Source organism: Bradyrhizobium sp. 191 (assembly GCF_023100985.1).
Taxonomy (GTDB): domain Bacteria; phylum Pseudomonadota; class Alphaproteobacteria; order Rhizobiales; family Xanthobacteraceae; genus Bradyrhizobium; species Bradyrhizobium diversitatis.
Genome location: NZ_CP064692.1, coordinates 7552976 through 7665932, shown reverse-complemented (window position 1 = coordinate 7665932; position 112957 = coordinate 7552976). Strand labels below are relative to the sequence as shown.

The window sequence follows — 112957 nt, the reverse complement described above, 5'->3', positions numbered from 1 at the left end:
AGACGGCCACGGCGCAAATGATCGCAGAGCCGCCCGGGCGTGCCGACGACGATATGAGCGCCTGCGGCCAGTTCGCGCTGCTCGCGCCGCGGATCCATGCCGCCGACACAGGAGACGACGCGCCCGCCGGCATGCCCGTAGAGCCAGGCCAGCTCGCGCTGAACCTGAAGGGCGAGCTCGCGGGTCGGCGCCACGATCAGGGCGAGCGGCGCTGCCGCGGGCCCGAACTGCTCGGCATCATCAAGAAGATTCTTCGCGATGGCCAATCCGTAGGCGACAGTCTTGCCGGAGCCGGTCTGGGCGGACACCAGAAGGTCACGGCCTGCGGCTTCGTGAGCAAGCACGGCGAGCTGGACGGGGGTCAGTGAATCATAGTTCCGCTCGGCCAAAGCGCGGGCGAGCGGCGGGGTCAGGGCCGGAAGGGACACGAGATGGAGAACCTTGGTTGATTCAGGCGCGGAACGGTGATCCGGCGAACCTGAGCTGCATGCGCGGCGAACGGCCTGGCCGCACGCTGGCGATTTGATCTGGGCGCTCTTTACGCCAAGCGCCGGCAAATCGCCATGCCTATGTTGCATGGCTTGGTGGAGAGCACCGCGCCTCAAGGTTGCGGCAGACTCTTCCGGCCACCTCCATTAACCTGAGACCGACCGGATTTTCATGGGAATGACCGCGTGACGCCCTCCGTCAAACGCAGCTGCGGCGACTGCACGCTCTGCTGCAAGGTGATGGCCATCGAGGCGCTGGCCAAGCCCGCAAATGCCTGGTGCCGGCACTGCAAGCCCGGCCGGGGCTGCTCGACCTACGCCGCGCGTCCGGGTGAATGCAAGGCCTTCGCCTGCCTGTGGCTGGTCAACGATCTTCTCGACGAGCGCTGGAAGCCGAGCCGATCAAAACTCGTCCTGACGACGTCGAAGGACGGCATCGAAGTCCGGTGCGACCCGGGCTCTCCCAATGCCTGGCGCAAGGAGCCCTACGCTGCCGATATCCGCGCATGGGCGGCGGAAGGCGAGCGCAACGACATGACGGTGGTGGTGATCGTCGGCAAGCGCTTGATCCTCGTCACGCGGGAGCGTGAGTTCGATCTCGGGATCGTGGGACCGGACGAGCGGATCGTGCGGGAGCTCGAGGGCACGAAGGTGGTGGATGCGAGAGTGGTGAAGGAGAGCGAGATCGCCGCGGCCGCAAGCCCGGAACAGAGGCAGAAGACCAACCGAGGACTGCCTGATATGAAAGCGTCGAGGTGAGCCCCATGGGTTTCTGGATTGCGTGCGCGATGGGATTGGCGATCGCTTATCTCTTCGGTTCGACGCCGACGGGCTATCTGGCAGGAAGACTGCTGCAGGGCATCGACATTCGAGAGCATGGCTCCAGATCCACCGGGGCAACAAACGTGTTGCGCACCTTGGGAAAATGGCCGGCATTGGTCGTCCTGTTGGTCGATGTGCTGAAGGGCGCCGGGGCGATCGTCTTCGCCCGCTGGTTCTGTCGTTGGCTCACCACCTTGCCGTCCGTGACGCTGCCGGCAGCGCTCTATTCCCAAACCTGGATACCCTGGGCCGTCTGCCTGGCCGGACTTGCCGCGTTGTTAGGGCACAGCCTTTCGATCTGGCTGAATTTCACGGGCGGCAAATCGGCTGCGGCGGGTCTGGGCGTCCTGCTCGCGATGTCTTGGCCGGTCGGTTTGGGGGCCGCCATCGCCTTTGCCGTTGCGCTGGCGATTTTCCGCATCGTGTCACTTGGCTCGATGCTCGCCGCGCTGACTGCGATCGCCCTCGTCTGCAGCCTGGAGCAACCGTTGCCTTACCGATTACTCGTGATTGCCGGGGGCATCTACGTGATCGTGCGTCACCGTGCCAACATTCACCGGCTACTGGCCGGGGCAGAGCCACGGCTCGGACAGGTCAGCCCAGAACCCAGAACAGAAATATAAGGGCTTGTCGTGGTGTCCGTCGTTCCGGCGCAGCGCCGACCGCCCAGGTTCATCAGCAGGTGCCCTCGTTGGAGCCACGCTCTCGAATCTGGATCTCCGCGTAGACTTCCAGCAAATTGCCGTCGGGATCGCGGAAGAACAGCGTGCGATGCCCGAAGGGCTGGTCCGTCGGCGGCGACAGCAGCGCCACGCCTTGCCGCAGCAGTTCATCGGCGCATTGATCGACCTCGGCGGCGGAGACCTTGAAGGCCAGTTGCAGCGAGGCGCTGCCCGCCGGGATCGGCGCATCGGAAGCAGTCCGACTCGGCCTCGCCAAGGCCAGCGTGTTGCTGCCCAGGCCGTATTCGATCCAGTTCGGCGACAGCTCGCGCAGCAGCGGGAAGGCGAGGACGTCCTCATAGAAGCGGCGCATCGCCGCCATGTCGCGTACGAAGATGACGGTGTAGTCGATCGCGCGGATGGCGCTGAAGGGGGAGCGTCGGTTTGGGTCGTCAGTCTCTTCGTTTGTCATTTCATCGTGCAATCCAAACTCCGACGCGTAGCCCGCATGAGCGAAGCGAGATGCGGGAATCATCAGCAAGGCCCCGGATATCGCTTCGCTCATCCGGGCTACGCATCCTCATCCCACCAGCTCCGGCCACGGCACGATGGTCGATTTCACCGTCTTCATCGCCATCGCATCCCTCACCGCCTGCGCGACGCCCTCTTCCGTAAACGGATAGATCGTCTGCATCTTCAGCCACGGGTATTTGTCGCGCGTCCGGTAGAGCATGTCCACGCCGAGCGGCAGATCGTTGCCGGTAAAACCCCAGGATCCGAGCACGTTGAGATCCTTGGTGCAGATGCGGTGCCAGGAGGTGTCGATCGAGCCGGCGTCGGTGAACTGGCCCATCTCGACATAGGTGCCGCCGTCGCGCAGCATCTCGATGCCTTCGGGTCCGGCGGTCGGGTGGCCCGAGCAGTCCATCACGAGATCGGCGCCGAAGCCACCGACGATCTCCCGTACGCGTGCGATGCGCTCCTGCGGCGACTTGATCTCCTCGATGTTCACCGTCGCCTCCGCACCGAACTCGCGGGCGAGCTTGAGCCGCGGCTCCTCCGGCGCGCCGACGCAGACGACGCGCCCTGCGCCCATCTCCCTGGCGGCGGCGACCGCCAGAATGCCGATCGGGCCGGAGCCCTGGATCACTACGGTGTCGCCCCAACTGAAGCCGCCGGCGCGGGTTGCACGATTGAAGGCGCGGATGCAGGAGGTCAGCGGCTCGGACAGCGCCCCGAGCCGCAGCGACATGTCGTCGGGCAGCTTGTAGATCTTGGTGCCCGGCAGCATGTCGAGGTCGACATAGACATATTCGGCCCAGCCGCCCCACAGGTGCGGCGCCTTGTCGAAGCCGAGATAGCGGCCGTAATAGACCGGGGTCAGGCACTTGTTCGCGGTTTGCGGATAATGGACGCAGTAATAGCAGCGGCCGCACGGCATCAAGGGCGGGATCATCACCTTCGAGCCGACCGTCAGCGGCTTGCTCATGAAGTCCTCGGAGAATTCATCGCCGCATTCGACGATGTTGCCGCCGAGCTCGTGTCCCAGCGTGAACGGCCAGGGCAGCGGCTTCGGCCAGTGCCCCTTGAGGATATGGAGATCGGTGCCGCAAACCCCGCAGGCGCCGACCTTGATCAGCGCGCCCTTGCGGCCGACCTTCGGCCACGGCACGGTGCGGATGACGGGCTCCGAGCCGGGCCCGGCGTGGGTGCAGACGCGGATTTGCTCCATGAGTGTGTCCTCGCTGCCCGCTTGTTATGATTGGTCATGCGGGCTGATCGAAAGCGTATGTGAGATGCGCGCTCGTGCCAAGGTGCGGCCTTGTAGCCCGTATGGAGCGTAGCGGAATACGGGGAAGCGGCCCCCGGATTTGCGCTACGCTCCATCCGGGCTACAGGACTAAAGACCGCAGACGCATATCTGCCGCATGCTTTCCGCCGTCAGTGGCCCGCGATCGAAACCACCGAAGCGCTCGATGAGTCGGAGGCCGCCCGAGGTCACGAGCAACGGCATCTCCTGCGGGAAGATGCTGCGCATCGGCAACGCGACTCGCCAAAAGTCCTTCTCCGTCTTGCTCGACCAGTACCAATCCACGTGCCTGATCTGGGTGAGTGGGTCGTATCTCGCTGTCTCCTCGACGGTGATCGCCCCAAAGCCATCGTGGACCACCGTGCCGATCAACTCGCGCTTGTTGGGATCAGCGTTGAGCATGGCGATACTGGGCAGGAAGGCGTCGAACACCAGCCGGCCCTGCGGCGATAGGTGTCTGCCGACCGACCCGAAGAAGCCTCTGAAGTCGTGGAGGCTATGCAGGTGCAGGATCGAGTTCACGGCGACGACGATGGTGTCGAATGTCCGCCCTCCGAGATCGAAATCGCGCATGTCCAGCTGGACCAAATCCAGCTCAACCGCTCGAGCCCTGGCATGGCTCCGCGCGCGCTCGAGCATCTCCGGCGACAAATCGCCTCCGACGACCTGAAATCCCGCCTGCGCCAGGGGAATCGTCAGGCGACCGCTGCCGCACGCGAGATCGAGCACGCGACCGCCGCGTTCGCGTGCGATCTCGACGTAGAAGCCTTCGAGGATCGGATCTGGTGGCGCCATCAAATCGTAGAGATCTGGGCGATTGTAAAGACTGTTCTGTTCCATGAGGGCGATTGTAGCGGATAGTCTCGCGCCCCGCGTGGGGCGGCTCGTCCGCTATAGCTCGACGAGCCCAGTACGAAGCGACATGTTGGACCGGCGCTTCCGCAAGTCGCATTGCTCGTGCGAATTACACGCTTTCACGCTCAACGGTGCATCCTCCGTATTCCGGCAGGAATCTTGCAGCGAAGCGCGCAGTATCGCACCGATTTCATGTCGAGGAGCCCATGACCGAGAACATACGCGCCCTCTTTGATCGCTGGGAGCAGGTTTGGCACGAGGGACGATTTGACCTGATCCCGGACTGCGTGGGATCGCACTACATCCGTCACGATGAGAGAGGCGACCGGACCGTCAGCCGGGAAGAGTATGCTGCGGAATTGCAGACCGTGCATCGAGATCGGCCCGGAATCCGCGTCGTGGTGTATGATCATTCCTTCACGAGCGAGCGCGCGTGGTTCCGATTTGCATTCGTTTGGCCCGATCCGACGACCGGCGAGAAGCGTAGTCGCGCCGGCATGCAAAGCTATCGTATTGAGGGCGGCAAGCTGGCCGAGACCTGGATCACGATGCTTGGTCTTGGGACCGCATGGGCCGACGAGCCCCAGGAAAGCTGGACCCGCCGCAAGACGTGAGGAGGAGCTCAGGTTCGGGACGTCGCTCGTCCGCCCGTCGCGATTTGCGGCGCCGGAGCACGGTCGATAGCGCGACGAAGTCACGGCTACCATGCAAGGCATGGCTGGTCTTCGTCCACGTGCAAAGTCTTGAGCCGTCGCCAGCGAACGTGTAAGGCGCCAAGAGTCCCACTCAGGTCATCCCGTGAACCCCCTCCCCCAAAATCCCATGGCCGCATCCGGATCGTTTGCGGCGATGAAGTCCGTGCCCTACCGTCTCCAGTTCGCCTCTTACGTGCTGGCGATGATGGCGGACAATATCGAGCATGTGATCAGCTATTGGGTGGTATTCCAGAAATTCCATTCGCCGACGCTGGGCGGGTTTGCCGTGCTGTCGCACTGGCTGCCGTTCCTGCTGTTCTCCGTCGCGGTCGGTGGCCTCGCCGACCGGTTCGATCCGCGCCGCATCATCCAGTGCGGCATGCTGCTGTTCATCGTCGCCTCCGCCGGATGGGGCTTCTTCTTCCTGACCGATACGATCCAGATGTGGCACGCGATGCTGCTCCTGGTGATCCACGGCTGCGCCGGCGTGCTCTGGCAGACGCCGAACCAGCTTCTGCTCTACGACCTCGTCGGCCCGGCCGATCTGCCGAGCGCGGTGCGGCTGAACGCGATGGCGCGCTATCTCGGCATCCTGGTCGGACCTGCGGTCGGCGGCATCATCATGCTGACGCTCGGTCCCTCGCACGGCATCATCTTCAACACGCTGTTCTATCTGCCGATGCTGCTCTGGCTGTTCTGGGCCCCGGTCAGGGACAAGAGCGTGGCGGCGCGTCGCTTCGCGGTGCGCGGCCTTGCCGACATCGTGCTCACCATCCGCGCGATCGGCACCCAGCCCGTGCTGTCGGCGATGACGTGGCTTGCCGGCCTCACCTCCTTCATGATCGGCAACGCCTATCACGCCCAGATGCCGGGCTATGCCGGCGATCTCGGCCATGGCGATCCCGGCGTCTCCTACAGCGTGCTGCTCGCGGCGGATGCGGCCGGCGCGCTGCTGGCCGGCATCGCACTGGAATCCTGGGGACGGCTGAAGGGCACCCCGCGCACCGCAATCACGCTGGCGATGCTGTGGAGCGTGGCGCTGCTCGGCTTCGCACTAGTGCCGGTCTATCCGGTCGCGATTGCGCTGCTGTTCTTTGCAGGCTTCTTCGAGCTCTCCTTCAACACCATGGCGCAGGCGCTGGTGCAACTGAACGCGCCGCACGACATCCGCGGCCGCGTCGTCGGCCTTTACAACATGGCCGGGCTCGGCATGCGGGCCTTCAGCGGCATCACGGTCGGGGTAGCAGGCGCGGCGATCGGCATCCACTGGTCGCTCGGGCTCTCGGCCGCCGTGCTGCTGGCGCTGCTGTGCCTGCTGTATCAGCACGCGGCGAAGGCGGCGTGAGGGCGCAGCGCTACGACACAGCCGATTGACTCCGGCGTCCCCTCACCGCACGCTCAAGACTTTTGGGAGATGGGGCATTGCGCAATCGCTGGGGCATTCTTGCGATCCTGTTCATCGTGCGCCTCACCATCGCGTTCCAATTCCAGAGTGTCGCGGCGGTCGCCCCGCTGCTGCAACAGACCTTCGGCGCCGGCATCGCCGATATCGGCATCCTGATCGGGCTCTATTTCACGCCAGGCGTGGTGCTTGCGCTGCCGGGCGGCGCCATCGGCCGGACCCTCGGCGACAAGCCGACGACGATTGCCGCGCTGCTGCTGATGACTGCGGGCAGCCTCGTCATGGCCGTCACCGACGTCTGGAGCTGGCAGATGGCGGGCCGCCTCGCCTCCGGCGCCGGCGGCGTGCTGCTGACGGTGCAGCTTACCAAGATGGCCGCCGACTGGTTCGCCGGAAAGGAGATTGCGACCGCGATGGCGATCTTCGTCAATTCCTGGCCGGCCGGGGTCGCGATCTCGCTGCTGGTGCTGCCGGCGATCGGCACCGCCCATGGTGCGGGCGCCGTATTCCTGTCCGTGGGCGCACTGACCGCGATCGGCATTCTGCTGATCACGTTCTACCAGCCGCCGCCGGGAGCCGGCGCCGGCGCTGCCGGCTCGGGCCGGCTCGATCCGCTGGCGCTGCTGGCGGTGATCGTCGCAGGGCTCATCTGGGGCCTCTACAATGTCGGCTTCGCCATGATCTTCTCGTTCGGCCCGACGCTATTGGCCGAGCGCGGCTGGAGCATCGCCGCGGCGGGCTCGGCGATCAGCGTCGTGATGTGGCTGTCGGTGATCTCTGTTCCAGCAGGCGGCTATCTCGCCGACCGCTTCAAGCGACCCTTTATATTGGCGATCGGGGCCAGCCTCATCGTGGCGGGACTGCTGGCCTGGCTGCCGCGATCGGACGCGGTGATCACCATCCTGATCGGCCTGATCGGAGGCCATCCGGCCGGCCCGATCATGAGCCTCGCCGCCCGCGTGCTCGCCCCGGACACCAGGGCGATCGGGATGGGCGTGTTCTACACCCTCTTCTATGCGGCGATGATGCTGGGGCCGGCGGTGGCCGGGCGGCTCGCCAAATCGGCCGGGACCGCCGCGGTCGCGCTCGACCTCGGCGCGCTGACGGTGCTGGCCTGCCCGCCCCTGATGTGGCTTTTCGAAAGCATTGTGTCTGTCCGTTGCCGCCGCGCCCAATCCTAACGCGGCATTAACCCTATGCACCTTAGGGTCGTCCCGGACTCCGCCCGGGCGGGGGGGTCGGGTGTTGAAAATGGCGTTGGCGAACAAAAAATTTCTTCCGGCCGCCGAGGAGCGCAGGCGCTTCCAGCGGGTGAAGGTGCACCTGCTCGGCCGCTACATGCTGCCGGACCGCCGGGAATTCCCCTGCCAGGTGATCAACATGTCGCCGGGCGGCCTCGCTTTGCTCGCGCCCGGCATCGGCAATGTCGGCGACCGCGTCGTCGCCTATCTCGACCATATCGGCCGCGTCGAGGGCAAGATCACCCGCATCATCGACAACGGCTTCGCCATGACGATCGGCGCGACGCCGAGGAAGCGCGACAAGCTCGCGGCCCAGCTGACCTGGCTCGCCAATCGCGACATCCTCAACCTGCCGGAGGACCGCCGCCACGACCGTATCGTGCCGCGCAACCCCATCGCGGTGCTGACGCTCGAGGACGGCACCAAGATGACGTGCCGCATCATCGACCTCTCTCTGTCGGGCGCCGCGATCGCCGCGGAGAACCGCCCGCCGCTGAAATCGACGGTTCTGCTCGGCCGGGTCCAGGGCCGCGTGGTCCGAAACATCGAGGACGGCTTCGCGCTGGAGTTCCTGCACGAGCAGCCGATCGAGACACTCGAAGAGAGCGTTACCGCGCGGTAAAGCACGCGGACGCGAAAACCTCATTATTTCCAAGCTGGAAGGCGGCCTCCGGGATGCGGATGCCGCCTTTTTCGCATCGCCTGGCCGCCGCCTTGCGGTTAACGCGTCGGTCGCGGAGCGGCGCGCACGCCGGTTCTGCCAGCCTTTCCAAGTTAATCGGTAAAATTTGAATCGATTGCAGTCATATCGAATTTTATTCGAATTCGATTCAAGTATACGTCGAATTCGCTGCGCATTTTACTTGCATTCGTCTCGACTTGACTTGGTTGACTTAGCGGCAACTCAAAAGCTCCATGCGAAATGTGGTCCCAACAAGAAACGGGGACCGCAATGTTTGACTTCAGGGGACAGGGGAAGAGGCTGGCGCTGGTCGCCATGCTCTTCGGGATCAGCGCGGCGGCGCAGGCTGGCGAAAGCCGTCTGCTCTACGCGAGCCTCGGCGACACCACGCGTGCGCCGATCGGCTGGGTCGAGTTCTGCGCGGACAACGCCGCCCAGTGCCAGGGCGCACCGATGCAGCCGCGCGACATCGTGATGTCGCAGGCCGCATGGCGCGACCTCGTCAAGGTCAATCGCTGGGTCAACGAGACCATCAAGCCTTTGACCGACCAGGAGCACTGGGGCGTGATCGAGAAGTGGTCGCTGCCATTAGACGGCTACGGCGACTGTGAAGACTACGTGCTGTTGAAGCGCAAGATGCTGATCGACGCCGGATGGCCGCGCCAGGCCCTGCTGATCACCGTCGTGCGCGACAAGAAGGGCGAAGGCCACGCGGTGCTGACGGTGAAGACCGACAAGGGCGAGTTCGTTCTCGACAATCAGAACGAGAACGTCGTCGCCTGGACGGAGACCGGCTACCGCTTCGTCAAGCGCCAGTCGCAGAGCGATCCCAATGTCTGGGTCTCGCTGGGCGATACCAAGCCGGCGGTCTCCACCGCCAGCGCCAAGGACCAGTAGGAACGAGACAACGAGTTACGCGGCCCGGTCACATCCCCACCCCTCCCCGTCCCAGACCGGTTCGCGCGCGCCCAGCCATCCCCCAATGGCTGGGCGCAACTTTTTGGGGGATGCACGATCAGCTCTGCTGGCCCTGGCGAGTCCAGGGAACGCGTGCGGCGGTGAAATTCCGCCAGCTATCCTGCAGCGCCTGCTGCACGCCGATCGATGCCCGCGCCTGCCAGCCGGCGATCGCGGCCGCCGCAATGGTGCTGTCGCGATCGTCAGCGCCGAGCCCGTCGAGCAATGAGGCCGTCACGGCCATGTCGTTGAAGACGCCGAGCTCCTCCTGCAAGCCGGCGAGCCGGCGCGCGAATTTTCGCGCGGACTTGCGATCCTCGTACAGCGGCAGCAGGAACTCGCCGAGATAGCGCAACCGCTTGGTGGCGAGCCGCACCCGGTGGAGCTCGTCGACCGTGAGCGACTTGAAGCGGCGGCCGCGCTTGAGCACCTTCGCATACTGCTCGGACAGGACGCGTTCCGCGAAATTGACAGCGGGCTCGGCGAGCCGGCCGAGATCTTCGGGCGCGACGCCGTTGCGCCAGCCGCGCGTCTCGATCCAGCCGCCGAGACCGATCAGGAAAAGCGCGCAGCGGCGATCATCGAGCGCATTGCGGACCCCGCGATAGGCTTCCGCCTGACGCTGAGCCGCGACCCGCGCGAGCGCATCGAAGCCGGTGACCGACGGACATGCCTTTGCGATCGCCGGCAAGGTGTCGAGCTGGAACACGTCCCAGTCGCGCGCGGCGGACAGGCCTTGCGCCAGCCATTTGGCTTCCGAGCGCAGCGCATCGAGGTTGCCGAGCGCGCCGACCGATCGCATCAGGTCGAGCGCAGATCGCAGCCGGCGCAGCGAGACGCGCAGCTGATGCACGCCTTCCGGATTGCGACCGTCCTCGGCGGCCGGCAACGATTGCAGCAGGTGAAGGAAGCAGGAGCGCAGGATGGCCGCGAAGGCTTCGTCGAGCGCAACGGAGGGATCGAGGCCAAGCTTGCGCGGCCGGCGTGCCGACGGCGGCTGGTCCGCGGCAAGGTCGAAGCCGCGTGCGGATTTGCTGCGGATGGACGGCCTCACCGTTCCGTGCTCCGCAAGGCGCAGCGCGATCTCGTAGATCGCGCTCGCGCCGCCGCTCTTCAGCTCCAGCTCGATCTCGCTCACCGGCATCGACCTGCCGCCTGCGGTCAGGTCGCCCCGATCGAAGGCCACCTCGACCGTGCCGGACGGCAGGTCGACGATGCGCGTGTGCCGATGGATATCGGCCTTGAACACCGCTTCGAGCGGCTGCGCGTCGAGTTGGCCGCGCAGCTTCTCCGGAATGAACGGCATCGCCAAGGCGACATCGGGCGCAAGCGACGGCACACTCGCTTCCCATTCGCCGCGACGCAGCGGATCGTCCGCAACGTCGCTCTTCACGGTCTGCACGAAGCGCGTGCCGCTCTGGCGGACGCGCAAGCTCAGGCCGGCGCGGCGAAGCGCCCGCTCGGGCGTGTCGTAGTAGACGGACTTGAGACGTTTGCGCGAGCCCTTGTTTCGTGCATTCGCCGCGATGACCGGCGCAGCGCCGAAATGCGCCATGCGATCGGCATCGACGAGAAGCTTGAGCTCGATTTCGCCGGCGGGATGAGCGGTGCTGCCCGGCTCGGTTGGCTGCAGATCAGGCGTCGCCTCTTGCGCCGGCGTCCGTTCGCTCACAGCGTCCTTGATCCCCGGCTCCGCGTCTGGTCCTGCGGGTTCAATCTGCCTCAGGAAGCCGGCAACGATGGGCGCTCCTTTGTTCTCCTTCGGAGACTGATTCCCATCCGGCGCGCCCAGAGTCTTGCGAGCCGTCGTTGAATCTGACTTGAGCATGGAGAGTTGCGTGACAGTTTGATGACAGAGCGCAAGCATATAGCGGATGAGCCGCGCGAGGAATAGTCAGGTGTCGTCGCAACGCATCATCGTCCACATGCGACATCTCGAACGCTGGGATCGACGAGGACTGTCACAATCGGGCGCGGCTTCTCGATTTCACTTGGCGTCGCATACAGTTAGTGATCCTATCAAGAAAGGAAATCTCACAGTTCTCGAAATCGAGATCAACGCAGCAACGAGCCTGGTTCATGCTGGCCGAGAAATTCTTTCTGGTTCTGGAGACACTTAGGAGTCACCTGCCCGATGACAGGCCCGAGATTGTGACAAGCCCTCCGCCGGAGGCGTCGACTCCCACAGATTCGCACCCCAAGAAACCGGTTCCCGACGGTCAGGAGCAGAAATATCGTTCGAGCGGCGGCACCACGGCGCCGGATGTTTCTGATCTCTGAGCCACGGGCATGCCAAATGAAGGCCACCGCTTCATTAGGAACCTTCATCGCCCTCGCGCTTGAAACGGCATGAAGACTCCATCACCGGGAATGCGCAGGGCGCTGCGCCAGGCTCAATTGTACGGGCACCTGCTCGTCCGAAATGACAGGTTGTATTACCCAGGCGGCAATCAACCGATCTGCTCGATACAGCTTGCGCGGGAGATGGTCAGATCAGGATGGATGACCAGGCAGGACGGCGAATACGAGATCACGCCTGACGGGCAGCTTGCCGCCGAAAGCGAGCTCAATCGCTGACATAGACCGCCTCCCTGTCCCAGACCGGTTCGAGCGCGGCCAAGCCTCTCCCAAAAGCCGGCCGCAACTTTTCCGGAGATTACGCCGGCGCTGTCTCGCCCGAAGCCGGCGCCGCTGCGGGCCGCGCGATCAGGGCATAGGCGACCGGCACCACGAACAGCGTGAACAGCGTGCCGATCGACAGCCCGGTCGCGATCACGAGGCCCATGTTGTAGCGCGACACCCCGCCCGCTCCGCTCGCGGTGATCAGCGGAACGACGCCGAGCACCATCGCCGCGGTCGTCATCAGGATCGGCCGCAGCCGGATCGCCGCGGCCTCGATGATCGCCTCGGTCACCCCCTTCCCTGCCGCGCGCAATTCGTTGGCGACCTCGACCATCAGAATGCCATGCTTGCTGACGAGGCCCATCAGCGTGAGCAGCCCGACCTGGGTATAGATGTTGAGGCTCGCGCCGCCGATGCCGAGGCTGATGAAGATCAGCGCGCCGGCGAGCGACATCGGCACCGATACCAGGATGATGACGGGATCGAGGAAGCTGTTGAACAGCGCCGCCAGCGCCAGGAAGATGATGATGACGGCGAAAGCGAACGTCGTGACGAAGCCGCCCGACTCCTGCTCGAGCTGCCGCGAGGCGCCGCCGAAATCGACCGTGTAGCCGGCCGGCAAGGATTTCGCGAGATCCTTGAGCGTGGCAAGCGCGCTGCCCATCGACACCGTCGGCATCGCAACGCCCGAGATCGTCGCCGCATTGATCTGCTGGAAATGATTGCGCGACTGCGGAACGGTCCTGTTCTCCAGCTGGGCGACGGTCGAGAGCGGCACCATCGAATTGTCGCTCGCCTTGATGTAATAGCCGAGCAACTGGTCTGCCGTCAGCCGATCGTTCTGCTTGGCCTGGGGAATTACCTTGTAGGAGCGGCCGTCCAGGCTGAAATAATCGAGATAGTTGCCGCCGAGCATGGTCGCGAGCGCACCGCCGAGATCACTCATCTTCAGGCCGAGATCACCGGCCTTGTCGCGGTCGAAGGAGACCAGCGTCTGGGGCCTGTCGATTTTCAGGTCGGTATCGAGGAAGATGAATTGGCCGCTCTTCAGCGCCTGCACCATGAAGTTGCGCGAGACCTGGTCGAGTTCGTTGTAGGAACCGGTCGTACCGATCACGAACTGGATCGGAAGGCCGTTGCTGCCGGGCAGCGGCGACGGCTGGAAGGCGACCGAGCGCGTGCCGGCGATGGTGTTGAGCAGGTTCTGGAAATCCGGCTGGAGAGTCTTCGTGGTCAGGCTGCGCTGGTCCCAGGGCTTGAGCACCCAGCCTCCGATCGCCTGGGTGGGCGTGTCGATCTGGAAGAGGGTCTTCGTTTCCGGGCGCCTGGCCACGAGGTCGTAGACCTGCTGGCTGTAGAATTGCCGCTGCTGAAGCGTCGCTGAGGGCGCCGACGTCGTCAGCGAGAGCACGACACCCTGGTCCTCGTCGGGCGCGAGCTCGCTGGTCGAGGTCGCGTAGAGCCAGGGAATGCCGGCCAGCAGCAGCAGCGCGAACACGGCCACGACCGGCTTCATCGCAAAGGCGGCCTCCAGCCTGCGGCGATAGGCGCCTGAGAGCCACTCCAGCACGTGGTCGATCGTCCGGACCAAGCGCGCCTCCCAGTTCGTCGCATCGCGCTCGGTCTTGCGCAATAGCCAGGCGCAGTTCATCGGCGACAGCGTCAGCGCGATCACCGCAGATACCGTGACCGCGCCTGCGAGCGTGAAGGCGAACTCGGTGAACAGCGCGCCGGTGAGGCCGCCCTGGAATCCCACGGGCACGTAGACCGCGATCAGAACCACGGTCATGGCGATGATCGGGCTTGCCAGCGCGCGTGCGGACTCGATCGCGGCCTCGGCCGGCGCGACACCTTCGTCGATCAGCCGGTGCACGCTCTCCACGACGATGATGGCATCATCCACCACGAGCCCGATGGCGAGCACGAGTGCAAGCAGGGTCAGCAGGTTGATCGAGAATCCCATCAGCAGCATCAGGCCGAAGGTGCCGATCAGCGACAGCGGAATCGCGATGACGGGGATCAGGACCGATCGCCACGAGCCCAGGAACAGGAACACCACCACGATCACGATCAGCACCGCTTCCACCAGCGAGTGGACGACCTCGTCGATCGAGGAATTGACGAAGTCGGTGGAGTCGTAGAGCACCTCGCCGATCAGACCGTTCGGAAGCTGCGCCTTGATGTCGGGCAGGACCGCCTTCACACCGTTGACGACGTCGAGCAGATTGGCCGTGGGCGCCGTCTGGATGCCGATATAGACAGCCGTCTTGCCGTTGAATTTCGTTTCGCTGTCGTAATCGTCGTTGCCGAGCGTGACGTTGGCGACGTCGCGCAGGCGGATGATGGCGCCGTTGACGGTCTTGACCACGAGGTTGCGGTACTGCTCCAGCGAATGGAGGTTGGTCGAGGCAGCAAGATCGACCTGCACCAGCCGGCCCTTGGTCGTGCCGAGGCCGGAGATGTAGTCGTTGCCCGACAGCGCGGTCGATACCTCGCTTGCGGTGAGCCCGTAAGCCGCCAGCTTGTCGGGATCGAGCCAGGCCCGCAGCGCAAACTTCTTGGCGCCCAGCAATTCGGCCGTCTGCACGCCGGCGACGGCCTGAAGGCGCGGCTGCACCACGCGCGTCAGATAGTCGGTAATCTGGTTCGGCGCCAGCACGTCGCTGGCAAAGCCGATGTACATGGCGTCGATGGTCTGCCCCACCTTGAGCGTCAGCGTAGGCTGTTGCGTGCCGCTCGGAAACTGGTTGAGGACCGAATTGACCTTGGCGTTGATCTCCGTCATCGCCTTGCCGGAATCGTAGTTCAGCCGCAGATTGACCGTGATGGTGCTGGAGCCGGTGACGCTGCTCGAGGTCATGTAGTCGATGCCGTTCGCCTGGGCGATGGCATTTTCGAGCGGCGTCGTGATGAACCCGGCGATGATGTCGGAATCCGCGCCGGCATAGGCGGTGCTCACCGTGACGATGGCGTTCTGCGTGCGCGGGTATTGCAGGATCGACAGCGTCGCCATCGAGCGCAGGCCAAGCACGAGGATCAGGGCGCTGACCACGAGCGCCAGCACCGGCCGGCGGATGAAGATATCGGTGAAACGCATCTTGTCCTGAACTCGTTGGTCGCCACTCGTTGCTGCGGTATCCTCGCGCCGTCGCGAAGCCTACTGGTCGACGATGTTCGGCGCGGCCTCGGCCTGCGGCACGTGTGAATTGTCGATCTTGACCGGGCTGCCGTTGCGCAGCTTCAGCTGGCCGGCGATGACCACCGTCTCGCCCGGCTTGATCCCATCGTTGACCGCGACGCGGTCGCCCTTCGGGGGCCTCGTCTTGACGAACATCTGCCGGGCGGTGCCCTGCCCGTCATGGAGATCGTCGACGAGATAGACCAGGTCCCCGTAGGAATTGCTCACGATCGCGGTGAGCGGGAGGGTGACGACCTGCTCGGGCTTGCCGACGGCGATCTCGACCTTTGCGAACATGCCCGGCAGCAGCCGAGCCTCGCCGTTGCGCAAGGTGGCGCGAACCTGGACGTTGCGGCTGCTCGAATCCACCTTGGCGTTGATTGCCGTGATCTGCCCGGTGAAGCGCTCGGCCGGAAAGGCATCGACTGCGACCGACACGTCCTGCCCGATGCGGATCGAGGCCAGCGCCTGCTGCGGCAGGTAGAAGTCGACATAGATCGGATCGAGACTCTGCAGCGTGACGATGCTGGTGCCGGCGGAGAGATACTGGCCGAGATCGACGGCGCGGATACCGAGGCGCCCGGAGAACGGCGCCTTCAACGTCTTCTGCTCGAGCAGGGCCTTCTGCTGCTCCACCAGGGCTTGGGCGTTCTTCAGGTTGGCCCTGTCGCTGTCGACCGTCGCCTGGCTCACCGCGTTGAACTTGATCTGCTCCTCGTCGCGCTTGAGCACGATCGCGTAGTTCTCCGCCGTCGCCTGCAGTGAACGCAGCTTGGCGAGGTCGTCGGTCGCCACCAGCGCCAGCAGGGTCTGTCCGGCCGTGACGCTGTCACCCGAGGAGAACTCGATGCTCTGCACGATGCCGGCGACCTGGAGCGCGAGATCGGCGCCGTTGACGGCGCGCAGCGAGCCGACCGCGCTCAGGCTGGACTGCCAGGGCGCGTTCGCGGCAACCGCTGTGGAGACGGTCTGCGGCGGATTGGCCAACGCGCCAATGGCCCGCCTGATCATGATCTCCTTGAAGGTCTGGAATCCATAGAGACCGCCGAACAGGATCGCCATCCCGCACAGCATGATTGTCATCCGCTTGATCATCGCAACGCGTCCTCGGTCTTCTTGTCGACGCCGGCGAAGTACCCGGCATTGGCGCGCGGCAGCGCGTCCGGCGTTTCATCCACGCGATTCCACCAGCCGCCGCCGAGCGCCTGAAACAGCGCGGCGGTGTCGGTAAAGCGGGTCGCCTGCGCCTTGACGCGCGACACCCGTGCGTTGAGGTAGGATTGCTGGGCGTTGATGACGTTGGCGTACGGCACGGCGCCGGTCTTGAACTGCTCGACCGCCATCGCGAGGCTGTCGGCGGTCGCCTTCTCGGCGGCGGTCTGCGCCTTCAGCGTCGCGGCGTCGTACTGGATGGCGCGCAGGGAATCCGCGACGTTCTGGAACGCGGTCACCACCGTGCTCTTGTAGAGCGCGAGATCCTGCTCGAACGCCGCCACGTCGGCTTCCTTGGTGTGGTACAGCGTTCCGCCGTCGAAGATCTTCTGGCTGACGCTGGAAGCCGCGCTCCAGACGATCGTCTCGGGCGAGAACAGCCGCTCGGGGCTGGTGGCGCCGTAGCTGCCCGAGAGCGTGAGCTGCGGCAGCAGGTTGGCGATGCCGACACCGACGGTCGCGGTCGCCTGATGCAAGGTCGCCTCGGCCTGACGAATGTCCGGCCGCTGCCGTACCAGCGTCGAGGGCAGCGACAATGGCAGCCGCCCGGGCAGGCGCAGATCGGCCAGCCGCACATGCTCGCCGCGGTCCTGGCTCGGCAGCCGGCCGAGATAGGCCATCAACTGGTTGCGCTGTTGCGCCAGCTGCTTCTGCAGAGGAGCCAGCGTCGCCTTGGCTTGCGCCAGCGTCGCCTCTTGCGACAGCAGGTCGGATTTCGAGATCGCACCGATGTCGAACTGGCGCTGGATGCGCGCCAGCTGATCCGACTCCGCCTTGATGATTTCCTCGGTCGCAAGGATTTGATCGCGGAGCGAGGCATCCGTGATCGCGGCCGTCACCACGTTGGCGGTCAGCGCGAGATAGGTCGCTTCGAGCTTGAAGCCCTGATAGTCGGCCTGGGCTTGCAACGCCTCGACCTGACGCCGCGTGCCGCCCCAGATGTCGAGCGCGTAGGACACGCTGACGGAAGCGTTGTAGAGCGTGTAGGTCGAACCTTGCGCCGGCCACACCCCCGACTGCGACGTGCTCGTCCGGTCGCGCTCCACCGAGGCGCTGCCGGACACTTGCGGAAACAGGCTGCCCTGCTGCGCCAGCGTATTCTCCCGCGCATAGCGCAAGGCGAACTGCGCCGCCTGCACGTCGGGATGATTTCGGATGGCTTCCTCGACAAAGGCGTTGAGCTGCCGCGAGCGGAATAGCGCCCACCAGGCGCCGGGAATGTCCCTCCCTGTTTCGAAGCCCTGCGAATTGCCGCCGGTCACCGGCGCGCTCGTGGTGGCGGCCGGGCGCTGCTCGCGTGTGTAGCCGTCCACGGCCGGTCCGGTCGGCGACACGAAGTCCGGTCCGACGGCACAGGACGCCAGCACGACGCCGCAGAGCGAGACGCCGGCCCAGGCCGAGGCCCGCGCCGGCCGCCACCCTGCTGCGACGACGGGGACGTGCCTGGGCCTGCCTGGAAGAGGAGCTGTCAAAGAACTAAACCGTTTAGTTTTTGTCCGGGAGGCTGTATGTTGCAGGTTGGAACCAAAAGTCAAGCCGTGGGGTTACAGGTCAATGACGACAGTGCATAAGGCGCAGATGCGAGAGACCAAAGGACTGGCCGATACGAGCCAGAAGCCGCGCGCCAGGGCCAAGCACAGCCAGATTCTCGACAGCGCCCGCGTTCTCTTTCTCGATCAGGGTTTCGATGCCACCAGCATGGACGCGATCGCGCGCGAGGCCGGGGTCTCGAAGGCTACGCTCTACGTTCATTTCGACGACAAGGACGATCTGCTGCTCGCGCTCGTGAACGAGGAGTGCAAGCGCTTCGGGCCGAAGACGCTATGGCGCGACCACGGCGGCAAGATCGATCTCAGGGCAGAACTCCACGCCATTGGCACGACGTTCCTCGAAGCCTTTCTCGACCAGCGCGGGCTTGCCGTGCACAGACTTGTGATGTCCTGCGCCTCGCGTTATCCGCGCGTGGCGGAGGTTTTCATGAAGTCCGGACCGGACCGCTGCGACGCCGAAGTGGCCGCCTTCCTGCGTGCAGCGCAGGCGCAGGGCCTCGTCGACGTTCCCGACGTCGCCATGGCGGCGACGCAGTTTCTCAGCCTGATCCAAGGCAAGGAGATCCTGAAATGGACCCTCTCGATGAAGACGCCGAGCCCGGCCCGCCATCGCGCGCTGATCGAGAATGGCATCAACGTGTTTCTCGCGGCCTATGAGCGACGTCCCGTGGCTGCGAAGCAGACGGGGCGAAACCCGACGAAGGCATCCGCGCGCCGCTAAAGCGCGATGCGATTAGGACGAATCGTGATCGCGCTTCAGGTTGTCGTTTAAGCATGATTTTTTCGGAAAACCGCTGCGCACTTTTCCGGGTCACGCTTTAGTATCAGGACCGCTCAGACGCCCAGCACGTCGGCGAGCCGCCGATCCGCGGCGTCGAGCTCTTTCAGGAACAGTTCGGCCTCGATTTCTTGCAGATGCGACAACATCAGCGCGCGCGCGGCCTCGCCATCGCGCCGGCCGATCGCCTCGACGATCCCGGCGTGGTGGTCGGTGCCGCAAGCCGGCGTGTCGTGGCGGCGGTAGAGCAGGATGATGAGCGAGGAGCGCGCGATCAGCTCCTTGAGGAAGCCGAGATAGATGCTGTGGCCGCTCATCTCGGCGACGATACGATGAAACTCGCCGGAGAGCCGCACCGAGGCGCGCGCATCGCCGCGCAGTTCCGCCTCGCGTTCCTCGGTGAGATGGCGCTGCAGGCGATTGATCCAAGTCGGAGACGCCGCATCGATCGCGTGATCGACGATGGCAGGCTCGATCAGGCGCCGCGCCTCGAACACTTCGCGGGCATCGGCAGGCGTCGGGCGCGCGACGAACGCGCCGCGGTTCTTCTCGATGTTGACGATGCCCTCATGCGCGAGCTGCTGCAGCGCGGTGCGCACCAGCGTGCGGCTCGCGCCATAGATATCGCCGATCTCGTCCTCGCCGAGCTTCGTGCCCGGCAGCAGGCGATGTTCTAGGATCGCGGCGGTCACGCCCTCCCGGATACGGCTGACCCGATCGCTCGCATCTGGCGCATCGGATTTCGGGCGGGTCTTGGCCATGGGCGTGAGGGCTCGATCGGCGACGTTCGACCGAATGGTAGTCGACGAGCTGTATCCAATCACAGGCGAAACTTTATACAATCTGAGCCCGTTTTGTGTGCAGAGGAATGCGCCGGCGGCGGCCGGCCAGCCGGAGTCGGAATTGACCTAACGATCTGACTCCACTGCACAGTTTTCTGAAATCGGTTGACTGAGGGTTGTTGGCACGGAGCTTGCGGAGAGAGGCGGAAAGCATCGCCCCTGCCCGGACACGCCATGGCCACTCCCGCCGCTCTCGAACTGGTTGCCGTCACCAAGCGCTACGACGCCACGCTGGCGGTCGACAACGTCAACCTGAAGATCCCGGCCGGCACCTATTGCTGCCTGCTCGGCCCCTCCGGCTGCGGCAAGACCTCGACCCTGCGCATGGTCGCGGGCCACGAGGCGGTCAGCGAGGGCGACATTATCCTCGGCGCACAGAACGTCACCGATCTCGAGCCTGCCAAGCGCGGCACGGCGATGATGTTTCAGTCCTACGCGCTGTTTCCGCACCTCAGCGTGCTCGACAACGTCGCCTTCGCCTTGAAGATGCGCGGGATCGACAAGCCGACGCGGCACAAGCGCGCCGGCGAATTGCTCGAGTTGGTCGCAATGAGCCAATATGCGGGCCGTCTCCCGGCGCAGCTTTCCGGCGGCCAGCAGCAGCGCGTGGCGCTCGCCCGCGCGCTGATCACCGAGCCGCAGATCCTCCTGCTCGACGAGCCGCTCTCCGCGCTGGATCCGTTCCTGCGGGTGAAGATGCGCGGCGAGTTGAAGCGGCTGCAGCGCGAACTCGGCATCAGCTTCATACAGGTCACCCACGGTCAGGAAGAGGCTATGGCCCTCGCCGACCACATCGTCGTGATGAACCAGGGCCGGATCGAGCAGCAGGGCACGGCGCGCGACATCTTCCACCATCCCCGCACCGAATTCGTGGCCCGCTTCATCGGCGGCCACAACGTCCTCAGCGACGCCGGCAAACTCATCGCCGTGCGCGCCGATCAGCTCGGCATCGTGCCGTTCGCTGACGGCGCGTTCGGCGCGCCGGCGCTGCTGACCCAGACCGAGTACCAGGGCTCCTACATCGCCGTCTCGCTCACGCTCGACGACGGCACCGCCCTGTTCTCCCACCTTCCCGAGGCCGCCTTCGACGTCCACCCGTTCCGTCCGGGCGATCGCGTGCTGGCCACCTGGGATCCCGCCAAGGCGCAACCCCTGCAATAGCGCCGATCAATCACCGGAATGCGCAACAGAGGAGTGATGACATGACCGAGACCACCAGGACGAAGGGCGTCAGCCGCCGCACGCTGCTCAAGGGCACCGCAGGTCTCGCCGGCCTTGCCGCCGGCTCGGGGGCGATCACCGGCTTTCCCTACGTGAAGTCGGCCGACGCGAAGGTGCTGCGCTATCTCGGCACCGCCGTGAACGAGGGCGACGACATCGCCAAGCAGTGCCTGAAGGACACCGGCATCAAGATCGAATACATCACCGCGACCACCGACGACGTCACCAAGCGCGTGATGACCCAGCCGAATTCCTTCGACGTGCTGGACACCGAATATTTCTCGCTGAAGAAGCTGGTGCCGTCGGGCAACATCCTTGCGCTCGACGCCAAGAAGATCAAACAGTTCGACAACATCACGCCCGTCTTCACCAAGGGCGAGACGCCCGGCGGCAAGAAGATCGGCGGCCAGGGCACCGCACCCTGGAAGGTGCTTTATCTCGAAGGCAAGGACTCCAAGAAGTTCGCGACGTCGCCGACCGAATTCGTCACGCTGATCCCGACCGTCTACAACGCCGACACGCTCGGCATCCGCCCCGACCTGATCAAGCGTCCGATCAGCACCTGGGCCGAACTGCTCAACCCCGAATTCAAGGGCAAGGCCTCGATCCTCAACATCCCCTCGATCGGCATCATGGATGCCGCGATGGTCGTGGAAGCCTCCGGCAAGTACAAATATGCCGACAAGGGCAATATGACCAAGGAAGAGATCGATCTCACCATGAAGGTGATGACCGAGGCCAAGAAGGCCGGCCAGTTCCGCGCCTTCTGGAAGGACTTCAACGAGAGCGTCAACCTGATGGCCTCCGGCGAGACCGTGATTCAGTCGATGTGGTCGCCGGCGGTGACGAAGGTGCGCTCGATGGGGATCGCCTGCACCTTCCAGCCGCTGAAGGAAGGCTACCGCTCCTGGGCCTCCGGCTTCTGCGTCTCCAAGGGCGTCTCGGGCGCGAAGCTCGAATGGGCCTATGAGTTCGTCAACTGGTTCCTGTCCGGCTACGCCGGCGCCTATCTCAACCGCCAGGGCTACTACTCCGCCGTCCTCTCCACCGCGAAGGCGCATATGGAGCCCTACGAGTGGGCCTACTGGATGGAAGGCAAGCCGGCCGAGAAGGACATCAAGGCGCCCGACGGTTCGCTGCTGGAGAAGGCCGGCGCGGTGCGCGACGGCGGCTCCTACGAGGACCGCATGGGCGCGGTCGCGTGCTGGAACGCGGTGATGGACGAGAACGACTACATGGTCCGCAAGTGGAATGAGTTCATCGCGGCGTAACGGACATGTCGGAAGAAGTTCTGCAACAGGCAACCCCGGGCTTGATCCCGGGGTCGGGCACAGCGCGCGCCGCAAAGCCGACGCGCTTATCGCCGTCCTTCATCTCCTGGCTCCAGGCCGGGCCGATGATGCTGGTGTTTCTCGCCTTCTTCCTCATTCCGCTCGTCTTCGTCGTCATCGTTTCGTTCTGGGACTACAACGAATACCAGCTGCTGCCGGCTTTCTCCGGCCGCGGCTACACCGACACGTTCGAGGGCTGCCTCGCGCAGCTCCCCGATCTCTGCACGATCGGCAAGACCTATCTGAAGACGCTGAAGCTGTGCTTCATGGTCTGGGCCATCACGCTGTTCATCGGCTTCTGGGTCGCCTATTTCCTCGCGTTCCACGTCAAGTCCAAGACCTGGCAGATGGGACTGTCGCTGCTCTGCACGATCCCGTTCTGGACCTCCAACGTGATCCGCATGATCGCCTGGATTCCGCTGCTCGGGCGCAATGGCCTGGTGAACTCGGGCCTGATGAAGACGGGCCTGATCAACCATCCCGTGGAATGGCTGCTGTTCTCCGAGTTCTCCGTCGTGCTGGCGCTAGTGCACCTCTTCACCTTCTTCATGGTGGTGCCGATCTTCAATTCCATGGTGCGCATCGACAAGTCGCTGATCGAGGCGGCCTATGACGCCGGCGCCACCGGCTTCCAGACCCTCGTCAACGTCATCATTCCATTGGCAAAGCCCGGCATCGTGATCGGCTCGATCTTCGTCATCACCATCGTGATGGGCGACTTCATCACCATCGGCGTGATGGGCGGCCAGCAGATCGCCGCTGCCGGCAAGATCATCGAGACGCGGGTCAACGCGTTGCAATTCCCGGCCGCCGCCGCGAATGCGGTGATCCTGCTCGCGATAACCTTCCTGATCATCACGATGATGTCCCGGATCGTCGACATCAAGAAGGAGCTCTGAGCATGAGGGAAGGACGTCCGCGCTCTTTCTACGTGCTCGCGATCTTCTTCGCGGCCTATGTGCTGTTCCTCTACGGGCCGATGATCGCGATCTACGTGCTGTCGTTCCAGGGGCCGCAGGGCGGCCTCACCTTCCCGATGAACGGCGTCTCGACCTTCTGGATCGCGAAACTGTTCCAGGGCACCGGCATCGTCGATCTCGGCGCGGCCTTCCGCCGCTCGCTGCTGCTTGGCCTCGTCGTGATGGTCCTCACCGTCGTGCTGTCGGTCGCCGCAGGCATGGCGTTCCGCCGTAAATTCAAGGCGCAAAGCATCCTGTTCTATTCGGCGATCGCGAGCCTGATCGTACCCTCGATCATCACCTCGCTCGGCATCTCGCTTGAATTCCGCATCATCGACGATCTGATCAAGGCGCATTGGAACGAGAATTTCGAAACCTCGATGGGCCTGCTCACCTCCGGGCTTGGCGCGCATCTGACCTGGACGCTTCCGTTCGGGCTTCTCATCATGTTCGCGATCTTCAACCGCTTCGACCCGCGCCTCGAGGAAGCCGCGCGCGATCTCGGCGCGACACCGTGGCAGACCTTCCGTCATGTCGTGCTGCCGATCATCCTGCCGTCGGTGATCGGCATCGGCCTGTTCGGCTTCACGCTGTCCTGGGACGAACTCGCCCGCTCCAGCCAGGCCATCGGCGCGGTGAATACATTGCCGCTCGATCTGCAGGGACTCACCACCACCGTGACGAACCCCGACATCTATGCGCTCGGCACTGTGATCTCGGCGGTCTCGTTCACCGTGATCTCGCTTGCGCTCGGCACCATCCACGTGCTCAACAAGCGGCAGGCGGCCAAGGGCTCGGACGCCGGCAAGGGGCTCGTCTGACAGGGGACTTGTCTGATCCGATGCGGCTTCACGTCGTCAACCCCAACACCACCGCGTCGATGACGGCGAAGATCGCCGCTGCGGCGCGCAGCGTCGCCCTGCCCGGGACGGTGATCGACGCGCGTCAGCCGGCGATGGGCCCGGTCTCGATCGAGGGCTTTTACGACGAGGCCTTCGCAGTCCCCGGCATGCTCGGCTGCATCCGCGAGGCCGACCGCGACGGCGCGGACGCGCACATCATCGCCTGCTTCGACGACACTGGCTTGGATGCCGCGCGCGCCGCCGCGAAGGCGCCGGTGATCGGCATCGGCGAAGCAGGCTTCCACGTGGCGAGCCTGATCGCCGCACGCTTCGCCGTGGTGACGACGCTCGGTGTGTCCATCGTGCCGATCGAGCACAATTTGCGGAAATACGGCCTCGCCGAGCGCTGCGCCCGCGTCCGGGCGGCCGACGTGCCGGTGCTGGCACTGGAAGAGCGCGACACTGATGCACTCGGTAAGATTTCGGCGGAGATCACTGCCGCGATCCGCGACGACCGCGCCGAAGCCATCGTGCTCGGCTGTGCCGGCATGGCCGACCTCGCCACTGAGCTCGCCGCCACGCACGGCCTGCCCGTGGTCGACGGCGTCACTGCTGCGGTGACGCTGGCGGAATCACTGGGGCGGCTGGGGTTGAAGACCTCCCGGCTCGGGCCCTATGCCGCGCCGCGATCGAAGCCCTATGATGGATTGTTGTCGCAGTTTCGGCCGTAGGCGCAGCACCACATATCTATGGACGGCGTGAGCAAAGGGTCCGTGTGCCCGGCCCGCACCCACACCGCGACGGTCGGCCTCGCCTGCCGATTCTGATGCGGAATCACTGACGAGCGCAGCCCCGACGACCGGGATCAGCAACGTGTCCTCAGGCGGACGCCGGCGCCCTGGATTGAGCGAATCTCGTGAAAACGCCGCGGAAAAGGTGTTATTGAACCTTTTTCTGCACCCGCCCGTCCCATAAATCCCAACCAGCCTCTTTTTGGTCCTATTCCTTGCCGAAACCTAAGGCTTTCGGGACGCCCCGGTGGCCCTCTGGGTTGCCGGTCTTCGCCATTCGCCAAGTTTCCATTTGGGTTTTGTCAGCGATGATCGATCTCGCCCGGGACACACCGTCCACCTCCCTGCTTCGCCTTGGGGGTCAGCCCATCGCGCTGACCGCTGCAGCCCTCTTGCTCCTGATCGCGGGCGTGACTTCAATCGCGATCTGGCGTGCTTATACCGGCGCCGCCCCTGAGAGCGATCGCATGGTGGCATCGCGGCAGCTCCAGGCCCGCGCGGCCCAGGCGTCCGAGCAGTTGGTCGAGAAGACCAAGGGTCTGGAGGCGACCCAGCAGGAATCGATCGACCAGCTCCAGGTGGTGCAGGATCAGCTCCTGACCATGAAGCGGCTGCTCGCCGCGCAACAGGCCGATACCAAGCGTCTGTCAGATCAGGTTGCCACCCTGAACGAATCCATCGACGGCTTGCGGCAGTCATTTGCCAGTGCGCGGGCGACCGAGGTCGAGACACCGTCGGTTACCCGCAGGAAACCGGCGCGACACCGCGTCCAGACCAGCGCGCGCAAGCGGTCGCGCGGCTGAGCCGACAGCCGCGGGAACTTTATTTTCGCCACTTGTGAACTGGATCACATTCGCCCGTAGAATTCCGCGCGATGCTGGCGCCTACCGGATGGCGTGAGCCGATTTCAATATCCGGGGCTGGCAAGGTCGTTGACGGTATACTGCGTCAACGGCCTTGTTCTTTAACAGGTTATTCCGGTCTCACTCGCAGACGTCGACCCGGCGGTACCGCCATCCCGACGGCGTCATGACGCGCTTCCGCGCGACATAGCAGCCGCCGTAGCCGTCGTTGTAGCCGGGGCCGTCATAGTAGGGATCGCCGTAGTAGGGATAACCGTAGCCGTAATAGCCGCCGTAGTAGCCGGCACCGACGAAACCCGCGCCGATTGCGACACCTGGCCAGAAGCCGCCGCCATGCCAGTGGCGATGCCCCCAGCCTCCCCCATGGAAGCCACCGCCGCGAAAGCCTCCACCATGGAAGCCGCCGCCATGGAAGCCTCCACCATGTCCGAAGCCGCCGCGCGCCTCGGCCGCCTGCGGCGCCAACAGTCCGAACGCCGCCACAGTCAGCGCCGTCACGATCATCTTGCGAAACATCACTCGATCCTCCGCGTGGACACACTCCACGCTTCAAAGCCGGACCAAGCTAACGTCAGTTGGGAACTCGTGACAGCCACGCTGTCTCACTTCCGCGCGAGCGTCAGCAGCCGCGGCAGATGCTCTTGATTTTCCTGTCGAGCTGCCGGTTCTCGGCATTGACGGCGGCATCAGCCGCCTCACCTCCGCCGGTGCCGGTCGTGACTCCGGAGCCAGGGCCGGATGATTGAGCCGTACCCAGGCTGTTGAGACCCGGCGGTGGAACTGGCGAATTGGCAAAGCCTCCGGTCGACCCGACCGAGCCTCCAGTCGATCCCACTGAGCCTCCGGTTGGTCCCACTGAGCTTCCACTCGATCCGGCAGAGCCGCCGGTCGTTTGCGCGAACGATAAGGCGGGCAAGGCCGCGAGTGCGAGGATCATGATCGTAGTCTTGATTGAACCACCTGCAGACGATCTGGCCATCGGAAATCCTCCTTTGCCGGTCAACGGCCGCTATCAAGAGCTGTTCCGAAACAAATGCCGTCACATCAGCTTGAAAGCGAGGGAAGCAAATCACGATGATCGATCGCGATCCCTTTGCAGAGGGCGAGCGCGCCGCGCGCGAAAATATTCCGGCCGAAGCCAATCCTACCTCAACGGCAGCGACGAACATGCACTCTGGGCCGCCGGTCACGAGAAGGTGGCAGGCGCGATCGAAGCGCGCAAATCCGAGGGACGCTGAGGGCCCGCTCCGTGGCGAACGCCGGCCGCTATGCCGCCGCCGCTGGCCGCTCGGTCCGATCCTCGACCATGGTCACGAACATGTGGGACTCCTCACCGGCGCCCCCCACCTGGATGCGGCGGGCGCAGATGACGCGGCGCCCGCGGACGGGATTATCGATCGTATCGATGATCGGCTCGAGCTGCTGCCTCTGTGCGAGCAACTGCTGGTCGCGCCGCTCGATCAGTTCGGCAGCCTCGGCGGAGAACAATTCCCGCGCCGTCTTGCCGATGATCTCGCCGCGCGACATGCCGATCATCTTCTCGGCGGCCTTGTTGACGAAGACGTAGCGCAGATTGCGCGCATCTTGGGCGATGATGCCCTCAGCCACGTTCTCGATGATGGTGGCGAGGAAGCGCTCCATCCGCTCGAGAATGCGTTCGCGCTGGCGCTGTTCCGTGACGTCCTCCTGCACCGACACCCAGCCGCCGCCGTCCATCGGGCGCTCGTAGATCTTGATGATGCGGCCGTCGTTCAAGGCGATCTCGGAGGCCGCCGGCTGGCGCTTGGCGATCCGGTCGAGAACCGCCGCGACGTATTTCGTGACGTCGCCGCTGAACAATCCGCTCTCGACCCTGTGCTGGAGGATCTCCTCGAGGCTCGACCCGGTCTGGATCGTCTCCGGCAGATTGTAGATCTTCCTGTAGTTGGCGTTCATCGCGACCACGTTGGCCTTGCCGTCGAGCATGATCAATCCCTGCGGCATGCTGTTGATCGCGGCCGAAAGCTGCCACTTCTTGGCCTGGTATTTGTCGTTGAACTTGTCGCGCTCGGTCATGGCCGCGTCCCGCGCCTGCGCGGTCCCGAGCTCGAGCTCCTCGAGCTCGAAGATGCGCGCCACCGCGTCGCGGAAATTCTGCACAGCGCGCGCAAGATGACCGATCTCGTCGTGACGGGAGAGATGCGGCACCTGGCTCTTGACGTCCCCCCGTGCGATCCGGTCGGTCGCGTGCGTGATTTCGGACAGGGCACCGACGACCGAGCTGCGCATGACCACGACGTTGAGCGCCGCCAGCATCAAGGCGGCGAGTCCGAGCACGAACAGATAGGCGGCCGCGTAGCGGTTGCTGTCGGCGAGTTCGTCCGCCTCGCGGGCACGCTGCTGGTAGATGCGCTCGAGTTCCTCGATGTCGCTGTTCAGCTTGCTGCGCACGGTGCGGTTGGCGTCGTTGTCGCCCCATTCGCGCGCCGCGGCCGAGCCGATCTCCACTCCGCGCCGCACGAGCTCCTGACGGAAATCGATGAACTGCTGGATCCGCTGCCGGAAGCTCGAGAACAGTTCGGCGTCATCATTGCCGACGTTCTTCTCCATGTTCTTCACGGCCTCGGCAAGCTCACGGTTGCGCCGCAGCAGGCCGTCCGCGAAGTGCTTCATCCTGGCACGATCCGCCGTCATGTAGATGCCGCGCGACTCCATGACGATCGCATAGATCAGCGCATTGATGCGTCCGACGTTGATCGCTGCCGCAGCCGAGGACGCATGCATGTGACGATAGGTCGTCTGCAACCGCACCGACTGGACCGACATCACCAGCAGGAAGACGGTGACGATCGCCAGGAAGGCGGCGATGCTGTAGACCTTCTCCGCGACCGTCAGCGTGTCGGCGCCGCGCGCGAATTTTACAAACTTCTTCAATAATTTGGTTCCGGCACCGAAGCCTGATCCCAGCGCCGCCGCGGCCATGGCGACGCTCCTCCTGGTTGAAAACGCCCAACAATAAGCGTGATCGCACTAGCGGAGGATTAAGCTGGCCGCCGGTATTCTTACGGGACGGAGCGAGCCGCGCCCCCGCGCCGGATCTCAGCCGATCCGCTTCAAGCCTTTCCTGAAGCGCGGTCCGTTGGCCACGTAGAACCTGGCCGCACTGCCCATCTTCTCCACCTGCGTGTCGTCGAGCGTACGGATCACGCGCGCGGGCGAGCCGATGATCAGCGAGCGCTCGGGGAACTCCTTGCCCTCGGTGATGACGGAGCCGGCGCCGACGATGCTGTTGCGGCCGATCCTGGCGCCGTTCATCACGATCGAGCCCATGCCGATCAGCGCGCCGTCCTCGATGGTGCAGCCATGCAGGATGACATTGTGGCCGACCGTGCAGTTCCTGCCGACGTGAAGCGGAAAGCCGAGATCGGTGTGGCAGGTCGAGCCGTCCTGCACGTTGGCGCCCTCCCCGATCTCGATCCACTCGTTGTCACCGCGCAGCACGGCGCCGAACCAGACGCTCGCACCCGGCTTCAGGCGCACGCGGCCGATCACGGTCGCGGTCTCCGCGATGAAATAATTGCCGTCGGCGGGAAGATCGGGCGCCTGCCCGTCGAGCTCGTAGATCGCCATCAAGGTCTCCTGTCGGGTTGACCCAGCCATAGCGAAACGACAGCCCCAACGCAAAGGGCCGCCCGCGCCCAGAGTGTGGGCCTCAGACCAGAATGCCGGCCGCGCGCAGCGTCATCAGAAAGAAGGTGCCGCTCATCATGCTCCAGAAGCCGGCGATGACGGTCGCCATCATCACGAATTCCACGCGGCGGCTTTCCACTCGCACGCCGCGCAGCGTGTTGCGCATGATGATGAAGGGCGCGGCGAACACCAGGAACGGAACCGCCGCGAAAGTTTTCGGCGCCACGCCCTCCTGCAGCAGGCCGAAGCCGGCGGGCCGCTGCGCGAGCGCTTGGTAGCCGTTCACGAGTGCGCCAGCGAGCGCGAAACCGATGCAGATCGAGAAGAAAGTATTGAGAGCTTCGGGTGTCATCGGAACAGTCCGCATTTACGCAACGCCGGAGCCTACCTGTGACAAAGAGTGCCGGTTAACGCTACATTATCCTTAAGGGAAGGTTAACGCGGCCGGCCGGTCCACGCAGGGCCGTCCCCGCCTCCCCGCAGCCGGGAATGCTCCGCGAAACCGCCCTCGCGTGGCATATTCGCCGCTGATTCGTCGGCCATCGGCCGACCTCCGGCTCGACTTGCGCAATTCATGACGGTGTTTTCGGCAGCTCCCCTCAGGTCCCCCCGCACGCGCACCCGCGCGCATGTCGTCCCGATCGTGCTCGCCGGCACTGCCGCGGCATGCGCGGTTGCGCTCGTCGCCTATTTGTTGTGGCCAACCTGGGGCCCCAGGGGCGCCAACGCCCCGGACAAGCTGCCGGTGAGCATCGGCGGCACGCTGTTCAACCTGCCGGTGACCGCGATCCGCATGAAGATCCAGCGGCACTCGGGACCGCAGGAGCGCATCGATCTCGACTTCCTGTATCCCTCGCTGGAGCCGCCCGGCGCGCCGAAGCACGTCACCGCCGACACGGTGGAAGCGGCGGTGCCATCGATCGACCGCATCTTCCTGTCGATCGCGGCCCATCACGATGCGCTCTCGCCCGAGCAGCGGACGGCCACGATCTATCCGCGCTATCTCGATCAGGCCGGGACCATGCCCGTGGACGGGCTGACGATGCGGATGTTCCGCACCGACACGCCTTATGGAAGCGAGGATCTCTATTCCGCGGCAAACCCCGCACTCACTGCGCGCTGCACCCGGGATGCGGCCACTCCGGGCATGTGCCTCTCAGAGCGCCGCATCGGCGGCGCCGACCTCACCTTCCGCTTCCCGCGCAGCTGGCTGTCGCAGTGGCGTGACGTGGCGGATGCGATGGACAGGCTGACGGAGCAATTGCGCGGGCCGCGGGGCTGAGCGCGGCTGCCGCCGGCCCGAGATCAGCTGGCAGGAACAAAACTTCGAAAACAACCCCATGCACAGTAGCCAAGCGCTTGGCGTGATTTCGCTATTTTTAGATGCTTGGTCATGCCCTGATCGGGATGATGCGGCAACACATTTCATCACCCCCGACAGTTCAGAAACTTCGTATTTGTCGAAATGGAATTTGACTCGTCGGGCAAAACAGGGGCAGAATGGCACGATGGGGATATTGATTGGTGGTGCAGGGCAGTAACACCGCAATGGCTGGTCACGGCACGACGTCCGGCCTGGCACTCCGTATCGCTTATTCCTCATCTAGCCCGAAATCAAAGGTCTGCGCCGGCGCAGCCTTGCGCGCTGCACCAAACTGACTGATCGGCAAACTTATCGAAGCCGAGGATGAGTTCAGACTGGTTAGCTCCAGCTTGAGGTTCTGTCCGTTTTCCAATTCAGCAATTAGCGGTCGATCGACTGCGTCTGCCGCGATGCAGATGTTTGTGAGGCACCAATTAAAGGGGATTTGCGTTGACCGGCCCTGATCTACCTTCACATTGACCCCCTGCTGCAAATTCGCTCCCTGAGGAACGAAAATCTGTAGGCGAGCCCGACCATCGGCACGCTCGATAAGGTCTACGCGTACAATCACCTGATCCAGATCGTCCACGCCGGTCGATGTGGTCCGGCATATTTCAGTCTTGTCGGACGAAACGAAGCAAAGCTTTTGCCAGCTCGAGTAATGAATATTCTGAGGTAGACTCAGTTTAGGGGGCGCTAATGTGGGCTGCTGCCCCGAGGCATCGCGTTTGTTGACTTGCTGTGGCGGGCTGCCGGTGGCCGAATGGGCCTCCAGAAACTGCGCGACAAGCGGTGACCATATCGGCACTGCGTCCGGAGAATCGATCATGAAATGGCCGTCACTTCCGAACGAGGGCAGCATTTTATATTCTGCGTTCCCTCCCGCCTCTACGAACGCATCATGCATGCGTTTCGTAAGTTTCGGGCCGAAATAGCTATCGTTCTCGGCGTATATCCATAACATCGGTACTCGCGCCGTTCGGCCAAATTCGCCTGCAGCTGCGACGAGCTTGTCGGGGGCGCAATTGTTGTTTGGCTTGCCATCTACCCTGCCTCCGCGCCCAGCTGCAAAGGTGATCACCGCCTTGACTGACGCAGGATTGAGACTGGCAAGGGCAATGGATCCCCATCCGCCCCCCGATTGGCCGACGACGACGACTTTACCGGGCAGGACCATCCGCTTCTTGCTCATGTAGTCAATGACCCATTCATTCAGGGTCGCGATCGCCAATCCGGGCCCACGGAAATTTGGATTGTCGCAGCTGCCGACGTGCGCAAACACCGCCCCGTAAAGTCCCTTGTCCTTATCATCGAGGCTGCTCGCTCCGTACCTTATCGGCGAGATGACTACATAACCACGGCGCGCGAACCAGCGTGCGGCTTCCCGGTACTCGACCATCGGAAACATCGTCCGCTCTTGAGCACCGAGAGAAATGCCGTGGTTCATAATCACCAAAGGGAAAGGCCCGTCACCGATCGGCCTGACCAGATAGGCGAGGACCGGCAATGAAAACGGCAGGGCCCAGATCTCTTCTTCGATTTTTGGAGATGTGGCAGCCTGATCCGCCAATGCCGGTGGGCTGGCGACCGGCAGAAATGCGAGGAAGAGAAATGCAAGGAGGAGGCGCTTGACCATCTTCATACCTCCATAGCTCAAGCATGCCCTTGTTGGGCTGAGCGCCGATTTCTCGACCTGGAGCTTCCATTGGGCTGGGCGCCGATTTCTTGATCTGGATCAAGCTCCCATCGCGAGAGCACCTTCCCAACATGCGAAACGCGGGCTGGCTTCCAACATCGCTTGGCGTCAGAGCACGGTTAAGGAGTTGGTCGAACCGATCCACGGCTTGGCTTTATTATCCAACCCGGATCAACTGAGACGTGGCCCCAGCTCGCCAAAGTCGGCGCGCTCAGTCCCGCCCCTTCTGCGCCCGATACAGGCTCGGCGTCGTCCCGACCGCCTTGCGGAAGGCGCGGTTGAAATTAGCCTGCGACGAAAATCCCGCGGCAAAGGCGATGTCGACCAGCGGGCGATCGCTGGTGGACAGGAGCCGCTTGGCGAGATCAAGACGCTGACGGCTAACATATTCATGCGGCGCGCTACCCGTCGCGGCCTTGAAGCTGCGGGAGAAATGCGCCGGGCTCATGCACGCCACCGAGGCCAGATCCTTCACCGTGACATCGCGCTCGACGGATGCGTCGATGAACTCCGTGACGCGCGACAGGCGCCTGGCATCGAGCGGCTTCTGGACGGCATACGACTGCTTCAGCCGGACTGACGTTGCCGCATAGCTGTGCACCAGATGAGCCGACAGGGCCCGTCCCAGGCTTTCGACCAAAAGGCGGCCGGTGGACGTTTCCTGCTCGAGCTCGGCGAGGATCCGGGTGGCGACATGCTCGATGAACATGTCTTGATCGATGGCCTCGTAGCGGATCGACATTCCCGACGGATCGATGTCGAGATCCCGGAGCATGGTGTCGTCGAACGGCTGTCCGGGAAGAAAGATATGCAGGCATTCCTGCATCTGGTTCTCGACGCGGATGAAATCCTCGCGGATGCCGGCCGGACAGAGCCACACGGTGCCCCTTCTGCCGAAAGTGCGCTGCCGCATGCCCGCGCCTTCCCGGTCGACGACCGAGCTGCCGCGCAGCAGGATGGCGATTTCGGTGTCGCGCGGCAATTGCGGGGGAAGATCGCCCGGCTCATGGCTCCAGCGCTCGGCCAGGAGATGCCCCCACCGCCGGTCGTTGGACGTCTGAAGCATTCTGCCGGTAACATATTTATCGACAGAGTTGCCAAGCATACCCATCGGAAATCTCCGCCAGATCACGCGATGTGTGGGCAGAAAGGTATTGCCGGGTCCAGCAATTACCATGCCAGAGATCCGGCGGTGCGTCCACCGGCCGAGAGCAGTCCGGGACAACAACACCGCACATTTTGAAAAGCCAGACTGCGCCCGGCCGCCGCATCCTTGGTCGTCTTGAAATCAGGAAGCGGAGAGATCCATGGCAAGGACCACGGTCATCGGCGCGTGCCCCCACGATTGCCCGGACACCTGTTCCATCCTGACCACGGTCGAGGATGGCAAAGCCATCGCCGTCCGCGGCAATCCCGATCATCCGTTCACGCGCGGACGGCTTTGCGTCAAGGTCAACAACTACGAGGAGCGCGTCTACAGCGACAAGCGCGTCCTGTATCCACTCAAACGCGTCGGACCGAAGGGCACCAGGCAGTTCCAGCGGGTCTCCTGGGAGGAAGCGGTCGCGACCATCGCGGCGCGCTGGACATCCGTCATTGCCGAGCACGGCGCGCAGGCGATCCTGCCCTACAGCTATCTGGGCACGCAGGGCGTCATCAACGGGCTGAACGTCGGCGATCCCCTCTTCAACAAGCTCGGCGCGACCGTTCTGGAGCGCACCTTCTGCGATTCCGGCTCTTGCACCGCGTACATGATGACGATCGGGCACACGCCGGGCGTCGATCCCGAGAGCTTCGTGCACTCGAAGTACATCATCCTGTGGGCCTGCAACACGCTGAGCACGAACTCGCATCACTGGCCGTTCATCGAGCAGGCGAAAAAGGCCGGTGCCAAGCTCGTGGTGATCGATCCGGTCCGCACTCGCACCGCACGCCTTGCCGACTGGCATATTCCGATCCGTCCCGGCACCGACGCTGCGCTGGCGCTCGCGATGATCCACGTCATCATCAAGGAGAATCTGGTCGATCGCGACTATATCGACAAATACACCGTGGGCTACGACGAGCTGGCCGAACGGGCGTCCAGCTACACACCCGAATTCGCCTCGCAGGAAACCGGCATTCCCGCCAGCGACATCGTCAAGCTGGCGCGGGAATATGCGACGACACCTCCGGCCGTCGTGCGCATCGGCGTCGCGGTCGAGCGGCATGCCGGCGGCGGTCAGACCGTGCGCGCGATCGCCTGTCTTCCGGGACTGATCGGCGCCTGGAAGCACGTCGGCGGCGGGCTGCTCCAGCTCCCGATCTGGGCGTTCCCGGTCCGATGGGACGTGCTGATGCGTCCCGATCTCCAGCCGGAGAAGATGCGCGTGCTCAATTCCTGGCGCCTTGGAGCTGCGCTGACGGGCGAGCTCGGCTTCGATCCGCCGATCAAGGCGCTGTTCGTCTACAATGCCAATCCAATGGCGATGGTGACCGAGCAAGGCAAGCTCGAAAAGGGATTGGAAGGCGAGGATCTCTTCACCGTCGTCAGCGAGCACTTCCTGACCGACACCGCGAAATACGCCGACATCGTTCTGCCCGCGACCACCCAGCTCGAGCAGAAGGACATCATGTTCTCCTGGGGGCATCTCTATCTGTCGTACAACAACCAGGCGATCGCGCCGCTCGGCGAGGCCGTGTCCAACACCGAGCTGTTCCGCCGGCTCGCGCGCGCGATGGGCATCACCGATCCCTCCTTCTTCCGGAGCGACGACGAGATCATCGAAGACTCCCTCGACTGGAGCAGCCCGGTGCTCGCAGGCATCACGCTCGACGATGTCAAGGCCAAGGGCTATGCGCGCCTCAACATGCCCGCGCCGGCCGACTGGGCGCCGCACCGCGAGGGCAATTTTCCGACCGCATCGGGGAAGTGCGAATTCAAGTCGACGATCGCCGGCGGCGGCAACTTCGTGGTGCCGCTGTTCCGCCAGGGCTACAATGGCGACCAGGATGCCGCGCCGGTCGATCCCCTGCCCCACTACATCCCGCCGAACGAGAACCCGCGCACCGCGCCCGTGCTCGCAACGCGCTATCCGCTCAGCCTGATCTCGCCGAAGAGCCACGCCTTCCTGAATTCGAACTACGGCAACCTGCCGGCGCAGACCGCGCAGGCGGGCGAAGAACAGGCGGTGCTGCTCAATCCGGACGATGCGGCACAGCGTGGCATCGTCGCGGGCGCGCCGATTCGCGTTTTCAACGACCGTGGCGCGTTCGAGGCGTTCGCGACCGTTTCGGCCGACGTCATGCCGGGCGTGGTGGTGGCTCCGTCCGGTTACTGGCAGCGGTCCAATCGCCGGGGCGCGACGGTTCACGTGCTGACGCCTCCCGCCTTCGCCGACCTCGGACGTGCCCCGACATTCTCGGACATCCTCGTTCAGGTCAGCGGGGCCTGACGATGACATATGTGGTCACCGACAATTGCCGCGGCTGCCGATACACCGAATGCGTGACCGTCTGTCCCGTGAAGTGTTTCCACGTCGACGACGCCATGACCTACATCGATCCGGAAAACTGCATCGATTGCGGTGGCTGCGCGCCGGCTTGCCCGGTCGGCGCGATCGAGCCCGACTATCGCCTCGCCGCGGACAAGAAGTACTGGATCGACGTCAACCGCAAGCGCGCAACCGAGACTCCCGTCATCAGTGCGCGCCTGCCGGCTCTGCCGGGGGCCGATGAACGCAGGCGGGCGCTGGGCCGATGACGGGATCCGTCGCAAACGAAAACCGCATCGCCATCGTCGGCAGCGGACCGAGCGGCTTCTACACCACCGAGGCCCTGTTGCGCTCGGGCGTGCCCTTGACGGTCGACATGTTCGAGCGGCTCCCGGTACCGTACGGGCTGGTGCGGTTCGGCGTGGCCCCCGACCATCCGAAGCTCAAGCAGGTCACAACGGCCTTCGACCGGATCGCCACCATGCCCGGGTTTCGCTTCATCGGCGGCGTGACCATCGGAGACGACGTCTCGATCGACGAACTGCGCGAGGCCTATGACGCCGTCGTGCTGGCAACGGGCGCGGAACTGAGCCGCGCGCTCGACATCCCCGGCGAAGCACTCCCGGGCAGCCACACGGCGGGCGATTTCGTCGCGTGGTACAACGGGCATCCGCAGTTTGCGGATCTGCGGTTCGATCTTCATCATGACACCGCGATCGTCATCGGCCATGGCAACGTCGCTCTCGACGTGGCGCGCATCCTCGCCAAGAGCGCGGACGAGCTGCGCCGGACCGACATCGCACGCCACGCGCTCGAGGTGCTGGCTGAGAGCCGGATCCGCGAAATCCACGTCGTCGGCCGCAGCGGACCGGCGCAGACCAGATTCACCGCAAAGGAACTGCGTGACTTTCTCGAACTCAACACATGCGATACATGCGTCGACATGCGCAACGTCAGCTCCGATGAATTCGAGCCGCCATCTCCCGACGATCCGGAGCTGACCGAAAAATTGTCGTTGCTGCGCGCGTTCTCGCAGGCCGCCGTGACGAAGCCGCGGCGCTGCGTTCTTCGATTTCGTCTGTCACCCGTCGCGCTCCGCGGACGAGACCGCCTGGAGGCCATCGCGTTCAAGCAGGAATCGGGCGCTGTCGAGGACATCGCATGCGGCCTCTCGCTCAGCAGCGTCGGCCGGAAGACCACGCCGGTGGCTGGGGTTCCCTATGACGCGCATCGCGGCGTGCATGCGAACGTCGACGGACGCGTCGCAGCCGATGGTTCGGTGATCGAGGGCCTCTATGTCTGCGGATGGAGCAAGCGCGGGCCGAACGGCACGATCGGCACCAATCGCGGCTGCGGGATCGCGACCGCAGAGGCGGTCCTGGCGGATATCACCCATCGACGGCCGCGCTCGGATACGCCTGACGCACTGCTTGCGCGCCTAACCGGCCGCGGCGCACGCATCGTGAGCTATCCGGATTGGGCCACGATCGACGCGGCCGAAAAGCGCAGGGGAGCCGCGCTCGGCAAGCCCCGGGAGAAGTTTGTCACGATTCCCGACATGCTCGCGGCCGTGGGCGCGTGACGGAGAACCGTGCACGGACCGCGAAGCTAACGGCATCATTGCGAGCGCAGCGGAGCAATCCAGAATCTCTGCGCGGAAAAATTCCTGGATTGCTTCGCTGCGCTCGCAATGACGATGGGGAGCGAGCTCAGCTCGATCGTCGATGCGTGCCCCGGACGCAGCGCAGCGTCTCCCTGGCGATGCGAAGCATCGTCCAGTGACGGTGCGCTGCTGAGCCGGGGCCTATGTTGCGGAGATGCGTCGTGCGGCTTCCTGAGTCCCGGCTCTGCACCGCAACGCTGTAAGCGCGTCTACGCGCGTCCTCGACGCGCTATGGGGCGTTGCAGTACGTCCGGGACACGAGAGAACGCCGCGCATGGCGAAGACTCAGCTCCGCTCGCGACGACGGCGTACCAACAGCTATTCCTGATCGACGAGATCGTCCTCGAGGATGGCCATCTGGAACTGGAACGAGCGATCATCGTCCTCGTCGTCGACGAAGAGCACACCGATGAACTCCTCGCCGATATAGACTTCGGCGGAATCGTCCTTCTTCGGCCGCGGCACGACGCGGATCTTGGGATTGCCGAATACGCGCTTCAGATACGCGTCGAGCTTCCTTACTTCCTTGACGTCCACGGCAAGTCTCCAATCGAAATCTAACGTGGCGGGGTTTTAGGACGAGACGCGACGAACCGCCAGCATGAATTGCCAAAGAATTTGGGGACGACAAGGGCCGGAGAATCCGGCCCTTCGCGAGCATCAAAGTCCGTCTTACAGCCCCATGGCGTTGATCATCTGATCCATGGTGCGCGAAGGCTCGGCGCAGCCGGCTTCGCCGACGATCTTGGCGGGCACGCCCGCGACCGTGACGTTGTGCGGCACCGGCTTGACCACGACCGAGCCGGCGGCGATGCGGGCGCAGTGGCCGATCTCGATGTTGCCGAGGATCTTCGCGCCGGCGCCGATCAAGACGCCGTGACGGATCTTCGGATGACGATCTTCATTCTCCTTGCCGGTGCCGCCGAGCGTGACGCCGTGCAGGATCGAGACGTCGTCCTCGATCACCGCGGTCTCGCCGCAGACGAAGCCGGTGGCGTGGTCGAGGAAGATGCCGCGGCCGATGCGCGCGGCGGGATTGATGTCGGTCTGGAACACCGCGGACGCGCGGCTCTGCAGATAATACGCAAAGTCCTTGCGGCCCTTCAGATAGAGCCAGTGCGCGAGGCGATGGGTCTGGATGGCGTGGAAGCCCTTGAAGTAGAGCAAGGGATCGATGAAGCGCGAGGTCGCGGGATCGCGATCGTAGACGGCGACGAGATCGGCACGGAAGGCGTTGCCGAGATCGGGATCGTCACGCAGCGCTTCGTCAAAGGTCTGGCGCACCAGATCGCCCGACAGCGCGGAGTGATCGAGGCGGTCGGCGACGCGATGGACCACGGAGTCTTCGAGGCGGCTGTGGTGCAGCACCGTCGAATAGATGAAGGTCGCAAGCTCGGGCTCGCGGTGGACGATGTCCTCCGCCTCGCCCCGGATCCGATCCCAGATCGGATCGAGCGATGCGAGCTTTCCTCCCGGATTGACCTGATGCACTGCCATGCGATTTGCTCTCTCGAATTGGCCTCTTTTACCGGCTGTATAGCACAGTCCAGGCGACAAAGTCCTGACGGGCTTGCCTCAGGAGTGAACAGCACCTTGCCCCACGGGGCACGCTAAGGCTTTGAAACACAAGCATTTCTTCTGACGCCCCCAGGCGGCTAGGTCGGCTCAAGGTGGTCAGAGTTCTGCCAAATTCAAGCGGGGCGGCATCAAACTATTGGTGAATTCTCTCCAAGCCGCTATTGCAGGCGAGGTCCGAACGAGGGGCACGGAACCGATTTGACCATCACCACCGATCAATTGCGCGCACGCGCCGCTGATACGTTTTGGCTTCGGCTCGCGGCGGCGGCCCTGCCCCTCCTGATGATCGCGCCGGCGTTCTGGAACGGCTATCCGCTGTTGCAATGGGATACCGGCGGCTATCTGGCGCGCTGGTACGAGGGCTATCTCGTCCCCAGCCGCTCCACGGTGTTCGGCCTCTATCTGCATTATGGCGAGAGTTTCGGCTTCTGGATCAATCTCGCGGTCCAGTCGCTGGCGACGCTGTGGCTGCTGCAGCTCACCCTTCGCGTGCTCTCGATGATGCAGACCTTCCGCTTCGTCGCGATCAGCCTCGGCCTGATCCTGTCGACCGCGCTGCCCTGGCTTGCGAGCCTGCTGCTCACCGACATCTTTGCAGGACTCTCGGTGCTGTCGCTGTTCCTGCTGGTCATCGGAGGACAGCGCACGGCGCGGCTCGAAAAGATCGCGCTGTTCGCCTTCACCGCCTTTGCGGCGGCGACCCACAGCGCGACGCTCGGCGTGCTGCTCGGCCTCTGCGCCGCCGGCTGGATGGCGCGGCCGTTGGTGGGCAAGCGGCTTCCGCTCGCCGGATTGACACAAGCGAGCCTCAGCATCGTTGCGGGCGGCCTGATGCTGGTGTCGGCGAATTATGCATTGTCCGGCAAGTTGGCCTGGACGCCCGGCGGCTACGGCGTCGCCTTCGGCCGCATGCTGCAGGATGGCATCGTTGCGCGCTATCTCAACGACCATTGCCCGCGCGAACGCTACAAGCTCTGCCCCTATCGCAACGAGCTGCCGGCGAGCGCCGACGAATTCCTGTGGGGCAAGAGCATGTTCAACACGCTCGGCCGCTTCGAAGGAATGAACGAGGAGATGGGCTACATCGTCGTGCACTCGCTCGCGGACTATCCGGCCTGGCAAGCCGGCGCGGCGTTGCGCGCGATGGGACAGCAATTGCTGCATGTGGCGACCGGCGAAGGCACCAATGGCTGGATTCCGCACACCTACGGCATCATCGAGCGCTACATCCCCGCACAGGTCGCGCCGATGCGGGCGGCGCGGCAGCAGCACTGGGACATCGATTTCGTTTACGTCAACTGGCTGCATGTCCCCGTCGCGCTGGCCTCGATGCTGGGGCTGATCCTTCTGCTCGCGCATGCGCTGGCGAAGCGCCGGCTGGACGACCTGACGCTGCTGGCCGCGACGGTGACGCTGGCCTTGCTCGGCAACGCCTTCATCTGCGGCGTGATCTCAGGTCCCCACGACCGCTACGGCGCGCGGATGGTGTGGGTGGCGACTTTCGTGGTGCTGATGGCGCTGGCGCGGCGGTTTGGCGAGGATGCAAAAGCGGGATGAATTTTGGTTTGATCGCGACAACGAGATACGCCCCTCTTCCGCTTGCGCAGGGCTATCGCGTATGACTTTTCGGACGGCCTGAGCAAGCGCCTCGTCTTTCGAGACGACCGCTTTGCGGTCTCCTCAAGACGAGGCTTCGCCAGAGCGGTGTGCTCTGAAACTGCTGCTGCACATTCCGTCCTCATCCTGAGGGCCCGCCGGAGGCGGGCGTCTCGAAGGATGGCCGCAGGCGCGCTTCCCGCTGCTTTTTCTCGTCCTGCCACAGGTCATCCTCGAAATGCCTGTCACTGTAATTATCGTGTCTCACTTCAGGGGGGCAGTCCAGAACGGTCACCGTAATTTCACACCGCCTTGGCGAGCGCGAACAGGCGGAAATCCTCGAGCGCCGCGTGCCGGTGCGGAGCGACTTCGCGACGGTACTCCTCAGTTTCGACGATCGCGCGGAAGGTGGCGAAATCGCCGTATTCATTGATCGCCGCTTCGTCCCAGCGTTCGCCTGGCGAACCGACGATGTTCGCCAGGACCGGAACGGAAAACACCCGCACGAGCGGCTTGCCGGCGGCCAGACGCCGGAATGCCGGCCTGTAGCGTTCATTGAAGGCTTCGCGGCCTGAGCAGGGCGCGGCGTCGAATCCGTCCTCGTAACGGGCCTGCGCGCGGTAGCGCAGCAGATTGAGCATGTAGACCGGCTGGCCGGATGGAATCGCCCGCTCGGCGGCGTCGAGGGCTTGCAGAGTGATTTCGATGGGGTTCATGGGACTTCCCGCGTTTCCAGCGCCGCAGAATGCGCGCCGACGCTCCCTAATTAGTCGTTCGGGAACGGCCCTTGTAGTGACCGCAGAGCCATGACTATGTGGACTCCATGTCCACAACGACTTTGCCTCCCGACCTCTCGCGCCTCCTCGCCTTCGTCCGCGTCGTCGAGGCGGGCTCCTTTGCCGAAGCCGCGCGGCGGGCGGGGACGACCACCTCGGCGATGTCCAAGGCGGTCGCCCGCTTCGAAAAGGCTCACGGCTTGCGGCTTTTGCATCGCTCCACCCATTCGTTGGCGCTGACGGCAGAGGGCGACAGGCTGATGGCGGCGGGACGCGCGTTGGTCGAAAGTCTCGCCCGTGTCCAATCCGCGCTCGGCGACGTCGCGCGCGACGATGGCGGACGGGTGCGCGTGACCGCCCCCGCCTCGTTCGCGCGCGCCTGCATCCTGCCGCGACTGCCCGCGTTCCTGCGGGAACGGCCGGAAATCGAGATCGAGGTCAAATTCCGCAACGAGATTCTCGATCTTGCGGCGGAAGGCGTCGACGTCGCGATCCGCTCGGGGCCCTCGACCGCGCGCCGGGCCATCAGGCGCGGCGGCTTTGCACGTTCTCCTGGATCGCCTGCGCCTCGCCTGCCTATCTGAAGGCGCGCGGCACGCCGGCCACTCCCTTTGAGCTTTCCGCACACGACCACGTCGGCTTCCGCAATCCCGCGAGCGGTCAGATCCTGACCTGGCGCTTCGCCGACCCGCGCGGCAAAGGACCCATTCGCGTCACGCCCAAGCCCAAGCACATCTGCGACGACGCGCATGCGTCGCTCGCTTTGATCGCGAATGGGTTTGGGATCGGCTGGGGGCCAGCGTGGCTCGTTGGCGAAGACCTTCGCGCCGGCCGGCTGGTCGAAGTGCTGGCGCCCTGGCGCGCGCCTGCGGAACCCCTATGGATGCTGCGCACCTCCGGCCGCCGCCCGCCCCTGCGCACACAGCGCGTCATGTCGTTCCTCACCACACTTCCCGCCGCGTTCAGCGACAAGGCGGTGTGAAGCATCGGCCGTCACCGAAATTCAGACGCCGAGAAACTATCTTGGCCCTTTGCCGGCTCAGCCGCGGCGGGAGAGGAAGTCGAGCACGCCGGTCTTGTAGACCTTGTCGCCGACCGCACGCATGTGGTCGCGATTGGGAATGTCGAGCACTTCCGAGCCCGGGATGATGGCGCCGAGCGCGCTGGCACTTCCCGCGACGTCATCTGCGCTGCCGACCGCGATCAGCACCGGCACCTCGATGCGCGCGGCTTGCTGCCTCGTCATGAGATCGCGCGTGCCGCGCAGGCAGGCGGCGAGCGCACGGCGGTCGGAGCGGGTCTGATCGGCAAACGCGCGGAACGTGCGGCCGACGGGATCGGTGACGTCCTCGAGCTCCGGCGCTTCCAGTGCTTTCGCCACGTTCTCGCCGGGCCCTGTGCCCTCGATCAGGCCGCCGATGCCGATGCCGCCGAGGATCGCCGAGCGCAGGCGCTGCGGCTCGTTGAGCGAGAGCCACGCCGTCATCCGTCCCCCCATCGAATAGCCCATGATGTCGGCCTGCGGGATGGCGAGGTGATCCATCAGCGCGAGCACGTCGCCGGCCATGGTCGGGATCGAGTACTGTTCGGGCTCGTAGAGCTTCGCGCTTTCGCCGTGGCCGCGATTGTCGAGCGCAATCACGCGGCGGCCATTCTTGCGCAGCTCCGAAACCCAGGTCGGATAGACCCAATTCACGTTCTTGCTGGAGGCAAAGCCGTGCACCAGGACGATCGGATCGCCCTCGCCTTCGTCGAGATAGGCAATTTCAACGGCGCCGTTATGAAAGCTCGGCATCATCAGTTCCGTGGGGTCTTGTGGGGATGGGTCGATCTTAGAGCATGATCCGGAAAAGTGTGCAGCGGTTTTCCGGCAACATCATGCTCAAACAATAGCCTGGAGCGCGTCGCACTTCAGGCCGTGGTGCCCGCGCTGGCCAGAGCGGCGTCAGCCGCGATCTGCAGCCGGCGAAACCGCCGCGCCCGCCTGCGATCGCACCAGGCCTGGGTCAGGCGCTCGGTCGTCGCCTTGATGGAGGACAGAAGGCCGAACAGCGTCAGCGCCGCACTGAGCAGCCAGAGCGCCAGATCGAACGCGCCGCCAATGAGCAGCAGCGCGCCACGGCCCAGAAGCTTCATGATCGCGCGCGTCTTGCCGCCCTGCGCTTCCGCCAGCCGCGCCGCGCGCGCGACGTCCTTGGGACCCTCGGCCATGCGCAAGGTGTCCATCGCACCGCGCGTGCCGGTCTTTTCGGCGACGCGCGTGACGTCCTTGCCGAGCCGGACCAGCGCACCGGCCTTCTCGGCCCGGAACGCGGCCTTGATCGCGCTCACGGTCTGGCCAGGGCGCAGCACCGAGCCTGATACCACCGCATTCCGGAGCGCCGGCGTGTCGACGACCTCGCGCGCCGACCGGCCGGCCCATGCGGCAAGTCCCTCGCCGAGCCGACCGACTTTGCGCGCATCCTTCACCAGCGTCAGTCCGGCGCGCACCGGCGCTGCACCGCCGACGGACACGTAGGTTGCCGCCGTCACCGCAAGGCCGGCAGCTGCAAGCCCGAGTACGAGACGATCGGTGTCCTCGCCCATGGCAAGATGCTTGCCCTCGCGCACCACGTCCCTGATGTCGCCGAACACGAACAGATCGCCCGCCACCGTTCCCGACAGGCTCGCGACGTCGTCGGCGTTGCCGGTGACGAGACCGGTGGCAAATCGTTTGGCGAAATGCGCGGTGGAGTTCTCCGCCTTGACGGCGTCACTGACGCGGTTCAGCAGGTCGTCAGGGAGCGCGATGTTGCGATCGCGCGCCAGCGCAACGAAGCTATCGGCGAGGTCGGTATCATCCGCGGCGAGCGCGGCCTCGATATTGTCCTGAACCAGCCGGTCGTTCCGCCGCAGCAGCGCATCGAGCTTTAGCTCCGAGAGCGCGGAGGGATCATCCTGGGCAGCGAGGATCGCGCCGGCCTCGCGGGCATGCGGCGCGACCTGCACGAGCATGAAGCTGCACGCCGCGATACCGGTCAACGCTGTGCTGATTCGCAGCCACTTCATGCGGAAAGCCTGGATGGTCCCTTCGGGTCGCTTGCGCCTGACGATTTCGTCCTTCGTCGCAACTTGCAGTCGTCCATGGAGATAGTTTGCCAAAATTGCGACACAACGTCCCCGACGAAAGAAGGGCTTCTCTCAGGCCCCAAGATTGTGTCGAATTTGCATGAGCAAATGAGCATGGGGCAATTGCGAACCTTTCGGTTCCACTGGACTAGCAATCATCTGTACCCGCAAGTATGGTCCGCGGCGCCTCAAAGAGGCCGCGTCAGTTCTTGATTGTGTCTGCCGCCATTGCCACTCCAGGATGAGTTACGATGTCCGACCATGTCGTCCCGCACTTCCATAACGATGCCGGTGTTCCCGTCATCGAGATCGGCTCGCAAGAGTTCATGTGTGTGGGCGCCAACCCTCCGTTCGATCATCCGCACGTCTTCCTCGACCTCGGCAACGACAACGAGATCATCTGCCCCTATTGCTCGACGCTGTACCGCTTCGCGGCCGACCTGAAGCCGGGCGAAGCCCGCCCACCGGAATGCGTCCTGAAGGACAAGGTGGCCTGACCGCTTCCGTCGGTCAGGGGTGGCGCTCTCCCGAACGATTGTCATCGCCGGTGCCGGTATCGGCGGCCTGACGGCCGCGCTTGCGCTCGCGGCCCGCGGCTTCCGCATCGTCGTGCTGGAAAAGGCCGAGCGGCTCGAGGAAGTCGGCGCCGGCCTGCAGCTCTCCCCCAATGCCAGCCGCGTCCTGGTCGAGCTCGGCCTGACCGAACGCCTCAAGGCGCGCGCGGTAACCCCGGAAGCGGTCTCGATCATGAGCGCGCGCGCCGGCGGCGAGCTCTTGCGCATGCCGCTCGGCGAGGCAGCGTCGGCGCGGGCCGGCGCTCCGTATTGGGTGGTGCACCGCGCCGACCTCCAATCCGCGCTGGCAGGCGCTGTCGCCGATCATCCCGACATCGACCTGAAGCTGGGTGCAACCTTCGAGGATGTCGCGCCCCACGCCAAGGGCCTCACCGTCGTCCATCGCAGCGGCACGATCCGCCGCAGCGATCTCGCGAGCGCCCTGATCGGCGCCGACGGCATCTGGTCGACGGTCCGCCAGCATCTGTTCCCCGAGGTGCAACCGCGCTTCTCCGGGCTGATCGCCTGGCGCGGCACGCTCGATGCCGCGCAACTGCCGAAGGACTATGCCGCGCGCCGGGTGCAGCTCTGGATGGGCCCAAACGCGCATCTGGTCGCCTATCCGATTGCCGGCGGACGCCAGATCAACGTGGTCGCGGTGCTGCCCGGCACCTGGAACCGGCCGGGCTGGAGCACGCCCGGCGATCCTGTCGAGGTGATGGACGCCTTTGCCGCCCCGCGCTGGCCGCCGCCGGCGCGGATGATGCTCGCCCCGGTCGACAGCTGGCGGAAATGGGCGCTGTTCGGCGTGCCCGACGGCTGCCCCTGGAGCAAGGGCCCGGTGGCGCTGCTCGGCGACGCCGTGCATGCGATGCTGCCCTTTGCAGCCCAGGGCGCCGGAATGGCGATCGAGGATGCCGCCGTGCTCGCCCGGCATTTGAGCCCTGAGGCCGCCGAGAGCACCACGGACATCGCCGCCGCGCTGACTCAATACGGCCGTGCCCGCCAGGCGCGGGTCCTTCGGGTGCAACGGACCGCGCGGCAGCAGGGCAGGATCTATCATCTCGGCGGGCCGCTCGCGCTCGCACGCGACCTTGCGATCCGCGCGCTCGGCCCGGAGCGCATGCTGGCGCGGCAGGACTGGATCTACAGCTGGCGTCCCTGATGCGAAGCGCGGTCCGCGGGCGCCTCGGCAGATCACCCTTTTCCGGACGTCGAGGCGGGCTTGCCAGCGGGTGATGCCGGCTCCGCCGCAGGCGGCGTCGCCTCCGGCATCTCCCGGCACCTGTTACGGCGCCAAGCCTCCTCCGCCAACTGCGACTGCCCGCGGACGGCAATATAGTCGTTGCGATAGGCAAGCTCGGACACGACCGCGCCACCTGCCCCCGTCTCGGCCTTCTCCATCAGCCTCTGCAGATCGGCAGTGCGCTTGGCGAGCGCCTTGCGCTCGGTCTGCAGCTGCTTGCAGTCGTACAATTCGTATCTTGCGGGATCGGCAAAGGCCGGTGCGATCGTCTCGCTCATGCCGGCGCAGCCGGAGAGCGCGGCGCCGGCGACAAGCAGCACGAGGAGCGCGCCACAGCCGCGCAGCGAAGAGGAAAACGAAGCAGCCATGCCGGATGAATAGTCCCCGTGGATTGAGAATGCCTAAAGCAACAACAGATGTCCGGATTGAGGCTTTGCCTTGTGCGTCCGGCTCGCTTAAGGAAGAACCGTCCCTCCGCGTCCCCAACGCGCCAATTCCAGATGGCCGGAGATGGACTTAAGTGATTGATCCCGTTGGATCAAGCGGGCATGGCGGAATTGGTAGACGCAAGGGACTTAAAATCCCTCGGTGCGCAAGCGCTGTGCCGGTTCGACCCCGGCTGCCCGCACCATCTTTTTAGGCGCTGAACGACTGGCGCATGGAGGTGCTGGTCAGGCGTGCAGCAAAAGATCGGGCCCAAGCAATCCGGCGATCCCGGGCCGCGCGCCTTTCAGCGATAGATGCTCCAATCAATTGAGTGCACTGTCGCCGTAATACCGGCAGCTGCGCTCGGATCCTCATCGTATCGCGTCGTCCGATCCACTGGCGGGCTTTTGATGAATTCAGCTGAATTCGCACGAAGGCTGAAGCGTCGCCATCGTATATGTAGAAACCGCCTCCGAACCTGCCCGCTGTGCCGATGATAACCCATCCGCACCCCCCGGTCCTTAGCGGCGACTGGCGCGACTTATCAGTGATCGGGAGAAACCGGACCCCATTTGCGGGTTTTATCGGATGTCACGGCGGTGAGTTGCCGGCTAGTCTGCGCGGATCGCTCGGAATGGGAAACAATCCGTCCGAAGCTAAGCACAGGATGCGGGTTCAACGTTTCCCGATCTGCAGGATCGCGTGAAGTGCGTGTACGGTCTGGTCCATAGTGAGTGTATCAAGATGCGTTTTATCCTCGGCCTGATGACCCTCATCACCGTCATAGGGATCTCATCCATGGCGCATGCTCAAGCTGCTTCGAACGACCGGTACTGTCTACAAGGTCGCGGATGGGGTTTTCCTGGAAATTGTCAGTTCGCCACCCGTCAACAATGCCTGGTGGCGGCGTCGGGAACTAACGCGCATTGTGGCCTTAATCCACGCTACGCCGCTCATCGGCGAACGTAGCCCCGTGGCAGAAGGACAAACGGCCTGTTCGCGTGATGGCAAGGATGGCGGAACCAGTCGCGACCGCGCGTTTTGGCGACGCGCCGGGAGCGACTGTCAGGAATCCTTGTAGAGGTCTGATCACCTGGTTCGCGTGATCTGCCGGCCGTCAGAAGGAGTGCCATGGAGCGCATCTGGCTCAAGCACTATCCGCCGCGCGTTTCGGCGGAGGTCGACCCGTCGCGATACGCATCGCTCGTTGGGATGCTCGAAGAGAGCTTTGCCAGATATCGCGAGCGCACGGCCTTCATCTGCATGGGCAAAGGGTTGACCTACGGCGAAACCGATGAGATGTCGCGCGCCCTCGGCGCCTGGCTGCAGAGCAGAGGCCTGGCGATCGGGGCGCGCGTCGCCATCATGATGCCGAACGTGCTGCAGTATCCGGTGGCGACCTGCGCCGTCCTGCGTGCCGGCTTCACTGTGGTGAACACTAACCCCTTGTACACGGCGCACGAGCTCGAGGCTCAGCTCGCTGATGCCGGCGCCGAAGCCATTATTGTGCTTGAGAACTTTGCGCATGTCCTGCAGCGAGCGATCGGCAAGACCAGCATTAAGCATGTCGTCGTTGCCTCCATGGGCGACCTCCTCGGCACGATCAAAGGCACGATCGTCAATCTGGCGGTACGGTGGGTGAGGAAGATGGTGCCGGCTTATTCGCTTCCCGGCGCAACGCCGTTCAATGCTGCCCTCGCGGCCGGCAAGAGCATGACCTTGACAAAGCCGCAGCTTGGATCCGACGATCTCGCATTCCTGCAATATACCGGCGGGACCACGGGCATTCCCAAGGGCGCGATGCTGTTGCATCGCAACGTGGTCGCCAACATGCTGCAGATCGACAACTGGCTGCAGCCGGTGCTGGAGAACGAGCCGAAGGTCGATCGTTTGACCGTCATGGCGGCGCTGCCGCTCTATCACATCTTCGCGTTGACGGCCTGTTTCCTGCTCGGCGTCCGTACCGGCGGCCAAAGCATTCTCATCCCCAACCCGCGCGATATTCCCAGCCTCATCAACGAGCTTGCCAAGTACAAGGTGAACCATTTCCCCGCGGTGAACACGCTTTACAACGCTCTGCTCAATCATCCGGACTTCGGCAAGATCGACTGGAGCATGCTCAAATGCGCTGTCGGCGGTGGCATGCCGGTGCAGAAAGCGGTAGCGGACCGTTGGTTCACGGCGACGGGCGCGCCGCTGTGGGAAGGTTATGGCCTATCGGAGACGTCACCGGTCCTGACGTGCAGTTCGCCGCTCGATCCGGCGTGGGACGGGACCATAGGACTGCCCTTGCCATCAACGGACATCTCGATTCGTGACGACGACAACAACGCGGTGCCGCTTGGGCAGCCGGGCGAGATCTGTGCGCGCGGCCCGCAGGTGATGGCGGGCTACTGGAAACGACCGGATGAGACGGCCAACGTCATGACACCCGACGGCTTCTTCCTTACCGGTGATATCGGCATCATGGACGAAACCGGACGGGCCCGGATCGTCGATCGCAAGAAGGACATGATCACGGTCTCCGGGTTCAAGGTCTATCCGAACGAGGTCGAGGCTGTGGTCTCGAGCCACCCGGGAGTGGGCGAATGCGGGGTGATCGGCATCCCCGATCCGCGCTCCGGCGAGGCGGTAAAGCTGTTCGTCGTCAAGAATGATCCAAACCTCACCGAAGCGGACCTGATCGCCTACTGCCAGACGCGGCTCACGCCATACAAGGTCCCGCGGCTGGTGGAGTTCAGGAGCGAGCTGCCGCAGACCAATGTCGGCAAGATCTTGCGCCGGCAGTTGCGTGAGGAGTCGCGGTCGATTGACAGCCGGGCTGCATAAAGCGATCGCGGTCCGCTTGGCCATAACACGCTGAACGCCACGTTGGAGAACGATCATGGCAGCTTGGTCCCGTGCTGCCGAGCTTGCTGACCGGACGCCCCCGTCCCGAAACCGCTACGTCGATTTCCTACGAGCTATGTCGATGCTGATGGTGACCGTCGGGCACTGGCTGGCCGCCGCGCCCTATTTCGACGCAGCCGACACGTTGACCACATCCCACATCCTGACGGTCGTTCCCTGGACCGCCTGGCTCACATGGATCGTGCAGGTTATGCCGATTTTCTTTATGGTCGGCGGATACGCGAACGGCACCAGCTGGCGTGCCGCGCGGCGGGACCACAAGTCATATGCAGCCTGGCTTGAAGGCCGGTTGCGCCGTCTCGTGTGGCCAATCCTGCCACTGCTCGTGGTTTGGGTAGCGATCGTTGCCATTGAGTACGCCCGCGGCGTGCGGCCGGAGCTGATCAGCTATGGTTCGCAGGCGGCGTTCATACCAATCTGGTTCCTTGCGGTGTATATCGGAATTACTCTGCTGGTGCCAGCCATGGAAAGCGCGTGGACCCGATTTGGTATGAGATCGTTCTGGGCTTTGACAGCGGCTGCGGTCGCTATTGATGTCATGTACTTTTCAGTCGGTTTGCGTTGGCTTGGTTTCGCCAACTATCTCTTCGTCTGGGCGGCGATCTTCATGCTCGGGTATGCGTGGCTCGACGAGCGGTTTTCCGCGCGCGGGACGCTGCTTGTCGGTGCCGTTCTGGGCTTTGCAACGCTATTCTTACTGGTACAGAACGGGGCCTATCCTGTCTCAATGATTGGCGTCCCCGGCGATCCGATCAGCACCACGACGCCGCCGAAGGTCACGCTGATAGCGCTCGCAATCATGCAAGGCGGGTTGCTGCTTGCTGCGCAAGCACCTGCGCGCCGCTGGCTGGCTGGCCGCGTCGCGTGGACCGCCACCGTGGTGATGAATAGCAACATCATGACGATGTTCATCTGGCACCTGACGGCCACCACCCTTGTGATCCTCGTCGCCTATCTCGCCGGTGGCTTCGGTCTGCGGCTTGAGCCAGGAAGCTCTGAGTGGTGGTGGTCCCGGTTCCCCTGGCTCGCAGCGAATGCGATGGCGCTCATTCCTCTTGTTGCGGCCTTCGGACGCTTTGAGCGGCCGCGCGCAACCGACGGCGCACCGGCGCCCGCGTGGCGCTACGTGCTCGGCGCATTCATGACAGGCGCCGGCCTTTCGCTGCTTGCGGCACAGGGAGTTGGCGGACATAGCAGTTTTGGGTTGAACGTGTGGGGTCTCACGCTCGCTTTCGTGGGCATCGGCCTCATCGCAAGCAGGATCGGTGCGTCGCGCGGCGTAGTCTAGCTAGCGCCCGGCGCCGGCAGCGAACAAGGAATCCCTCGGTGCGCAAAGCGCTGTGCCGGTTCGACCCCGGCTGCCCGCACCAACGGAGCTGATCGCGCAGGCCGTGCGCGGCCCGAAAACGACCGCGCGGTAAATCCATGACGTCCTGCAAGGCGCTTTCGCGCTGTACGAATTCGTCCGACTCGCGCGCCAGCTCGTGATCCAGCTCGACGGCGCCACGACCGTGATGCTGATCCACGATGCCGCCGCCGGACAGTTGGCGCTCGATCTGTTCGAGCGGGCCCGCAGCACCCGCTGACCTCCTTTGCCGTCGGCGCCGACGGCTCTCGCCAAATCTTGTCCGCCCCCGATCCGCCTGCCAGCCATCCCGAAACGAGGGTTGTGCGATGCAGCATCGAGGGTAGATAACGCCCCTGTATTTCAGGGGTAACCTTCTTGTCTGACGTCAATGCCGACGATTGGGTGTCCGCGGGACACCGCCCGATGGGTTTTCCAGAATTCGTCATCGTGATCGCGGCCATCATGGCGCTCAATCCGCTTGCGATGGACATGATGCTGCCGGCGCTGCCCAACATCGGTGCCGCCTTCGAGATTCCCGTCGCGAACCATCTTCAGCTGGTGCTGTCGATCTTCCTGATCGGTTTCGGCGTCGGCCAGTTCGTCATGGGCCCCCTGTCGGACCGCTTCGGCCGCCGGCCGGTGCTGCTCGGCGGCATGGCGGTCTATGCCGTGGCGAGCGTGCTGGCGGTCGCAGCGCCCTCGTTCGAGACGCTGCTGCTGGCGCGCGCGCTTCAGGGCCTCGGCACCGCGGCGACGCGCGTGATCGCGACCTCGATCGTGCGCGACTGCTATGTCGGCCGCCGCATGGCGAGCGTGATGTCGCTCGCCATGATGATCTTCATCGCAGTGCCCGTGGTCGCCCCTTCGTTCGGACAGACGGTGCTGCTGGTCACGGCGTGGCGCGGCATCTTCGTGGTGCTGATGCTCTACGGCCTGCTCGCGCTCGCATGGTGCGTGCTGCGGCTGCCTGAAACCCTTCCCGAGTCCGAGCGCCGGTCGCTGGCGCCCGCCGACGTGCTCTCCGCGTTCCGGCAGACCGTGACCCATCGCCAGACCATCGGCTATGCCACGGCCGCCGGCAGCGTGATGGGCGCACTATTCGCCTACGTCTTCTGCGCCCAGCAGATCTTCACCGGCATCTATCGCCTCGGCCATTACTTTCCGCTCGCTTTCGCGGCGGTCGCGGTCGGCGTCGCCATTGCCGGCTTCCTCAATGCAAGGCTGGTCGGACGGCTCGGCATGCGCGTGATCTCGCACGGCGCGCTGACGCTCTATACCGCCGTGGCCGGCGTGATGCTGCTGACGGAAAGCCTCGGCATGCTGCCACTGTCCCTTTTCATGCTGCTCTCCGCCCTGATGATGTTCTCGTTCGGCATGATGGTCGCCAACTTCACTGCGCTCGCGATGGAGCCGCAGGGACACATCGCCGGCACCGCCTCCTCGCTTTACGGCTCGATCACGACGCTGATCGGGATCGTGGTCGGCATGGCGATCGGGCAGAGCTTCGACGGCACGCTGCTGCCCTTCTCGGTCGGCTTCTTCCTGTCGACCCTCGCCGCGCTCGCGATCGTGCTGGTGGTGGAGAAAGGGCGGCTGTTCAAGCCGCATCATCGCCCCATCGCCTGAGGAACTTCCCGGACCTCTCGATGTTGTACCGCAGCAATCGAGAGGATCGGCGAGATGGAACAAGAGAGCAGAGCGGATCAGCCCGCGTCGAAGACCGAGCGGCCCGCTCCTCGGGAACTGTTCGAAGAGCGGCGGGACCGAAGCCTGCCATTCGCAAGTGAAGGTCTGGAGCAGGTGCGCGACAGCCACTGCTGATTCAGACCGAAATCATGTCATAGAAAACGGCGCCGCGGTTCCCCCCGGCGCCGTTCGCTTTTCGGACGGAGGCGCTGTTGCCTACTCCGACTTGCTGACGTTCCAGAACAGCGGCGTCGCCGGACCGTCGAGCAGGCCGGTCAGCGATTTGCGCCAGCCGCTCGGCAGGAGATACTGCCCCAGCGGGATGTAGATCACCTGATCGTACGCCTCCTGCTGGATCTCGGCCGCGATCTTCTTCTGCGCGTCGAGCGAGGGGGCGCGGACGAACGCGTCCTTGAGCTGCTCGATCTTGGGGTCTTCGGCCCAGCCGAACCAGCCCTTCTTGCCCTGGCCGCCGATCGAGAGATTGGCGATCGGGTTGGCGACGTCGGCCGCGACCCAGTTGGTGAAGAACATGTTCCAGCCGCCCTCCTTCGGCGGCTTCTGGCTGGCGCGCCGGCTCACCACCGTCTGCCAGTCAGTCGCCTGCAGGTCGACCTTGAATCCGGCCTCGCGCAGCAGCTGGGCCGCAACGATCGGCTGCGCCTTGAGCGTCGTGACGTCGCCGGGCGCCATGATCACGATCGGCGTGCCGTCGTAGCCGGACTCGGCAAGCGCCTTCTTGGCTGCAGCCATGCCGTTGCCCTTGATGAGGGTCTCGGCGCCGACGTCGGTCGCGAGCGGCGTATCGCACACGAAGAAGGCGCCGCAGATCTTCTGATATTTCGGGTTGCCGACGAGCGCATCGAGAACGTCCTTCTGGTTCATCGCCAGCAGGGCAGCTCGCCGCACCTTCACGTTGTCGAACGGCGGATGCAGGAAGTTCATGCGGCCGAGCGTCTGGAAACCGAACTTGTTGGAGACCTCGATCGTGAGCTCCTTGTTCGATTCCAGCACCGGTAGCATGTCATACGGCAGGTTCTCCATGAAATCGATGTCGCCCGACTGCAGCGCGTTCACTGCGGTCTGCGAGTCCGGCATGGTGATCCACTCGACGCGATCCACCTTCACCACCTTGCCGCCGGAGGTCCAGCTCGCCGGCTCCTTGCGCGGCACGTAGTCGGCGTTCTTGACGTAGACCGCCTTCACGCCGGGCTGGAATTCCGACGCCACGAACTTGAAGGGACCCGAGCCGATCTGCTCCGGGATCTGCTTGTCCGGCGGCGTCTCGGCGAGACGCTTCGGCATCATGAAGGCGACGCGCGAGGACGGCTTGCCGATGGAATCGAGCACGAGGCCGTAGGGCTCCTTCAGCTTCAGCGTGATGGTCTTGGCGTCGGTCGCCTCGATGCTCGCGGTGAAGTCCATGAGCTTCTGGCCCATGCCGTCGACCGCTGCCCAGCGCTTCAGCGAAGCGACGCAGTCTTCCGCCGTCACCGGCGCGCCGTCATGCCACTTCAGGCCGTCGCGCAGCGTGAAGGTGTAGGTGAGCTTGTCGTCGGAGATCTTCCAGTCCGCCATCTGGGGCTGGATCTTGAAGCTCGAATCCGGGGCCACCAGCGTGTCGTAAATCATGTAGCCATGGTCACGCGTGATATAGGCCGTGGTGAAGATCGGGTCGATGATGCGCAGATCCGAATGCATCACCGCCGTAATGGTCTTGCCGGCCGCAAGCACTGGCGAGGCCAGCGCGGTCGAAAGCGCGACGACCGACAGCGCAAGTTTGGAGGCGAACGCGCGACGCCCCCGGCGCATGAAGTGGAACATAGAAAGTTCTCCTGACGTGAAACTGTTCAAAGGCAGGTCATTGGTTGAGCATGCGGTTCATTCGTTGGGCGAACTAACCTCATGCAATGCCTTTATCTTTTTGAGACTTGCAGACAGTGCCGAGCGCGTCAATCCGGTTTCGTCGCAGCCCCTCACGGCGCGCGCACGGGCTCCACAAAGATCGGTTTGGCTCTACAACACCCTCCGCTTGTCCTGCCCCGCGCCGATGCAATGCGCGTTCCATCTTTCGAAGCTTGAGAGACATTGAGATGAATCCTGCCAATCTTCCCTTTGATTCCGAGGCGATGCTCGAGGGCCTGCGCGGCTGGGTCGAATGCGAGAGTCCGACCTGGGATGCAGGCGCCGTGGACCGCATGCTCGATATCGCGGCGCGGGATATGGCGATCATGGGTGCGACGATCGAGCGCATTGCCGGCCGCCAGGGCTTTGGCGGCGTCATCCGCGCGCGGTTTCCTCATCCCAAGCAGGGCGAGCCGGGCATCCTGATCGCCGGACATATGGATACCGTTCATCCGGTCGGCACCATCGAGAAGCTGAAATGGCGGCGCGAGGGCAACAAGTGCTATGGCCCCGGCATCTACGATATGAAGGGCGGCAATTACCTCTCGCTGGAAGCGATCCGGCAACTGGCGCGCGCCTCCTTCACCACACCGCTGCCGATCACCGTGCTGTTCACGCCGGATGAGGAAGTCGGCACGCCTTCGACGCGGGACATCATCGAGGCGGAAGCGGCGCGCAACAAATACGTGCTGGTGCCGGAGCCCGGCCGCGCCGACAACGGCGTCACCACCGGACGCTACGCCATCGCGCGCTTCAATCTCGAGGCGACGGGACGGCCGAGCCACGCCGGCGCCACGTTGTCGGCCGGACGCTCGGCGATCCGAGAGATGGCGCGGCAGATCCTTGCGATCGACGCGATGACGACGGAGGACTGTACCTTCTCGGTCGGCGTCGTCCACGGCGGACAATGGGTCAATTGCGTTGCAACGACCGCGACCGGCGAAGCGCTCTCCATGGCCAAGCGTCAGGCCGATCTCGACCGCGGTGTCGAGAGGATGCTGGCGCTGTCGGGCACCAGCAACGACGTCACGTTCAAGGTCACGCGCGGCGTGACGCGTCCGGTTTGGGAGCCGGATGCCGGCACCATGGCGCTCTATGAGAAGGCGCGCGGCATCGCCAAATCGCTCGGCGCGGAATTACCGCATGCCAGCTCCGGCGGCGGCTCCGACGGCAACTTCACCGGCGCGATGGGAATTCCCACGCTCGACGGCCTGGGCGTTCGCGGCGGCAACGGGCACACGCTGGAGGAGTTCATCGAAGTCGATAGCCTGGTCGAGCGCGGGCGGCTGATGGCGGGATTGCTGGCGACGCTGGAATAGTCCGCCCGTCATTCCGGGGCGATGCGTTAGCATCGAACCCGGAATCTCGAGATTCCGGGTTCGCGCTACGCGCGCCCCGGAATGACTGCGACGACTTCGCACTGCACAATACGTCGGCAGTCACGGTCGAAATTTAGCCTTGTCTAAAAATGAGGCGTATCGTACTGCTCGGCCGTCCACGCGATGATGCGGGAGAGATCGCGGCGAAGGCTTTCGGCTTTCGTTGCGGCGCCGACGGAGCAACCGCCCCGGAAACTCTCAGGCAAAAGGACCGTTTCGTCAGGACGATCTGGAGAGAGGCGGCGCGATTTCAGGCAATCGTAACGCCCACCGAAGGGGATAGTCCGTTGCGAGATCCGCAGCGGATCAAGCTCTCAGGTAACCGTGACAGATGGGGCGCCGCCAACGGCCTTTGGCCGGCGGTTAGCCGACTCTAAACACGGGAGCCCCGAACCTAGTCATGACCCATATCGCCATCATCGGCGCCGGCATCACCGGCGTCACGACCGCCTATGCCCTGCTCGAACGCGGCTACAGGGTGACGGTGCTCGACAAGCACCGCTACGCCGCGATGGAGACGTCCTTCGCCAACGGCGGGCAGCTCTCCGCATCGAACGCCGAAGTGTGGAACAGCACGGCGACGATCCTGAAGGGCTTGCGCTGGATGTTTCGGCGCGACGCGCCGCTGCTGATGAACCCGCGGCCGAACTGGCACAAATATTCCTGGATGAGCGAGTTCGTCGCCAACATCGGCAACTACCGCGCCAACACCATCGAGACCACGCGGCTCGCGATCGAAGCGCGCAGGTACCTGTTCGACATCGCGGCGCGCGAGGGGATCGACTTCGATCTCGAACGCCGCGGCATCCTCCACATCTATCGTGACAAGGCCGGCTTCGAATCCGGTCTGCGCGTCAACGCGCTGCTGCAGGAAGGCGGCCTCGACCGCCGCCCGGTGACGCCGGAGGAAATCCGCAGCATCGAGCCGACACTGCGCAAGGACTATTATGGCGGCTTCTACACGCCGTCGGATGCGACCGGAGATATCCACAAGTTCACCCGCGGCCTGGCGGAAGCCTGCAAGCGGCGTGGCGCGACCTTCATTCACGAAGCCAACATCGATTCAATTGCGCGGGCCGGCAGCGGCTTCGTCATCGGCTGGGCCGATCTGGCCGCGAGCGATGCCGTCGCGGCCGGGCGCGGCGCACTGAACGCCGACGGCGTCGTGGTCTGCGCTGGCGTTGCGAGCCGTCACTTCGCCGCCCTGCTCGACGAGCGCGTCAACGTCTATCCGGTGAAGGGCTACTCGATCACGGTGCAGCTCGACACCGTCGAAAGTCGCAACGCCACCCCAACGGTGAGCCTGCTCGACGAAGCCGCCAAGATCGTCACCAGCCGGCTCGGCGCCGATCGTTTTCGCGTCGCCGGCACCGCCGAATTCAACGACTTCAATCGCGATATCCGCGCCGACCGCGTGCAGCCGCTGATCGACTGGGTGCGCAACAACTTCCCCGCCGTCGAAACGTCGCGCGTCGTGCCGTGGGCCGGGCTGCGCCCGATGATGCCGAACATGATGCCGGTCGTGCGCGCAGGACGGATACCGGGCGTGTTCTTCAACACCGGCCACGGCCATCTCGGCTGGACCCTGTCGGCCGCGACGGCGCAGATGATCGCCCAGACCATCGACGGCTGGCGCGGCCTCAACGCGCCACCGACGGCACCTTCACTTGGGGTTGAGCGTGAACTGCGACGTGCATCCTGAGTGGTCGATATCGGAGACATGCCGGCCTCTTGCGACGGCGCAGCCCTTGGCACACAATTTGCCCTAAGAGGACTGCGTCTCCGGGCGGCCTTTCCAGCCCAAGTGATAGGCATGATAGACACGACAGAGTTCACGGGAGCCTCAGGGCTCCACACGTTCCGTAGCCGGAGATAAGTGCATGCTGGGTTATCTTATTCGCCGCGTTCTGGCCGCGGTGCCCGTGATGGGCGTCGTCGCGCTGTTCGTGTTCCTGCTTCTGCGGCTGACGCCGGGCGATCCCGCCGCGATTCTCGCGGGCGACAACGCGACACCGGAACGGCTCGAGCGCATCCGCGCCTCGCTCGGGCTGAACGAGCCCCTGATCGTGCAGTTCATCACCTGGGTGAACAAGCTGCTGCACGGCGACCTCGGGACCTCGCTGATCTCCAACCTGCCTGTCATGAAGATGATCGGCCAGCGCGTCGAGCCGTCGATCTCGATCGCGCTGTCGACCATCATCCTCGCCGTCATCGTCGCCGTGCCCCTGGGGGTGATTGCGGCCTGGAAGCACGGCACCTGGATCGACCGCTTCGTGATGGGCCTGTCCGTGCTCGGCTTCTCGGTGCCGGTGTTCGTGGTCGGGTATCTCCTGATCCAGGTCTTCGCGATCGAGCTGCGCTGGGTCCCGGTCCAGGGCTTCCGCAGCATCTTCAACGGCTTCGGGCCGTTCTTCGAGCGCATCATCCTGCCGACCTGCGCACTCTCCTTCATCTACATCGCCCTGATCGCGCGCATGACGCGCGCGGCGATGCTCGACGTGCTCGGCGAGGACTATGTCCGTACCGCGCGCGCCAAAGGCATCAACGAGGTCGCGGTGATGATGCGCCATGCACTGCGCAACGCCGCGGTCCCCGTGATCACCGTGATCGGCACCGGCTTCGCGCTCCTGATCTCCGGCGTCGTCGTCACCGAGAGCGTGTTCAACATTCCCGGCATCGGCCGCCTCACTGTTGATGCGGTGTTGGCGCGCGACTATCCGGTGATCCAGGCGATGATCCTGCTGACGTCGCTGATCTATGTCGTCGTCAATCTTCTCATCGACGTCGCCTACACCCTGCTCGATCCCCGGATCCGGTACTGAGGCAAGGATAAGAACAAATGTCAGTCGATACCCTTCCCCAGTCGTCCATCCCGATCACGTCGCCGCTGCGGCCGCGATTCGGATTCCTCACCTCGACGCCCATCATTGCGACCGCGACGGTCCTGCTCACGCTGGTCGTGGTGGTCTCGATCCTCGCGCCGCTGATCGCGCCGCATGATCCGATCCAGCTCGCGCCGTCGCAGCGGCTCAAGCCCTCCTCCGCACAGTTCCTGCTCGGCACCGACGCCTACGGCCGCGACCTGTTGTCGCGCGTGATCTATGGCGGCCGCATCTCGCTTCTGATCGGCATCGGCTCGGCGATTCTGTCGATCGCCATCGGGCTCGCGATCGGCCTCGTCTCCGGCTTCTTCAAGCTGGTCGATTCCGTGCTGATGCGCGTCATGGACGGCCTGATGGCGATGCCGAGCATCCTGCTCGCGATCGCCGTGGTGTCGCTGTCCGGCGCCAGCATCTGGACCGTGCTGATCGCGATCACGATCCCTGAGATTCCGCGCGTCGCGCGCCTGGTGCGCTCGGTCGTGCTGTCGGCGCGCGAGGAGCCTTACGTCGAGGCCGCGATCTCGGTCGGCTCCAGCCTGCCGAAGATCATGTGGCGCCACCTGATGCCGAACACGATCGCGCCGCTGATCGTCCAGGGCACCTATGTCTGCGCGAGCGCCATTCTGACCGAGGCCATCCTCTCCTTCCTCGGCGCCGGCATCTCGCCGGAGACACCGACCTGGGGCAACATCATGGCCGAGGGCCGCCAGTATTTCCAGATCAAGCCGTCGCTGATCTTCTGGCCGGGCCTCTTGCTCTCGATCGCCATCCTCAGCATCAACCTGATCGGCGACGCCGCCCGCGACGCACTCGATCCGCGCATGAAGCAGCGGGAGGGGAAGTGAAACAAGTAGCGTTGTCATTCCGGGGCGCGCCTCTTGGCGCGAGCCCGGAATCCATTTCACCACGTGTGCTGCGGCCCGATGGATTCCGGGCTCGCGACTTTGTCGCGCCCCGGAATGACGGAGAGAATTGACGTGACCAACACCATCCTCGACATCAACAACCTCGTCGTTTCCATCGGCAAGAAGCCGAAGGGCGTGAACATCATCGACGGCATCTCGATCCAGGTGCGCGAGCGCGAGACGCTGTGCCTCGTCGGCGAAAGCGGCTCGGGCAAGTCGGTGACGTCGCTCACCACGATGGGCCTCCTGCCGAAGGGCACGCTGGTTCCCACCGGCGGCAGCATCAAGCTGGTCGGCGAGGAGCTGCTCACCGCGACCGACCGCCGCCTGCGCCAGCTTCGCGCGACCAAGATGGCCATGATCTTCCAGGAGCCGATGACCGCGCTCAATCCGGTGGTGCCGGTCGGCCGCCAGATCGACGAAGTGCTGCGCGCGCATACCGATCTCGACGGAAAAGCGCGGAAGAAACGCATCCTCGACATGATGGAGCAGGTCCACCTGCCCCAGGTCGAGCGCATCTTCGCCTCCTATCCGCACCGCCTGTCCGGCGGCCAGCGCCAGCGCATCATGATCGCGATGGCGCTGGTGCTGGAGCCGAAGCTCCTCATCGCCGACGAGCCGACCACCGCGCTCGACGTCACCACGCAGAAGCAGATCCTGACGCTGATCCGCGAGCTGCAGCGCGATCACGGCACCGCCGTGCTGTTCATCACGCACGACATGGGGGTGGTCGCCGAGATCGCCGACCGCGTCGCGGTGATGCGGCAGGGCCGCCTGGTCGAGACCGGCCCGCTCGACACCGTGCTGCGCAATCCGACCATGGAATACACCCGCAACCTGCTCGCCTCGGTGCCGAGCCTGGTGCCGCGGCAGCCGCGCGAAGAAAGCCGCGAGCCGGTCGTGCTGGAGGCCAACGAGCTCAGCAAGGTCTACAAGGAGCGCGCCTTCTTCGGCAAAGGCCGCGAGGTCGTCGCCGCCGACAAGGTCACGCTGACGCTGCGCAAGGGTCGCACCCTCGGCATCGTCGGCGAAAGCGGTTCGGGCAAGTCGACGGTGGCACGCTGCATCGTCCGCCTGATCGATCCGACCTCCGGTGGCGTGCGCCTCGCCGGCCGCGAGATCGCCGACATCTCGCGCCGCCTGCTCCAGCCGCACCGGCAGAAGATCCAGATCGTGTTCCAGGATCCCTACCGCTCGCTGAACCCGCGCGTGACCGTTGGCGACAGCATTGCGGAAGGCCCGATCAACTACGGCGTCTCCCAGGCCGATGCGATGAAGCGGGCACGCGAGCTGCTCGAGCTCGTCGGCCTGCCGGCAGATGCCGTGTCGCGCTATCCGCACCAGTTCTCCGGCGGCCAGCGCCAGCGCATCGCAATCGCTCGCGCGCTCGCGCTCGATCCGGACGTGCTGGTTGCGGACGAGGCGGTTTCCGCGCTCGACGTCTCCGTGCAGGCACAGGTGCTGGAACTGCTCGACGAGATCCAGAATCGGCTCGGCATCGCCATCCTGTTCATCACCCACGATTTGCGCGTCGCTGCGCAAATCTGTGACGAGGTCGTGGTGATGCAGCATGGCCGCGTCGTCGAACAGGGTCCCGCCGCCGAAGTGCTGACGCATCCGAAGCAGGCCTACACCAAGGCGCTGCTGGATGCCGCACCCGGGCGAGGCTGGGATTTTGCGAACTTCCGGCCGGTGGCCGAGGGCGTGGGGGCCACCGTGTAGCAACACTCACGGTGTCGTCCCTGCGAACGCAGGGACCCATACTGCGGAATCTATCGTTCGCGTGCGGCGTTAATCCCGAACGACCAGCATTCGCCAAACTCTTTCCTGGGGTTATGGGTCCCTGCGTTCGCAGGGACGACATGGAGAGCTTGGATGCACCGCTACTCACGACACTCACCGCGGCCGCAGCATTCCCAAAACAGCTTGAGGCCATGCACGGCGCGAGTGCTTCCCGCCTTGCCCTCTCCTTCGCGCCAAGGCTAACGTCGCGCACTTTCCAACGCTGGACTTGAATTGATGACACGTATCGCCATCGGCGGCTTCCTGCACGAGACCAACACCTTCGCTCCGACCAAGGCGACATTCGCGGACTTTCAGCATGGCGGCGGCTGGCCGGCGATGACGCAAGGCGCCGACGTGCTGAAGGTGATGCGGCGCATCAATGTCGGCCTCGCCGGCTTCGTCGACAGCGCTGAAGCCAGCGGCTGGGAACTCGTTCCGACGATTGCCTGCGGGGCGAGCCCCTCCGCCCATGTCACCAAGGACGCCTTCGAGCGCATCGTGAAGGTGATGGTCGACGGCATCGCAGCCGCCGGGCCGATCGATGCGGTCTATCTCGACCTGCACGGCGCCATGGTGACGGAGCATCTCGACGACGGCGAAGGCGAGATCCTGGCGCGCGTGCGCCGCGTCATCGGCAAGGATGTTCCGCTCGTCACCAGCCTCGATCTCCATGCCAACGTCACGCCCGAGATGATCGAGCATGCCGACGCGCTGATCGCCTACCGCACCTATCCGCATGTCGACATGGCCGAGACCAGCCGCGCCTGCGCAAGGCATCTGGCGCTGCTGCTGCAGACGAAGCAGCGCTTCGCAAAGGCGTTCCGGCAATTGCCGTTCCTCATCCCGATCAGCTGGCAATGCACCAACGACCAGCCGACCAGAGGCATCTACGAAAAGCTCGCCGCGATGGAGAGCGATGAGGTTCCGACACTCTCTTTCGCGCCCGGCTTCCCGGCCGCGGATTTCCGCGATTGCGGGCCGAGCGTATTCGCCTACGGCAAGACGCAGGCGGACGCCGACCGCGCGGCCGATGCGATCGTCAGGCTGATCGAAAGCCACGAGGACGATTTCGACGGCAAGATCTGGTCGCCTGACGATGGCGTGCGCCATGCCATGGAGCTGTCTCGGAATGCGAGCAAGCCGATCATCATCGCGGACACCCAGGACAATCCCGGCGCCGGCGGCGATTCCGACACGACAGGCATGCTGCGCGCGCTGGTGCGCAACAAGGCAAGCGCCGCCACCGGCGCGATCTACGATCCGGAATCGGCCAGGGCCGCGCATGCGGCCGGCGTCGGCGCCACCGTGACGCTCTCGCTCGGCGGCAAGTCCGGCATTCCCGGCGACGAACCCTATCGCGAGACCTTCCTGGTCGAAAAGCTCTCCGACGGCCGCTTCATCGCGCCCGGCCCCTATTACGGCGGCCGCGAGATGGAGATGGGTCCCTCCGCCTGCCTGCGCATCGGCGACGTCCGCGTGGTCGTCTCCTCGCACAAGGCCCAGCTCGCCGACCAGGCGATGTACCGCTATGTCGGCATCGAGCCCACACGTGAGAAGATCCTGGTCAACAAGAGTTCGGTCCACTTCCGCGCCGATTTCGAGCCGATCGCTGAGAAGCTGATGATCTGCGCCGCCCCCGGCGCGATGCCGGCCGACACCGCCACCCTGCCCTGGACGCGGCTGCGGCCGGGCATCCGCATCAAGCCGAACGGCCCTGTTTTCGATCCTCCCTCACGCTAACTGGACAGGACACATGCCCACGATCGACCGCATCGACGGCTACGCCGACGAACTCACCGCTATCAGGCGCGACCTCCACGCCCATCCCGAGATCGGCTTCGAGGAAGTGCGCACCTCCGGCATCGTCGCCGACAAGCTGAAGAGCTGGGGCATCGAGGTGCATCGCGGCCTCGGCGGCACCGGCGTGATCGGCGTCATCAAGGGCAAGGGTTCGAGCGGCAAGCGCATCGGCCTGCGCGCCGACATGGATGCGCTGCCGATGGAGGAGAACACCAATCTGAAGTGGAGCTCGAAAATCCCGGGCCGCTTCCACGGCTGCGGCCATGACGGCCACACCACCATGCTGCTCGGCACCGCGCGCTATCTCGCCGAGACCCGGAATTTCGACGGCACCGTGCACCTGATCTTCCAGCCGGCCGAGGAAGGCCTCGGCGGCGCCCGCGCCATGATCAAGGACGGCTTGTTCGAGAAATTTCCCTGCGACGAGCTCTACGGCCTGCACAACGCGCCCGACCTCAACCACGGTGAGATCGCGATCCTGCCCGGTCCCGCGATGGCCAGTGCCGACTTCTTCGACCTCCGCATCACCGGCTACGGCGCGCATGGCGCGATGCCCGAACGCTCCAAGGACGCGGTGATCATCGCGACCACGCTGGCGCAGGCGATCCAGACCATCGTCAGCCGCAACGTCGAGCCGCTGCAGGCCGCCGTGATCTCGATAACCCAGATTCACGCCGGTTCTGCCTACAACGTCATTCCCGGCGACGCGCATCTTTGCGGCACCATCCGCACCTTCTCGAAAGAAGTCCGCACCCTGATCGCCGAGCGCATCCGCACGATCTGCGCCGGCATCGCGAGCGCCTATAGTTGCGTGATCGACGTCGACATCCGCGACACCTTCGACGTGCTGGTCAACCAGGTCGAGCAGTCCAAGGTGGTCGAGGAGGTCGCGCGCACCATCGTCGATCCCGCCAACGTGATCACCCGCACCCAGCCGAAGATGGGCAGCGAGGATTTTGCCGACATGCTGCAGACCGTCCCCGGCGCGTATTTCTGGGTCGGCCATGACGGCTCGGTGCCCGTGCACAATCCCGGCTTCGTGCTCGACGACAAGATCCTGCCGATCGGCGCCAGCATGTTCGCCCGCATCATCGAGACGCGCATGCCGGTGGGGGCCCATGCATAAGAAGAGCGTCGAAGAGGCGGTTACCTCGCTGCACGATCTGTCCGCGGTCGATTTGATCGCAGGCTATCGCGCCAAGCAGTTCTCGCCGAGCGAGGTGCTGGAAGACGTGCTCGCGCATGTCGCCGCGTGGGAACCGCATCTGAAGGCACTCTATGCGTTCGATCCCGACGCCGCGCGCGAGGCCGCCAAGGCCTCGACCGCGCGCTGGACTGGCGGCGAGCCGTCCGGCGCGCTCGACGGCGTGCCCGTCACGGTGAAGGACAACATCGCGACCAAGGGCGTGCCGGTGCCGCTGGGCGCGGCCAGTGTCAAGCTCGTGCCGGCCGAGAAGGACGCCCCGCCGGCTGCGCGGCTGCGCGAGGCCGGCGCGATCATCTTCGCCAAGACCACCATGCCCGATTACGGTATGCTGTCCTCCGGGCTTTCCAGCTTCCATGCGCTGGCGCGTAATCCCTGGGACCTCACCAAGAATCCCGGCGGCTCCAGCGCTGGCGCAGGCGCGGCCGCAGCGGCCGGCTATGGTCCCTTGCATCTCGGCACCGATATCGGCGGCTCGGTGCGGCTGCCAGCCGGCTGGTGCGGGCTCGTCGGCCTGAAACCGAGCTTCGGCCGCGTGCCGATCGATCCCACCTATGTCGGCCGCGTCGCCGGCCCGATGACACGCACGGTCGACGACTGCGCGCTGATGATGAGCGCGATCGCAAAACCCGACCGGCGCGACGGCATGAGCCTGCCGGCAGAACCCCTCAACTGGAAAGGGCTGGAGAAGTCGCCGCGAAAACTGCGCATCGGCCTGATGCTCGATCCCGGCTGCGGCCTGCCGCTGGAGAAACCGGTCCGCGAGGTCGCGGTGAAGGCGGCGAAGGCGTTCGAATCTGCAGGGGCCATCGTGACCGAGGTCGACGGCATCCTCACGCGCGAGATGCTCGACGGCCTCGACAATTTCTGGCGCGCGCGGATGTGGGACGATCTGTCCAAGCTGACGCCGGCCGAGCAGGCAAAGGTGCTGCCCTATATCTTCAAATGGGGTGAGTCCGGCGCGAAGCTGTCGGGCGTCGAGGTCATCCGCGGCTTCAACCAGACGATGGCGATCCGTGCGGCGGCAGCAAAGCTGTTCTGCGAGCTCGACTATGTGATCTCGCCGACCGCACCGAACGTGAATTACCCCGCGGAATGGGCTTCCCCCACCAACGATCCCATGAAGCCGTTCGAGCACATCGCCTATACCGTGCCGTGGAATATGTCGGAGAACCCCGCGATCTCCGTCAATGGCGGCTTCGACGCCAAGGGGTTTCCGATCGGCGTGCAGATCGTCGGCCGGCGCTTCGACGATATCGGCGTGCTCGGCATGGCCAAGGCGTTCGAGGGCCTGCGTGGCCCGCAGCGGCCCTGGCCCGAGCCGCCGGCGACGTAAATATCTCCCGTCATTCCGGGGCGTCGCGAAGCGACGAGCTATGGTGCGCAATTGCGCACCTGAGAATCCATAACCACCACAATGAGTATGGATTCCGGGCTCGCGCCAAGAGGGCGCGCCCCGGAATGACGTGCTACAGAGAGAACAAGAAACAAAGGAAGGAAACCACCATGGCGTATGAGACGATCAAATACGAGGTCGCCGAGCAGATCCTCACGATCACGCTGAACCGGCCCGACAAGCTCAATGCCTTCAATGCGCAGATGCAGGCGGAGCTGATCGACGCGTTCGACGCCGCCGACAAGGACGACAACGTCCGCGCCATCATCGTCACCGGCGCCGGCCGCGGTTTTTGCGCGGGCGCGGATCTTTCGTCCGGCGCCGACACGTTCGACCGCGATGCGCGGCGCGGGCCGGTGAAGCGCCTCGCCGACGGCAAGGTCGATTACAGCGATCCGCAGGTGCGCGACGGCGGCGGCCAGGTGACGTTGCGAATCTTCAAGTGCCTCAAGCCCGTGATCGCCGCGGTGAACGGACCTGCGGTCGGCATCGGCGTCACCATGCAGCTCGCGATGGATATCCGCATTGCCTCGGAGGCCGCGCGCTTCGGCTTCGTGTTCTCCCAGCGCGGCATCGTGCCGGAGGCGGCCTCGAGCTGGTTCCTGCCCCGCATCGTCGGCATCTCGCAGGCGCTGGAATGGTGCTATTCGGGCCGCGTCTTCCCGGCGCAGGAAGCGCTTGCGGGGCGCCTCGTCAGCAAGGTAGTGCCGCCGGATGATCTCCTGCCGACCGCCCGCGCGCTCGCCAAGGAATTCGCCGCGAAGACCGCCCCGGTCTCGGTCGCGCTGATCCGCCAGATGATGTGGCGCATGATGGGCGCCGACGATCCGATGGAGGCCCACAAGGTCGACAGCCGCGGCATCTACGCCCGCGGCCGTTCCGGCGACGTCAAGGAAGGCGTGGTGTCGTTCCTGGAAAAGCGTCCCGCGCAGTTCAAGGACAAGGTATCGACCGACATGCCGGACTATTTCCCGTGGTGGACGGAGCGGGAGTACAAGTGAGGCTCCTGTAGGGTGGGTTAGCGCAGCGTAACCCACCATTGATATCACCGCGGAGACAGAAGAGGTGGGTTACGCCTTCGGCTAACCCACCCTACTTTTCACTGCATCACCAGCGCGACCCGCCCGATCGCCTTGCGGTCGATCAACAGCCGCATCGCCTTCGCATAGTCCTCCAGCGGCAGGCGGTGCGAGACGTTGGGGCGCAGCTTGCCCTCCTCCGCCCATTGCAGCAGCATCTTCAGGCGCGCTTCACCAAGCGCAGGATTTCTCCGCACCGCCTCCCCGGCGCGCACACCAAGCACGCTGGCGCCCTTGATCAGCAGGAGATTGGCCCTGGCCGAACCGATGCCGCCGGTGAAGCCGATCACGAGGAGTCGCGCGCCCCAGGCGATACAGCGCATCGAGTCTTCAAAGACCTGGCCGCCGACGGGGTCGAACACGACGTCCGCGCCGCGGCCGTCGGTGATACGCTTGACGGCGTCGCGAAACGGCTCGCGGTCATAGCGCACGAGATGATCGGCGCCGCGCGATTGCGCGATCGCAAGCTTCTCGTCGCTTGAAGCCGTCGCGATCACAATCGCGCCCAGCATCTTGCCGATCTCGACGGCGGCAAGACCGACACCGCCGCCGGCGCCATGGACCAGCAGCACCTCGCCCGGCCCGACCCGACCGCGATCGATCAGCGCATGATAGGCGGTGCCATGGCCGGCGAGATAGGTCGCTGCCTCGGCGTAGTCGAACGTCGATGGCATGGGGGTGAGCTGCGACGGCGTCACCACCGCTTCATCCGTGAAGGCACCAAAGCGCATCTTCACGATGACCTTGTCGCCGACGGCAACGCCGCTTGCCTCCGATCCCACCTCGGTGACGTCGCCGGCAGCTTCCATGCCCGGCGTGAACGGCAGCTCCGGCTTGAGCTGATATTCGCCGGCAGCCATCAGCACGTCGGGAAAGTTCAGCCCGGCGGCGCGGATGGCGACGCGCACCTCACCCGGCTTCAGCGCGCGGGACGGAAACTCTTCCAGCAGCAAACGCTCGGGCGCGCCGAGCTCGCGGCAGACGACGGCGCGCACCATCAGGCCGCGCTCGCCTTGCTGCGCTGAAGCACTTCGCGGATCAGCGGCAGGCGATCATTGCCGAAATACATGTCGGTCTTGTTCACGAAGATCGTCGGCGAGCCGAAGCCGCCGCGGGCGACGACCTCCTCCGTGTTGGCCTTGAGCTGGTCCTTGATGCCCTGCTCGGCAATGCCGGCGAAGAACTTCTGCTCGTCGATGCCGACCTTCCTGCAGATCTCCGCGAGCACCGCGTCCTGCGAGATGTCCTTGTCCTCGCCCCAATAGGTCTCGAACACGGCGGTTGCGAACGGCACCATGTCCTTGCCCAGCCAGATGCAGCCGCGCATTGCCTTGACACTGTTCACGGGAAACACCGTCGGCGGCATCTTGATCGAAAGGCCAGCCGAACGCGCCCAGTCCTGAAGGTCCTTCTTCATGTAGCGCGCCTTCAGCGGCACCGGCTTCTCGCGCTGAGCGTAGACGCTCGGATTGACCGTATTGAAGATGCCGCCGACCAGGATCGGCCGCCAGGTGATCTCGGCGCCCAGCTCCTTGGCGAGCGGCTGGATGTTGTGGAAGGCGAGATAGGTCCAGGGGCTGGAGCAGTCGAAGAAGAATTCGATCATGATGGTTCCTTATGTTTGTCATTCCGGGATGCGCCGCAGGCGCAGGCCCGGAATCCATTTCACCAGTCTTGTTGCGGCCTGATGGATTCCGGGCTCGCGCTTCGCGCGCCCCGGAATGACGGCGTTGCCGTCACCTCTTTCCCAGCACTTCCTTAGCCCTTTGTCCGAACATGATCTTGCGTGATTCCTCGTCGAACGGCTCTTTGACGAATTTGCCGATCGCAAGCCCGGCCTGCACCTGCGGCCGCGCACGAACCTCGGCATACCAGCGTTTCACGTTCGGATAGTCCTCGAGCGTAAAGCCTTGCGCCTTGTGGGTCATCGTCCAGGGGAAGCAGGCGATGTCGGCGATGGAATAGTCGCCGGCGACAAAAGCCCCGGTCTTGCCGAGCTGGCGATCGAGCACGCCGTAGAGCCGCGCTGCCTCGTCGCGATAGCGTTCGATCGCATAGGGGATCTTCTCCGCCGCGTAGAGCGCAAAATGTCCATGCTGGCCGAGCATCGGTCCAAGCCCGGCCATCTGCCACATCACCCATTGGATCGTGGTCGAGCGCCCGCGCAAGTCCGTCGGCAAGAACCGGCCGGTCTTTTCCGCGAGATAGATCAGGATGGCGCCGGTCTCGAAGGCCGAGAATGGAGGCCCGCCGTCGGCAGGATCGTGATCGACGATGGCCGGGATACGATTATTCGGAGAGATCGCGAGAAAGTCGGGGCTGAACTGCTCGCCGGCGCGGATGTTCACGGGCTTCACGCTGTAGGGAAGCCCGAGTTCCTCCAGCATGATCGAGATTTTCCAGCCGTTCGGCGTCGGCGCGTAATAGAGATCGATCACGACCCTTCCCCTGGCCTTTTCTTTGGGCCTTCCCTGTCATCGCCGTCGGACTAGAGAGCGACTTTCGTTGTTCTGTACCTCGACGTTAAGACATGGCAGGAAGAGGCGCAACACAACCTGCCGGGAGGGCCGCCATGCTGTTTCCAACCACGATCGCCGGCTCCTTGCCGAAGCCGGAATGGCTGGCCGAGCCCAATATGCTGTGGGCGCCCTGGAAGTCAGAGGGTGACGAGCTGCTTCGGGCCAAGCGCGATGCGACCTTGATCTGGCTGAAGATCCAGGAGGACGCCGGCATCGACATCGTCACCGAGGGCGAGCAGGCACGGCAGCATTTCGTCCACGGCTTCCTGGAGAAGATCGAGGGCATCGATTTCGCCCACAAGGTCGAGATGGGCATCCGCAAGGACCGCTACAAGGCGATGGTGCCGCAGGTGGTCGCGCCGCTCCGCCTGAAGGATCGCGTCCATGCCTTCGAGGCGCGCGTGGCGCGCACACATACCAAGAAGAAGCTGAAGTTTACCCTGCCCGGCCCGATGACCATCATCGACACCATTGCGGATCGCTACTATGGCGACCGCGTGAAGATGGCCTTTGCCTTCGCCGAGCTGCTCAACGAGGAGGCCAAGGCCTTGCAGGCCGACGGCGTCGATCTCGTGCAGTTCGACGAGCCGGCCTTCAACGTCTACATGGACGAGGTCAACGATTGGGGCATCAAGGCGCTGGAGCGCGCCGCGCAAGGCCTCACTTGCGCCACCGCCGTTCACATCTGCTACGGTTACGGCATCAAGGCCAACACCGACTGGAAGGAAACGCTCGGCAGCCAATGGCGGCAGTACGAGCAGATATTCCCGGCAATCGACGCGAGCCCGATCCAGCAGGTTGCGATCGAGTGCCGCAATTCCAAGGTGCCGCTCGACCTGCTCGCGCTGCTCAAGACCAAGATCGTGCAGGCCGGCGTGATCGACGTCGCCAGCGACACGGTGGAGACCGCCGAGGACGTCGTGAAGGTGATCGACGCGGTGTCGCAATTCGTGCCCAAGAGCAACATCATCGCCACCACCAATTGCGGCATGGCGCCGATGCGGCGGGAGATCGCCGAGGCCAAGCTGATGGCGCTCGGCGCCGGCGCCGCGCTGGCGCGCGAGAAGCTGGGGTGATTACGACGTCGTCGGCCTCGCTTCAGCCCAGCGCCGTTGGATGTAGCACCGGCTGATAGCCGGCGATGATCGCGCGCAGTGTCGAGGGGGGCGTCAGCAACTTCACGTCGTCAAGCTGACGCGCGCTGGCGGCATAGCCCGCCGGCGACCACAGCAGCGCCCTTCCCTGCATCACCAGGAAACTGTCTTCGCCCTGCTGCACCATCGCGCCGGCCGGCAAGTCTGCCCACGGCATCGGGAGCGGGTGCAATCGCTTGCGGCCGCGATGGAGACGCTCACGATGCAGCACGGCATCCATCGTCTTCGCGCTGATGCCGCTTGCACCATTGCCCGCTTCCCACGCGGCGCGGAATTGCCTGGCATCGTCCCGTCGGCAGAAGAAGCAGGGACGATGGCCCGCGGCAAAGGCGGTGGCCTCGTCGAGGAAGAACAGCTCGGTCCAGCTCCGGCGCGCCATCACCGGCCGCCGCCAACCGCGGAATTCGCACAGGCAGGTGATCCACGCCGGCGACGACCAGCGCTTCTTCAGCAGCGTTTTGGTCGCGGGATCGTGGATGATGCCGCGATTGCCGGTGAACGTGCCGCGGTGCGGCGTGGCGATGATGTCGCCGGTGGGCGTGACGCGGTTTTGCAGCGGCATGGGTGCCTCCACTCGTCATTGCGAGTTGGGACCGGCATTGAGGAGCCGACGCGCGCTGGATGAAACTGTCGGAGCGTGGGCAAATGCGGTATTTTGAGAGGCCGTCGGCAAAGAGGTCGATTACTCTCTGGTGCGCGAGAGCCCGGTTGCGAGTTGGACCCGGGTTGCCTGGATAACCCACACTGGCGCGGAGGGGCTGCATGGCCCTCGAGCACGCTTCCTAGCATTCTTTTCTGACAGGCGCCTATGCCGCCGGCGCTAACTGTTGAGGAGAGGAGCATGGATATTTTGTATGAGCGGGTGGCGGGGCTGGATGTACACAGGGACACGGTCGTGGCCTGCGTGCGGATCATGGTCGATGGCAAGGCGCAGCGGGAGTGCCGGACTTTTGCGGCCACGACGGACCCGCTCGTGGAGCTGAGAAGGTGGCTGGAAGAAAGCCGGTGCACGCATGTGGCGGTGGAGGCGACGGGCGTCTACTGGATGCCGGTGTTCCGGATCCTGGGCGAAGGCGCCTTTGAATTGATCGTCGCCAATGCGGCGCATATCAAGAATGTGCCGGGACGCAAGACCGACATGAACGATGCGATGTGGATCGCCGATCTGTTGGCCTGCGGGCTGATCAAAGGCAGCTTCATTCCCGAGGAGAAGGTACAGGAGCTGCGCGCGCTGACGCGAACGCGCAAGCAACTGGTGCGCGAGCAGGCGCGGCACGTGCAGCGGATCGACAAGACGCTGGCGGAAGCCAACATCAAGCTCGGCTCGGTGATCTCCGACATCATGGGCGCGAGCGGCCGGCGGATCATCCAGGCGATGATCGACGGCGTCCGGCAGCCGAACAAGCTGGCCGAGCTTGCCGGCAAGCAGCTCAAGGCGTCGCCGAAGGAGCTTTACGATGCGTTGCACGGGCGCCTGACGGATCACCATCGCTTTCTGCTCGCGCTTCACCTGAAGCAACGCGATGGTCTGGATGAGACGATCCGCAAGCTTGATGTCGAAATCGCTCAGCGGATCGAGGGCATGGAAGCGGAGGCAGGCGGTGGCAAGATCCCCTTTCGCCACTTGATCGGATTGTTGACCACGGTCCCCGGGATCAGCGCGGTGGCAGCGCCGGCAATTTTATCCGAGATCGGCGCCGATATGAGCCGCTTCGAGACTGCCGGCCATCTCGTTGCCTGGGCCGGCCTGTGCCCCGGGCAGAACGAGAGCGCCGGCAAGCGCAAGTCCTCGCGCCTGCGCAAGGGGGCGCCGTGGCTCAAGACGATGCTCGTTCAATGTGCTTGGGCCGCCAAGCGCTCAAAGAACAGTTACTACCGAGCGCAGTTCTTCCGCTTGCAGGCCAGACGCGGACCTCAAAAAGCCATCTGCGCTGTCGCCGCCTCGCTCCTCACCGCCATCTACCACATCCTCAAAAACGGCACCGAGCACCACGACCTCGGCGCCGCCTACTTCGACCGTCGGCCCACCGAGGTCAAGGCAAGCCGCTTGGTCGCGCGCCTCAAAAAGCTCGGCTTCACCGTCCAACTCCAGCACATCGCGGAGGCGGCCTGACCCTAAACAACCAGCAGTTTCTTCCTAGCGAAGCGAAACAATCCAGACTACTTCCGCGGATGCATTTCTGGATTGCTTCGCTTCGCTCGCAATGACGGGGATGGTTACCCCGCCCCGTCGCGCAGCGGCGGGTGGTAGGACAGCGCGGTGTCCCAGGGGAAGAAGATCCAGGTGTCCTGCGAGACTTCCGTGATGAAAGTGTCGACCAGCGGGCGTCCCATCGGTTTGGCATAGACGGTGGCGAAATGCGCATCCGGCAGCATTTCGCGCACCATCCTGCCGGTCTTGCCGGTGTCGACGAGGTCGTCGACGATCAACAGGCCCTTGCCGGTGCCGCCGCCGAGCTTCATGGCCGCGTCCGAAATGCCCTTGAGGACCTGGAGCTCGCCCTGCTTGTCGTGATCGTAGCTGGCGATACAGACCGTGTCGATCACGCGCACCCCTAACTCGCGCGCCACGATCGCGGCGGGCACCAGGCCGCCACGGGTGATCGCGATCACCGCGTGGAACGGACCGACCTCGTTGAGCCGCCAGGTCAACGCCCGGCAGTCCCGGTGGAACTGGTCCCACGAGACCGGAAAGGCCTTGCCCGCCCGCTCCTGTGCACTCAGTTCCGGTGCTTCACCAGCCATTGTCGTCTCCTGCTACGTCAGGGCCGTGCTAGCGTGTGACGTTCAATCCCGCCAGCATTTCCTTCACCGCCGCCATCGCCGCGGCGAGCTTCTCCGGATCGCGCGAGCGCACCACCAGATTGGTGTTCGGCTTCTGCTCCTCGTCCATGAAGGGATAGCTGCCGATGATGGTGTCGGGATGGGCGGCGGCGATCGCCCGCAGCGGGCTGCCGATGTCGCCCTCGCGCGCATTGGCGCGGACCGATTCGGAGAGCATGCGCACGCCCGATTTCAGCTTGGGCGAAACAATATCCATCATCGCCTGCATGATCGACGGCACGCCGGCCATGACGATGACGTTGCCGATCTTGAAGCCGGGAGCGAGGATGGTCGCGCTCTGGATCAGCTCGGCACCGTCGGGGATGCGGGCCATGCGGAGGCGGGCCTCGTTGAGATCCTGCTCGCTCCAGCGCTCGCGGAAGCGGGCGACGACCTCCGGATGGTGATCGATACCGACGCCGAACGCCTTGGCGACGGCATCGGCGGTGATGTCGTCATGCGTCGGGCCGATGCCACCCGTGGTGAAGACGTAGCTGTAGCGATGCCGCAGCGCGTCCAGGGCGGCGATGATGTCGGCCTCGTCGTCGGAAACAATCCGGACCTCCTTCAGGTCGATGCCGATATTGGTCAGGTACTCGGCGATGAAGCCGATATTCTTGTCCTTGGTCCGGCCGGACAGGATTTCGTCCCCAATGACCAGAATGCCCGCCGTGACGATGTCGCTCATGCCTTAAGTCCCTCAACTGTGACGCCGACTTTGCCGAGGTAACGCGTTGAAGTCACGTGGTTTTGCTTCTGAAATAAGCAGTCCTCAGCCATTTTTTCAGGCAAGCCGCCGGCCGTCCCCGGCAAATGCCCCTCCTCCATGCTTATCGCGCTGGCCCGGCCCTTGCTACCTCCTAGGGAAGTCATGCACTCTCACGGCATGGCCACAGGACGTTGCGGTCTTCAGCAAGGCCCAAGCGCCCTGACCAATGGTGCAACGCCTGGGGGAGAACAGTCGGAATCCATGGCAGTCGCGTTTGACGAAATGAATGTTGCCGGCGGAGACCTTCGCCCCGCCTATCGGGAGCTGGCGCGCTGGCTCAAGGAAACGCCCCCCGAAGCCCTCGAATATCGGCGCCAGGAGGCTGAGCTCCTGTTCCGCCGGATCGGCATCACCTTCGCGGTCTACGGCGATTCCGAGTCCACCGAGCGCCTGATCCCCTTCGACGTGATCCCGCGGATCATGTCCGGCAAGGAATGGGCGCTGCTGGAGAAGGGGCTGAAGCAGCGCGTGCGCGCGCTCAACATGTTCCTGCGCGACATCTATCACGGCCGCGACATCCTCCGCGCCGAGATCGTGCCCGGCGATCTGATCTTCCAGAACCCGGTGTTCCGCCCCGAGATGAACGGCCAGCAGGTGCCGCACGACGTCTACGTGCACATCGCCGGCATCGACATCGTCCGGGTCGACGCCGAGGACTTCATCGTGCTGGAGGACAACGCCCGCACGCCGTCGGGCGTATCCTACATGCTGGAAAACCGCGAGATCATGATGCGGCTGTTTCCGGACCTGTTCGCCCGCCACAGGGTCGCGCCGGTCGAGCGCTACCCGGACGAGCTGCTCGCAGCCCTGCGCTCGGTCGCGCCGCTGAGCGCCTCCAGCGAGCCGACCGTCGCCCTGCTCACGCCCGGCGTCTACAACTCGGCCTATTACGAGCACTCGTTCCTCGCAGACAAGCTCGGCATCGAGCTGGTCGAAGGCCGTGACCTCATCGTCAAGAACAACGAAGTGTTCATGCGGACGACGGAAGGGCTGAAGCGGGTCGACGTGATCTATCGCCGTGTCGACGACGATTTCCTCGATCCCCTCACCTTCCGTCCCGACTCCGTGCTCGGAGTGCCCGGCCTGATGTCGGCCTACGCGGCCGGCAACATCACGCTCGCCAACGCCGTCGGCACCGGCATCGCCGACGACAAGGCGATCTACTCTTACATGCCCGACATCGTGAAGTTCTATCTCGGCGAGGAGCCGATCCTGAAGAACGTGCCGACCTGGCGCTGCCGCGAGCCGAAGGACCTCGCCTATGTGCTGGACAACTTAAGCGAGCTCGTCGTCAAGGAAGTGCACGGCTCCGGCGGCTACGGCATGCTGATCGGCCCCGCTGCGACCAAGGCGACGATCGAAGCGTTCCGTGACAAGCTCAAGCGCGAGCCGGAAGGTTTCATTGCCCAGCCGACGCTGGCGCTCTCGACCTGTCCGACCTGCACCGCATCCGGCCTCGCCCCGCGCCATGTCGACTTGCGCCCCTTCGTGCTCACGGGCAGCAAGAGCACCACGATCGTGCCGGGCGGACTCACACGGGTCGCGCTCAAGGAAGGCTCCCTGGTGGTGAATTCGAGCCAGGGCGGCGGCACCAAAGACACCTGGATCCTGGACGAGTAGAGAGATGCTGTCGCGTACCGCCGAAAACCTCTACTGGCTCGCCCGCTACGTCGAACGGGCCGAATATCTCGCGCGCACCATCGATGCGACGCTGCGCGTCACCGCGCTTCCCGCCGCCTATATCGGCAAGACCAATGAATGGGATTCGGCGCTGCTCACCGCCGGCGTCGCCGCGAGCTTCTATCAGGCCTATGAGGAAGCCAACGAGCACAACGTCGTCGAGTATCTCTCGTTCTCCCAGAACAACCCGTCCTCGATCAGGAACTGCATCGAGGCGGCGCGGCTGAACTCGCGCTCGGTGCGCACCGCGCTCACCAGCGAGATGTGGGATACCATCAACTCGGCCTGGATCGAGCTTCAGGCGGTGTGGAGCAAGGGCACCTCGACGCGCGAGGACCTCGCCAAGTTCCTGCGCTTCGTGCAGGAGACCTCGCTGCGCTTCGACGGCTCGGCCTACCGGACCATGCTGCGCAACGACGCTTACTGGTTCTCGCGCATGGGCGTTCATCTGGAGCGCGCCGACAACACCGCGCGCATTCTCGACGTGAAGTACCACGTGCTGTTGCCCGAGGAGGAGCATGTCGGCGGCCCGCTCGACTTCTATCAATGGAGCTCGATCCTGCGCTCGGTCTCGGCGCTGACGGCCTATCACTGGGTCTATCGCGAGACGCTGAAGCCGTGGCTGATCGCGGATCTGCTCATCCTCAACGACACGCTGCCGCGCTCGCTCGCCAGCTGCTACGGCAACCTCGTGCGCAACCTCGACCAGATCGGCGTCGCCTATGGCCGCCAGGGCCCGGCCCAGCGACACGCCCGCGGCATCCGCAACCGGCTGGAACACAGCAATATGAACGACATTTTCCAGCATGGCGTGCATGAATTCATTCAGGAATTCATCACGGACAATTCCAGGCTGGGCGAAATCATCACGAAGCAGTATTTGATCTGATACACGCCGTCATTCCGGGATGGTCCGAAGGACCAGACCCGGAATCTCGAGATTCCGGGTCTGATGCTGGCGCATCGCCCCGGAATGACGACGCAAGAACAACGGTCCATCATGCGCCTGCGAATCCAGCACACCACGACCTATCGCTACGAGCCGCCGGCCACCAGCGTGATCCAGATCCTGCGCATGACGCCCGGCAGTCATGACGGGCAATACGTCGCGGAATGGCAGATCGACGTCTCCACCGACACCAAGCTCGACATGCATGAGGACGCGTTCGGCAACGTCACCCACGTGCTGTCCTGCGGACCTGTCGGCGACATCCAGATCACGGCAGAAGGGCTGATCGAGACCCACGATACCGGCGGCGTGCTGCGCGGCACGGACGAGCGTTTCCCGGCCGGGATGTTCCTGCGCTCCACCGACCTCACCTCCGTCAATCCGGCGATGACGGCGGTTGCGCGCCAGTTGCGCAGCGAGGCCGAGAGCGACACGCTGGGCTTCCTGCACACGCTGATGACGCAGATTGCCGATCACATGACGTTCGACGAAGACCCCACCAACAGTGGCACGTCCGCGGTGGAGGCGTTCGCGCTCAAGCGCGGGGTCTGCCAGGATTACGCGCACATCTTCATCGCCTGCGCCCGGGCCGGTGGCGTGCCGGCGCGGTTCGTCTCCGGGCACTTTCTGCGATCGGACGACACGGCGCACCAGGAGGCCGGCCATGCCTGGGCGGAGGCCTACGTGCCCGATCTCGGCTGGGTCGGCTTCGATCCCGCCAACAGCATCTGCGCCACCGACGCCCATGTGCGCGTTGCGATCGGGCTCGACTATCTCGGCGCGGCACCGGTGCGTGGCACGCGCTATGGCGGCGGCACGGAAACGCTGGCGGTGGCCGTGAAGGTCGAGCAGACCAGCCGCGGCGGGCAGTCGCAATCGCAGTCCCAGCGGCAGAGCTAGGTGCTGCCGGACGAGCGCATGCGCCGTGCTACAATCGCGGGATCGGATCAGCCCAGCGAGGTAGCCCATGGCGACTGTAAAACTGCTTTCGGATCACGAACTCTCCGCCGACGCGCGCGCCGTTTTCGACGACATCCGGATGGTGCGGAAGTCGGATTTCGTCAACAATTTCTGGCGGGCGCTGGCGCATGATCCGAAGACGCTGCGGCGGACCTGGGAGAGCATCAAGGACGTGATGGCTCCGGGTGCGCTCGATCCCAAGGTCAAGGAAATGCTTTATGTGGCGGTTTCGATCGCGCATGGCTGCAGCTACTGCATCCACTCGCACACCGTCGCCGCACGGGCCAAGGGCATGACCGAGGCCGAATATGGCGAGCTGCTCGCCATCGTCGGCATGGCTGCGGAGACGAACCGGCTGGTCACGGCGCTCGGCGTGCCCGTCGACGAGGCGTTTCTGGTGGACGCGGCGGATTGAGCGACCGTCATTCCGGGGCGCGACGAAGTTGCGAGCCCGGAATCCCTCAAGCGGCACGGTTAGCGGATGAATGGATTCCGGGTTCGCGCTGGCGCGCGCCCCGGAATGACGGCCGGAATCGGGGGTTGGACCGGACCTCGAAATTGGCTAGTAATTCCGCGCAAACGCGTTCGGGGACTGGAAATGACCTATTGTTGCGGAATCCTGGTTCGGGACGGTCTGGTGATGATCGCCGACACCCGCACCAATGCCGGCCTCGACAACGTCTCGACCTTCCGCAAGCTGCACATCTTCTCCAAGCCCGGCGAGCGCATCATGGCGATCGCCAGCGCCGGCAACCTCGCCATCAGCCAGTCGGTGCTCTCCACCCTGACCGAAGGCCTGGAGGATCCCAACACGGGCGAGATCGAGACGCTGATGAACGCGCCGACCATGTTCCAGGCCGCCCAGCGCATCGGCCGGGCGATCCGGGCGGTGCATGCCACCGAAGGACCGGCGCTGAAGTCCGAGGACGTGTCCTTCGACGTCTCCTTCCTGTTCGGCGGCCAGATCAAGGGCGCGCGCATGCGTCTGTTCATGGTCTACACCGCCGGCAATTTCATCGAGTGCACCACCGACACGCCCTACCTGCAGATCGGCGAGCACAAATACGGCAAGCCGGTGCTCGACCGCGCCATGCATTACGACGTCGAGCTTTACGAGGCGCTGAAGACCGGCCTGATCTCGATGGATTCGACGATGCGCTCGAACCTCGGCGTCGGCCTGCCGATCGACGTGCTGGTGGTGCGCACGGACGCCTGTGAAGCCGATCTCAACCACCGCATCGAGGCGGGCGAACCCTATTTCCACGATTTGCGCTCGCGCTGGTCGGCGGCGTTGCGCGCCGCGCACCAGAACATTCCGCGCCCGCCCTACAAGAACGAAAAAGAACCCAAAACCTGACAGCAAAAGAGAAAAGGCAGGAAACGATGAGTGAAGCGAAAAAGATCGCGTTGGTGACCGGCGCCGGCACCGGTGTCGGGCGCGCAGCGTCGCTGGCGCTGATGAACACCGGCTTCACCGTGGTGCTCGCAGGGCGCCGGCTCGACATGCTCGAGGACACGGCGAAGCTCGGCCCCGCCGGAAAGAGTCTCTGCGTCACCGCCGACATGACCAAGCCGGAGCAGATCGCCGCGCTGTTCGACAAGGTGAAGGCAACCTATGGTCGCCTCGACGTGCTGTTCAACAATGCCGGCATGGGCGCGCCGGCCGTGAACTTCGAGGACCTCAGCCTCGAGCAGTGGCAGGCGGTGGTGAACACCAACCTCACCGGCCCGTTCCTGTGCACCCAGCACGCCTTCCGCATCATGAAGGACCAGACCCCGCGCGGCGGCCGCATCATCAACAACGGCTCAATCTCGGCGCATGCGCCGCGGCCGTTCTCGGCCGCCTATACCTCGACCAAGCACGCCATCACGGGCCTGACCAAGGCCAGCAATCTCGACGGCCGCATGTACGACATCGCGGTCGGCCAGGTCGATATCGGCAATGCGGCGACGCCGATGACCGACCGCATGGTCAACGGCCCCGGCGTGCTGCAGCCCGACGGCACCACCAAGCACGAGCCGCGCATGGACGCCAAGGCGGTCGGCGACGCCGTCGCCTACATGGCCGGCCTGCCGCTCGACGCCAACGTGCTGACGATGACGGTGATGGCGACCAAGATGCCGTTCGTGGGGCGGGGCTGAACTAAAACTGCGAAAACAACCCCATGCACAGTAGGCGTCAAGAGGCGCCTGCTGTTGCCGGGCTGCGGGGGTAATGTGAGCTAACATCCTGCACTGCCACCACATTCGTCATTGCGAGCGCAGCGAAGCAATCCAGAATCTTTCCGCGGGGAGATTCTGGATTGCTTCATCGCAAGGGCTCCTCGCAATGACGGAGGAGAGAGCGGAGGCCTACTCCAAACTCTCCACCTTTCGCAGGGCCGGAAACAGCTTCATCCAGAGCAGCGCCACTGCGACGGTGGCGACGCCGCCGAGCACGGCGGCGGGCATGGCGCCGAGCAGCGCGGCTGCCACTCCGCTCTCGAACTGGCCGAGCTGGTTCGAGGCGTTGATGAACAGGAAATTCACCGCGCCGACCCGCCCGCGCATCTCGTCGGGCGTAGAGAGCTGCACCAGCGAGAAGCGGATCACGACGCTGATCGTATCGGCCGCGCCCAAAGCAGCGAGCGACAGCACCGACAGCCACATCCAGGACGACAGCGCGAACACGATGGTGGCAAGGCCGAACACGATCACGGCCTGGAACATCCGCAGGCCCACATGCCTGGAGATGGCGTGACGCGCCAGCACCATGGTCATCAACAGCGCGCCGACCGCGGGCGCCGCGCGCAGCACGCCGAGCCCAACCGGGCCGGTCTGCAGGATGTCGCGGGCATAGATCGGCAGCAATGCCGTGACGCCGCCGAACAGCACGGCGAACAGGTCCAGCGAGATGGTGCCCAGGATCGCGGGATTGCTGCGGATGAAGCGGACGCCGGCAAAGATATTGTCCGAGTTCGTCCCCTCCTTGAGCACCGCTTGCGGGCGCGGCCGGATGAAGCCGGTCAGAATCATCCCCAAAACCCAGAACAGCACCATCCCGGCATAGGCCAGATGCGGGGCGACCGCGTAGGCGAAGCCGCCGAGCGCCGGCCCGGTGATAGTCGCGACCTGCGCCGCGCCGCTGGAAATGGCCGTGGCACGCTGGAGCGACCCTTGCGGTGCGATCAGCGGCAACAACGCCGCCGTGGTCGGGCTCTCGAATGCGCCGGCAATGCCGAGCACGAAGGTTGCAATGAATATCTGCACCTCGCCGACCGCGCCGAAATAGGTGGCGAATGCGAGATAAAGCGCGGTCGCGGCTTCCACGAGCTGACAGAGCTGGACCACGCGCTTGCGCTCGTAGCGGTCGGCGGCGTGGCCTGCGACGAACACCAGGAGCGCGGTGGGCAGGAACTGCACGAGGCCGACCATGCCGAGGTCGAACGCCGAGCCGGTGAGATCGTAGATCTGCCAGCCGATCGCGACCGCCGCGATCTGGCTGGAAAAGCGAGACAGGCTGCGCGAGAGCAGGAAGAACAGGAAGGCGCGGTGGGACAGGAGCACGCGGGCCGTAACCGGCGAATCCGCGGCTGTTGGTTGCTCTGGCATCGTCTCTTGGGACACCCTTGGAACGTTTGGGCCCTGATCTCGCCGCCCCGCGTGGCTGAGGCGGACCTGCTTGTCAACAGCAGGATGCTCTCTGCCGCTTGCCGGCATTGCCTTTGCAGCGCCTGCCCGGCCATAATCATTGAGGGTTTGGGAACATCATGCTGCGCTTGCAATCGGCATTCGGCATTTTCGCATTGCTGCTGATCGCCTTCGCGCTGGCGGAGAATCGTCGCTTGGTATCGCTGCGCCAGGCGGCGATCGGCCTCGCCGCGACCTTCGTCACCGCGGTCGTGCTGCTGAAGCTGCCGGTCGTCGCGCATGCGTTCGGCACCATCAACGACGCGGTCGGCGCGATCTCGGCGGCCTCCCGCGCAGGCTCCGCCTTCGTGTTCGGCTATATCGGCGGCGGCGCCCTGCCATTCGATCTGAAGGTGCCCGGCGCCGATTTCATCCTGGCGTTCCAGGCGCTGCCGATCGTGCTGGTGATGAGCGTGCTGACGACGCTGCTGTTCTATTGGCACGTGCTGCCACCGATCGTGCGCGGCCTGGCCTGGCTGCTCGAGCGCACGCTCGGCGTCGGCGGCGCCGTCGGGCTGTCGACCGCCGCCAATGTCTTTCTCGGCATGGTCGAGGCACCGCTGTTCGTGCGGCCCTATCTGGCACAGATGACCCGCAGCGAATTGTTCCTGGTGATGACCGGCGGCATGGCGGGCATCGCCGGCACGGTGCTGGTGCTCTATGCGACGCTGCTTGCTCCCCTCATCCCCGACGCCGCCGCGCATTTCGTCATCGCCTCGGTGCTGGGCGCGCCGGCCGCGATCCTGGTCAGCCTGATCATGGTGCCCGAGACCTCCGACAAGCGCACCGGCGGCGCGCTGGAGGATCCCGAGATGGACGTGTCCGGCACGATGGACGCGATCGTGAAGGGCACCACGGCCGGCCTCGAATTGTTGCTCAACATCGTCGCCATGCTGCTGGTGCTGGTGGCGCTGGTCTATCTCGTCAACGCCATGCTCGGCCTCCTGCCGAACATTGGCGGCGCCGCGATCTCGCTGCAGCGCCTGCTCGGCCTCGTCATGGCGCCGGTGTGCTGGCTGATGGGATTGCCGTGGGATCAGGCGATCACCGCCGGCAGCCTGATGGGCACCAAGACCGTGCTCAACGAATTGATCGCCTATGTCGACTTCTCGAAGCTGCCACCCGACGCGCTCGATCCGCGCTCGCGCCTGATCATGCTCTATGCGATGTGCGGCTTCGCCAATTTCGCCAGCCTCGGCATCATGATCGGCGGCCTGGGCGTGATGGCGCCGGAGCGGCGCGAGGAGATCAACGCGCTGGGGCTGAAGTCGATCGTGTCGGGCACGCTGACCACGTGCTTGATGGGCGCCGTGGTGGGCGTGGTGGCGTAGGTCTCTCCCGCCGTCATTCCGGGGCGCGACGAAGTCGCGAGCCCGGAATCCATCGCGCCACGACACAAGCGGAGAAATGGATTCCGGGTTCGCGCTACGCGCGCCCCGGAATGACATCACGCCTTCAACTCGACCGTCTTGAACTCCGCCGGCAGGATCACCTCCAGCAGTTCCACATCATCGGAATAATCCAGGATCATGTGCCTGATCTTCGGCGGCTGGGTCCAGGCGCTGCCTTGCTTCATCAGGGTCTCGCCCTGGCCGTCCATATAGGTCTTCACCCAGCCCTTGAGCACGTAGACCATCTGGAATTCGACGTCGTGATAGTGGAGCTTGGACACCTCGGCCGGATTGCAGGGGCCTTGCAAGCGGATCACATGTGCCTGCGCGAGGCCATGGGTCGCGTCGGCGATCCCGAGATCGCGGTAGCTGGCATAGGCGCGCAGGCCGTCGGCCTTGAAGTCTTCCTCGCGGTGATGGCTGACGGCGACACGCTGCTTCGGCCGCACGGGCTTCTTCGGAGCGACGGTGCGCGCCTTCGCCTTCACCGCCGCGCGCGCCGGGGATCGCGCCGCTGCCTTCACGCCGCTCCGCTTCTTCACCGCGGTCTTCGTTGCGGGTCTCGATGCCTTTTGCTTGGCCATTGTCTGCCTCCCTGATCCGAGCCGCGTCCGCCTGACGGGACCAACCCGAAGGCAGATTACCCAGTCTTGGGCGAGGCAGCAATTGCGGGGCCTCGGGCAATGAGCTCGACGAACCCAACCGGCCGTAGCTTGTCCCAGGCTGTCGTGGCGAGCGGCCATCGTCTCGTATTCACTCTCTCGCTGAATTAATCTCGCCGGGAGATCGGGGGGAATTGATTCATGGGCAGCAGCGTCGGTCAGCGTGCATTTCAGAATGCCCGGCTTCAGAAACGGCAGAAGGCCGAAGTGCTGCCATTGCTCGGGCGCGCACTCGAGTTGCACAAGAAGGGACTCCTGTCCGAGGCCCGGGCCGCCTATCGACAATTGCTGCAGATCGCGCCCGATCAATTCATCGCGCTGCATATGCTCGGCGTCATGGAGTCCAATGCCAGGAACTATCAGCTGGCTGAAATGCTACTGAGCCGGGCGGTTGCCGCGGATCCGCGATCTGCCGAAGCTCACATGGGCCTGGGCGTCGCGCTCAACGGGCTGAAACGCCACGATGAGGCCCGAGCAAGCTATCGAAAGGCACTCGCCTTAAAGCCCAATTACGCCCTGGCCCTGTCCAATCTCGGCAACGCAAGCGCGGCGCTTGATCTGCACCTCGAAGCGCTCGATAGCTACGATCAGGCGCTCGCATTGGACGGAAACCTTGCCGAAGCCTACAACGGCCGCGGCTCTGCGCTCTGCCGTCTGCGCAACTATGACGAGGCTCTCACAAGCCTGAACCGCGCGCTCTCGATCAAGCCCGACTATGCCGCGGCACTGGCGAACCGCGCCGTCGCATTGCGGGAGCTTCAGCGATTTGACGAGGCCATGGCGGATTGCAATCGGGCAATCGCTCTGGCACCCGACGACGTGAACGGATGGCTCTGGCGCGCCAATGTCCTGCTCCAGACCCAGCGAATTGCCGAGGCATTGTCCGATTGCGAGAGGGCTCTCGCGATCGCTCCCGATTCCGACCAAGCCCACCTTGTGTTGGGCCTTTGTTTCGCCGGGCTGGGCCGGGTCGACGAAGCCCTCGCCAGCTTCGACCGAGCTCTCGACATCCGGCCTGACCTGCAGAGCGCGATCTCCAGCAAGATATTCACGCTCGATTTCGTGGCCGACGCCAGCGTCGAACAGCATCAGCAAGCGCGGCAAGTGTGGTGGGAGCGGATCGGCGCGAAGATCGCTGCAGAGGTGGCGGCGGCCCATGACAACAGCCGCGATCCGGCTCGGCGTCTGGTGCTTGGCTATGTCTCGTCGGATTTCAACGCACATTCGGCCGCGTTCATCTTCAAGCCCGTGCTGCAACACCATGACCGCGCGCAGTTCGAGATCGTGTGCTACTCCTGCTCGTCGAAAGCGGATGCGACGACGAGCGAATTTCAGGGGATCGCCGACCGCTGGCGTGACGCCTCGCAATGGACCGACGAGCGCCTCGCCGCTCAGATTCGCGCCGATCGCGTCGATATCCTGATCGACCTGTCCGGGCACACCAGAGGAAACCGCCTCGGCGTGTTTGCGCGCAAGCCGGCACCGATCCAGGTGCACGGCTGGGGCCACGGCACCGGCACCGGGCTGCCGACGATCGATTACCTGTTCTCGGACCCGGTCGCGATTCCCGTCGCGGTTCGGCATTTGTTTGCGGAGACCGTTCTCGACCTGCCGTGCTTCGTGACGCTCGCGCCGCTGCCAGCCGGGATTGCGCGGGCGCAGGCGCCAGCTCTCTCGAACGGCTTCGTCACGTTCGGTGTCTTCAACCGCATCAGCAAGATTTCGGACGAGGCTGCGGAAGTCTGGTCCAGGATTCTCGAGCGGGTCCCTGGCTCGCGACTGCTGATCAAGGATGTTGCGCTGGACGATCAGCTGGTTCGCGACAAGCTGCTGGCGCGATTTGCGACTTGTCGATTGCCGGCCGAACGCGTCGATCTGCTCGGAGCCACCTTGCGGAGCGAACATCTGGTATCGTTCAATCGCGTCGACATTGCGCTCGACCCGTTCCCGCAGAACGGCGGCGTCAGCACGTTGGAGGCCCTGCAGATGGGGGTGCCCGTGGTGGCGAAGCTCGGGAACAGTCTGCCCAGCCGTGCCGCCGGCGCCATCCTCTCCGCGCTTGGCTTGCCGGACTGGGTCGCAGACAGCGAGGAGGCATATGTCGAGATCGCAGTCGGCCGCGCGGCGCGGATCGGCGATCTCGATCGATTACGCCGCGAACTGCCCGCACAGATCAACGCTGCGGCCGCCGGCAACCCCGTCTCATACGCGCGAGCCGTGGACGACGCCTATCGCGCGATGTGGAAACGCTATTGCAGCGGCGGGGTCTGATTGCGTGATTTCGTAGGGTGGATTAGCCGAAGGCGTAATCCACCATTTCTGCTTCGGCGGACAGACATGCGGTGGATTACGCCAGCGACAGCGCTTCGCGCCGTCGCGGGCTAATCCACCCTACGCTGCCTCAATGCAGCCGGAACACGCCATCCACAGCGCGCAGCTCGGCCGGCTTGATCAGCTTGGAATGCGCCACCGTGACCGAATGGAGGGGGCCATCGAGCTTTTCCTGCCAGAACGCCAGGAAATCCTTCAGCGCCGGAAATTTCGGAAACATGTCGTAGTTCTGCCAGACGTAGGTCTGGAGCAGCGAAGGATGATCCGGCATCCGATAGAGAATTTGCGCCGTCGTCAGTCCGTAGCCCAGCATCTGCTTCCGGAAATCCTCGGAAACGCCCCCGCTCCGCAGTCCCATGCCAAACCTCCTTTGCAGGAGCGCATTCGGGGGTGGCTTGCTCGGTGCCCCGGGAGCCACCCGGAATCGATGCGCTCACATGAGAGAAATGTGACGCAAACTGACAACCCATCTCAAGCCTAAAAGTTTAACAAGCTGTTGAAATTCAATGCGTTAGCAGCAGATACAGCTCCGTGCTAATACGGGCTTGGCGTCGGTTAACGATGGCAAAGAGATTCTGGCAGTCCGCGCTTTCGGCTGCTAATTTTTCTGCTAGAAGGCCTTGCCCCCGCAAAATTCCTGGCTTATCTCAGCCTCGCCTGTGCTAGCACTCGCGGGCAACGACTGCTAACAATCTCAAAATCCTCAACACGTGCAATTGCTTAGGAGGACTGCATGAAATTCCGTCCGCTTCACGACCGCGTCGTGGTCAAGCGCATCGACGCAGAAGAGAAGACCGCTGGCGGCATCATCATTCCCGACACTGCCAAGGAAAAGCCCTCCCAGGGCGAAATCGTCGCCGTTGGCCCGGGTGGCCGCGACGAGTCCGGCAAGCTGATCCCGATCGACCTGAAGGTCGGCGACCGCGTGCTGTTTGGCAAGTGGTCCGGCACCGAGGTCAAGATCGACGGCCAGGACCTGCTGATCATGAAGGAGAGCGACGTGATGGGCGTTCTCGAGGTCAGCGAGTCCAAGAAGAAGGCGGCCTAAGAGCCCCCTCTCCCTCCAGTCAAATCATTCCAAGGAAAAATCCAGATGGCAGCCAAAGAAGTCAAATTCTCGGTCGATGCGCGCGACAAGATGCTGCGCGGCGTCGACATTCTCGCCAACGCGGTGAAGGTCACGCTCGGCCCGAAGGGCCGCAACGTCGTGCTCGACAAGTCGTTCGGCGCTCCCCGCATCACCAAGGACGGCGTCACCGTCGCCAAGGAGATCGAGCTCGAGGACAAGTTCGAGAACATGGGCGCCCAGATGGTGCGCGAAGTCGCCTCCAAGTCCGCTGATGCGGCCGGCGACGGCACCACCACCGCCACCGTGCTGGCCCAGGCGATCGTGCGCGAAGGCGCCAAGTCGGTCGCCGCCGGCATGAACCCGATGGACCTCAAGCGCGGCATCGACCTCGCGGTCGAGGCGGTCGTTGCGGACCTCCAGAAGAACTCCAAGAAGGTCACCTCGAACGACGAGATCGCCCAGGTCGGCACCATCTCGGCCAACGGCGACCAGGAGATCGGCAAGTTCCTCTCCGACGCCATGAAGAAGGTCGGCAACGAGGGTGTCATCACCGTCGAGGAAGCCAAGTCGCTCGAAACCGAGCTCGACGTCGTCGAGGGCATGCAGTTCGACCGCGGCTACATCTCGCCCTACTTCGTCACCAACGCCGACAAGATGCGCGTTGAGATGGACGACGCCTACATCCTCATCAACGAGAAGAAGCTCTCCTCGCTGAACGAGCTGCTGCCGCTGCTCGAGGCCGTGGTGCAGACCGGCAAGCCGCTGGTCATCGTCGCCGAGGACGTCGAAGGCGAGGCCCTCGCGACCCTCGTCGTGAACCGCCTGCGTGGCGGCCTGAAGGTCGCGGCCGTCAAGGCTCCGGGCTTCGGCGATCGCCGCAAGGCCATGCTGCAGGACATCGCGATCCTGACCGGCGGCCAGGCGATCTCGGAAGATCTCGGCATCAAGCTCGAGAACGTCACCCTCAACATGCTCGGTCGCGCCAAGAAGGTGATGATCGACAAGGAGAACACCACGATCGTCAACGGGGCCGGCAAGAAGGCCGACATCGAGGCGCGCGTGGCCCAGATCAAGGCGCAGATCGAGGAGACCACCTCGGACTACGACCGCGAGAAGCTCCAGGAGCGTCTCGCCAAGCTCGCGGGCGGCGTCGCGGTGATCCGCGTCGGCGGCGCGACCGAGGTCGAGGTGAAGGAGCGCAAGGATCGCGTTGATGACGCGATGCATGCGACCCGCGCGGCCGTGGAAGAAGGCATCGTCCCGGGCGGCGGCGTCGCCCTGCTCCGTGCCTCCGAGCAGCTCAAGGGCCTGCGCACCAAGAACGACGACCAGAAGACTGGCGTCGAGATCGTGCGCAAGGCGCTGTCGGCCCCCGCTCGCCAGATCGCGATCAACGCCGGTGAAGACGGCTCGGTGATCGTCGGCAAGATCCTGGAGAACAAGGCCTACAATTACGGCTTCGACTCCCAGACCGGCGAATATGCCGATCTCGTCAAGAAGGGCATCATCGACCCGACCAAGGTGGTCCGTACCGCGATCCAGAACGCTGCCTCGGTTGCCGCGCTCCTGATCACCACGGAGGCCATGGTCGCCGAGCTGCCCAAGAAGGGCGGCGCCGGCCCCGCAATGCCCCCGGGCGGCGGCATGGGCGGCATGGACTTCTGAGGTCCAACCATCTCAAGAACTACGAAACCCCGGCAGCGATGCCGGGGTTTTTGTTTGGGGCAAACTCTCTCCCGTCGTCATTCCGGGGCGCGCCCTCTTGCGCGCGAGCCCGGAATCCATAACCACGAACCTCAGTTGGTTATCCCGGGATGGAGATCAGCCCGGTTTAAAGTCCTCCAATCCCGCCGCCACTTCTTGCACTTCTTCTTACGGGCGACAGGCATAGCGGGCCATTCCGTCCGCCTGTCGTTATGGATTCCGGGCTCAGCGCTTCGCGCTGCCCCGGAATGACAAGGAGTGCAGGATGAACCTCATTTGGTGATCCTGGGATAAAGATCATCCCAGTTCGGGTTCTGCTCCTCGATCAGGCGCGTCTTCCAGTCGCGCCGCCATTTCTTGAGCTCCTTCTCGCGGGCAATGGCCGTCGCGGGATCGTCATAGATTTCGAACAGGACGAGCTTGTTGACGCCGTACTTGCTCGTGAAGCCAGGGACGGCCTTTGTCTTGTGCTCGTACACACGGCGCACGAGGTCGCGGGTCACGCCGATATAGAGCGTGCCGTGCTTCTTACTCGCGAGGATGTAGACATAGTACGTCAAAACATCCGCCTGTGGTTATGGATTCCGGGCTCGCGCCCAAGAGGGCGCGCCCCGGAATGACGGAGCAAGCCTCACTCCACGTTCCCCAACCGCTCGAAGCGCGGCTCGCCATCCTCATCGAGCGACCAGATGATGCGTGTGACCCTGCCGACGAGATTGTCGATCGGCACGAAACCGAACGTCGACATCATCCGGCTGTCGGTTGAATTGTCGCGGTTGTCGCCGAGCACGAAGAGGTGGCTGGGCGGCACCGTGAAGACGCTGGTGTTGTCGAGGAAGCCATTGTCGAGGCAGTCGTAGGTCACATAGCTCGCGCCGCTCGGCAGCGTCTCGCGCCAGCGCTTGACCTTCGCCCCGTCATCGCCTCCGCAGGAGGCGCCGGCTTGTGCCTCCGTCAGCGCGACGCGTGTCACCGGACGGTCGTTGAGGATGAGCCGGCCCTGCCGCATCTGGATGCGGTCGCCGGGCAGCCCGACCACGCGCTTGACGTAATCGACGGAGGTATCCCTTGGCGTTCGGAAAACGACCAAGTCGCCATACTCGGGCTCGGCGGCAAAGACGCGGCCCGAAATCCAGGACGAAGCGAAGGGGAAGGAATAGCGGCCGTAGCCATAGGCATATTTCGCCGCAAAGACGTAGTCGCCGACCATCAGCGTCGGTGCCATCGAATTCGAGGGGATGTTGAACGGCTGATACAGGAAGTATCGAAACAGGAACGGCGGCGACCACAGCACCGGGATCAGCAGGATCAGGATGAGAATCGCCTTCCATTCCCGCGATCGTGCCGAGGGACGGATCGTTTGCTCAAGAGTGGTCATGCAGCTGCCCTGTTCAAAGACATAGTCGTCGCGAGATTACGCAACCTGCGCGCGCGTGCAATCCCCGGCGAACTTGCGAATTTGGTCGCACGTCGCGCGGCCCGCGTTCAATGCGAGGCCATGAACGTCGCCAGCGGTCAGCCCTGCGACAAATCCCTGAAGCAGTGCCGCACCCACTCGATCGTCACGCGCGTCGCCGGATCGCGCTTCAGATGATTCTGGACCAGGAGCCAGACGTCGCGGCGTTTCGGCAGCAGCGTGGCGCGCAGGCTGCGGTCGGCGAGCAGCGGCCCGCAGCTGTGCTCGGGCAGCACGCCGATGGCCTGATGCGACTGGATTATGGTGCGGATGATGCGGATATTGTCGGTGATGCAGCGCACGTTGGTCAGCCGCTTCGCTCGCAAGAACTGCGCTTCCGGGATCGCGTCGAGCTCGTCGGGATAGATGCACGCGACCGGCTCGGCTCCGCTGCGGTCCGCGGGCTCGAAGAAATACAGCCTGACCTCGCCGAGCTTGGAGATGGTGAAGTCGCCCTTCTCCGGTTTGCGCAGGCGGATGGCGAGATCGGCCTGCCAGCGCGAGAACTTGACGTTGCCGCTGGAGGTGAGGAATTGCAGCGTCAGCCCCGGATGATCGCGCAGGAAGCTTGCCGCATGCGGCGCCAGCAGCTCTTCGGCGACCGCATTGGTCGAGGCGATGCGCAGCCGGCCGACCGGGCCGGATTGAGTGTCCTTGATACGGTCGATCGCCGCCACATGCGCCGCCATCGCGCCGACATGCGCGAGCACCGCCTCGCACTGGCGCGTCGGCCGCCGCACGCCATCCACCGCATCGAACAGCGGCACGCCGAGATCGCGCTGGATGCGCGCAAGCCTGCGGCCGACGGTGGTCTCGTCGATGCGCAACCGCGCGCTGGCGCCGGCATAGGTGCCCTCGTCCCTGACCGCGGCGATGATGCGCAGATCGTCCCAGTTCATGAAGCTGAGCCTAGCAGGCACGAATTTGTCCTGCAAATTTGCAGCCATATGCCGCAATATTCCTGCGCATTGGCAGGCTCCGGCTGCGCTAGTGTCGCCTCATCGACATTCCCCAGAAGGCCTCACCAGCATGACCGCTCCAAAGACGCTGCTCGAACTCGCCGGCGCCGATCTCGATCCGCCCAAGCTCAACGAGGCCTGCCTTGTGCTGATCGACGTCCAGAACGAATATTGCGCCGGTCCGCTGGCCCTGCCCGATGCACAGCCGGCGATCGCCGCGGCTGCGCGGCTGCTCGCGCGCGCACGGGAGAGCGGAGCTGCGATCCTCCATGTCGCGCACAAGGGCCGCGCCGGCGGCCTGTTCGACCGCGAGGCCGCGCGCGGCGCGATCGTCGAGCGCCTGACGCCGCTCGCCGGCGAGCCCGTGATTGAGAAGGCGCTTCCGAATGCCTTCGCCGGCACCGATCTGCACGCCAGGTTGGCGGCGACCGGACTCAAGAACATCGTGCTGGCCGGCTTCATGACCCACATGTGCGTCAGTTCGACCCCCCGCGCCGCGCTCGACCTCGGCCTGCGCACGACGATCGCGGCCGACGCCTGCGCCACCCGCGACCTGCCCGACGGCCGCGGCGGCACGCTGGACGCCCGGATGATCCATCAGGTCGCGCTGGCCGAATTGTCGGACCGCTTCGCGATCATCGCGCAAGTCGAAGCACTGACTTGATGGAGCGTGCGATGCTGCAGCTTTATTTCTTCCCGATGGCCTGCTCGCTCTCGAGCCGCATCGCGCTGATGGAGGCCGGTATCGAGGCGCAGTATCACCTCGCCCATATCTGGACCAAGCAGGTCGTGAAAGACGGCAGCGATTTCCGCGACCTGTCGCCGAAGGGTGCGGTGCCGGTCCTGGTGCTGGAGAGCGGCGAACGGCTGACCGAGAGCGCAGCAGTGTTGCAATACATCGCCGATGTGAAGCCGGAGACGCGTCTTGCGCCGCCGCCTGGCGATTTCGATCGCTATCGTCTGCAGGAATGGCTGAGCTTCATCGGCGCCGAGATCCACAAGGCGTTCCTGTTTCCGACCTTCTGGTACAAGGACGACGGCTCGCTCGCCAAGCCGCGGGCACGGATCGCGCAGACATTGTCGGTGCCGGCAGCGCATCTGGCGGACCGCGAATTCCTCGTCGGCAACGGCTTCACCGTCGCGGATGCCCATCTCACCTGGGCCTTGCTGCTGCTCCGTCCCGCAGGGATCGACATCGCGCGATGGCCGTCGTTGTCGGCCTATCTCGAGCGGATGCAGGCGCGGCCGGCCGTGCGGGACGCGATCGCGACCGAGATGTCGCTGCGCAAGGCGATGGCGGCGTGAGCGCGCCTCACTCCACCCGCGCCAGCACCGCGAGCTTGCGGATGCCCTTGTTGCGGTAGGCGTCGAGGAACGCGTAATAGTCCTTGAACGACACGCAGCCGTTGGAGTCGCCGTTCGGCCCGAGCATGAAGGTGTGCGCGAGCAGGCCATCGCGGCCGTGGATCGCGCTCTCGCCGCCGATCGGAGTCAGGCGCAGCGCCGGCACGCCGTGGAACAGCGCCTCGCGCGGCTTCAGCGTGTAGATGTGCGGCGGCGTCACGCCGCGCATGCGGATTTTCGAGGAACGCGGATCGTCGAGATTGGAGCCGAGGCCCGAATGCGCCTCGAGCTTGGTGCCGTCGGGCAGATACACGGTCTTGGCGGTGATGTCGTACACCGCGGTGTCGCGCTCATAGGGCGGCGCGCCGCCGAACATCGGATTCTGCTCCTTCGGCGCGATGGACGCGGTCACGCTGGCATCGGCCGAGGCGTAGGCAAGCAGCCCGCCGGACGGCTCGCGCTTGCCCCAGAGCTTTTCCACCATCGACTGGCGCGGTCCGGCGATCGACATCACCGCGGCCTTGGCGCGATCGGCGAACGACTTCGGCGGCGCCTCGGGCGCCGGCACGATCTGGGCCGGATCGGCCGAGGCCAGCTGCATCTGGGCATCCGGCGCGCGCCTGGTCTTGTCAGCGGTCTTGTCAGAGGTCTTGGCCGCCGGCTTCAGCGCGTCGGCGACCCTCGCGACCACGCTCTGCTTCGGGGCGTCCTTCGAAGTCTCCTTGGCCAGCGCAACCTGGGTCGGGGGCGCTGCGCTCGCCGCATTCGACGGCACGCCTTGCGTCGCGGCCGCGGCAAAGCGCTCGTTGAACATCTCGCGCGAGATCGGAGCTGCGACCTGGAGCCGGTCGGGCAGCAGCGCGAAGGTTTCCCGGATGGCCTCGCCGGCCTCGCGCAGCACGACCTTGGGCGCGCGCCTGACCACCGGCTCGTCGTAGCCGAGGCTGCCGACGGTGGGGTAGACGCTCGCGCCGAGGATGTTGCTGTAGATGATCCAGCCGGCGCCCATAAGCACGCAGCCGATCGCCGCGGTGCCCAGCCAATTGGCCGTGGTCATTTTCCGGGAAGGCTTCCGAAGAGAATTCTTGCCAGGATTTTTGGACTTCCGTGCCGCGATGCTTTGCGCAGCGATACTCGTACTCATTCGCCTTGCGTCCAGGACGGTGTCACTCGGTCCCCCTTCAAAGTGCCGCTGGTCACGATCCGGGAACAGCATCTCGCAGAGGGTCGGAGCGTCATTAAGGCGACTTTTAGTTAAATGCAGATTAAGTTCGGGCGGATATGGGGCAACGCGCTAATGCTGTCCCGTTTTGAGAAAAATCCCGCAGAATTACGGACTTAGACGCATCTGTTAACCATGTTTCTCGACCGGCTCACGTCGGTTCTTCGACGCTTGCGGCCGCACCCACGAGACATTCAACAACGTCATTTTCGTGGTCGCCAACTGGCCCTGACCGTAGCGCGGAAGCGTTGCGCGAGGCTGGTGGGCTGGGCGTCCGTCGGGGCCCTGCGCCCTGACGCGGCACGGCGCCGTGACCGAAAATTGATCACGTCGGTTCTGGTAATCGCCGCCGCGAGAAAGTAGCTCCTATCTCGGCACTTTTCAGCAGCCTCTGCGCGTCATACGGTACCGTATCGATTTGCCCTGAACTGTGCCGTGCACGCAAACGGAGGCTGGCATGAGAGGGATCGCGCGCGCCGGGTTTTTCGCCCTGGCGGGGTCATTTCTGTTGATTGGATCTGCGACTGCGCAGCCTGGTTCCAATTTGGGTTGTACGGCATCGCCGTCGGCTGCCGGGACGCAGACCTGGCGCTGCGACAACGGCATCACCATCGTTGCGGAAAATGGCGCCAGATTTGAACTTAAGGACGCCAACCGCGACGGACATATAGACTCCGTGGAGTTGAGCAGCAAAGCGCTGCTGGTCGAGGTGCCCCGGAAGCCGCGGGGCAATCCGTTCAAGGTACTGACGCCGCAAGCGATCGCCGCGGTGCGCGGCACGAAATGGGCGGTCGATGTCGCTGACGCCAAGACCTCCGACGCCAAGACCTCCGTGTTCGTCGCCGACGGCCGGGTCGGCGTGACCCGAAGGGCTCGTGGGCGCGGCGTCGTGCTTGGACCCGGCGAAGGCGTCGATGTCGAGGCAACCGGCCCGTTGACCGTCAAGACCTGGGGCCAGCCGCGCGTCGACGCGCTCATGGCGAGACTCGGGCAATAAGACCGGGTCAACAACACTCGCCCACGAAATTTGGACGATAGAAGATTGCAGAACGAGCGCATGCGCAACCGACGCGTTCAGATCCTGGTGGCACTCGTCCTCACCGCGCTGTGGGGCGCGGGCATCTTTGCAGCGCACGCCAACGGCCGTCTGCGTTTTCTCGACCGCCTCGAAGCCACGCTGACGGATTGGCGGACGCAAGCCCGCGGCGTGCGGCGTCCACCCGACCTCGTCACCATCGTCGCGATCGACGACACCGTGGTGAAGCGCGGCGGCAGCTATCCGCTGCCGCGCGCCGATCTCGCCCGTGTCGTCGACACCATCGTGCAGTTCAAGCCGAAGGTCATCGGGATTGATCTCCTGCTCGTCGACCGCAGCGCTGCGATCGGCGATGCCACGCTCGCCAGCACGCTCGCCACCGGTCCCATGGTGCTCGCCGCCGCGGCGATCTTCCCCTCCGCCAGCGAAACCGTGGATCCGAGCAGCGAAGGTCCCCTCGCCGCTCTGCCGCAGGCCGAGCGCTTCCTGCGGCCGTTGCCCGCGTTCGCCGAACACGCCGAGGTCGGCGTCGTCAACGTCGCGACGGGACAATCGGGCTCACCGCTATCGGTGCCGATGCTGTTCCGGACGCGCGACAAGGTCGAGCTGTCCTTCCCCTTGCGCGTCGCAGCCCGCGCGCTCGACCAGCCGCTGACGGTCGCGCCGGACCATCTCATGCTGGGCGATCGCGCGGTACCGACCGACGGCGATCTGGCGTTGCCGATCACCTATTACGGCCCGCGCCGCACGATCCGTACCGTCAGCGCACAGAGCATTTTCGACGGCACGCTCGATCGCGCGGCGATCGAGAACCGGATCGTCGTGATCGGCGCCTCGGTCGCCGGCGGCGGCGACTTCTATCCGACGCCCTTCGATTCCCTGATGCCCGGGGTCGAGGTGGTCTCGACCGCGATCACGCATCTCGTCGCCGGCGACGCCATGGTGCGCGACCGCAGGGTCCGCATTGCCGACGCGCTCACTGCGATCCTGCTGCCGATGCTGCTGGTCGGGCTGCTCGCCTGGCGGCGCAGCGCGCTGGGCATCATGACGGCGGCCGCGGTGATGATCGCCTGGGCCGGGGTCAACCTGTTCGCGTTCACGCACGGTGTCTGGCTGAACGCCGCAACCACGCTCGCCGCGGCAATGCCGCCGGTTGCGGTCTTTGCCGGCGTGCAGCTGTGGGCCGGAGGCCGCCGCACGCAATATTTTGCCGCCAAGAGCCGGTCGCTTGCGCAATTCCAGGCTCCGGCGCTGCAGGAATGGCTGGCGCGAGATCCGAACTTCCTGTCGAAGCCGGTCCGGCAGGACGCAGCCGTGGTCTTCGTCGATCTCTCCGGCTTCACCGGACTGAGCGAGCGAATTGATCCGAACGAACTCAGGACTCTCCTGAAGGCGTTTCATGCACTGATCGACAAGGCGGCGATCGACTATGACGGCATGATCACCGGCTTTCTCGGCGACGGCGCCATGATCCTGTTCGGGCTGCCGCGCGCGATGCCCGACGACGCGGCGCGCGCGCTGAAATGCGCGATCGATCTGCATCGCAGCCTCGAACGCTGGATCGCTTCGCTGCCGCCGGCGATCGCAGGTCAGCTCGGTTTCAAGATCGGCGCGCATTGCGGCCCGATCGTCGCATCCCGGCTCGGCGAAAGCCATCAGCACATCACGGCGACAGGCGACACCGTCAATGTCGCAAGCCGTCTGATGGAGATCGCCGCCCAGAATGATGCGCAGCTCGCGCTGAGCGATACGCTGCTCGACACGGCCGATTTCAGCGGCGCTCCCGACGGCGTCCTGTCCGGGCCCCTGCTCGCCCAGGTCCGCGGCCGCTCCGGCATCGTGACGGTCTGGTTCTGGCGCGACCGGGATGGGCCGGGTCAGCCTTCGACCAGGGCCGAAATGATCGGCTGAGGCCCGCTACCGCGCTTCCGGCGGCGGCGAGCGATCCAGCACCTCGCCCTTGGCGCCCTCGAGCAGGTCGATGCCATAGGTCTCGACCACGAGCGGCCCGCGCTTGCGCTGCAATTGTGCGATCTGCGTCACCTGCGCAAAGAGAGCATCGAGGGCGGGATGGCCTCCGCGCAGCTCGTCGACATAGAGCAGCTTGCCGGCGAGCAGCCTGGGATCGGGTTCGGGCATGTTGACCCAGCGGATGCGCTGGCTCTGCTGCGCAACGCAGGTGCCGCGCGGCAGATAGAACGCGAGCCAGCCCGTGGTGCCGTAGTCCTGCGCCAGCACACAGGTCGCACCACTGCGTGCGCGCACCGTTTCGATCTCGGCGGCAAGCTCGCGCCAGCCGACGCCGACGCTGCGCACCGTGGCATCGCGGCGATATCCGGACAGCCAGCCGGTATTGGCCTGCACGATCAGAGCTGCAAACATCACGATGCCCGTTGGCGCCGCCCAGCGCAGGCAGAAATCGACCAGGCGCCGCTGGCGAGGCTTCCACTGCACGAGGTTGGCGGCGGCCGCCGCGGCGATGACGAAAGGCGGATAGACCGGCGCGAACCAGTTGGCTTCGACGCGGGCATGCAGCGAATGCCAGACGAAGTAGACGACGATGGTCCAGAACATCGTCTCGATCAGCACGCGCGAGGCCAGCGCGCCGGCGCGCCGCCAGGTCAGCGCGTGCAGCCCCATCGCGCCGAGGATGAAGACCAGCGGCGTCGCGAACGCGATCTGGGTCGGGATCAGCTCGGCAATGAAGACGGGGCGGAAGTCCTCGATCCTGGCGCGGCCGAGCTGCTTTGCGAACGAGACCCATTGATGGTCCGCATTCCACAGGATCACCGGCGAGAACAGCGCCAAGGCAACAAGGCCGCCGAGATAGGGCCAGGGCGAGAGAAACCAGCGCCTCAGCTTCGGCACGGAAGCGAGCCAGATCAGGATCGCCGGCCCAAAGAACATCGCGGTATATTTCGACAGCAGTGCCGCGCCGACCGCCGCGCCGACCGCGAGCCACCAGGCGCCCCGGCCGGTCTCCAGCACCTTGGCGAGGAAGAACAGCACGAAGCTGGAGGCGACCAGCAGCGGCGCATCGGGCGTGACGATCAGCGTGCCGACGGAAGCCAGCAGCGTCACGTTGAGCAGGATGGCGCTGGTCGCGGCCACGCGCACCCCGCCGAACAGGATCGCGGCAGAGCGATAGACCGCATAGCTCATCGGCAGCGCCAGCAGGATCGAGACGAGGCGGACGCCGAACTCGGTATCGCCGGCAATCATGGTGCCGGCGCGGATCACATAGGCGACCATCGGCGGATGGTCGTAGTAACCGCCCGCCAGATTCTTCGACCACATCCAGTAATAGGCTTCGTCGAACGTGATCGGCGTGAATGCGGCCGCAACGAGCCGCAATCCGACCAGCGCGAGAATCAGCAGCGCGGTGTTGCGGACGATCCGCGCGTCGGCCCCGCCCATGGCGTGCTATTTCTTGCGCCAGACGAACAGTCCGGACATCGCGTAGTTCCACACCACGCCCATCAGCGCGCCGGCCATGCCGGCCAGCCACCAGATCGGCTCCTGATCGTACACCGAGAAGGCGACGCCGACATTGGCGAGCAGGCCGACGCTGCATACGATGTAGAAGGCGATGAGGCCGCGCAGCAGCGCAAAGCCCTTCAGCCGCTGGTCGCGATAGGTGAGGAAGTTGTTGAGGATGAAATTGCTGGTCATGGCGACGATGGCGCCGGCGGCCTGCGCCTCCGCGAACGGCGCGTTGAACAGCTGAAGCGCGATGAACAACGTGGTCAAGTGCACCACGAGGCCGATGCCGCCGACCATGGCGAACAGGATGAAGCGCAGCGAGACGATGTCGTTGGTCAGCTTGGCCAGCACGAGACCCAGGAAGTCGAGTGCGACCATGGAATCGAGCTTGCTCTCGCCGTGCTGGCGGGCGCCGAAAGTGTAGGGGATCTCGACGGCGCGCAAGCTGCCGTGCGCGCTCGCGACGACGTCGAGCAGGATCTTGAAGCCGTGCACGGACAGCTTCGGCGCGAGCTGTTCGAACCGGTCGCGGCGGATCATGAAGAAGCCGCTCATGGGATCGGCGATTTCGACCCGCAGCATCTTCCTGGCGACTTCGGTCGCGAGCGCACTGGCTCCGGCGCGCTGCTTGTCGAAGCCTTCGCTCTTGTAGCCCTCGATGTAGCGGCTGCCGACGACGAGGTCGGCCTGATCGCTGGCGAGGAGCAGCAGCATCTTCGGCAGCTGCGTCTCGTCGTGCTGGAGGTCGGCATCGATCACGGCCACATAGGGAGCGCTCGAGGCGAGGATGCCCTCGATGCAGGCGCCCGAGAGGCCGCGACGGCCGATGCGGCGGACACAGCGCACGCGGCTGTCGCGCTGCGCCAGCGCGCGCACGACGTCCCAGGTGCCGTCGGGCGAGTTGTCGTCGACGAACACGACTTCCCACGCGATATTGGCGAGCGTTGCCTCCAGCCGCCGGTACAGCACCGTGACGTTGTCGCGCTCGTTGAAGGTCGGGACGATGACCGACAGTTCCGGCCCCTCTTGAGCCTGCGGCGGGATGTCGGCGCCGGGTCTGATCGCTTCGTTCATGACGGCAGCGTATATCCGCCGCGTCCTGCGCTGCCAAGCCGGGGTCTCTGGGGAACGGCCGAAAAAGGGCCCTAAAATGCCAACGACCCCGGAACGGCGGACCGCGCGTACATCCGGCGCAGGCCCGAGCTATTCCAAGGTCGTCCCAGCGACGGAGCTCTTCGCTCAACGTCGCCGTTACAAGCTAGATGGGGACGGCAGAAGCGCTTCGCAAGGGGCAGAAAGCTCGTTTTCCTGCTCTATTGGTTGGGCACTTCCCGAATTATCGGCCCACGCGGGGCAGGTGCGGCTGGGGCCGACGGCGCCGCCGCCGGGGCCGGTTCGACTTTCGTCGGCCTGGGCGGCTTGCCGTACTGGCCGATCGGCCCGAACATGACGGCAGCCGCAAGCACGATCGCCCCCACGATCGCCCCCAGAATGCCCCCCACCGACTCAGACGACATGCAAGTCCCATCCCTGCTCCAGATGCGGCGAGTGATACCATGGATGAGCGCGCGGCGCCAAAGGCGAATGGCGCGTGGCGAATACCTCGAACCGGGCTCCTGCCCTACTCGCTATTCGCCACTCGCTACTCCCCCTGGCCCCTACTTCGCCGGCGGCCGGTGCTTGACGAAGGCCATCACGATGTCTTTCTGCGCCGCCTCCACCGCCCTGTTCGCGGTGGCGAGATGGGCGCCGGCATCGATGTTCGGATACTGCGTGGTGAGATAGTCGAGCAGCGCGACCCGGTAATATTGCCGCTCCGATGGACAGGCGCCCGCAACCGAGCGGCCGAAATCCTGCTCCGACAGGCCTTGATTGGAGTCGCGCGAATATTCCCGCGCCAGGCAATGCCAGTAATCGTCGCGGCCCTGCTGGGCGAGCTTCTGTGCGCTTCTCGCGTCGTCATCATCGGCCAATGCGGGCCATGTCATGGCAGCAGATGTCATCATAAAGAGCGCCGCTCCCACCGACAGCATCCGCATCTTGTTCTCCTTTTTTCGCGGGTCCGGGCGCAAGCTTAGACGGGGCGGGCCAACTGGCCAATCACAACTGGTTTGACTAGGATGGGGTCCCTCTCCGTCGATGCGAGAAATTCCGTGGCCAAAGCAAAAACCGCGTCAAGAAAATCCGGCAACATCTTCATCGGCATCGGCGGCTGGACCTTCGAGCCCTGGCGCGGCGTGTTCTATCCGGAGAAGCTGGCGCAGGCGAAGGAGCTGTCGTATGCCGCCTCGAAGCTCACCTCGATCGAAATCAACGGCACCTATTACGGCTCGCAGAAGCCGGAGAGCTTTCGCAAATGGGCGAGCGAAGTTCCCGATGGCTTCGTGTTCTCGGTGAAGGGACCGCGCTTCGCCACCAACCGCCGCGTGCTCGCCGAGGCCGGCGATTCCATCAAGCGGTTCTATGATTCCGGCGTGCTGGAACTTGGCGACCATCTCGGGCCGGTGCTGTGGCAGTTCGCACCGACCAAGAAGTTCGACGGCGCCGATTTTGGAAAATTCCTCGAGCTGTTGCCGCGCAAGCTCGAAGGGCGCGCGCTGCGCCATGTCGTGGAAGTGCGCCATGACAGCTTCTGCACGCCGGACTTCGTCGCGCTGATCCGCGAGTTCGAGACGCCCGTCGTGTTCGCCGAGCACGGCAAATATCCTGCTATCGCCGATGTCGCCGGCGATTTCGTCTATGCAAGGCTGCAGAAGGGCAATGACGAGATCAAGACCTGCTATCCGCCGAAGCAGCTCGATGCCTGGGCCAAGCGCTTGCAGGATTGGGCTTCGGGCGGTGAACCCGACGACCTGCCGAAGGTTGACAAGGCCAAGCCGAACAAGGAGCCGCGGGACGTGTTCGCCTATGTCATCCACGAGGGCAAGGTGCGCGCGCCGGCCGGCGCCATGGAACTGATCGCGCGGGTGATGTGAGCGGGCTATGGCCAATTGGGAGCACCAAGGCTTCCTCACGTCATGGCCGGGCTTGTCCCGGCCATCCACGACTTGCCGCGCGGCGCGAAGAACGTGGATACCCGGGACAAGCCCGGGCATGACGACCTCACGTGTCGTGACCTGAGGAGTCCCCATGGCAAAGGCGAGGAAGCTGTTCACCATCGGCTACGAGCAGACGCCGCCCAAGGCCGTGCTGGACGAGCTGGAACAGGCCGGCGTCAAGCTCGTGGTCGACGTACGCGCGGTGACGTCATCGCGCCGGCCGGGCTTTTCCAAGAAGCAGCTTGCGGCAGGCCTCGACGAGCGCGGCATCGCCTATGTCCATCTCGCCGCGCTCGGCACACCGAAGGAAGGCCGCCTCGCCGCCCGCAGCGGCCAATACGACGTGCTGGAGAAGATCTTCTCAAAGCACCTGAAGGCGCCAGAAGCCAGGGAGGCGATGGACGAACTCTCGTCGCTGGTGAAGAAGGCCGGCCCTGTGTGCCTGCTCTGCTACGAGCGCGACCACACCCACTGCCACCGCCAGATGATCGCGGAGATCATCGAGGAGCGCGACGGGGTGACGGTGAAGAATCTGGCGGGACGGCAGGTCTGACGGTCGTTCCGGGGCAGCCCGCAGGGCTGAACCCGGAACCTCGAGATTCTCAGGTGCGCAATTGCGCACCGCAGTTCGCGACTGCGTCGCGCCCCGGAATGACGAGCTACCCCTCCCCCGCCAGCTTGAACGTCCCTTCCATCATCTGAACGCAGCTCCCGCCGACATGGGCGGAGACGATCTTGCCCTCCTGCTTGCGCACGCGGGTGAGAAGCATGCTGGGACGGCCCATGTCAAAGCCCTGGCCGATGGTGAGCTTCAATTCGCCGTCGCGCATGGGATCGAGATCGGCGAACAGCGCGGCGGCGGCGACCGTCGCGCTGCCGGTGGCGGGGTCTTCGATCAGGCCGCTTGCGCCGGGAAAGAACATCCGCGCCTGACGCTCGCAGGGCGCCTCCGCCGCCGGCACATCGCGCGTGTAGAAGTAGACCGAGAAAGCGCCGTCGCGCGGCAGCATCCGGCCAAACGCTGCCGCGTCGGGCTTGGCCCTGCGCACGGCTTCGCGCGATCCCACCTCCGCCACCACGAACGGCGTTCCGACGCCGACGACCTGCGGCGCGTGATGATCGGTCTTGATGTCATCAACCGCCAGCGAAATGCAGGCGGCGACGTCAGCCGCGGATAGCTGCGCAAGCCTCGACAGTTGCTGTGGCGCGGTGAGCTCGGCGCTGATCACCCTGCCCTGCTCCCGCACGATATCGACCGGGACCAGACCAGCCTTCTCCTCGAACAGCAGCCGCGGCTTCGGCTCTTTCGCGATTCCCGCCAGGACGAAGGCCGTGCCGACATTGGGATGGCCCGCAAACGGTAGCTCCCTGACGGGGGTGAAGATGCGCACCTCGGCGTCGTTGGCCTTGTCGCGCGGCGACAGCACGAAGGTGGTCTCGGAATAGTTGAACTCGGTCGCGATCGCCTGCATCTGCTGTGTCGTCAGCCCGCCGGCATCGAGCACCACGGCGAGCTGGTTGCCGCCGAAGGCGCGATCGGTGAACACGTCGACGGTGACGTAGCGGCGCTGCATTTTCGTTTCCTCATGCAAGTCGCGGCCGCGACCGGCCGCACGCGCAGCACTCTACAAGCCGAAAACGCCGCTCGTCATGCCCCAAAATTGAGTGCAATCGGAGCAATCGGGGAAAGAGCTTCAGAAGCGAAAGAGCTGAAGCGGCGACGCGAGCACTTGCGCGCGCTCGCTCTTGTTGGCGATCAGCGCATCGAGAAATTCCCGGTTCTTCGCGTAAGTCTGCGTCGCCTCGAACTGCGTGTGTGGCCAGTCGCTGCCCCACAACAGGCGATCGAGGCCGTAGGCTTCGCGGAGCAAAGGATAGGCCGCCTTGGCAAACTCCTCGCCCGCCGCACCGTTGCGGTATGGCGCAGAGATCTTGACCCAGATGTTTCGTGTCGCACCGAGTTTGAGCATCGACTGAAAGCCGGGATCAGCGACACCGAGCTTCGGATCCGGCAGCGCGTAGTGATCGAGCACGACGGCGACGCCGGGATCGAGCAGCTGCGGCGCAAGCGCGGCGAGATCGGCCGCATTGCGCTGGATCTCGACCTGCCAGCCCATCGCCTTCAGGTTCGCGAGCAGCGCCTTCCATTCACTGGCCGCGAGATCCGGCAAGGGCTGGCCGACGAGGTTGAGCCGAATGCCGACAACGCCGGCGCGATCGAGCGCGCGCAACTCGTCCGTGGTCGCCGCGGGATCGACCACGGCGATGCCGCGCAGACGACCGCCTGCCTGCTTCAGGCACGCGACCAGATAAGAATTGTCGCTGCCGAGAAAGCTCGGCTGCACCAGCACACCATTGCTCATGCCGTTCCGGTCGAGCTGCTCCAGATAGAGCGCCAGCGGCGCGTCGTAATCGGGCGCATAACGCCGCCCCGGCGCGAGCTGAAGACCGCGATGGAAGACGTGAGCATGGGTATCGATCGTCGGCAAGGCCGCCTCACTCTTGGCTGTAGCCGCGGCCATCGTGACGAGCGCGCCGAGGCCCGCACCAAATGGCGTAGCGTGAGGTCGCGCAAGACGAATGTCATGTCGCTTGCTGTCCATCCCGCGTCAGGCGCGCGTCGCAGCGGTCTGCTCGAACACCTTGCCACGCGTCTCCGGCAGCAGCAGCACCGCGATCAGCACCAGCGAATAGGCAAGGGCCGCATCGATGCCGATCGCAGGTCCAAGCCCGATATGATCGCTGAGGAAACCGACCAGGAACGGGAACGCCGCGGAGACGATGCGGCCGAAATTGTAGCAGAAGCCGACCCCGGTGCCGCGCACACCGGCGGGATAGAGTTCGCTGAACAGCGCCGCCATGCTGGCGGGAATGCCGGCGGAGAAGAACCCGAGCGGAAAGCCGAGCACCAGCATCTGGCCGTTCGTCAGCGGCGCGAAGATGTAGATCAGCACTGTCACGATGCAGGCCGTGGCGAACAAGGCGACGTTGGCGCGGCGCCCGATGCGGTCGCTGATGATGCCGCTCGTCACGCAGCCGCAGAAGAAGGCAACGATGATCACGGCGAGATAGCCGCTGGAGCCGAGCACCGACAGATGCCGCACCTCACGCAAGTACGTCGGCAGAAAAGTGGTGAGCGCGGCATAGCCGCCATGCGCGCCGATGCCGAACAGACCGCCGATCAGCGTCGAGCGCAGCACGTCGCGATGGAAGATGCCGGAGAGCGTGGCGAAGAATGGCGTCTTCTCGGCCGCGACCGCGCGCGGCGGCTCCTTCAGCCCGCGGCGGATGAAGATGATGAGGAGCGCGGGCAACAGCCCAAGCGCGAACAGCAGCCGCCAGGCGATCTCGGCCGGCGCGTAGGTGAAGACCAGGGCCGACAGCAGCACGGCCGCGCCCCATCCCACGGCCCAGGCGCTCTGCACCGAGCCGAGCGCCTTGCCGCGATGCTCGGGCCGGATGATCTCGGCCATCAGCACCGCACCGCAGGCCCATTCGGCGCCGAAGCCGAGGCCCTGGATCGCCTTCAACACCAGGAGCTGCGTGTAAGTCATCGCGAAGGCGCAGGCGAAGGTCGCGAGCGCGAAGGTGGCGACGGTGATCTGAAGTGCCTTGACGCGGCCGAAGCGATCGCCGAGCGCGCCGCCGAACCAGCCGCCGAACGCACCGAAGAACAGCGTGACCGAGCCGAGCAGACCTGCATCGGCCTTGCTGATGCCGAAGGCCGCGATCAGCGCGGGGATCGCAAGGCCGAACATCTGGACGTCGAGCGCATCCAGCGCCCAGCCGCCAAAGCTTGCCCAGAATGTGCGCCGCTCCAGCGGCGAGCTTTCGCTGTACCAGTTCGACATGTTTCCTACCTCTGTACGCGTTATTGATTGATGACCTGGAGAAGCCGCCTCACCGGATCTCGGCGTGATAGCGGAAGCGGTCGGCCGGCCCGCGCGACCTGCGCCATTCGATTGGCCGGCGCTCGAGGTCGAGCGCGAGACGCTCGATCACGATCAGTGGCGCGTTGGCCTCGAGCCTGAGCAGGCGCGCCTGCATCTCGTTGGCGGTCTCGACCGTGAGGATTTCCTCGGCCGAGACAACGACCTCGCCGCAGCGCTCCTCGTACAGCGGATACAGGAGATCGCCGAATTCGGCGGTGTCGATCTCCAGGATCTTCGCGAAGCGCGATTGTTGCAGCCAGATCTCTTCCGCGAGCAGCGGGACGTCATCAATCAGGCGCAGGCGCGACAGGCTGATCACGGGCTCACCGACGGGAATGCGTAGCGCGGATGCGACCGCCGACGTCGCCGGCTCGCTTCGGCGGCGAATGATCCGGCTCTTAGGTACGCGCCGCTCGCCGCTCTCGGATTGGAAGCGGAAGAAGCGGAACAGCGACGAGTTGAACCGCGCCCGGCGCACGAACGTGCCCCGGCCCTGCTGCCGCTCCAGCACGCCGTCACTGACGAGCTGGTCGATCGCCTTGCGCACGGTGCCGATGGCAACGCCGTAATGCGTAGCCAGCTCGGCTTCCGACGGGATCGGCTCGCCCGGCCGCCATTCATTGCGGTTGATCCGCGCCGCGAGGTCGTCGCGCAGGCGCTGGTAGCGTGGCAGGCGGTCGTCGAGCGGCGCTGGATTCATATAGTCATATAGATGACTATATGACAAACGAGTCAAGCGCTACCATGATACCAGGACGACTCACATGCCTCGGAGAGTTACCCCAGCTGAAACACCGACACTTTCCGCTCATAGCCGCGCACCTCGACTTCACCGAGCGCGACGGCGTCGCTGCCGTCGTCGCCCAGCGCTTCGCGCACGGATGCCGAGATCAGGAACTGCGAGCCGAACTCCTTGTTCAACGCCTCCAGGCGCGAGGCAAAGTTCACGGTGTCGCCGATCACCGTGTACTCCTTGCGGCGGGGTGAGCCGATATTGCCGGCGACGACTTCGCCGAAATGGATGCCGATGCCGATGCGAAGCGGCCAGCTCGTCTCTGCGTTGATGCGGTCCATCGCGGTCAGCATCTCGCGGCCGGCGGCGACCGCTCGGTGCGCGGCGTCGGAAGCCTCCAGCGGCGCCCCGAACAGCGCGAGGAAACCATCGCCCAGAAACTTGTTCACGATGCCGCCGTGGCGGTCGAGGATGTCGACCAGCACGGCGAAGGCACCGTCGAGCCGGTCGACCACCTCTTGCGGCGTGCGCGATTGCGCGCCGGCGGTAAAGCCGCGGAAATCGACGAACATCACCGCGACGCGGCGGACGTCGCCGCCGCCGCTGGTGCTTGCCTGCATCAGCCGCTCAACCACCTGCGGGGAGACGTGCTGGCCGAACAGGTTCGTCACGCGGTCGCGCGCGGTCGCCGCCGCGATGCTCGCGGCGAACTGCCGGCGCAATTGCGCGCCCACGGCACCCGCAAGCACCCCGCAGATCAGGATGACGACGCCGCGCACGGCGTGGAAATAGATCAGGGGATCGCCGGCCTCGTCAGCCGCGTTGTAGTACAGCGCGACCGACAGAAGCCCGGCCGCGGCGACGATGCCCGTGAATGCCGAGAGCCAGAAGTCGAGCCGCAGGGTCGAGAGGATGATGAAGATGAAATACATCAGCGGCACGGCAAAGCCGAGAGCCTGGCTTGGACCCATGGTCCGGGTCTGCAGGATCAGGATCAACGTCGGCAGCGAGGTCTCGATCAGCGTGCCGATATAGCGTCGGATCACCGGCAGATCGCGATCGAGCCGGAGATTCCTCCTGATCTGGGTGTGGACCCAGAGCTCGAACAGGATGAAGCCGCCGAGGAGGCCGTAGACCTCGACGAGCCCTTCCGTTCCGCGCCAGACCCGGTTCAGCACGGCGGGGTCGATCAGATAGATCGCGGTGAGCAGCAGCATCAGGACGCAGCCGGTCATGATCAGCGCCCGCACCCGGAGCAGCTCGGTGCGCAGCACCTCCCGCGTCAGCTCGCGCTCGAATTCCTCCGATAACGCGGCGTGGTGCCGCGTCTTCCTGCTCGCAAACCTGACCATTCCGCCCTCTTGTCATTCCGGGGCGCGGCGAAGTCGCGAACCCGGAATCTCGAGATTCCGGGTTCGATGCTCTGCATCGCCCCGGAATGACTTCGAGACAGTCTGCCTCAATCCAGCGTGCGACGGAAGCGCGTCACGGCGATGGTCATGGCGAGCAGCATCAGGGCCGCCAGCGCCAGGGTGTCGAAGTGCAGGTTCTGCATGGTCGCGCCCTTCAGCATGATGGCGCGGACGATGCGCAGATAATGGGTCAGCGGCAGGGCTTCGCCGAGATATTGCGCCCACGCCGGCATGCCCGCGAACGGGAACATGAAGCCGGAGAGCAGGATGCTGGGCAGGAAGAACATCATCGACATCTGCATCGCCTGGAGCTGGTTCTGCACCAGTGTCGATATGGTGTAGCCGATCGACAGATTGGTGGTGATGAACAGCGTCGAGAGCAGCGCCAGCAGGACGAGGCTGCCCAGCACGGGTACGCCGAACAGGCCGACGCCGATGCTGATGATCAGGAAGGCCTGGACGAAGCCGACCAATACGTAAGGGATGATCTTGCCGAGCATCACCTCGACCGGCTTGATCGGCATCGACAGCAGGCTCTCCATGGTGCCGCGCTCGACCTCGCGGGTGACCGACAGCGCGGTGAAGATCAGCATGGTCATGGTCAGGATGGTGCCGACCAGCCCCGGCACGATGTTGAGGCTGGAGGCCGCGGCCGGATTGTAGCGCGCGTGCGCGCGGATCTCGAACGGCATCTCCGGGGGATCGCCGATGTAGAGATCGTGCTTGAGCGCGGTCTGCACGACCATGCCGAGCGAGCCGATCGCCGCGCTCGCCGCGACCGGATCCGTGGCGTCGGCGGCGACCAGCAGCGCCGGCTTGTCGCCGCGCCGCACCGCCCGCTCGAAGCCGCGCGGGATCTCGACACCGAACAGCACCTTGCCGGATTTCAGCAGATTGTCGAAGTCGTCGACGTCGTGCACCTCATAGAGGAAGCGGAAATAGGCGGTATTCTCCAGGGCCTTCAGGATCGAGCGGGCGAGATCGGAATCCTCCTGGAGCAGCACCGCGCTCGGCAGATGGCGCGGCGTGGTGTTGATGGCATAGCCGAACAGCATCAGCTGCATCACGGGCAACATCACGATCATCGCGAACGAGACGCGATCGCGCTTGAGCTGGATGAACTCCTTGACCAGCATCGCGTAGGAGCGCCGCAGAAAGCCGAAGCGCTCGCGGATCTCGCGCCGCGGTGCGGGATGGTCGACGGCGCTCATTGGAAATTATCCTTGGAGCGCCCCATCAGCTCGATGAACACGTCTTCGAGCGAGGGCTGCGACTGCTGCCAGCGCAGTCCGCCCTTCTCGCGCCAGGACGCGATGCTGGCTTCGAGCGCCGGGACGTCGCGGCCGGAAACATGCAGTGAGCTGCCGAACGGCGCCACCATATCGATGCCTGGCTTACCCGAGAGCGCGGCCGCAAGCTCGTTCAGGCCTTCGCCCGTAACGGTGTAGGTCGTCAGCGCGGATTTCGCGATCACCTCCTCCACCGTGCCGTGCGCCAGCAGATAGCCGTAGGCGATGTAGGCGATCTCGTGGCAGCGCTCGGCCTCGTCCATGTAATGGGTCGAGACCAGCACCGTGAGGCCTTCGGCTGCGAGTGCGTGGATCTCGTTCCAGAAATCGCGCCGCGCCTTGGGATCGACGCCGGCGGTGGGCTCGTCGAGCAGCAATAATTGCGGATTGGGCAGCGTGCAGGCCCCCAGCGCCAGCCGCTGCTTCCAGCCGCCGGAGAGCTCGCCCGCAAGCTGCTCCTCGCGCCCCGAGAGCCCGAGCCGCCTGATCATGTCGCGTGCGGCGCCGCGCGCGTCAGTGACACCATAGAGCCGCGCGACGAATTCGAGGTTCTCGCGCACCGACAGGTCCTGGTACAGGCTGAAGCGCTGGGTCATGTAGCCGACCTGACGCTTGATCTTCTCGGCATCGCGGCGGATGTCGTAGCCGAGGCAGGTGCCCTCGCCGCTATCAGGCGTGAGCAGCCCGCAGAGGATGCGGATGGTCGTGGTCTTGCCCGAGCCGTTGGGACCTAGGAATCCGTAGATCGAGCCGCGCTTCACCTGCATCGACAGATCGTGCACGACCTCGCGGCCGCCGAACGACTTGGTCAGGCCCTTGACGTCGATCGCGATGCCGTTGCCGCCGCTCATCGCTTGTCCGCCACCGGTGTCTTCGGGTTGAGATAGACGTCGATCGGCTGTCCCACACGCAAGGCATCGGGACGAGAGGGCCGCGCCTGGATCAGATAGACCAGCTTGTTGCGCTCATCGAGGCTGTAGATGACAGGCGGAGTGTATTCGGCCGAGGTTGCGATGAAGTAGATCTTTGCGGTGAGGTCGGCAGCGCAATTGTCGCACGAGACGCGCACCGTGTCGCCGATCGCGAGCTTGGGCAATTCGGCTTCCGGCACGAAGAAACGCAGCTTCATGTTGCCGGGCGGCATGATCGACAGCACCGGACGCTGCGCCGCCACCATCTCGCCCTCACGGAAATAGATCTGCTGGATGGTGCCGGCGACGGGCGCAAAGCCCTTGCGCCGCGCCATCCGCGTCTCTGACGTCGCCACCCGCGCTTCCGCGACGCGAAAGGCCGACACGGCGGCATCGAGATTGGCCTGCGTGCCCGAGCCGGTCTTGCTCAGCGAGGCCGCGCGGTCGTAGGTCTGCTGCGCGTTCGCCAGTGTCGCCTTGTTCTGATTGAGATCGGCGCGCTGGAGATCGTCGTCGACGGAATAGAGGGCATCGCCGACCTTGACCTCGTCGCCTTCGCGGACGTTGAGCTTGGTGACCCGCCCCGCTTCGTCCGGGCTGACGAAGATCATGTCGGCCTCGACCCAGCCCTGGAAGCCCGGATCGCGCTTCTCCGTGCACCCAGCGAGCCCGGTTGCGAGGACGATCGTCAATGCAAGACTGAAAATTGCTTGTGACGACCTCATGTCGTCCTCCGTTCACCAAAAATCAAATCGAGATGGACGCGCAGCATCTCCTGCGCGTCCAGCGGCGCGTGCCGCGCAAACAGGCTCTGCCAGATCACCGCGATCATCGCGGGTGCGACCAGGATCTGCGGATAGCGCGCGAGGTCCTTCTGCCGGATCTCGCCGCGGGCGATGCCGAGCTCGATCAGCGCGCGCATGGCGGCGATCCCGCGCGAGACGACCTCGCGGTAATAGAAGTCGGCAACGGACGGAAAGCGCGGGCCCTCCGCCACGATCAGGCGCACCAGATCGCCGCGCCTCGTGCCGATCACCTCGTTCAGGAAATTGCTCGCGAAAGCCTCGATCAGGTCGCGCACCGAGCCCGCCGGCGGCGGCAGCGTGGTCAGCCGTGCGACCACAGGAACGATGACGATACGCACCAGCTCCTCGAACATCGATTCCTTGTCCTTGAAGTGCAGGTAGATCGTGCCCTTTGCCACGCCGGCGCGCCTGGCGATGTCGTCGAGCCGCGTCGCCGCAAACCCGCGCGCGATGAACTCCTCCATCGCCGCTTCCACGATCGCCGCACGCCGCTCCGCCGCGCGCGTGGCGCGGTTCGTGGCAGGCGCCTCCTCGCTGCGAGCGGGCTCAGGGCCCTTTGCGCTGGCGCGAATTGCTGGCGGCAAGGCGGCTTTGGTCGGCTTCCTGGTCATTCGAAATTTATGACTGACTGGTCAGTCATTGTCAAGTCCATCGAGCGCAGCCGCCTTTGCGGTTAGATTAGCATTGACTAATGCATTAGCTAATGCTAATGGATCGGCATGATCGAAGCTGCCCCAAACCCCGTCACCACCGTGATGCGCGCCCTCGCCGACCCGACACGGCGCGCCGTGTTCGAGCGCGTGTTCGAGAGCACGGAGATCAGCGTCGCCGAGCTGACGCGCGGCAGCGGCGTCACTCAGGGCGCGATCTCGCAACACCTGAAGTCCCTCAAGCAGGCCGGTCTCGTCGCCGAGCGCGCCGAGGGCCGCAACGTCTATTACCGCGCCGCACCGCAAGGCCTCGAACCCCTGGTGACCTGGATGGATCATTACGGCGTCTTCTGGCGCGAGCGTTTCCAGAACCTGCGTGACCTCTTGAAGGAGATCGATCCGTGAGTGCTGCCGCGTTGAAAGCCGAAACAAGGGACATCGTCATCGACGAGGTCTTCCCTCACACGCCCGAGACGATCTGGAAGGCGCTGACCAGCGCGCAGTTGATCGCGCGCTGGCTGATGCAGCCAACCGGCTTCGAGGCCGTCGAAGGCAACAGCTTCACGTTCCAGACCACGCCGGGCGGCAACTGGGACGGCGTGATCCATTGTCGGGTTCTGGAGGTCGTACCAAACCGCCGCCTCGTCTACGCCTGGAAGGGCGGCGATGAGCGCAACACCGGCTATGGCGCACCGCTCGACACCATCGTGACGTGGTCGCTCACGCCGGTCGAAGCCGGCACGCGGATCCGCCTGGTCCATGCGGGCTTCGTCCTGCCGAGGAACGAGTCGGCCTACACGGTCATGAGCGGCGGCTGGAGGAAGGTTGTCCGCAAGCTCGACGAGATCAGCGGCGAAGAGTGAATGGGAGATATCGCGATGGACAAGCCCTATACCGGCGGCTGCGCCTGCGGCGCGATCCGCTATTCGATTTCCGGCGAGCCGCTGTTCAGCAATCACTGCCAGTGCCGGGACTGCCAGCGGGAAAGCGGCAGCGGCCACGGCTCGTACGCGACCTTCGCGCGCGCCGGCGTCACGCTGACCGGCGAAGCGAAGCATTGGGACATGGTCGCCGACAGCGGCAACGTGAAGACGCGCGGCTTCTGCACGCAATGCGGCGTGCCTGTCTACATGACGTTCGCAGCACAGCCCGCCGTCTTCACGATCCGGGCGGCAAGCCTCGACGAGCCCGCCCGCTACAGGCCGCAGGCGGTCACTTTCGCCGCGCGCGGTCAGGAGTGGGACCCTCTCGACGCTGGCCTGATGAAATTCGAGGGCATGCCGGGATGAGCGGCAAGTCTGCGGGCTTGCTTCGCCTCTCCCGCTTGCGGGAGAGGCCGGCGCGCTCGCAGAGCGCGGCGGGTGAGGGTTCTTGCCGCTCAGGGATAGCCTCCGCATTTCTCCACAATCCCACCGCGGAGAAAGCCCCCTCCCCCGCAAGCGGGAGAGGGAGCGCACCTCCGTCTTGGAAGCGCTTGAGCCTTCCCTTGCGACGCGTACTAGCCGAAGTCCAGCACCATGCGGCCCTCGATCTTGCCGGCCTTCATCCGATCGAAGACGTGATTGATCTCCGCGAGCGGCACCTTGGCCACCTCGGCCTTCACCTTGCCGTCGGCGGCAAACGCGATGGCTTCGTCGAGGTCGCGCCTCGTACCGACGATGGAGCCGCGCACCGTGATGCGCTTGAGCACGACGTCGAAGATCGGCGTCGGGAATTCACCCGGCGGCAGGCCGACGAGGCTGACGGTGCCCTTGCGGCGCACCATCTTGAGCGCCT

109 protein-coding genes, 1 tRNA gene, 1 pseudogene and 2 riboswitches (2 of these 113 cut by a window edge) are annotated in these 112957 nt (G+C 64.7%); of the genes and pseudogenes, 61 read left to right on the top strand and 50 right to left on the bottom strand.

Features of this window, described 5'->3' with window-relative positions:
- Positions 1-428, bottom strand: the start of a protein-coding gene (locus tag IVB23_RS35965; protein ID WP_247801754.1) for a DEAD/DEAH box helicase. 1519 nt of this gene lie to the left of the window's left edge; 428 of the gene's 1947 nt are visible here — the first part of the coding sequence; it begins with the start codon at positions 426-428; the stop codon falls past the left edge of the window.
- 246 nt (positions 429-674) lie between these two features.
- Between IVB23_RS35965 and IVB23_RS35960 the strand changes: the two genes are divergently transcribed.
- Complete coding sequence (locus IVB23_RS35960; RefSeq protein ID WP_197967655.1) at positions 675-1247, top strand: hypothetical protein; 573 nt, start codon at positions 675-677, stop codon at positions 1245-1247.
- Between the two features lie 5 nt (positions 1248-1252).
- A complete protein-coding gene (gene plsY, locus IVB23_RS35955; RefSeq protein ID WP_197967656.1) occupies positions 1253-1933 on the top strand; it encodes a glycerol-3-phosphate 1-O-acyltransferase PlsY in 681 nt (226 codons plus the stop codon).
- A 52-nt stretch (positions 1934-1985) separates the two neighbouring features.
- On the opposite strand, the gene IVB23_RS35950 is transcribed toward plsY, so the two are convergent.
- The 3 genes from IVB23_RS35950 to IVB23_RS35940 form a co-directional block, all read right to left on the bottom strand.
- Positions 1986-2444 carry a VOC family protein gene (locus IVB23_RS35950; protein WP_247801752.1) on the bottom strand — a complete coding sequence of 153 codons (459 nt, stop codon included), beginning with the start codon at positions 2442-2444 and terminating at the stop codon, positions 1986-1988.
- Positions 2445-2552: 108 nt separating this feature from the next.
- The gene (locus IVB23_RS35945; RefSeq protein ID WP_247801751.1) at positions 2553-3704 is read right to left on the bottom strand and encodes a zinc-binding dehydrogenase; all 1152 of its coding nucleotides are present in this window, start codon (positions 3702-3704) and stop codon (positions 2553-2555) included.
- A 168-nt stretch (positions 3705-3872) separates the two neighbouring features.
- Complete coding sequence (locus IVB23_RS35940) at positions 3873-4511, bottom strand: class I SAM-dependent methyltransferase (protein ID WP_247801733.1); 639 nt, start codon at positions 4509-4511, stop codon at positions 3873-3875.
- Positions 4512-4843: 332 nt separating this feature from the next.
- Here IVB23_RS35940 and IVB23_RS35935 point away from each other — a divergent pair, with 332 nt between their 5' ends.
- The 5 genes from IVB23_RS35935 to IVB23_RS35915 all read left to right on the top strand — a co-directional run bounded on the left by IVB23_RS35935 (position 4844) and on the right by IVB23_RS35915 (position 9554).
- Complete coding sequence (locus tag IVB23_RS35935) at positions 4844-5251, top strand: nuclear transport factor 2 family protein (protein WP_061883045.1); 408 nt, start codon at positions 4844-4846, stop codon at positions 5249-5251.
- A gap of 208 nt (positions 5252-5459) precedes the next feature.
- Positions 5460-6677 carry an MFS transporter gene (locus tag IVB23_RS35930; RefSeq protein ID WP_247801731.1) on the top strand — a complete coding sequence of 406 codons (1218 nt, stop codon included), beginning with the start codon at positions 5460-5462 and terminating at the stop codon, positions 6675-6677.
- A gap of 77 nt (positions 6678-6754) precedes the next feature.
- A complete protein-coding gene (locus IVB23_RS35925; protein ID WP_247801729.1) occupies positions 6755-7915 on the top strand; it encodes an MFS transporter in 1161 nt (386 codons plus the stop codon).
- Between the two features lie 70 nt (positions 7916-7985).
- Positions 7986-8597 carry a PilZ domain-containing protein gene (locus IVB23_RS35920; RefSeq protein ID WP_061882830.1) on the top strand — a complete coding sequence of 204 codons (612 nt, stop codon included), beginning with the start codon at positions 7986-7988 and terminating at the stop codon, positions 8595-8597.
- Between the two features lie 330 nt (positions 8598-8927).
- Entirely contained in the window at positions 8928-9554 is a 627-nt protein-coding gene (locus IVB23_RS35915; protein WP_247801727.1) for a transglutaminase-like cysteine peptidase, read from the top strand.
- Positions 9555-9672: 118 nt separating this feature from the next.
- Here the strand turns inward: IVB23_RS35915 and IVB23_RS35910 are convergent, their stop codons facing one another.
- The gene (locus IVB23_RS35910; RefSeq protein WP_247801726.1) at positions 9673-11442 is read right to left on the bottom strand and encodes a CYTH and CHAD domain-containing protein; all 1770 of its coding nucleotides are present in this window, start codon (positions 11440-11442) and stop codon (positions 9673-9675) included.
- A gap of 251 nt (positions 11443-11693) precedes the next feature.
- Between IVB23_RS35910 and IVB23_RS35905 the strand changes: the two genes are divergently transcribed.
- The gene (locus IVB23_RS35905) at positions 11694-11894 is read left to right on the top strand and encodes a hypothetical protein (RefSeq protein WP_247801724.1); all 201 of its coding nucleotides are present in this window, start codon (positions 11694-11696) and stop codon (positions 11892-11894) included.
- Between the two features lie 376 nt (positions 11895-12270).
- Here the strand turns inward: IVB23_RS35905 and IVB23_RS35900 are convergent, their stop codons facing one another.
- Genes IVB23_RS35900 through IVB23_RS35890 form a run of 3 tightly spaced genes read right to left on the bottom strand, consistent with a single transcriptional unit; the run spans position 12271 to position 17993 of the window.
- Positions 12271-15333, bottom strand: coding sequence for an efflux RND transporter permease subunit (locus IVB23_RS35900; protein WP_247801722.1), 3063 nt, complete (start codon positions 15331-15333; stop codon positions 12271-12273).
- Between the two features lie 60 nt (positions 15334-15393).
- Positions 15394-16509, bottom strand: coding sequence for an efflux RND transporter periplasmic adaptor subunit (locus IVB23_RS35895; RefSeq protein ID WP_247801720.1), 1116 nt, complete (start codon positions 16507-16509; stop codon positions 15394-15396).
- Positions 16506-17993 (bottom strand): efflux transporter outer membrane subunit, encoded by a 1488-nt coding sequence (locus tag IVB23_RS35890; RefSeq protein WP_247805023.1) that lies wholly within the window; start codon positions 17991-17993, stop codon positions 16506-16508. The genes IVB23_RS35895 and IVB23_RS35890 overlap by 4 nt, the downstream gene beginning before the upstream one ends.
- Before the next feature lie 187 nt (positions 17994-18180).
- On the opposite strand from IVB23_RS35890, the gene IVB23_RS35885 reads away from it, so the two are divergent.
- Complete coding sequence (locus tag IVB23_RS35885) at positions 18181-18897, top strand: TetR/AcrR family transcriptional regulator (protein WP_247801718.1); 717 nt, start codon at positions 18181-18183, stop codon at positions 18895-18897.
- A gap of 113 nt (positions 18898-19010) precedes the next feature.
- Here IVB23_RS35885 and IVB23_RS35880 read toward each other — a convergent pair whose 3' ends face one another.
- On the bottom strand, positions 19011-19715 hold the full coding sequence (locus IVB23_RS35880) for a GntR family transcriptional regulator (protein ID WP_247801716.1): 705 nt from the start codon (positions 19713-19715) through the stop codon (positions 19011-19013).
- A gap of 255 nt (positions 19716-19970) precedes the next feature.
- On the opposite strand from IVB23_RS35880, the gene IVB23_RS35875 reads away from it, so the two are divergent.
- The 6 genes from IVB23_RS35875 (at position 19971) to IVB23_RS35850 (ending at position 25743) form a co-directional block, all read left to right on the top strand.
- Positions 19971-20957, top strand: coding sequence for an ABC transporter ATP-binding protein (locus tag IVB23_RS35875; RefSeq protein WP_061882838.1), 987 nt, complete (start codon positions 19971-19973; stop codon positions 20955-20957).
- 41 nt (positions 20958-20998) lie between these two features.
- The gene (locus IVB23_RS35870; RefSeq protein ID WP_061882839.1) at positions 20999-22288 is read left to right on the top strand and encodes a PotD/PotF family extracellular solute-binding protein; all 1290 of its coding nucleotides are present in this window, start codon (positions 20999-21001) and stop codon (positions 22286-22288) included.
- Positions 22289-22293: 5 nt separating this feature from the next.
- Positions 22294-23247, top strand: a complete 954-nt coding sequence (locus tag IVB23_RS35865; protein ID WP_082822263.1) for an ABC transporter permease — start codon at positions 22294-22296, stop codon at positions 23245-23247.
- A gap of 2 nt (positions 23248-23249) precedes the next feature.
- Positions 23250-24128 (top strand): ABC transporter permease subunit, encoded by an 879-nt coding sequence (locus IVB23_RS35860; RefSeq protein WP_061882840.1) that lies wholly within the window; start codon positions 23250-23252, stop codon positions 24126-24128.
- Between the two features lie 20 nt (positions 24129-24148).
- The gene (locus IVB23_RS35855; RefSeq protein ID WP_197967733.1) at positions 24149-24880 is read left to right on the top strand and encodes an aspartate/glutamate racemase family protein; all 732 of its coding nucleotides are present in this window, start codon (positions 24149-24151) and stop codon (positions 24878-24880) included.
- Positions 24881-25248: 368 nt separating this feature from the next.
- Entirely contained in the window at positions 25249-25743 is a 495-nt protein-coding gene (locus IVB23_RS35850) for a hypothetical protein (protein WP_197967663.1), read from the top strand.
- A 180-nt stretch (positions 25744-25923) separates the two neighbouring features.
- Here IVB23_RS35850 and IVB23_RS35845 read toward each other — a convergent pair whose 3' ends face one another.
- Both IVB23_RS35845 and IVB23_RS35840 read right to left on the bottom strand, forming a co-directional pair.
- Positions 25924-26319 carry a hypothetical protein gene (locus IVB23_RS35845; protein ID WP_061882843.1) on the bottom strand — a complete coding sequence of 132 codons (396 nt, stop codon included), beginning with the start codon at positions 26317-26319 and terminating at the stop codon, positions 25924-25926.
- Between the two features lie 103 nt (positions 26320-26422).
- Entirely contained in the window at positions 26423-26782 is a 360-nt protein-coding gene (locus tag IVB23_RS35840) for a hypothetical protein (RefSeq protein ID WP_082822264.1), read from the bottom strand.
- On the opposite strand from IVB23_RS35840, the gene IVB23_RS35835 reads away from it, so the two are divergent.
- Positions 26739-27041, top strand: coding sequence for a hypothetical protein (locus tag IVB23_RS35835; protein WP_247805036.1), 303 nt, complete (start codon positions 26739-26741; stop codon positions 27039-27041). The genes IVB23_RS35840 and IVB23_RS35835 overlap by 44 nt on opposite strands.
- 28 nt (positions 27042-27069) lie before the next feature.
- Here IVB23_RS35835 and IVB23_RS35830 read toward each other — a convergent pair whose 3' ends face one another.
- From IVB23_RS35830 to IVB23_RS35820, 3 genes are all read right to left on the bottom strand, one after another.
- Positions 27070-28764 (bottom strand): PAS-domain containing protein, encoded by a 1695-nt coding sequence (locus IVB23_RS35830; protein WP_247801713.1) that lies wholly within the window; start codon positions 28762-28764, stop codon positions 27070-27072.
- Positions 28765-28881: 117 nt separating this feature from the next.
- Positions 28882-29412, bottom strand: coding sequence for a gamma carbonic anhydrase family protein (locus tag IVB23_RS35825; RefSeq protein ID WP_061882845.1), 531 nt, complete (start codon positions 29410-29412; stop codon positions 28882-28884).
- Positions 29413-29494: 82 nt separating this feature from the next.
- The gene (locus IVB23_RS35820) at positions 29495-29824 is read right to left on the bottom strand and encodes a hypothetical protein (RefSeq protein ID WP_061882846.1); all 330 of its coding nucleotides are present in this window, start codon (positions 29822-29824) and stop codon (positions 29495-29497) included.
- A 222-nt stretch (positions 29825-30046) separates the two neighbouring features.
- On the opposite strand from IVB23_RS35820, the gene IVB23_RS35815 reads away from it, so the two are divergent.
- A complete protein-coding gene (locus tag IVB23_RS35815; protein ID WP_247801711.1) occupies positions 30047-30754 on the top strand; it encodes a hypothetical protein in 708 nt (235 codons plus the stop codon).
- A 310-nt stretch (positions 30755-31064) separates the two neighbouring features.
- Here the strand turns inward: IVB23_RS35815 and IVB23_RS39515 are convergent, their stop codons facing one another.
- Together IVB23_RS39515 and IVB23_RS35800 are read right to left on the bottom strand one after the other, a co-directional pair.
- Complete coding sequence (locus IVB23_RS39515) at positions 31065-32471, bottom strand: invasion associated locus B family protein (RefSeq protein WP_346659130.1); 1407 nt, start codon at positions 32469-32471, stop codon at positions 31065-31067.
- Between the two features lie 271 nt (positions 32472-32742).
- Complete coding sequence (locus tag IVB23_RS35800) at positions 32743-33597, bottom strand: AraC family transcriptional regulator (RefSeq protein ID WP_082822266.1); 855 nt, start codon at positions 33595-33597, stop codon at positions 32743-32745.
- Positions 33598-33838: 241 nt separating this feature from the next.
- On the opposite strand from IVB23_RS35800, the gene IVB23_RS35795 reads away from it, so the two are divergent.
- The 4 genes and pseudogenes from IVB23_RS35795 to IVB23_RS35785 all read left to right on the top strand — a co-directional run bounded on the left by IVB23_RS35795 (position 33839) and on the right by IVB23_RS35785 (position 37586).
- Complete coding sequence (locus IVB23_RS35795; protein ID WP_247801710.1) at positions 33839-35965, top strand: molybdopterin oxidoreductase family protein; 2127 nt, start codon at positions 33839-33841, stop codon at positions 35963-35965.
- A 2-nt stretch (positions 35966-35967) separates the two neighbouring features.
- Positions 35968-36060: pseudogene (locus tag IVB23_RS39510) on the top strand (ferredoxin); the annotation flags it as partial.
- Positions 36061-36273, top strand: coding sequence for a ferredoxin family protein (locus IVB23_RS35790; RefSeq protein WP_246515631.1), 213 nt, complete (start codon positions 36061-36063; stop codon positions 36271-36273). It abuts the pseudogene before it with no gap.
- Positions 36270-37586, top strand: coding sequence for an FAD-dependent oxidoreductase (locus IVB23_RS35785; RefSeq protein WP_247801708.1), 1317 nt, complete (start codon positions 36270-36272; stop codon positions 37584-37586). The genes IVB23_RS35790 and IVB23_RS35785 overlap by 4 nt, the downstream gene beginning before the upstream one ends.
- A gap of 399 nt (positions 37587-37985) precedes the next feature.
- Here IVB23_RS35785 and IVB23_RS35780 read toward each other — a convergent pair whose 3' ends face one another.
- Positions 37986-38204 (bottom strand): DUF3126 family protein, encoded by a 219-nt coding sequence (locus IVB23_RS35780; RefSeq protein ID WP_007602550.1) that lies wholly within the window; start codon positions 38202-38204, stop codon positions 37986-37988.
- A 135-nt stretch (positions 38205-38339) separates the two neighbouring features.
- A complete protein-coding gene (gene cysE / locus IVB23_RS35775; protein ID WP_028180886.1) occupies positions 38340-39164 on the bottom strand; it encodes a serine O-acetyltransferase in 825 nt (274 codons plus the stop codon).
- Positions 39165-39443: 279 nt separating this feature from the next.
- On the opposite strand from cysE, the gene IVB23_RS35770 reads away from it, so the two are divergent.
- Positions 39444-40802: a hypothetical protein gene (locus tag IVB23_RS35770; RefSeq protein ID WP_247801706.1), complete on the top strand. Its 1359-nt coding sequence runs from the start codon at positions 39444-39446 to the stop codon at positions 40800-40802.
- Positions 40803-41143: 341 nt separating this feature from the next.
- Here IVB23_RS35770 and IVB23_RS35765 read toward each other — a convergent pair whose 3' ends face one another.
- Positions 41144-41557, bottom strand: coding sequence for a hypothetical protein (locus IVB23_RS35765; protein WP_247801670.1), 414 nt, complete (start codon positions 41555-41557; stop codon positions 41144-41146).
- 107 nt (positions 41558-41664) lie between these two features.
- On the opposite strand from IVB23_RS35765, the gene IVB23_RS35760 reads away from it, so the two are divergent.
- Together IVB23_RS35760 and IVB23_RS35755 are read left to right on the top strand one after the other, a co-directional pair.
- Positions 41665-42201 carry a LysR family transcriptional regulator gene (locus tag IVB23_RS35760; protein WP_247801669.1) on the top strand — a complete coding sequence of 179 codons (537 nt, stop codon included), beginning with the start codon at positions 41665-41667 and terminating at the stop codon, positions 42199-42201.
- Positions 42174-42599, top strand: a complete 426-nt coding sequence (locus IVB23_RS35755; RefSeq protein ID WP_247805021.1) for a LysR substrate-binding domain-containing protein — start codon at positions 42174-42176, stop codon at positions 42597-42599. Before IVB23_RS35760 ends, IVB23_RS35755 begins: the two co-directional genes overlap by 28 nt.
- 57 nt (positions 42600-42656) lie before the next feature.
- Here the strand turns inward: IVB23_RS35755 and IVB23_RS35750 are convergent, their stop codons facing one another.
- On the bottom strand, positions 42657-43412 hold the full coding sequence (locus IVB23_RS35750) for an alpha/beta hydrolase (RefSeq protein ID WP_247801667.1): 756 nt from the start codon (positions 43410-43412) through the stop codon (positions 42657-42659).
- A gap of 116 nt (positions 43413-43528) precedes the next feature.
- Positions 43529-44665 carry a hypothetical protein gene (locus IVB23_RS35745; protein WP_247801666.1) on the bottom strand — a complete coding sequence of 379 codons (1137 nt, stop codon included), beginning with the start codon at positions 44663-44665 and terminating at the stop codon, positions 43529-43531.
- A gap of 311 nt (positions 44666-44976) precedes the next feature.
- Between IVB23_RS35745 and IVB23_RS35740 the strand changes: the two genes are divergently transcribed.
- Both IVB23_RS35740 and IVB23_RS35735 read left to right on the top strand, forming a co-directional pair.
- Positions 44977-45222: a zinc-finger domain-containing protein gene (locus IVB23_RS35740; RefSeq protein ID WP_008562814.1), complete on the top strand. Its 246-nt coding sequence runs from the start codon at positions 44977-44979 to the stop codon at positions 45220-45222.
- Between the two features lie 19 nt (positions 45223-45241).
- Positions 45242-46444 carry an FAD-dependent monooxygenase gene (locus IVB23_RS35735; RefSeq protein ID WP_061882856.1) on the top strand — a complete coding sequence of 401 codons (1203 nt, stop codon included), beginning with the start codon at positions 45242-45244 and terminating at the stop codon, positions 46442-46444.
- A 32-nt stretch (positions 46445-46476) separates the two neighbouring features.
- Here IVB23_RS35735 and IVB23_RS35730 read toward each other — a convergent pair whose 3' ends face one another.
- On the bottom strand, positions 46477-46893 hold the full coding sequence (locus tag IVB23_RS35730) for a twin-arginine translocation pathway signal (RefSeq protein ID WP_247801651.1): 417 nt from the start codon (positions 46891-46893) through the stop codon (positions 46477-46479).
- Between the two features lie 174 nt (positions 46894-47067).
- On the opposite strand from IVB23_RS35730, the gene IVB23_RS35725 reads away from it, so the two are divergent.
- The 5 genes from IVB23_RS35725 to IVB23_RS35705 all read left to right on the top strand — a co-directional run bounded on the left by IVB23_RS35725 (position 47068) and on the right by IVB23_RS35705 (position 52835).
- Positions 47068-47156 (top strand) — tRNA-Leu (locus tag IVB23_RS35725).
- Positions 47157-47716: 560 nt separating this feature from the next.
- Positions 47717-47920, top strand: a complete 204-nt coding sequence (locus tag IVB23_RS35720) for a DUF3551 domain-containing protein (RefSeq protein WP_245312232.1) — start codon at positions 47717-47719, stop codon at positions 47918-47920.
- 162 nt (positions 47921-48082) lie between these two features.
- On the top strand, positions 48083-49780 hold the full coding sequence (locus IVB23_RS35715) for a long-chain-fatty-acid--CoA ligase (RefSeq protein ID WP_247801650.1): 1698 nt from the start codon (positions 48083-48085) through the stop codon (positions 49778-49780).
- Positions 49781-49922: 142 nt separating this feature from the next.
- A complete protein-coding gene (locus tag IVB23_RS35710; RefSeq protein WP_197967675.1) occupies positions 49923-51149 on the top strand; it encodes an acyltransferase family protein in 1227 nt (408 codons plus the stop codon).
- A gap of 435 nt (positions 51150-51584) precedes the next feature.
- Entirely contained in the window at positions 51585-52835 is a 1251-nt protein-coding gene (locus IVB23_RS35705) for a multidrug effflux MFS transporter (RefSeq protein WP_247801649.1), read from the top strand.
- 276 nt (positions 52836-53111) lie between these two features.
- Here IVB23_RS35705 and IVB23_RS35700 read toward each other — a convergent pair whose 3' ends face one another.
- Positions 53112-54719, bottom strand: coding sequence for an ABC transporter substrate-binding protein (locus IVB23_RS35700; RefSeq protein WP_247801648.1), 1608 nt, complete (start codon positions 54717-54719; stop codon positions 53112-53114).
- A 269-nt stretch (positions 54720-54988) separates the two neighbouring features.
- Between IVB23_RS35700 and IVB23_RS35695 the strand changes: the two genes are divergently transcribed.
- The 9 genes from IVB23_RS35695 (at position 54989) to IVB23_RS35655 (ending at position 67152) form a co-directional block, all read left to right on the top strand.
- Entirely contained in the window at positions 54989-56119 is a 1131-nt protein-coding gene (locus IVB23_RS35695; RefSeq protein WP_061882862.1) for a M20/M25/M40 family metallo-hydrolase, read from the top strand.
- 179 nt (positions 56120-56298) lie between these two features.
- A riboswitch (glycine riboswitch) is annotated at positions 56299-56403 on the top strand.
- 3 nt (positions 56404-56406) lie between these two features.
- Positions 56407-56512: riboswitch (glycine riboswitch) on the top strand.
- A gap of 67 nt (positions 56513-56579) precedes the next feature.
- Positions 56580-57881 carry a D-amino acid dehydrogenase gene (locus tag IVB23_RS35690; protein WP_247801646.1) on the top strand — a complete coding sequence of 434 codons (1302 nt, stop codon included), beginning with the start codon at positions 56580-56582 and terminating at the stop codon, positions 57879-57881.
- Between the two features lie 178 nt (positions 57882-58059).
- Positions 58060-59001, top strand: coding sequence for an ABC transporter permease (locus tag IVB23_RS35685; RefSeq protein ID WP_061882864.1), 942 nt, complete (start codon positions 58060-58062; stop codon positions 58999-59001).
- 17 nt (positions 59002-59018) lie between these two features.
- Entirely contained in the window at positions 59019-59906 is an 888-nt protein-coding gene (locus IVB23_RS35680; RefSeq protein ID WP_197967678.1) for an ABC transporter permease, read from the top strand.
- A gap of 132 nt (positions 59907-60038) precedes the next feature.
- Positions 60039-61688 (top strand): ABC transporter ATP-binding protein, encoded by a 1650-nt coding sequence (locus tag IVB23_RS35675; protein WP_247801644.1) that lies wholly within the window; start codon positions 60039-60041, stop codon positions 61686-61688.
- A gap of 297 nt (positions 61689-61985) precedes the next feature.
- Positions 61986-63491, top strand: a complete 1506-nt coding sequence (locus IVB23_RS35670; protein WP_247801642.1) for a M81 family metallopeptidase — start codon at positions 61986-61988, stop codon at positions 63489-63491.
- A gap of 13 nt (positions 63492-63504) precedes the next feature.
- Entirely contained in the window at positions 63505-64677 is a 1173-nt protein-coding gene (locus IVB23_RS35665) for a M20 aminoacylase family protein (RefSeq protein ID WP_197967681.1), read from the top strand.
- Positions 64670-66091, top strand: a complete 1422-nt coding sequence (locus IVB23_RS35660) for an amidase (protein ID WP_247801640.1) — start codon at positions 64670-64672, stop codon at positions 66089-66091. Before IVB23_RS35665 ends, IVB23_RS35660 begins: the two co-directional genes overlap by 8 nt.
- Positions 66092-66261: 170 nt before the next feature.
- Positions 66262-67152 carry a crotonase/enoyl-CoA hydratase family protein gene (locus IVB23_RS35655; protein ID WP_247801639.1) on the top strand — a complete coding sequence of 297 codons (891 nt, stop codon included), beginning with the start codon at positions 66262-66264 and terminating at the stop codon, positions 67150-67152.
- A gap of 98 nt (positions 67153-67250) precedes the next feature.
- On the opposite strand, the gene IVB23_RS35650 is transcribed toward IVB23_RS35655, so the two are convergent.
- The 3 genes from IVB23_RS35650 to IVB23_RS35640 all read right to left on the bottom strand — a co-directional run bounded on the left by IVB23_RS35650 (position 67251) and on the right by IVB23_RS35640 (position 69668).
- Positions 67251-68228: an NADPH:quinone oxidoreductase family protein gene (locus tag IVB23_RS35650; protein WP_247801638.1), complete on the bottom strand. Its 978-nt coding sequence runs from the start codon at positions 68226-68228 to the stop codon at positions 67251-67253.
- Positions 68228-68836, bottom strand: a complete 609-nt coding sequence (locus IVB23_RS35645; protein ID WP_197967685.1) for a 2-hydroxychromene-2-carboxylate isomerase — start codon at positions 68834-68836, stop codon at positions 68228-68230. The genes IVB23_RS35650 and IVB23_RS35645 overlap by 1 nt, the downstream gene beginning before the upstream one ends.
- Before the next feature lie 130 nt (positions 68837-68966).
- Positions 68967-69668, bottom strand: coding sequence for a glutathione S-transferase N-terminal domain-containing protein (locus IVB23_RS35640; RefSeq protein ID WP_247801636.1), 702 nt, complete (start codon positions 69666-69668; stop codon positions 68967-68969).
- Positions 69669-69802: 134 nt separating this feature from the next.
- Between IVB23_RS35640 and IVB23_RS35635 the strand changes: the two genes are divergently transcribed.
- The gene (locus IVB23_RS35635) at positions 69803-70825 is read left to right on the top strand and encodes a methionine synthase (protein ID WP_061882873.1); all 1023 of its coding nucleotides are present in this window, start codon (positions 69803-69805) and stop codon (positions 70823-70825) included.
- Between the two features lie 22 nt (positions 70826-70847).
- On the opposite strand, the gene IVB23_RS35630 is transcribed toward IVB23_RS35635, so the two are convergent.
- Positions 70848-71465, bottom strand: coding sequence for a hypothetical protein (locus IVB23_RS35630; protein WP_247801634.1), 618 nt, complete (start codon positions 71463-71465; stop codon positions 70848-70850).
- A gap of 279 nt (positions 71466-71744) precedes the next feature.
- Here IVB23_RS35630 and IVB23_RS35625 point away from each other — a divergent pair, with 279 nt between their 5' ends.
- Positions 71745-73016, top strand: coding sequence for an IS110 family transposase (locus tag IVB23_RS35625; protein WP_247799878.1), 1272 nt, complete (start codon positions 71745-71747; stop codon positions 73014-73016).
- Positions 73017-73120: 104 nt separating this feature from the next.
- Here IVB23_RS35625 and gpt read toward each other — a convergent pair whose 3' ends face one another.
- Together gpt and IVB23_RS35615 are read right to left on the bottom strand one after the other, a co-directional pair.
- Entirely contained in the window at positions 73121-73648 is a 528-nt protein-coding gene (gene gpt / locus IVB23_RS35620) for a xanthine phosphoribosyltransferase (RefSeq protein WP_061882875.1), read from the bottom strand.
- 28 nt (positions 73649-73676) lie between these two features.
- Positions 73677-74414, bottom strand: coding sequence for a molybdopterin-binding protein (locus IVB23_RS35615; protein WP_061882876.1), 738 nt, complete (start codon positions 74412-74414; stop codon positions 73677-73679).
- A gap of 282 nt (positions 74415-74696) precedes the next feature.
- Between IVB23_RS35615 and IVB23_RS35610 the strand changes: the two genes are divergently transcribed.
- The 6 genes from IVB23_RS35610 (at position 74697) to IVB23_RS35585 (ending at position 80226) form a co-directional block, all read left to right on the top strand.
- Positions 74697-76115 (top strand): circularly permuted type 2 ATP-grasp protein, encoded by a 1419-nt coding sequence (locus IVB23_RS35610; RefSeq protein ID WP_247801633.1) that lies wholly within the window; start codon positions 74697-74699, stop codon positions 76113-76115.
- Positions 76116-76119: 4 nt separating this feature from the next.
- Positions 76120-77064, top strand: coding sequence for an alpha-E domain-containing protein (locus IVB23_RS35605; protein WP_061882878.1), 945 nt, complete (start codon positions 76120-76122; stop codon positions 77062-77064).
- A gap of 111 nt (positions 77065-77175) precedes the next feature.
- The gene (locus tag IVB23_RS35600; RefSeq protein ID WP_247801632.1) at positions 77176-78024 is read left to right on the top strand and encodes a transglutaminase family protein; all 849 of its coding nucleotides are present in this window, start codon (positions 77176-77178) and stop codon (positions 78022-78024) included.
- A gap of 67 nt (positions 78025-78091) precedes the next feature.
- A complete protein-coding gene (locus tag IVB23_RS35595; RefSeq protein WP_247801631.1) occupies positions 78092-78499 on the top strand; it encodes a carboxymuconolactone decarboxylase family protein in 408 nt (135 codons plus the stop codon).
- Positions 78500-78682: 183 nt separating this feature from the next.
- Complete coding sequence (locus tag IVB23_RS35590) at positions 78683-79441, top strand: proteasome-type protease (protein WP_035678903.1); 759 nt, start codon at positions 78683-78685, stop codon at positions 79439-79441.
- 26 nt (positions 79442-79467) lie between these two features.
- On the top strand, positions 79468-80226 hold the full coding sequence (locus IVB23_RS35585) for an SDR family oxidoreductase (RefSeq protein WP_197967690.1): 759 nt from the start codon (positions 79468-79470) through the stop codon (positions 80224-80226).
- Positions 80227-80436: 210 nt separating this feature from the next.
- Here the strand turns inward: IVB23_RS35585 and IVB23_RS35580 are convergent, their stop codons facing one another.
- Positions 80437-81675, bottom strand: a complete 1239-nt coding sequence (locus IVB23_RS35580) for an MFS transporter (protein WP_131871224.1) — start codon at positions 81673-81675, stop codon at positions 80437-80439.
- 158 nt (positions 81676-81833) lie between these two features.
- On the opposite strand from IVB23_RS35580, the gene IVB23_RS35575 reads away from it, so the two are divergent.
- Complete coding sequence (locus IVB23_RS35575; protein WP_247801630.1) at positions 81834-83084, top strand: nucleoside transporter C-terminal domain-containing protein; 1251 nt, start codon at positions 81834-81836, stop codon at positions 83082-83084.
- Between the two features lie 116 nt (positions 83085-83200).
- On the opposite strand, the gene IVB23_RS35570 is transcribed toward IVB23_RS35575, so the two are convergent.
- Positions 83201-83728, bottom strand: coding sequence for a cupin domain-containing protein (locus IVB23_RS35570; protein WP_197967693.1), 528 nt, complete (start codon positions 83726-83728; stop codon positions 83201-83203).
- A 219-nt stretch (positions 83729-83947) separates the two neighbouring features.
- Between IVB23_RS35570 and IVB23_RS35565 the strand changes: the two genes are divergently transcribed.
- A complete protein-coding gene (locus tag IVB23_RS35565; RefSeq protein WP_247801627.1) occupies positions 83948-86077 on the top strand; it encodes a tetratricopeptide repeat protein in 2130 nt (709 codons plus the stop codon).
- Positions 86078-86207: 130 nt separating this feature from the next.
- Here IVB23_RS35565 and IVB23_RS35560 read toward each other — a convergent pair whose 3' ends face one another.
- Entirely contained in the window at positions 86208-86495 is a 288-nt protein-coding gene (locus tag IVB23_RS35560) for an usg protein (RefSeq protein WP_028177340.1), read from the bottom strand.
- 375 nt (positions 86496-86870) lie between these two features.
- Here IVB23_RS35560 and IVB23_RS35555 point away from each other — a divergent pair, with 375 nt between their 5' ends.
- A complete protein-coding gene (locus IVB23_RS35555) occupies positions 86871-87185 on the top strand; it encodes a co-chaperone GroES (protein ID WP_028137285.1) in 315 nt (104 codons plus the stop codon).
- A gap of 45 nt (positions 87186-87230) precedes the next feature.
- A complete protein-coding gene (gene groL, locus IVB23_RS35550) occupies positions 87231-88871 on the top strand; it encodes a chaperonin GroEL (protein ID WP_035696468.1) in 1641 nt (546 codons plus the stop codon).
- Positions 88872-89182: 311 nt separating this feature from the next.
- Here groL and IVB23_RS35545 read toward each other — a convergent pair whose 3' ends face one another.
- From IVB23_RS35545 to IVB23_RS35535, 3 genes are all read right to left on the bottom strand, one after another.
- Positions 89183-89470, bottom strand: coding sequence for a GIY-YIG nuclease family protein (locus IVB23_RS35545; protein ID WP_247801626.1), 288 nt, complete (start codon positions 89468-89470; stop codon positions 89183-89185).
- 71 nt (positions 89471-89541) lie between these two features.
- Positions 89542-90288, bottom strand: coding sequence for a signal peptidase I (gene lepB / locus IVB23_RS35540; RefSeq protein ID WP_247801624.1), 747 nt, complete (start codon positions 90286-90288; stop codon positions 89542-89544).
- A gap of 137 nt (positions 90289-90425) precedes the next feature.
- On the bottom strand, positions 90426-91265 hold the full coding sequence (locus IVB23_RS35535) for a LysR family transcriptional regulator (RefSeq protein ID WP_247805020.1): 840 nt from the start codon (positions 91263-91265) through the stop codon (positions 90426-90428).
- A gap of 130 nt (positions 91266-91395) precedes the next feature.
- Between IVB23_RS35535 and IVB23_RS35530 the strand changes: the two genes are divergently transcribed.
- Positions 91396-91989, top strand: a complete 594-nt coding sequence (locus tag IVB23_RS35530; RefSeq protein WP_247801623.1) for a cysteine hydrolase family protein — start codon at positions 91396-91398, stop codon at positions 91987-91989.
- Positions 91990-92000: 11 nt separating this feature from the next.
- On the top strand, positions 92001-92630 hold the full coding sequence (locus IVB23_RS35525; RefSeq protein WP_061883054.1) for a glutathione binding-like protein: 630 nt from the start codon (positions 92001-92003) through the stop codon (positions 92628-92630).
- Between the two features lie 7 nt (positions 92631-92637).
- Here the strand turns inward: IVB23_RS35525 and IVB23_RS35520 are convergent, their stop codons facing one another.
- Positions 92638-93726 carry a DUF2778 domain-containing protein gene (locus IVB23_RS35520; protein WP_247801621.1) on the bottom strand — a complete coding sequence of 363 codons (1089 nt, stop codon included), beginning with the start codon at positions 93724-93726 and terminating at the stop codon, positions 92638-92640.
- 622 nt (positions 93727-94348) lie between these two features.
- On the opposite strand from IVB23_RS35520, the gene IVB23_RS35515 reads away from it, so the two are divergent.
- Together IVB23_RS35515 and IVB23_RS35510 are read left to right on the top strand one after the other, a co-directional pair.
- Positions 94349-94888, top strand: a complete 540-nt coding sequence (locus IVB23_RS35515; RefSeq protein WP_247801619.1) for a FecR domain-containing protein — start codon at positions 94349-94351, stop codon at positions 94886-94888.
- A 60-nt stretch (positions 94889-94948) separates the two neighbouring features.
- Positions 94949-96838: an adenylate/guanylate cyclase domain-containing protein gene (locus IVB23_RS35510; protein ID WP_061882892.1), complete on the top strand. Its 1890-nt coding sequence runs from the start codon at positions 94949-94951 to the stop codon at positions 96836-96838.
- 6 nt (positions 96839-96844) lie between these two features.
- Here IVB23_RS35510 and IVB23_RS35505 read toward each other — a convergent pair whose 3' ends face one another.
- The 4 genes from IVB23_RS35505 to IVB23_RS35490 form a co-directional block, all read right to left on the bottom strand.
- Complete coding sequence (locus IVB23_RS35505; RefSeq protein WP_247801617.1) at positions 96845-98344, bottom strand: glycosyltransferase family 39 protein; 1500 nt, start codon at positions 98342-98344, stop codon at positions 96845-96847.
- 6 nt (positions 98345-98350) lie between these two features.
- A complete protein-coding gene (locus tag IVB23_RS35500; RefSeq protein WP_061882894.1) occupies positions 98351-99484 on the bottom strand; it encodes a glycosyltransferase family 2 protein in 1134 nt (377 codons plus the stop codon).
- Between the two features lie 239 nt (positions 99485-99723).
- Positions 99724-99927 (bottom strand): hypothetical protein, encoded by a 204-nt coding sequence (locus tag IVB23_RS35495; RefSeq protein ID WP_061882895.1) that lies wholly within the window; start codon positions 99925-99927, stop codon positions 99724-99726.
- A 141-nt stretch (positions 99928-100068) separates the two neighbouring features.
- A complete protein-coding gene (locus IVB23_RS35490) occupies positions 100069-100449 on the bottom strand; it encodes a hypothetical protein (protein ID WP_061883055.1) in 381 nt (126 codons plus the stop codon).
- Between the two features lie 114 nt (positions 100450-100563).
- On the opposite strand from IVB23_RS35490, the gene IVB23_RS35485 reads away from it, so the two are divergent.
- On the top strand, positions 100564-101385 hold the full coding sequence (locus tag IVB23_RS35485) for a DUF72 domain-containing protein (RefSeq protein ID WP_061882896.1): 822 nt from the start codon (positions 100564-100566) through the stop codon (positions 101383-101385).
- A gap of 154 nt (positions 101386-101539) precedes the next feature.
- The gene (locus IVB23_RS35480; protein ID WP_247801615.1) at positions 101540-102001 is read left to right on the top strand and encodes a DUF488 domain-containing protein; all 462 of its coding nucleotides are present in this window, start codon (positions 101540-101542) and stop codon (positions 101999-102001) included.
- A gap of 106 nt (positions 102002-102107) precedes the next feature.
- Here the strand turns inward: IVB23_RS35480 and IVB23_RS35475 are convergent, their stop codons facing one another.
- The 9 genes from IVB23_RS35475 to IVB23_RS35435 all read right to left on the bottom strand — a co-directional run bounded on the left by IVB23_RS35475 (position 102108) and on the right by IVB23_RS35435 (position 111142).
- On the bottom strand, positions 102108-103022 hold the full coding sequence (locus IVB23_RS35475) for a PhzF family phenazine biosynthesis protein (protein WP_247801613.1): 915 nt from the start codon (positions 103020-103022) through the stop codon (positions 102108-102110).
- Positions 103023-103142: 120 nt separating this feature from the next.
- A complete protein-coding gene (locus IVB23_RS35470) occupies positions 103143-103937 on the bottom strand; it encodes an amidohydrolase family protein (protein WP_247801612.1) in 795 nt (264 codons plus the stop codon).
- A gap of 120 nt (positions 103938-104057) precedes the next feature.
- The gene (locus tag IVB23_RS35465; protein ID WP_061882900.1) at positions 104058-105299 is read right to left on the bottom strand and encodes an MFS transporter; all 1242 of its coding nucleotides are present in this window, start codon (positions 105297-105299) and stop codon (positions 104058-104060) included.
- Positions 105300-105348: 49 nt separating this feature from the next.
- Positions 105349-106080 (bottom strand): GntR family transcriptional regulator, encoded by a 732-nt coding sequence (locus IVB23_RS35460; RefSeq protein WP_247801610.1) that lies wholly within the window; start codon positions 106078-106080, stop codon positions 105349-105351.
- Positions 106081-106157: 77 nt separating this feature from the next.
- On the bottom strand, positions 106158-107465 hold the full coding sequence (locus IVB23_RS35455) for an adenylate/guanylate cyclase domain-containing protein (protein WP_247801609.1): 1308 nt from the start codon (positions 107463-107465) through the stop codon (positions 106158-106160).
- Between the two features lie 107 nt (positions 107466-107572).
- Positions 107573-108736: an ABC transporter permease gene (locus IVB23_RS35450; protein WP_247801607.1), complete on the bottom strand. Its 1164-nt coding sequence runs from the start codon at positions 108734-108736 to the stop codon at positions 107573-107575.
- Complete coding sequence (locus tag IVB23_RS35445; RefSeq protein ID WP_197967705.1) at positions 108733-109665, bottom strand: ABC transporter ATP-binding protein; 933 nt, start codon at positions 109663-109665, stop codon at positions 108733-108735. Before IVB23_RS35445 ends, IVB23_RS35450 begins: the two co-directional genes overlap by 4 nt.
- Positions 109662-110450 (bottom strand): efflux RND transporter periplasmic adaptor subunit, encoded by a 789-nt coding sequence (locus IVB23_RS35440; protein WP_247801605.1) that lies wholly within the window; start codon positions 110448-110450, stop codon positions 109662-109664. Before IVB23_RS35440 ends, IVB23_RS35445 begins: the two co-directional genes overlap by 4 nt.
- Complete coding sequence (locus IVB23_RS35435) at positions 110447-111142, bottom strand: TetR/AcrR family transcriptional regulator (RefSeq protein ID WP_247801603.1); 696 nt, start codon at positions 111140-111142, stop codon at positions 110447-110449. The genes IVB23_RS35440 and IVB23_RS35435 overlap by 4 nt, the downstream gene beginning before the upstream one ends.
- A gap of 108 nt (positions 111143-111250) precedes the next feature.
- On the opposite strand from IVB23_RS35435, the gene IVB23_RS35430 reads away from it, so the two are divergent.
- The 3 genes from IVB23_RS35430 to IVB23_RS35420 are packed head-to-tail and all read left to right on the top strand — an operon-like array spanning position 111251 to position 112470.
- The gene (locus IVB23_RS35430) at positions 111251-111586 is read left to right on the top strand and encodes a metalloregulator ArsR/SmtB family transcription factor (protein ID WP_061882906.1); all 336 of its coding nucleotides are present in this window, start codon (positions 111251-111253) and stop codon (positions 111584-111586) included.
- Positions 111583-112044 carry an SRPBCC domain-containing protein gene (locus tag IVB23_RS35425; RefSeq protein WP_247801601.1) on the top strand — a complete coding sequence of 154 codons (462 nt, stop codon included), beginning with the start codon at positions 111583-111585 and terminating at the stop codon, positions 112042-112044. The genes IVB23_RS35430 and IVB23_RS35425 overlap by 4 nt, the downstream gene beginning before the upstream one ends.
- 15 nt (positions 112045-112059) lie before the next feature.
- Complete coding sequence (locus tag IVB23_RS35420) at positions 112060-112470, top strand: GFA family protein (protein WP_247801599.1); 411 nt, start codon at positions 112060-112062, stop codon at positions 112468-112470.
- Positions 112471-112679: 209 nt separating this feature from the next.
- On the opposite strand, the gene adhP is transcribed toward IVB23_RS35420, so the two are convergent.
- A protein-coding gene (gene adhP / locus IVB23_RS35415; protein ID WP_061882908.1) for an alcohol dehydrogenase AdhP crosses the window boundary here: on the bottom strand, positions 112680-112957 show its 3' end. Its footprint extends 748 nt past the window's final position; only the last 278 of its 1026 coding nucleotides appear in the window; the start codon falls outside the window, past its right edge; it ends in the stop codon at positions 112680-112682.

What these genes read in the sequence shown, in the direction of transcription:
- IVB23_RS35445 (WP_197967705.1), bottom strand. Translation starts at nt 109,665, where the DNA reads ATGAGCGGCGGCAACGGCATCGCGATCGACGTCAAGGGCCTGACCAAG.
- IVB23_RS35510 (WP_061882892.1), top strand. Translation starts at nt 94,949, where the DNA reads ATGCGCAACCGACGCGTTCAGATCCTGGTGGCACTCGTCCTCACCGCG.
- IVB23_RS35785 (WP_247801708.1), top strand. Translation starts at nt 36,270, where the DNA reads ATGACGGGATCCGTCGCAAACGAAAACCGCATCGCCATCGTCGGCAGC.
- IVB23_RS35835 (WP_247805036.1), top strand. Translation starts at nt 26,739, where the DNA reads ATGATCGTAGTCTTGATTGAACCACCTGCAGACGATCTGGCCATCGGA.
- IVB23_RS35570 (WP_197967693.1), bottom strand. Translation starts at nt 83,728, where the DNA reads ATGGCCAAGCAAAAGGCATCGAGACCCGCAACGAAGACCGCGGTGAAG.
- IVB23_RS35850 (WP_197967663.1), top strand. Translation starts at nt 25,249, where the DNA reads ATGATCGATCTCGCCCGGGACACACCGTCCACCTCCCTGCTTCGCCTT.
- IVB23_RS35870 (WP_061882839.1), top strand. Translation starts at nt 20,999, where the DNA reads ATGACCGAGACCACCAGGACGAAGGGCGTCAGCCGCCGCACGCTGCTC.
- IVB23_RS35790 (WP_246515631.1), top strand. Translation starts at nt 36,061, where the DNA reads ATGACCTACATCGATCCGGAAAACTGCATCGATTGCGGTGGCTGCGCG.
- IVB23_RS35855 (WP_197967733.1), top strand. Translation starts at nt 24,149, where the DNA reads ATGCGGCTTCACGTCGTCAACCCCAACACCACCGCGTCGATGACGGCG.
- IVB23_RS35520 (WP_247801621.1), bottom strand. Translation starts at nt 93,726, where the DNA reads ATGACCACGGCCAATTGGCTGGGCACCGCGGCGATCGGCTGCGTGCTT.
- IVB23_RS35555 (WP_028137285.1), top strand. Translation starts at nt 86,871, where the DNA reads ATGAAATTCCGTCCGCTTCACGACCGCGTCGTGGTCAAGCGCATCGAC.
- lepB (WP_247801624.1), bottom strand. Translation starts at nt 90,288, where the DNA reads ATGACCACTCTTGAGCAAACGATCCGTCCCTCGGCACGATCGCGGGAA.
- IVB23_RS35600 (WP_247801632.1), top strand. Translation starts at nt 77,176, where the DNA reads ATGCGCCTGCGAATCCAGCACACCACGACCTATCGCTACGAGCCGCCG.
- IVB23_RS35710 (WP_197967675.1), top strand. Translation starts at nt 49,923, where the DNA reads ATGCTGATGGTGACCGTCGGGCACTGGCTGGCCGCCGCGCCCTATTTC.
- IVB23_RS35455 (WP_247801609.1), bottom strand. Translation starts at nt 107,465, where the DNA reads ATGGTCAGGTTTGCGAGCAGGAAGACGCGGCACCACGCCGCGTTATCG.
- IVB23_RS35605 (WP_061882878.1), top strand. Translation starts at nt 76,120, where the DNA reads ATGCTGTCGCGTACCGCCGAAAACCTCTACTGGCTCGCCCGCTACGTC.
- IVB23_RS35885 (WP_247801718.1), top strand. Translation starts at nt 18,181, where the DNA reads ATGACGACAGTGCATAAGGCGCAGATGCGAGAGACCAAAGGACTGGCC.
- IVB23_RS35535 (WP_247805020.1), bottom strand. Translation starts at nt 91,265, where the DNA reads ATGAACTGGGACGATCTGCGCATCATCGCCGCGGTCAGGGACGAGGGC.
- IVB23_RS35575 (WP_247801630.1), top strand. Translation starts at nt 81,834, where the DNA reads ATGCTGCGCTTGCAATCGGCATTCGGCATTTTCGCATTGCTGCTGATC.
- IVB23_RS35585 (WP_197967690.1), top strand. Translation starts at nt 79,468, where the DNA reads ATGAGTGAAGCGAAAAAGATCGCGTTGGTGACCGGCGCCGGCACCGGT.
- IVB23_RS35490 (WP_061883055.1), bottom strand. Translation starts at nt 100,449, where the DNA reads ATGCGGATGCTGTCGGTGGGAGCGGCGCTCTTTATGATGACATCTGCT.
- groL (WP_035696468.1), top strand. Translation starts at nt 87,231, where the DNA reads ATGGCAGCCAAAGAAGTCAAATTCTCGGTCGATGCGCGCGACAAGATG.
- IVB23_RS35465 (WP_061882900.1), bottom strand. Translation starts at nt 105,299, where the DNA reads ATGTCGAACTGGTACAGCGAAAGCTCGCCGCTGGAGCGGCGCACATTC.
- IVB23_RS35660 (WP_247801640.1), top strand. Translation starts at nt 64,670, where the DNA reads ATGCATAAGAAGAGCGTCGAAGAGGCGGTTACCTCGCTGCACGATCTG.
- IVB23_RS35505 (WP_247801617.1), bottom strand. Translation starts at nt 98,344, where the DNA reads ATGGGCGGGGCCGACGCGCGGATCGTCCGCAACACCGCGCTGCTGATT.
- IVB23_RS35690 (WP_247801646.1), top strand. Translation starts at nt 56,580, where the DNA reads ATGACCCATATCGCCATCATCGGCGCCGGCATCACCGGCGTCACGACC.
- gpt (WP_061882875.1), bottom strand. Translation starts at nt 73,648, where the DNA reads ATGGCTGGTGAAGCACCGGAACTGAGTGCACAGGAGCGGGCGGGCAAG.
- IVB23_RS35720 (WP_245312232.1), top strand. Translation starts at nt 47,717, where the DNA reads ATGACCCTCATCACCGTCATAGGGATCTCATCCATGGCGCATGCTCAA.
- IVB23_RS35430 (WP_061882906.1), top strand. Translation starts at nt 111,251, where the DNA reads ATGATCGAAGCTGCCCCAAACCCCGTCACCACCGTGATGCGCGCCCTC.
- IVB23_RS35905 (WP_247801724.1), top strand. Translation starts at nt 11,694, where the DNA reads ATGCTGGCCGAGAAATTCTTTCTGGTTCTGGAGACACTTAGGAGTCAC.
- IVB23_RS35650 (WP_247801638.1), bottom strand. Translation starts at nt 68,228, where the DNA reads ATGGTGCGCGCCGTCGTCTGCCGCGAGCTCGGCGCGCCCGAGCGTTTG.
- IVB23_RS35435 (WP_247801603.1), bottom strand. Translation starts at nt 111,142, where the DNA reads ATGACCAGGAAGCCGACCAAAGCCGCCTTGCCGCCAGCAATTCGCGCC.
- IVB23_RS35880 (WP_247801716.1), bottom strand. Translation starts at nt 19,715, where the DNA reads ATGGCCAAGACCCGCCCGAAATCCGATGCGCCAGATGCGAGCGATCGG.
- IVB23_RS35860 (WP_061882840.1), top strand. Translation starts at nt 23,250, where the DNA reads ATGAGGGAAGGACGTCCGCGCTCTTTCTACGTGCTCGCGATCTTCTTC.
- IVB23_RS35680 (WP_197967678.1), top strand. Translation starts at nt 59,019, where the DNA reads ATGTCAGTCGATACCCTTCCCCAGTCGTCCATCCCGATCACGTCGCCG.
- IVB23_RS35700 (WP_247801648.1), bottom strand. Translation starts at nt 54,719, where the DNA reads ATGTTCCACTTCATGCGCCGGGGGCGTCGCGCGTTCGCCTCCAAACTT.
- IVB23_RS35730 (WP_247801651.1), bottom strand. Translation starts at nt 46,893, where the DNA reads ATGGCTGCTTCGTTTTCCTCTTCGCTGCGCGGCTGTGGCGCGCTCCTC.
- IVB23_RS35420 (WP_247801599.1), top strand. Translation starts at nt 112,060, where the DNA reads ATGGACAAGCCCTATACCGGCGGCTGCGCCTGCGGCGCGATCCGCTAT.
- IVB23_RS35525 (WP_061883054.1), top strand. Translation starts at nt 92,001, where the DNA reads ATGCTGCAGCTTTATTTCTTCCCGATGGCCTGCTCGCTCTCGAGCCGC.
- IVB23_RS35945 (WP_247801751.1), bottom strand. Translation starts at nt 3,704, where the DNA reads ATGGAGCAAATCCGCGTCTGCACCCACGCCGGGCCCGGCTCGGAGCCC.
- IVB23_RS35820 (WP_061882846.1), bottom strand. Translation starts at nt 29,824, where the DNA reads ATGACACCCGAAGCTCTCAATACTTTCTTCTCGATCTGCATCGGTTTC.
- IVB23_RS35800 (WP_082822266.1), bottom strand. Translation starts at nt 33,597, where the DNA reads ATGCTTCAGACGTCCAACGACCGGCGGTGGGGGCATCTCCTGGCCGAG.
- cysE (WP_028180886.1), bottom strand. Translation starts at nt 39,164, where the DNA reads ATGGCAGTGCATCAGGTCAATCCGGGAGGAAAGCTCGCATCGCTCGAT.
- IVB23_RS35915 (WP_247801727.1), top strand. Translation starts at nt 8,928, where the DNA reads ATGTTTGACTTCAGGGGACAGGGGAAGAGGCTGGCGCTGGTCGCCATG.
- IVB23_RS35715 (WP_247801650.1), top strand. Translation starts at nt 48,083, where the DNA reads ATGGAGCGCATCTGGCTCAAGCACTATCCGCCGCGCGTTTCGGCGGAG.
- IVB23_RS35825 (WP_061882845.1), bottom strand. Translation starts at nt 29,412, where the DNA reads ATGGCGATCTACGAGCTCGACGGGCAGGCGCCCGATCTTCCCGCCGAC.
- IVB23_RS35645 (WP_197967685.1), bottom strand. Translation starts at nt 68,836, where the DNA reads ATGATCGAATTCTTCTTCGACTGCTCCAGCCCCTGGACCTATCTCGCC.
- IVB23_RS35625 (WP_247799878.1), top strand. Translation starts at nt 71,745, where the DNA reads ATGGATATTTTGTATGAGCGGGTGGCGGGGCTGGATGTACACAGGGAC.
- IVB23_RS35460 (WP_247801610.1), bottom strand. Translation starts at nt 106,080, where the DNA reads ATGAATCCAGCGCCGCTCGACGACCGCCTGCCACGCTACCAGCGCCTG.
- IVB23_RS35450 (WP_247801607.1), bottom strand. Translation starts at nt 108,736, where the DNA reads ATGAGCGCCGTCGACCATCCCGCACCGCGGCGCGAGATCCGCGAGCGC.
- IVB23_RS35950 (WP_247801752.1), bottom strand. Translation starts at nt 2,444, where the DNA reads ATGACAAACGAAGAGACTGACGACCCAAACCGACGCTCCCCCTTCAGC.
- IVB23_RS35595 (WP_247801631.1), top strand. Translation starts at nt 78,092, where the DNA reads ATGGCGACTGTAAAACTGCTTTCGGATCACGAACTCTCCGCCGACGCG.
- IVB23_RS35580 (WP_131871224.1), bottom strand. Translation starts at nt 81,675, where the DNA reads ATGCCAGAGCAACCAACAGCCGCGGATTCGCCGGTTACGGCCCGCGTG.
- IVB23_RS35795 (WP_247801710.1), top strand. Translation starts at nt 33,839, where the DNA reads ATGGCAAGGACCACGGTCATCGGCGCGTGCCCCCACGATTGCCCGGAC.
- IVB23_RS35895 (WP_247801720.1), bottom strand. Translation starts at nt 16,509, where the DNA reads ATGATCAAGCGGATGACAATCATGCTGTGCGGGATGGCGATCCTGTTC.
- IVB23_RS35565 (WP_247801627.1), top strand. Translation starts at nt 83,948, where the DNA reads ATGGGCAGCAGCGTCGGTCAGCGTGCATTTCAGAATGCCCGGCTTCAG.
- IVB23_RS35475 (WP_247801613.1), bottom strand. Translation starts at nt 103,022, where the DNA reads ATGCAGCGCCGCTACGTCACCGTCGACGTGTTCACCGATCGCGCCTTC.
- IVB23_RS35930 (WP_247801731.1), top strand. Translation starts at nt 5,460, where the DNA reads ATGGCCGCATCCGGATCGTTTGCGGCGATGAAGTCCGTGCCCTACCGT.
- IVB23_RS35695 (WP_061882862.1), top strand. Translation starts at nt 54,989, where the DNA reads ATGAATCCTGCCAATCTTCCCTTTGATTCCGAGGCGATGCTCGAGGGC.
- IVB23_RS35670 (WP_247801642.1), top strand. Translation starts at nt 61,986, where the DNA reads ATGACACGTATCGCCATCGGCGGCTTCCTGCACGAGACCAACACCTTC.
- IVB23_RS35740 (WP_008562814.1), top strand. Translation starts at nt 44,977, where the DNA reads ATGTCCGACCATGTCGTCCCGCACTTCCATAACGATGCCGGTGTTCCC.
- IVB23_RS35480 (WP_247801615.1), top strand. Translation starts at nt 101,540, where the DNA reads ATGGCAAAGGCGAGGAAGCTGTTCACCATCGGCTACGAGCAGACGCCG.
- IVB23_RS35495 (WP_061882895.1), bottom strand. Translation starts at nt 99,927, where the DNA reads ATGTCGTCTGAGTCGGTGGGGGGCATTCTGGGGGCGATCGTGGGGGCG.
- IVB23_RS35500 (WP_061882894.1), bottom strand. Translation starts at nt 99,484, where the DNA reads ATGAACGAAGCGATCAGACCCGGCGCCGACATCCCGCCGCAGGCTCAA.
- IVB23_RS35760 (WP_247801669.1), top strand. Translation starts at nt 41,665, where the DNA reads ATGTCCACAACGACTTTGCCTCCCGACCTCTCGCGCCTCCTCGCCTTC.
- IVB23_RS35845 (WP_061882843.1), bottom strand. Translation starts at nt 26,319, where the DNA reads ATGTTTCGCAAGATGATCGTGACGGCGCTGACTGTGGCGGCGTTCGGA.
- IVB23_RS39515 (WP_346659130.1), bottom strand. Translation starts at nt 32,471, where the DNA reads ATGGTCAAGCGCCTCCTCCTTGCATTTCTCTTCCTCGCATTTCTGCCG.
- IVB23_RS35830 (WP_247801713.1), bottom strand. Translation starts at nt 28,764, where the DNA reads ATGGCCGCGGCGGCGCTGGGATCAGGCTTCGGTGCCGGAACCAAATTA.
- IVB23_RS35900 (WP_247801722.1), bottom strand. Translation starts at nt 15,333, where the DNA reads ATGCGTTTCACCGATATCTTCATCCGCCGGCCGGTGCTGGCGCTCGTG.
- IVB23_RS35590 (WP_035678903.1), top strand. Translation starts at nt 78,683, where the DNA reads ATGACCTATTGTTGCGGAATCCTGGTTCGGGACGGTCTGGTGATGATC.
- IVB23_RS35920 (WP_061882830.1), top strand. Translation starts at nt 7,986, where the DNA reads ATGGCGTTGGCGAACAAAAAATTTCTTCCGGCCGCCGAGGAGCGCAGG.
- IVB23_RS35750 (WP_247801667.1), bottom strand. Translation starts at nt 43,412, where the DNA reads ATGCCGAGCTTTCATAACGGCGCCGTTGAAATTGCCTATCTCGACGAA.
- IVB23_RS35635 (WP_061882873.1), top strand. Translation starts at nt 69,803, where the DNA reads ATGCTGTTTCCAACCACGATCGCCGGCTCCTTGCCGAAGCCGGAATGG.
- IVB23_RS35910 (WP_247801726.1), bottom strand. Translation starts at nt 11,442, where the DNA reads ATGCTCAAGTCAGATTCAACGACGGCTCGCAAGACTCTGGGCGCGCCG.
- IVB23_RS35765 (WP_247801670.1), bottom strand. Translation starts at nt 41,557, where the DNA reads ATGAACCCCATCGAAATCACTCTGCAAGCCCTCGACGCCGCCGAGCGG.
- IVB23_RS35745 (WP_247801666.1), bottom strand. Translation starts at nt 44,665, where the DNA reads ATGAAGTGGCTGCGAATCAGCACAGCGTTGACCGGTATCGCGGCGTGC.
- IVB23_RS35630 (WP_247801634.1), bottom strand. Translation starts at nt 71,465, where the DNA reads ATGCCGCTGCAAAACCGCGTCACGCCCACCGGCGACATCATCGCCACG.
- IVB23_RS35655 (WP_247801639.1), top strand. Translation starts at nt 66,262, where the DNA reads ATGGCGTATGAGACGATCAAATACGAGGTCGCCGAGCAGATCCTCACG.
- plsY (WP_197967656.1), top strand. Translation starts at nt 1,253, where the DNA reads ATGGGTTTCTGGATTGCGTGCGCGATGGGATTGGCGATCGCTTATCTC.
- IVB23_RS35815 (WP_247801711.1), top strand. Translation starts at nt 30,047, where the DNA reads ATGACGGTGTTTTCGGCAGCTCCCCTCAGGTCCCCCCGCACGCGCACC.
- IVB23_RS35515 (WP_247801619.1), top strand. Translation starts at nt 94,349, where the DNA reads ATGAGAGGGATCGCGCGCGCCGGGTTTTTCGCCCTGGCGGGGTCATTT.
- IVB23_RS35610 (WP_247801633.1), top strand. Translation starts at nt 74,697, where the DNA reads ATGGCAGTCGCGTTTGACGAAATGAATGTTGCCGGCGGAGACCTTCGC.
- IVB23_RS35840 (WP_082822264.1), bottom strand. Translation starts at nt 26,782, where the DNA reads ATGGCCAGATCGTCTGCAGGTGGTTCAATCAAGACTACGATCATGATC.
- IVB23_RS35665 (WP_197967681.1), top strand. Translation starts at nt 63,505, where the DNA reads ATGCCCACGATCGACCGCATCGACGGCTACGCCGACGAACTCACCGCT.
- IVB23_RS35560 (WP_028177340.1), bottom strand. Translation starts at nt 86,495, where the DNA reads ATGGGACTGCGGAGCGGGGGCGTTTCCGAGGATTTCCGGAAGCAGATG.
- IVB23_RS35440 (WP_247801605.1), bottom strand. Translation starts at nt 110,450, where the DNA reads ATGAGGTCGTCACAAGCAATTTTCAGTCTTGCATTGACGATCGTCCTC.
- IVB23_RS35615 (WP_061882876.1), bottom strand. Translation starts at nt 74,414, where the DNA reads ATGAGCGACATCGTCACGGCGGGCATTCTGGTCATTGGGGACGAAATC.
- IVB23_RS35875 (WP_061882838.1), top strand. Translation starts at nt 19,971, where the DNA reads ATGGCCACTCCCGCCGCTCTCGAACTGGTTGCCGTCACCAAGCGCTAC.
- IVB23_RS35935 (WP_061883045.1), top strand. Translation starts at nt 4,844, where the DNA reads ATGACCGAGAACATACGCGCCCTCTTTGATCGCTGGGAGCAGGTTTGG.
- IVB23_RS35685 (WP_061882864.1), top strand. Translation starts at nt 58,060, where the DNA reads ATGCTGGGTTATCTTATTCGCCGCGTTCTGGCCGCGGTGCCCGTGATG.
- IVB23_RS35865 (WP_082822263.1), top strand. Translation starts at nt 22,294, where the DNA reads ATGTCGGAAGAAGTTCTGCAACAGGCAACCCCGGGCTTGATCCCGGGG.
- IVB23_RS35530 (WP_247801623.1), top strand. Translation starts at nt 91,396, where the DNA reads ATGACCGCTCCAAAGACGCTGCTCGAACTCGCCGGCGCCGATCTCGAT.